General features: G+C 47.0%; 65 protein-coding genes, 1 rRNA gene and 1 riboswitch (1 of these 67 only partly in view). Of the genes, 53 read left to right on the top strand and 13 right to left on the bottom strand.

The features are described from left to right. From AC3WTJ_RS05265 to AC3WTJ_RS05300, 8 genes are all read left to right on the top strand, one after another. Positions 1–1,165 carry the 3' portion of a hypothetical protein gene (locus tag AC3WTJ_RS05265; protein ID WP_492520888.1) on the top strand. The gene continues 170 nt to the left of window position 1, outside the view, so only the last 1,165 of its 1,335 coding nucleotides appear in the window; its start codon lies beyond the left edge, outside the window; the stop codon is at positions 1,163–1,165. Positions 1,166–1,230: 65 nt separating this feature from the next. After that, entirely contained in the window at positions 1,231–2,343 is a 1,113-nt protein-coding gene (locus tag AC3WTJ_RS05270; RefSeq protein WP_492520889.1) for an ABC transporter substrate-binding protein, read from the top strand. 87 nt (positions 2,344–2,430) lie between these two features. Further along, the gene (locus AC3WTJ_RS05275; protein ID WP_492520890.1) at positions 2,431–4,077 is read left to right on the top strand and encodes an ABC transporter permease; all 1,647 of its coding nucleotides are present in this window, start codon (positions 2,431–2,433) and stop codon (positions 4,075–4,077) included. Positions 4,078–4,089: 12 nt separating this feature from the next. Continuing rightward, positions 4,090–5,193: an ABC transporter ATP-binding protein gene (locus AC3WTJ_RS05280; RefSeq protein ID WP_492520891.1), complete on the top strand. Its 1,104-nt coding sequence runs from the start codon at positions 4,090–4,092 to the stop codon at positions 5,191–5,193. A 12-nt stretch (positions 5,194–5,205) separates the two neighbouring features. After that, entirely contained in the window at positions 5,206–6,147 is a 942-nt protein-coding gene (locus AC3WTJ_RS05285; RefSeq protein ID WP_492520892.1) for a ComEC/Rec2 family competence protein, read from the top strand. A gap of 18 nt (positions 6,148–6,165) precedes the next feature. Next, positions 6,166–6,609 carry a DMT family transporter gene (locus AC3WTJ_RS05290; RefSeq protein ID WP_492520893.1) on the top strand — a complete coding sequence of 148 codons (444 nt, stop codon included), beginning with the start codon at positions 6,166–6,168 and terminating at the stop codon, positions 6,607–6,609. A gap of 34 nt (positions 6,610–6,643) precedes the next feature. After that, the gene (locus AC3WTJ_RS05295; protein WP_492520894.1) at positions 6,644–7,462 is read left to right on the top strand and encodes an inositol monophosphatase family protein; all 819 of its coding nucleotides are present in this window, start codon (positions 6,644–6,646) and stop codon (positions 7,460–7,462) included. Positions 7,463–7,554: 92 nt separating this feature from the next. Beyond that, positions 7,555–8,316: an arylamine N-acetyltransferase family protein gene (locus AC3WTJ_RS05300; RefSeq protein WP_492520895.1), complete on the top strand. Its 762-nt coding sequence runs from the start codon at positions 7,555–7,557 to the stop codon at positions 8,314–8,316. A gap of 53 nt (positions 8,317–8,369) precedes the next feature. Here the strand turns inward: AC3WTJ_RS05300 and AC3WTJ_RS05305 are convergent, their stop codons facing one another. The 3 genes from AC3WTJ_RS05305 to AC3WTJ_RS05315 all read right to left on the bottom strand — a co-directional run bounded on the left by AC3WTJ_RS05305 (position 8,370) and on the right by AC3WTJ_RS05315 (position 11,277). Then, positions 8,370–9,485, bottom strand: coding sequence for an NADH:flavin oxidoreductase (locus tag AC3WTJ_RS05305; protein WP_492520896.1), 1,116 nt, complete (start codon positions 9,483–9,485; stop codon positions 8,370–8,372). 104 nt (positions 9,486–9,589) lie between these two features. Beyond that, the gene (locus AC3WTJ_RS05310; protein WP_492520983.1) at positions 9,590–9,907 is read right to left on the bottom strand and encodes an ArsR/SmtB family transcription factor; all 318 of its coding nucleotides are present in this window, start codon (positions 9,905–9,907) and stop codon (positions 9,590–9,592) included. Positions 9,908–10,212: 305 nt separating this feature from the next. Beyond that, positions 10,213–11,277 (bottom strand): LLM class flavin-dependent oxidoreductase, encoded by a 1,065-nt coding sequence (locus AC3WTJ_RS05315; RefSeq protein ID WP_407868326.1) that lies wholly within the window; start codon positions 11,275–11,277, stop codon positions 10,213–10,215. 172 nt (positions 11,278–11,449) lie between these two features. On the opposite strand from AC3WTJ_RS05315, the gene AC3WTJ_RS05320 reads away from it, so the two are divergent. Next, the gene (locus tag AC3WTJ_RS05320; RefSeq protein ID WP_164819698.1) at positions 11,450–11,623 is read left to right on the top strand and encodes a hypothetical protein; all 174 of its coding nucleotides are present in this window, start codon (positions 11,450–11,452) and stop codon (positions 11,621–11,623) included. A 162-nt stretch (positions 11,624–11,785) separates the two neighbouring features. Here the strand turns inward: AC3WTJ_RS05320 and AC3WTJ_RS05325 are convergent, their stop codons facing one another. Together AC3WTJ_RS05325 and AC3WTJ_RS05330 are read right to left on the bottom strand one after the other, a co-directional pair. Next, a complete protein-coding gene (locus AC3WTJ_RS05325; protein WP_157322432.1) occupies positions 11,786–12,406 on the bottom strand; it encodes a cysteine hydrolase family protein in 621 nt (206 codons plus the stop codon). A 163-nt stretch (positions 12,407–12,569) separates the two neighbouring features. Further along, a complete protein-coding gene (locus AC3WTJ_RS05330; protein WP_492520897.1) occupies positions 12,570–13,355 on the bottom strand; it encodes a class I SAM-dependent methyltransferase in 786 nt (261 codons plus the stop codon). 102 nt (positions 13,356–13,457) lie between these two features. On the opposite strand from AC3WTJ_RS05330, the gene AC3WTJ_RS05335 reads away from it, so the two are divergent. The 10 genes from AC3WTJ_RS05335 to AC3WTJ_RS05380 all read left to right on the top strand — a co-directional run bounded on the left by AC3WTJ_RS05335 (position 13,458) and on the right by AC3WTJ_RS05380 (position 24,216). Continuing rightward, positions 13,458–14,027 (top strand): DJ-1/PfpI family protein, encoded by a 570-nt coding sequence (locus AC3WTJ_RS05335; RefSeq protein ID WP_492520898.1) that lies wholly within the window; start codon positions 13,458–13,460, stop codon positions 14,025–14,027. A 338-nt stretch (positions 14,028–14,365) separates the two neighbouring features. Beyond that, the gene (locus AC3WTJ_RS05340; RefSeq protein WP_492520899.1) at positions 14,366–15,169 is read left to right on the top strand and encodes a uroporphyrinogen-III synthase; all 804 of its coding nucleotides are present in this window, start codon (positions 14,366–14,368) and stop codon (positions 15,167–15,169) included. Positions 15,170–15,291: 122 nt separating this feature from the next. Further along, complete coding sequence (locus AC3WTJ_RS05345) at positions 15,292–15,618, top strand: ArsR/SmtB family transcription factor (protein WP_315955497.1); 327 nt, start codon at positions 15,292–15,294, stop codon at positions 15,616–15,618. 51 nt (positions 15,619–15,669) lie between these two features. Further along, positions 15,670–16,182, top strand: a complete 513-nt coding sequence (locus AC3WTJ_RS05350; RefSeq protein WP_127456344.1) for an SRPBCC domain-containing protein — start codon at positions 15,670–15,672, stop codon at positions 16,180–16,182. 723 nt (positions 16,183–16,905) lie between these two features. After that, complete coding sequence (locus AC3WTJ_RS05355; protein ID WP_492520900.1) at positions 16,906–17,535, top strand: LysE family translocator; 630 nt, start codon at positions 16,906–16,908, stop codon at positions 17,533–17,535. A 78-nt stretch (positions 17,536–17,613) separates the two neighbouring features. Further along, positions 17,614–18,873, top strand: coding sequence for an FAD-binding protein (locus tag AC3WTJ_RS05360; RefSeq protein WP_492520901.1), 1,260 nt, complete (start codon positions 17,614–17,616; stop codon positions 18,871–18,873). Positions 18,874–18,948: 75 nt separating this feature from the next. Continuing rightward, positions 18,949–19,710, top strand: a complete 762-nt coding sequence (locus tag AC3WTJ_RS05365) for an IclR family transcriptional regulator (RefSeq protein WP_492520902.1) — start codon at positions 18,949–18,951, stop codon at positions 19,708–19,710. An 87-nt stretch (positions 19,711–19,797) separates the two neighbouring features. Then, entirely contained in the window at positions 19,798–20,679 is an 882-nt protein-coding gene (locus AC3WTJ_RS05370; protein WP_492520903.1) for a fumarylacetoacetate hydrolase family protein, read from the top strand. Positions 20,680–20,719: 40 nt separating this feature from the next. Next, positions 20,720–22,189, top strand: coding sequence for an alpha-ketoglutaric semialdehyde dehydrogenase GucD (gene gucD, locus AC3WTJ_RS05375; RefSeq protein WP_492520904.1), 1,470 nt, complete (start codon positions 20,720–20,722; stop codon positions 22,187–22,189). A 38-nt stretch (positions 22,190–22,227) separates the two neighbouring features. Continuing rightward, entirely contained in the window at positions 22,228–24,216 is a 1,989-nt protein-coding gene (locus AC3WTJ_RS05380) for a YjhG/YagF family D-xylonate dehydratase (RefSeq protein WP_492520905.1), read from the top strand. Positions 24,217–24,292: 76 nt separating this feature from the next. On the opposite strand, the gene AC3WTJ_RS05385 is transcribed toward AC3WTJ_RS05380, so the two are convergent. The 4 genes from AC3WTJ_RS05385 to AC3WTJ_RS05400 all read right to left on the bottom strand — a co-directional run bounded on the left by AC3WTJ_RS05385 (position 24,293) and on the right by AC3WTJ_RS05400 (position 30,298). Next, positions 24,293–25,408, bottom strand: coding sequence for a GerAB/ArcD/ProY family transporter (locus AC3WTJ_RS05385; protein WP_492520906.1), 1,116 nt, complete (start codon positions 25,406–25,408; stop codon positions 24,293–24,295). A 307-nt stretch (positions 25,409–25,715) separates the two neighbouring features. Beyond that, entirely contained in the window at positions 25,716–26,867 is a 1,152-nt protein-coding gene (locus AC3WTJ_RS05390; protein ID WP_492520907.1) for a Ger(x)C family spore germination protein, read from the bottom strand. Positions 26,868–26,895: 28 nt separating this feature from the next. Beyond that, on the bottom strand, positions 26,896–28,449 hold the full coding sequence (locus tag AC3WTJ_RS05395) for a spore germination protein (protein ID WP_492520908.1): 1,554 nt from the start codon (positions 28,447–28,449) through the stop codon (positions 26,896–26,898). A gap of 181 nt (positions 28,450–28,630) precedes the next feature. Beyond that, complete coding sequence (locus AC3WTJ_RS05400) at positions 28,631–30,298, bottom strand: GMC oxidoreductase (protein WP_492520909.1); 1,668 nt, start codon at positions 30,296–30,298, stop codon at positions 28,631–28,633. 124 nt (positions 30,299–30,422) lie between these two features. Here AC3WTJ_RS05400 and AC3WTJ_RS05405 point away from each other — a divergent pair, with 124 nt between their 5' ends. From AC3WTJ_RS05405 to AC3WTJ_RS05470, 14 genes are all read left to right on the top strand, one after another. Beyond that, the gene (locus tag AC3WTJ_RS05405) at positions 30,423–31,142 is read left to right on the top strand and encodes a ThuA domain-containing protein (protein WP_492520984.1); all 720 of its coding nucleotides are present in this window, start codon (positions 30,423–30,425) and stop codon (positions 31,140–31,142) included. 67 nt (positions 31,143–31,209) lie between these two features. Further along, positions 31,210–32,868, top strand: coding sequence for a GMC oxidoreductase (locus tag AC3WTJ_RS05410; RefSeq protein WP_492520910.1), 1,659 nt, complete (start codon positions 31,210–31,212; stop codon positions 32,866–32,868). Between the two features lie 38 nt (positions 32,869–32,906). Next, entirely contained in the window at positions 32,907–33,119 is a 213-nt protein-coding gene (locus AC3WTJ_RS05415) for a GntR family transcriptional regulator (protein ID WP_492520985.1), read from the top strand. A 649-nt stretch (positions 33,120–33,768) separates the two neighbouring features. Then, positions 33,769–34,743, top strand: a complete 975-nt coding sequence (locus AC3WTJ_RS05420) for an ABC transporter permease (protein WP_492520911.1) — start codon at positions 33,769–33,771, stop codon at positions 34,741–34,743. A gap of 19 nt (positions 34,744–34,762) precedes the next feature. Beyond that, complete coding sequence (locus AC3WTJ_RS05425; RefSeq protein WP_492520912.1) at positions 34,763–35,647, top strand: carbohydrate ABC transporter permease; 885 nt, start codon at positions 34,763–34,765, stop codon at positions 35,645–35,647. 89 nt (positions 35,648–35,736) lie between these two features. After that, complete coding sequence (locus AC3WTJ_RS05430) at positions 35,737–37,320, top strand: extracellular solute-binding protein (RefSeq protein ID WP_157322391.1); 1,584 nt, start codon at positions 35,737–35,739, stop codon at positions 37,318–37,320. A 465-nt stretch (positions 37,321–37,785) separates the two neighbouring features. After that, complete coding sequence (locus AC3WTJ_RS05435) at positions 37,786–40,128, top strand: helix-turn-helix domain-containing protein (RefSeq protein WP_492520913.1); 2,343 nt, start codon at positions 37,786–37,788, stop codon at positions 40,126–40,128. Positions 40,129–40,256: 128 nt separating this feature from the next. After that, positions 40,257–41,525, top strand: a complete 1,269-nt coding sequence (locus AC3WTJ_RS05440; RefSeq protein ID WP_492520914.1) for an FG-GAP-like repeat-containing protein — start codon at positions 40,257–40,259, stop codon at positions 41,523–41,525. A gap of 17 nt (positions 41,526–41,542) precedes the next feature. Next, a complete protein-coding gene (locus tag AC3WTJ_RS05445; RefSeq protein WP_492520915.1) occupies positions 41,543–43,735 on the top strand; it encodes a glycoside hydrolase family 88/105 protein in 2,193 nt (730 codons plus the stop codon). Positions 43,736–44,040: 305 nt separating this feature from the next. Next, positions 44,041–44,898, top strand: a complete 858-nt coding sequence (locus tag AC3WTJ_RS05450; RefSeq protein ID WP_492520916.1) for a carbohydrate ABC transporter permease — start codon at positions 44,041–44,043, stop codon at positions 44,896–44,898. 66 nt (positions 44,899–44,964) lie between these two features. After that, entirely contained in the window at positions 44,965–46,548 is a 1,584-nt protein-coding gene (locus AC3WTJ_RS05455) for a type 2 periplasmic-binding domain-containing protein (RefSeq protein WP_492520917.1), read from the top strand. 60 nt (positions 46,549–46,608) lie between these two features. After that, positions 46,609–48,888, top strand: a complete 2,280-nt coding sequence (locus AC3WTJ_RS05460) for a helix-turn-helix domain-containing protein (protein WP_492520918.1) — start codon at positions 46,609–46,611, stop codon at positions 48,886–48,888. Then, positions 48,885–49,832: an ABC transporter permease gene (locus AC3WTJ_RS05465; RefSeq protein ID WP_492520919.1), complete on the top strand. Its 948-nt coding sequence runs from the start codon at positions 48,885–48,887 to the stop codon at positions 49,830–49,832. Before AC3WTJ_RS05460 ends, AC3WTJ_RS05465 begins: the two co-directional genes overlap by 4 nt. 47 nt (positions 49,833–49,879) lie before the next feature. Beyond that, entirely contained in the window at positions 49,880–51,265 is a 1,386-nt protein-coding gene (locus tag AC3WTJ_RS05470; protein WP_492520920.1) for a sulfatase family protein, read from the top strand. Between the two features lie 238 nt (positions 51,266–51,503). On the opposite strand, the gene AC3WTJ_RS05475 is transcribed toward AC3WTJ_RS05470, so the two are convergent. From AC3WTJ_RS05475 to AC3WTJ_RS05490, 4 genes are all read right to left on the bottom strand, one after another. Further along, complete coding sequence (locus AC3WTJ_RS05475) at positions 51,504–52,529, bottom strand: ABC transporter substrate-binding protein (RefSeq protein WP_492520921.1); 1,026 nt, start codon at positions 52,527–52,529, stop codon at positions 51,504–51,506. Between the two features lie 131 nt (positions 52,530–52,660). After that, complete coding sequence (locus AC3WTJ_RS05480) at positions 52,661–53,617, bottom strand: TIGR03943 family putative permease subunit (RefSeq protein ID WP_492520922.1); 957 nt, start codon at positions 53,615–53,617, stop codon at positions 52,661–52,663. A 26-nt stretch (positions 53,618–53,643) separates the two neighbouring features. Beyond that, positions 53,644–54,657, bottom strand: a complete 1,014-nt coding sequence (locus AC3WTJ_RS05485) for a permease (RefSeq protein WP_492520923.1) — start codon at positions 54,655–54,657, stop codon at positions 53,644–53,646. 19 nt (positions 54,658–54,676) lie between these two features. Then, complete coding sequence (locus AC3WTJ_RS05490) at positions 54,677–55,696, bottom strand: CobW family GTP-binding protein (RefSeq protein ID WP_492520924.1); 1,020 nt, start codon at positions 55,694–55,696, stop codon at positions 54,677–54,679. 290 nt (positions 55,697–55,986) lie between these two features. Between AC3WTJ_RS05490 and AC3WTJ_RS05495 the strand changes: the two genes are divergently transcribed. The 20 genes from AC3WTJ_RS05495 to AC3WTJ_RS05590 all read left to right on the top strand — a co-directional run. Next, positions 55,987–56,694 carry a metal ABC transporter ATP-binding protein gene (locus AC3WTJ_RS05495; protein ID WP_492520925.1) on the top strand — a complete coding sequence of 236 codons (708 nt, stop codon included), beginning with the start codon at positions 55,987–55,989 and terminating at the stop codon, positions 56,692–56,694. Then, positions 56,640–57,527, top strand: a complete 888-nt coding sequence (locus AC3WTJ_RS05500) for a metal ABC transporter permease (protein ID WP_492520926.1) — start codon at positions 56,640–56,642, stop codon at positions 57,525–57,527. Before AC3WTJ_RS05495 ends, AC3WTJ_RS05500 begins: the two co-directional genes overlap by 55 nt. Positions 57,528–57,566: 39 nt before the next feature. Beyond that, positions 57,567–58,535: a metal ABC transporter substrate-binding protein gene (locus tag AC3WTJ_RS05505; RefSeq protein ID WP_492520927.1), complete on the top strand. Its 969-nt coding sequence runs from the start codon at positions 57,567–57,569 to the stop codon at positions 58,533–58,535. Positions 58,536–58,548: 13 nt separating this feature from the next. Continuing rightward, on the top strand, positions 58,549–59,799 hold the full coding sequence (locus AC3WTJ_RS05510; RefSeq protein WP_492520928.1) for a GTP-binding protein: 1,251 nt from the start codon (positions 58,549–58,551) through the stop codon (positions 59,797–59,799). A gap of 389 nt (positions 59,800–60,188) precedes the next feature. Continuing rightward, on the top strand, positions 60,189–61,742 hold the full coding sequence (locus AC3WTJ_RS05515; RefSeq protein WP_492520986.1) for an ABC transporter substrate-binding protein: 1,554 nt from the start codon (positions 60,189–60,191) through the stop codon (positions 61,740–61,742). Next, positions 61,730–62,758, top strand: a complete 1,029-nt coding sequence (locus tag AC3WTJ_RS05520; RefSeq protein WP_492520929.1) for an ABC transporter permease — start codon at positions 61,730–61,732, stop codon at positions 62,756–62,758. Before AC3WTJ_RS05515 ends, AC3WTJ_RS05520 begins: the two co-directional genes overlap by 13 nt. After that, positions 62,755–63,582, top strand: coding sequence for an ABC transporter permease (locus tag AC3WTJ_RS05525; protein WP_492520930.1), 828 nt, complete (start codon positions 62,755–62,757; stop codon positions 63,580–63,582). The genes AC3WTJ_RS05520 and AC3WTJ_RS05525 overlap by 4 nt, the downstream gene beginning before the upstream one ends. A 34-nt stretch (positions 63,583–63,616) precedes the next feature. After that, the gene (locus tag AC3WTJ_RS05530) at positions 63,617–64,534 is read left to right on the top strand and encodes an ABC transporter ATP-binding protein (RefSeq protein ID WP_492520931.1); all 918 of its coding nucleotides are present in this window, start codon (positions 63,617–63,619) and stop codon (positions 64,532–64,534) included. Positions 64,535–64,544: 10 nt separating this feature from the next. Continuing rightward, positions 64,545–65,129: an ABC transporter ATP-binding protein gene (locus tag AC3WTJ_RS05535; protein ID WP_492520932.1), complete on the top strand. Its 585-nt coding sequence runs from the start codon at positions 64,545–64,547 to the stop codon at positions 65,127–65,129. Between the two features lie 146 nt (positions 65,130–65,275). Beyond that, complete coding sequence (gene glyA / locus AC3WTJ_RS05540; protein ID WP_492520933.1) at positions 65,276–66,523, top strand: serine hydroxymethyltransferase; 1,248 nt, start codon at positions 65,276–65,278, stop codon at positions 66,521–66,523. A gap of 81 nt (positions 66,524–66,604) precedes the next feature. Next, positions 66,605–67,123 carry an NUDIX domain-containing protein gene (locus AC3WTJ_RS05545; RefSeq protein WP_492520934.1) on the top strand — a complete coding sequence of 173 codons (519 nt, stop codon included), beginning with the start codon at positions 66,605–66,607 and terminating at the stop codon, positions 67,121–67,123. 52 nt (positions 67,124–67,175) lie between these two features. Further along, positions 67,176–67,375: riboswitch (cobalamin riboswitch) on the top strand. A 169-nt stretch (positions 67,376–67,544) separates the two neighbouring features. Further along, positions 67,545–73,541 carry a DUF4430 domain-containing protein gene (locus tag AC3WTJ_RS05550; protein WP_492520935.1) on the top strand — a complete coding sequence of 1,999 codons (5,997 nt, stop codon included), beginning with the start codon at positions 67,545–67,547 and terminating at the stop codon, positions 73,539–73,541. 99 nt (positions 73,542–73,640) lie between these two features. Next, complete coding sequence (locus AC3WTJ_RS05555) at positions 73,641–75,278, top strand: S-layer homology domain-containing protein (RefSeq protein ID WP_492520936.1); 1,638 nt, start codon at positions 73,641–73,643, stop codon at positions 75,276–75,278. Between the two features lie 13 nt (positions 75,279–75,291). Then, positions 75,292–76,212 carry a DUF4430 domain-containing protein gene (locus AC3WTJ_RS05560; RefSeq protein WP_492520937.1) on the top strand — a complete coding sequence of 307 codons (921 nt, stop codon included), beginning with the start codon at positions 75,292–75,294 and terminating at the stop codon, positions 76,210–76,212. Next, on the top strand, positions 76,209–77,099 hold the full coding sequence (locus AC3WTJ_RS05565; protein WP_492520938.1) for an energy-coupling factor transporter transmembrane component T: 891 nt from the start codon (positions 76,209–76,211) through the stop codon (positions 77,097–77,099). The genes AC3WTJ_RS05560 and AC3WTJ_RS05565 overlap by 4 nt, the downstream gene beginning before the upstream one ends. Then, the gene (locus tag AC3WTJ_RS05570) at positions 77,072–79,549 is read left to right on the top strand and encodes an ATP-binding cassette domain-containing protein (RefSeq protein WP_492520939.1); all 2,478 of its coding nucleotides are present in this window, start codon (positions 77,072–77,074) and stop codon (positions 79,547–79,549) included. Before AC3WTJ_RS05565 ends, AC3WTJ_RS05570 begins: the two co-directional genes overlap by 28 nt. A 10-nt stretch (positions 79,550–79,559) precedes the next feature. After that, complete coding sequence (locus AC3WTJ_RS05575; protein ID WP_492520940.1) at positions 79,560–80,465, top strand: LysR family transcriptional regulator; 906 nt, start codon at positions 79,560–79,562, stop codon at positions 80,463–80,465. Positions 80,466–80,603: 138 nt separating this feature from the next. Then, on the top strand, positions 80,604–82,892 hold the full coding sequence (metE, locus tag AC3WTJ_RS05580; RefSeq protein ID WP_492520987.1) for a 5-methyltetrahydropteroyltriglutamate--homocysteine S-methyltransferase: 2,289 nt from the start codon (positions 80,604–80,606) through the stop codon (positions 82,890–82,892). Positions 82,893–83,065: 173 nt separating this feature from the next. Then, a complete protein-coding gene (locus AC3WTJ_RS05585) occupies positions 83,066–84,559 on the top strand; it encodes a putative glycoside hydrolase (protein WP_492520941.1) in 1,494 nt (497 codons plus the stop codon). Between the two features lie 366 nt (positions 84,560–84,925). Then, positions 84,926–85,915, top strand: a 16S ribosomal RNA gene (locus AC3WTJ_RS05590); the annotation flags it as partial.

Below are 85,915 nucleotides of genomic sequence, written 5' to 3' on the forward strand. Positions count from 1 at the left end.
CAATTTTAACTATGACGGCGATTATTTAGCTCGGAATAACTGGGATAATCTCTCCAATTACAATGAGAATGCGTATGTCTACTATAAAGTGTCCGAAACGACAACGCATTACTTTATCGAGTACGACTTGTTCCATGCAAGAGATGATGCTTATACTAGACCGCTTGATGCCCATGAAAATGACCTTGAAGGCCTATTCCTTGTGATTAAGAAGGATGGATCCAACTATGGGTCGTTCCAGCTGATGGAAACCATGGCACATAATCAATGGTACGATTACACGAATGATCCTAACATTACCTCTGGTTCTGATAACGTTGACGGTGGCGTTCTCTTCAACGGAAGTCATCCCATGGTGTTTTGCCAGGCGAATGGACAGAGTCCTAGCGGTGGGCATGGCGTCAAAGCTTATGACGGATCAAGCGCGCCAGGCGGAGATGGTATTGTCTACGATTACACGGGTGTAGCGCAGTTTCCGACGAATACATCAGGCAGCTATACGAACCATTACGGCTATGCCTTAATCGAGTGGGGAGATCTTTGGAACCGCCGGAATGACCCTAACATTTTCGCTTCTTGGGGGACCATTGCAGGAGACAACAATACGGCTAATTCAGCGAATGCCCCATGGGGATGGGACGATAGCGATGATGGCCCATCTTTACAGGGAATGAACTGGTCTGATCCGGCCCATCAAGTCGATGTGCACCTGAATGGTCTCGGTAATTTCTCGCATACCTATGTGTTTAATCCTTACTACTCTCATAAAATCGTTCTCCAGAACACGCAAAGTCTTGAAGATCGCGATCCGTTCGGCGGTAAAAGCGATATCTATATTAAAGCTTATGTTAACGGCCAAGGACAGACGGACGCCAGGTTCTGGAAGAAAAATGATGCGCCTAAAAATCAAATGTACAACATAGCTTTTGGTGCTAATGACGCTGAATTCGGACCTAACTTCTCAGAAAACTACAACACCGTCTATGTCGCGAAACCATCAAATACCAATGTTGAAATCCATGTCTATGATTCAGACGGAACTTCCGGTGATGACGATATGGGATATGTATCAGCGGTAGTAGCGCCTGGAACTACCAAATCTTGGACAGATGCACTGACAAGTAACGGACAAGCCAAGGTTACAGCTACGGTAACTGCGCAATAGGGTTATTGCAGGGTAAGTCAATTCAAACCAAATATACGAAAGAGAACACATCTAGGAGGATGGAAATGTTTCTGAAACCGAAAGCGCGTACTGTAAGTTTGTTATTAGCAGCTTCTTTCATGTTAACCACTGTTTTATCAGGGTGTGGAGCCGGTGCCAGCAAGACAGCCAGTTCACCAACATCAACGCCAGCCAGCACGGCGAGCAGTGAGCCAGCGAAAGAGACGAAAGCACCGGAGTCGAAGAAACTGGTTGTCTACGCAGCATTAAATGAAGATGATATCGTACAAATTCAGAAGAAGTTCAAAGAAGATACGGGCATTGAGATTGAATACTTGCGTTTAAGCGGTGCTGGTGAAGCGAGTACGCGCATTCAAGCTGAAAAGGCAGCGCCTAAAGCAGATATCTTTGTAGGAGGTTCGGTCGAATTCTACGAGCCGCTTGCTCAGCAGGGATTGCTTGAGAAGTACACGTCTCCTAATGCCAAGGATATCGAAGCTCGTTTTAATGATCCGAAGGGCTACTGGCAAGGTTGGTACATGGGCGTTCTCGGTATCGTTTTGAACAAAGACAGATTCCAAAAAGAGCTTGCGCCAAAAGGTGTGAAAGAGCCGGCAACATGGGACGATCTGCTTGATCCTAACTATAAAGGCCTATTCCTTACGTCCAATCCGGCGACAGCGGGCGGCGGTTATATCTTCGTGGCTGATCAGTTGTTCCGTTTGGGAGAAGATAAAGGTTGGGACTACTTGAAAAAGCTTAATACTAATGTTCATCATTATACACCGGCAGCAGGAGACGGGATTACGCTTACTGCGACTGGAGAGTTTGTAGCTGGTATGTCATGGGCGCATGATATCGTTAAATCGGCTCAAAAGGGTTACCCGATTAAAGTTATCGTTCCTGAGCAAACGGCTTTTGAAATCGGCGGTGTTGGTGTTGTTAAGGGTGGAGCGAATACAGAGAATGCAAAGAAATTCGTGGACTGGTTGTTAACCAAACCGGTTGGGGAAATGAATACGAAGATGTCTAACCGTTACTCCGTAAGAAAAGATGTCGCACCACCAGACGGTATGATCAAAATTGAGGATGTCAAATTGGTTAACTATGACAGAGATAAAGCTGCTCAGATGAAAGCAGATGTTGTGAAGAAATTTACTGAAATGACAGGCAAATAATGTTGTAAAGGAAAAGCTTGTACACCTCCTCCTGCGGCCAATCGGCGGGAGGAGATGCATGCTTATAACCGAAAGGTGTGGAAAGATTTGATTTCATCTACTGTCAAAGATACCTGGTCGGAAATAAAGAGGTTGAAGAATGAACCTGCCTTAGCGTTGGGTGTGGCAGCGATCATTCTGATCACCTGTTTTTTTGTCATTTGGCCCATCCTGAAGGTGCTAAGTTTCACTCGCCCGGAGGATTATGTTAAACTTTTTACCTTCTCCAGATGGTATCATGCAGCTCTAAACAGTTTATTCATGACAGCTATCTCAACCGTTTCATGTACGGTCATTGCGTTTATTTTTGCCTACACGATTACAAGGCTGAAAGTTCCTTTCAAAGGACTCTTTAAATTTATAACGATTTTGCCGATTGTTTCGCCTCCTTTCATTGTTGCTTTATCCTACATCCTGCTCTTCGGCAGACAGGGAATTATTTCAAAATATGTGCTGCACGTTAATATAGATATCTACGGCTGGCATGGGCTTTGGCTAGTTCAAACGATGACTTTTTTTCCATATGCGTATGCGGTTATTCACGGTGTGCTGAAATCTGCTTCCACCAATCTAGAGTATGCGGCTTATAATCTTGGAGCCTCTCATTGGCAAGTGTTCAAACAAGTTTTTCTTCCCTTATGCAGACCGGGTATTGCAGGCGGAGCCTTAATTACAGCCATGAATGTTCTGGCTGACTTTGGGAATCCCATGATCATAGCAGGGAATTTTACGGTTCTTCCAACAGAGGCATATATGCAAATGTCGGGGATGTTCGATCTAAACTCGGCTGCTGTGCTCTCAACCGCGCTGCTGGTTCCCGCAGTTGGTCTCTTTATTTGGAACAGGGCATGGGTAGGAAAACGTTCCTACATCACCGTTACCGGTAAAGAAAGTTCGCTGGAACATTTTCCACTGCCCTTTGCGGTGAAATGGGGGCTATTCGCTTTCTGCATGCTCGTCACGCTCATTGTTCTTTCGGTTTATGGGGTTTTGTTTTATGGAGCTTTCACCAAGACATGGGGATTTGACTGGTCCTTCACGCTGCAAAATCTCCTGTATGTGGAGGCCAAAGGAAGAGAAATTTTCAACAGCTTGAAATTCGCTTTGTTTGCATCGTTAGCGGCCGGATTCTTTGCCCTGCCATTAGCTTATATCGTGCAAAGGAAGCGTATCGGCATCAACCGACTGCTTGATTTCTTGGCGATATTGCCGGGAGCTGTGCCGGGCGTATTCTTAGGGCTTGGTTTTGCAATGGCCTTTAATGAGAAACCGCTGATGATTTCGGGAACGTCTCTCATTATGGTTCTTGCCCTCATGTTCTGGAATTTACCGACTTGCTACAGCGCCAGTCTGGCGGGCCTTCAGCAGATCAGCGGAGCGCTGGAAGAAGCTTCACTCAATCTCGGCGCAAGCAGTTTCGCTACCTTCAGGAAAATTGTGCTTCCCTTATTGAAAGGACCGTTTATCTCAGGGATTGTCGTGTCTTTTCTGCGATCCGTTACCTGTTTGAGCGTTATTATTTTCATTTATTCGGCGAAAACTTCCGTAGGTACGGTGTCTATTCTTGGATTAGTGCAGAACGGGGCTTGGGGAAGCGCATCGGCCTTTACGGTCGTGCTGATTTCCATCGCCTTCATAGTGCTGTTGGCAGCACAGTTTTTCTTAAAGAAGCAGGGCAGATCGATAGAACTATAAGTGGAGGAAACCATGAACACGGAGAAACCGATGATCCAGATAGCCAATGTTTCAAAAAAGTTCGGAGACTTCGACGCCATCAGTCAAGTATCTCTCGATATTCCTGCAGGCAGTTTCACAACACTCCTAGGGCCGAGCGGTTGCGGCAAAACGACGTTGATGCGGCTGATTGCCGGATTCTACGAACCGGATGCCGGTGATATTTTTATAGAAGGTAAAAATATGAATGAGCTGCCTGTATATAAACGGAATACACCGCTTGTTTTTCAGGAGTATGCCTTATTCCCTCATATGACCGTATTCGAGAATATTGCTTACGGATTAAAGCTGCAGAGGCCGACTCGGCAAGAAGTGAAGGACAAAGTTGATGCCATGCTCAGCATGTTCGGGCTTCAAGGGCTGCAAGACAGGCTCCCTAGAGCGCTAAGCGGAGGACAACAGCAGCGCGTTGCCTTTGCGAGGGCACTGGTTATGGGGCAGAAAGTGCTGTTAATGGATGAACCGCTCAGCAATTTGGATGCCAAAATGAGAGTGGAAGTCAGAGATGAACTAAGAGAGCTGCAGCAGCGATTGGGCATTACCGCTATTTTTGTTACGCATGATCAAGATGAAGCGTTATCGATTTCGGATCGAATCGCTGTGTTTAACAAGGGGCGTATCGGGCAGGTGGGGACACCTTGGGATATCTACTTTAAACCGGAAAGCAAGTTTGTTGCCGATTTTGTCGGTACGGCTAATTTTATAGAGGGCGAAGTAGCGGCTGAAGAGGGCGAGGACTTGATTGTAAAATGCGGTACCGCCGTATTTCGCGTTTATCGAAGCGATTACCCCTTCCGGACAGGTGACCGGGTAACGGTTGTCATCCGACCGGAATGCATCTCCTTCGTCGACAAGACAACGGAAGGTCACAATGTTTGGAGCGGCGTCATTCAGAGAAGCAGCTTCCTGGGGCGCATGATCCGTTATTGGATCAATGATGCTCCGCTGCAATGGATTGTCGATGACTCAAGTCCCAGCATGCGAGGATACCTGCAGGGCACAGTGCATCTGGCTTTGGATAAACATAACATTCATTTGCTGCCAGTTGAGAAGGATACAATGACAAACGAAAGATAAGGGGGAATTCTTATGCTGCATACGAAAGTTCAATTCCTGAATGTCGGGTGGGGGGATGCCCATCTGATCAGGCTGCCTTCCGGCGGTGTTTGCTTAATCGACGGAGGGGACGGTACGTTCTCCGAGGAGCAAGACCATCCCTTGTCCTGGATGAACCGCAATGACGTTGATCGGCTGGAGTGGATGCTGCTTACGCATATTCATGAAGATCATGTCAACGGGCTTCTGGATGTAGCAAGAGCGAAGTCGGTCGTCCGAGCCGTTTTGCCGTATGAGCCCTTTGTGCTACCACCGGTAGAGCTGGTCGAAGAGCTAAGGGACGATTTTACTAATAGAGTATACCGCATGCTGGCCACCTATTTGGAATTGATTCAGGTTCTAATTGAACAGGGGACCGAGATTAAATGGCGCAGCGCGTATGGATCAAGCGAGCAATCTGCCATTTGGTCAGAGGAGGGCATCACTTTAACCCAATTATATCCTTGGGAAGGAGATCCGCTTCCTGCCTACGAGATGCTCATGAAAGCTCTCTCAGATGAAGCAGAGGATAATGGTTTTAGAGAGAATTTACCGCGCTTCTTTGATTTATCTAATCATGATAGCTCCGTATATCGACTTAGCAGCGAGGGAGAACCTCAGTCGAGCGTATTATTCGGAGGGGATCAATTGGAACCGGGATGGGAACGTCTGGCACTGCGAACAGATCTTACGTGCAGCATTTGGAAAGTTTCCCATCATGGGATGGATGACGGCTTTAATGCCCGTATTCTCGGGTGGATTCAGCCTGAACACTGCATCATTCCTGTCAGCATCGGACGCTCACATGCGCTGAAGGGAGAATGGGAAGTGCTCCGCTCTGAGATGGATGCCGCTTTTTATTTGACAGGGAGTTACGACAGAGGGAAGACCGGACGGATTGTTAATGGATCATTGCCCATTGAGATTGGCTTTTAATTAAAAGGAGATAAGCGAATGTTAGTCAACAAGATAAGCTTCATACTTGCTTTTTCTGCTGGATTATTTGGCGTTACCCAAGGAATGATGAATGCGCACATCGGGAAAGTGCAGGGACAATACGGAATGATTATCGGTGTTTCTGCTATCCAGATCGTGGTTGCTTCCTTTTTATTATGGCGTATGAAATCCCCTTCTCCGCTGCAACTTCACGTTCTTCCATGGATTGTGATCGCCGGAGTTTTGGGTGTAGGTATCATGTTCAGCACGTCCTATGCCACAGGGAAAATCGGCACCCTTCCCGTATTTATTCTGATCATTGCCGGGCAAATGGTTGCCTCATCGATTATTGATCATTTCGGGCTCATGGGATTGCCTAAAAATCCGGTTACTTTAGCGAAATTCGGAAGTATTTTACTTATTATGACAGGTATCCTTTGCTTCATTAAATCATCCAGATAATCAAACAGAGAAAGCTTTAGGAGAAGGAGCGCATATGAACGAGCAACAAGCGTATGAGAATGCAATTATGCAAGATGCAATTAGTTATGTGAAAGAAGCGGGCGCTTTGATTATGGAACTCATGAAGATGCCGCTGCACATTCAGGAAAAGAAGAATCAAGCCGATCTGGTGACGGAAGTTGATGTGCAAAGCGAGCAATTGCTGCGCAGTCGGATTAACCAGGCTTATCCGGATCATTGGATCTTATCGGAGGAAACAGACGGCGGCAGGGAAGATTCCCACCAAACATTAAAGCAGCCCTCAGCGGGCTACGGATGGATTATCGACCCTGTTGACGGCACGATTAACTTTATTCACAATATCGCGCATTTTGCGATCTCGGTTGGGATTGTGAAAGATGGCATTCCGATCGGAGGAGTCGTTTATAATCCTGTAACCAACGAGCTCTACTCGGGTCAAAAGCAGGGCGGGGCTTTTCTCAATGGCCGCAGGCTTCAGGTCGGGCAGGAGCAGGACATCAGCCAAGCTTTGCTGGCAACGGGATTCCGCGCTTTGGACTGGAAGCCGAATTCTGTGGTCGTGGAACAAATCGGAAGAATGACAGGCAAAGCCCGGAGCGTGCGCATTATGGGGGCGGCCAGTCTTGATTTATGCCTGGTAGCGTCAGGGTCATTGACAGGATTTTGGCATGATGGCCTGTATCCTTGGGATGTCGCCGCCGGAATGGTTATTCTGCAGGAAGCGGGTGGGCTGCTAACCGATGCGGCAGGAAAAACATTTGTCCTAAGCGATGATAGCTTGGTTGCCTCCAATGCAGCGGTCCATGAGGAACTAATGTCTCTATTAAAATGATCTTTTGTCATCCTCTCTTGCCCCATGGTATGATTCAATCATATGACTGTTTACTTACTAGCAAGTATTTCTCGTAAGGACGGTGTCTTAGATTGAATAACCAAGTTCAAAGCTACTTAGATCGCATCGGCTTTAAAGGTTCGCTTGATGGCAGTGCCAAGACGCTGGCTGCTCTGCAAGAGCGACATTTGTACTCCGTTCCCTATGAGAATTTGGATATTCTGGAGCGCAAAGCGTTATCTTTGGATCCGCAGGAGCTGTTTCAAAAGATTGTCGTGCGCCAGCGGGGCGGATACTGTTTTGAGTTAAACGCCTTATTCGGTTGGTTGCTGCGCGAACTGGGGTACAAGGTGACTGACCTTGTTGCCAGGTTTTGGCGCGATGAGACGCAGCTCCCGCCCAAAAGGCGCCACCACGTCCTGAAGGTAGAGGCCGAGGGCGCCGAATATTTGTGCGATGTCGGTGTCGGCGGGGTCGTACCCATCAGGCCGCTTGCTCTTATCGAAGGGCTTGTCCAACAGCAAGGCGAGGAGTATTACCGCCTCGAGAGAGATTCCGATCATGGCTGGGTACTTTGTGAACAGAAACATGGGGGTTGGCCCCGCATTTACTCGTTCACGGAGGAGCCGCAGCTGCCGAAAGACTACCTGTTTGCCAGTTTCTGGTGTGAAAATGCGCCCGATTCGATTTTCACCAAATGCCCGATTGTGGCAATCCGAACGCTGGAGGGACGGCATACCGTCTTTGATCGTGAATTTCGTGTTTTCAACTCTGAGGGGGTACGAACCTTCACCCCGGAGACTGATAAAGCGTATAAAGAAGCGTTGTTCGCTTATTTTGGTATTGTTATATAAAAAAAGGTGCCCACCAGCCATGGATATGGTTGGTGGGCACCTTTTTTGTAAAATCAGCTCAGCGTAGCAAGAGACTCCCGCGTGAACGGCTGTAATTCATCCGTGCGGTTATCGCGGATTTTGGCTGCCCAAGCAGGGTCAGTCAGCAGCGCACGACCGACGGCAACGAGGTCGAACTCTCCGCGATCCAGACGCTCGATCAGGCTTTCGATGCCGGCAGCCTCGCCACCTTTGCCTTCTTCAAATAGGCTGGTGAAGACGGAGTCCAATCCAACGGAACCGACGGTAATCGCCGGTTTCCCGGTGATTTTGCGCGTCCAGCCAGCCAGGTTGAGATCAGAACCTTCGAACTCAGGCTCCCAGAAGCGGCGTGTGGATGCGTGGAAGATATCAACGCCAGCTGCGGACAACGGTGCAAGGAAGCGTTCCAGCTCCTCTGGATTCGCTGCGAGTTTGGCATCGTAATTCACCGGCTTCCATTGGGAGAAACGGAAGATAATCGGGAAGTCAGGGCCAACCGCGGCACGTACCGCTTCGATAACTTCTACCGCAAAGCGGGTGCGGTCAACAAGGTCGCTGCCGCCATACTCATCCGTACGTTTGTTGGTCACGTTCCAGAAGAACTGATCAATGAGATAACCATGCGCGCCGTGAATTTCTACAGCATCGAAACCTAGACGCTTCGCGTCGGCTGCGGCTTGCGCATAAGCCTGAACGAGTCCTTGAATTTCTTCGACCGAAAGGGGCTCGGATACTTTCTCGCCTTTCAAATTGAGGCCGGACGGACCTACGGAATCGATATCCGAATCGGGGAATCTATTCTTATCGCGGGCAGTTCCAGTGTGCCAGATCTGCGGAGCGATTTTGCCCCCGGCTTCATGCACTTCGCGGACGACACGCGCCCACCCTTCCAGAGCTTCCTCGCCGTAGAAATGCGGCACACCGTGATCTGCCGACGCAGCCGGATGGTTAATGACGGTTCCTTCGGTGATGATTAGGCCAACCGCGTTCTCCGCTCTTCGGCGGTAGTAGCCCGCTACGTTAGGGCCCGGGATACCTCCTGGCGAAAAAGTACGGGTCATCGGTGCCATGACAATACGATTATCAAGCTTCAGGTTACCAACTTCAAAAGGTTGGAACAAAGCTGCTGTTGTTTGGGATGTAGTCATCTTATTTTCTCCTCCTGCATAAAAAGGTTTATAATTAATCTATAAATACAAATATATAGATTAATCGATAAAGTTGCAAGTTCTACGGAGAAAACTTTTGAGAGCTACTTCTTCATAGCTTGCAGCCCAGCGGCAAAGTTCGCCAAGAATTCGGCGATAGCTTCTTCATTTCGTCTGTAATAGGTCCATTGGCCAAATCGGCGGGATTCCAGCAGTCCCGCTTTCTGCATGGAAGACAGATAAGAGGAGATGACAGACTGCGCCAGACCGGATTTCTCCTGGATGCTTCCCACGCAGACCCCTCCCGGGAATTCTTCTTTGATGACGCTCGGCAGATTTTCGTTCAACTTATCCGGCTCCCGGAGCCAGCAAAGAATGTTGAGACGGGTCTCATTGGAGAGAGCCTTCAGCACCGCAAGCATTTCTTCATGTTTCACTACTCGACACCCATTTCTGGTTGATTTGTTCCCAGTATACCAAAAGTACGGCGCTTGAGAAATAGAGGGATCTCTAGGATGGGAGGAACTACTGGGCGTTATATGACCGTCTAACCTCGTTTGCTTTAAGAAAACGGATAAACAGGGGACCAGAGTTCCCCACCAAGCTAAAAGAGCCTATTGCGATAAAATAGCGTCCGGTAGTTCCCCTCTTGCGGAGGAACCGCTCATGTTAAAAAATCCGAGCCAAGAAACACCTTGGCTCGGACCCATTGTTTGGTATAGATCAATCACCCTTGAGCGGTCTCGCGGGCAAGTTCTTTGCGAACGATTGGCGCGACCTTTGTGCCAAGCAGTTCAATGGTGCGCAGCACTTCGCTATGCGGCACCGAACTGACGTCAACGTGCAAGAGGAAGCGCGTTAGGCCCAGGTTTTTGCGCAGCAGCACGATTTTCTCGGCGACATACTCGGGATCGCCGACGTAGAGTGCTCCGCGGAGACTGCGGGCGTCGTCGAACGATTCGCGGGTATAGGGACCCCAGCCGCGTTCGCGCCCAATGGTGTTCATTTGAGCAGCCGTTGGCGGGTAAAACAGGTCGGCGGCTTTCTCTGTTGTATCAGAGATAAAGCCGTGTGAATGCGTCGCAATCTGCAGCTTGCTTACGTCATGCCCGGCTTTCGCAGCGGCTTCTTTGTATAGCTTGACGAGAGGAGCGAATCTCTCCGGCATACCGCCGATGATCGCAAAAACGACCGGCAACCCAAGCAGGCCGGCGCGAATCGCGGACTCCGGATTGCCGCCGGTTCCGATCCATACAGGCAGCGGCTCCTGAACGGAACGCGGGTAGACGCCAAGGTTGTTGATGGCGGGGCGATGGCCGCCGCGCCAGTTCACTTTCTCCGTTTCACGGATCGCGAGTAATAGCTCCAGCTTTTCCTCGAATAGTTCGTCGTAGTGGTTCAAGTCATAGCCGAACAAAGGGAAAGATTCGATAAACGAGCCGCGGCCCGCCATAATTTCCGCCCGCCCATTGGATAGGCCGTCCAACGTGGAAAAAGCTTGGTACACGCGAACAGGGTCATCCGATGACAACACAGTTACGGCGCTAGACAACCGAATACGCTTGGTTGTAGAAGCAGCGGCTGCCAAAATAACGGCCGGGGCTGAACTCGCATAATCCGCGCGGTGATGTTCGCCGATCGCATAGACGTCCAAGCCGACTTGCTCGGCAAGATTAATTTCTTCAACGGCTTGACGGAGCCGCTGCGCATGTGTGATCCCGCCTGCTCTCGGGGCAGCCTCGAGAAAAGTGCTTATTCCTATTTCGAGTGAAGTAGTTGTATGATTAGACATGGTTTTTCTCTCCCTTCTGTATAAGTATATTATACTTTATATTTTAGTGTAACTCAACAAAAGTAAGTAAATATCAGATCGCGCCGTAGCGCGCCAAAAGACCGGGAATATTTATCAATACCCTTGGCAACGGTTTTAGAGTAAAATAAAGCTTGTTGAAAGGTGGAATGTTATGCAAAAGAGAATGCGTAAAGCCGTTTTGTTGGGTTTAGCAGGCGGAATTAGTTGGGCGGCGGTGAACTACTCTTTAGATAAACATATCAGTGTCAGCTTCGTCGGAGGAGCATCTTGGTTTCTTTTCACTATTGTAGTATCTTTTTTTTCGCAAAAAATTAACCAAAGCTAAATTGAAAAAATGTAACACAATTGAAATCTTATATTCATCTGGTTTTAATGAAACAAGCCTATAATAAAAGTCGACCCCCCTTTAAAATATAAAACTTTAGACCCGCAGCCCGTTGCTGTGGGTCTCTTTTTTTGCATTATGCGGTTCACATTTTAGACTAACCTATAATTGCGAAATTGCTTGTTGTGTTGACCACGTAGCACTACTGAATGCCTGATAGTTGGTCAGCGCGGCCTGAAAAGCCTGTTCACTTATCGTAGCAGTGGCATCATAAACAACAGCGGTTTGGAAGCCGTTTTCGATCAAATCACGCATATGCGACTCAACGCAAATATTCGAAAGGATTCCTGCCAGAATGATCTTTTCTTTCCGGTGCTGACGCAGTTGGTAGACTAGATCATTGCTTTGCGGGCTGGCTACCTTATGGGCTGTTGTTATGACGGTTCGACTAGATAATATGTAAGGTTTAAGTGAGGGGACCCAGTCAGCGCCGACCGAAGTATAGTCATGTTGTTTTTGAAAGACACCGAGTTTTAATAACATTTCTTGTTCAGCACCCGTGAATTGCCAATTGTAATCATGCGGATAGATATAATGGGGCGAGATAAAAAGCTGGTATCCTTTGCTCATCGCAGTATGCATGAGAATTTCCAGGTTCCCTAGTGTATTGTATTGCTCAATCAAGCTTTTAGTTAAATGGTAGCCCTTGCCTCCAGGGGAAAGAAAGTCGTTTTGCGGGTCCGTAATGACAATGGCTGTATTGGCGGGATGAGGTTTGAACATGTATGTTCCTCCAAATCACATTGAAATATGAGGATTCGTCTCGTCTATTATCCCCATGAATATATGAAGGGAAGCCTGGTCATATTCCGCTAGAAAAGTGTGGTAAACTATGGTTAAAAAGAATAAGCAGCCAAAGTAGATTGGCTGCCTGTCTATTGCTATTTTACAATGGTTTGCTGAGCACAGCCCGCCACTCGTCAATTTCGAGGTATTGAAGTTTGCCATTTTCGATGTGAACGGAAAAATAATCTTGAATCGCTTGATCTGCGCCGGTAATAAATTGCTCAACCGACTTCGCTTGTTCTTCGTTCTCGGCGGTACGAATGACCCATGCAGGGAACTTATGTGGTTTGCGATTCATAACGGAAATCTCCACTTGTAAGCCTGCTTTTTCGGCAAGGGCTTGCCACTCGGGGACGGTTAGGCACCGAACATGGCTCGTATCGCGCATAGCTTCAAATGTATTCATAAACTGATCAAGTGCTTCGTCAGAAGGAGCTACGTTATCGATGAGAACCAGTTTGCCGCCCGGTTTGAGTACACGTGCCGCTTCAAGAAGGAATAAGTGCGGATTAGGAAAGTGATGGGCAGCTATGCGGCAGGTGACCGCATCAAATGAACGATCGAGAAAAGGCAGCTCTTCGGCATCGGCTACAACAAAAAGGACATTATCACACTGCGCCTGCTTCAAGTGATCAGCGGCAACAGAGAGCATAGGGCGCGTTAGGTCGGTAGCGACGACCTGCCGGACATGAGCAGACAGCTTTTTGGCTACGTGGCCTCCGCCCGTTGCAATATCCAGCACGTTCCAAGTATTTTCCAAGGGCAGCCAAGTAAGTAGCAGTTCGAGATCATCACCCTTTGCATGATTCTCGCTTGTCACGTACTTGCTGGCATGTTTGCCGAACTGCTGCTGGACATGTTGTTTGATGGTACTTTCATTTTCCATAAGAAACACCTCCGAAATAATTATTTCACTAGATGAAACTCAGTATCACATTACGGAACTCATACTTATTTTATCACAATAATAGCTGAGGTGGTATCCACGATGGGGAAAATAATTTGTTTTATCTCTGATGAATTTGCGGATTTTGAGATTACCCTGGCGCTCCATAAAATTAGAAATGTAGGGAAGAAGGAAGTTTTGACAGTGGCATATAGCGATAAAGCTATCGTCAGTGAATCCGGTTTAACCTATAGGCCTGATTTGATTTTCCATGAAGCGATGGCGCTGAACGATATCGAAGGACTTCTTATCCCCGGTGGCCCGATTCGAAAACAGCAGCAAGAGCTAACCGATTTTATCATCAAACTCGATCAAGAAGGCAAGATGCTTGCCGCTATTTGTAACGGGCCACAATATCTTGGGAGAGCCGGTCTGCTGCATCATCGCAGCTTCACGACATCATGCTCCGTAGAGAGTATCAATCATTTGAATGTGGAAGACCCGTTTCCGCGGGACAATTATGTAGATAAGCGAGTGGTTCGAGATGGGCATGTCCTCACAGCCAAAGGCCGCGCTTTCGTCGACTTTTCTTTTGAAATATTCGATTATCTTGGCATTTATGCCAACGCGAATGAAAAGAGAGAGCTATATAGAGATATCATGGACAAATGACTTGGCCTATGCCGTCTGTCTTATTTTTAAAAGAATCAATGTCCGCGTGAATGGAAATCCGGTCTCCTTTGTTTTCACTACGCCCCCTTTACTTTTTCCAGTTAACCAGGTCAAGCCTTTCAATTCTCCTTCACTTAGAAAGCCAATCCCCATGAATAATTTAGAGGTACTATAAGGAATAAGAATTTTCATTTATAGATAAGCGGCGATACAAGCGGAACTCTGGGAAGATCAGAAGCCTGGTTTGTGGATGGTTCATAAAATTTTGAATTGGTTGATGAATTCAGCGGCTAATTTCTATATACTTTTCATAGTAAGATAGGGGGAATTGGAGAGAGATGGATAAATTATCGGGTAAAAAGATCGTTATTGCGGGATCCAGAAAAACAGAGGAAATGAGTTTGCTCATTCAAAAACAGGGTGGAATACCCGTCGTTCGTCCCTTGCAGGGCTTCATTTATTTGGATGAGTCGGCCATAGAGAAAGAATTGCTCTTTTGCGCAAATAACCAAGTGGATTGGTTTGTATTCACTACGGGAGTTGGCACAGAAACGCTGCTTGACGCTGCTGAAAAGTTAGGTGTTGCTTCCACGCTGCTGCAAAAAATGAAAGATGCGAATGTTGCCGCGCGCGGATATAAGACAATCAATTTACTTAAGAAGTTAGAGATAAAACCAACCGTCATTGATGAAGATGGGACGATCCAAGGTTTAATTAACCGTCTGGATGATTGCGATTTCGCGAATCAAACGGTCGTCGTGCAACTGCACGGGGAACCACAGCCCGCTTTGATTCAATTCTTGGAGGAGCGGGGGGCCGCAGTCGTTCAGCTTTTGCCTTATCGACATATTGAACCGGAATCCGCCGTACTTGAAACGTTGTGCCACGAACTTACAACAGGTTCGATTGATGCGGTATGTTTCACCACTGCCGTGCAAGTGAGATATTTGTTCGAATATACGAGACGACAAGGAATTAGTGATGCCGTGAGACAAGCTTTTTCCACCCAGATAAAAGCAGTTGCAGTCGGCAAAGTAACCGCCGAGGCTTTGAGAGATGAAGGGCTGAATGAGGTCATTGTGCCTGAAACGGAACGAATGGGAGCTATGATTATTGAATTAGTAAAGGATTACAGCAAGTAATTATTAATATTCCTTTACAGGAATATTCCTTATGTGGTATATTCGGTTTAGTAAGTGATGCTTCCATGACTCACACGAACCGAAGGCCCCGTATACTTACAGCAAGAGAACGGATGATGATAATGGATATTAACGTCATGAGTGCCTTAGCAGAACCAACCCGCATGCAAATGGTGGAGCTTTTGCGCGAATGCCCGCTGACCGTAGGGGAAATCGCCGAACGGCTGCAGCTGAGGCAGCCACAAGCTTCCAAGCATTTGCGTGTTCTCAGCGAGGCCGGCATTGTGGAAGCCGAGGTGGATGCGAATCGCCGAATCTACAGACTGCGGCCGGATCCTTTTCGAGAACTCGACAAATGGCTGGAGAGCTACCGCGTCATCTGGGAGCAGCGCTTCGACCGCCTGGATGACTATTTGCAGAAGCTGCAGGGTAAGGACACCAAGAATTGAACGGCAACAGAATGATTGTGATCCATCAAAAATATCGAGGAGGAAGTTATAATGGCGGATCAACTGGTATCCAAGGTAGAGGATAAGGTATTAATTTTGGAGCGCGAATTCAAAGCCCCTCGCGAGCTGGTATTTCAGGCTTTCACACAAGCGGAACATCTGAAACATTGGTGGGGACCTAGAGGATGGACGGTTCCGGTATGTCATGTTGATTTTCGCGTAGGCGGGGTATGGCATTATTGCATGAAGTGCGAAGATAAGAACCAGGGCGACTTCTATGGCATGGAATCATGGGGCAAAGCTGTGTATCGGGAAATCGTCGTACCTGAGAAGATCGTGTACGTGGATTTCTTCTCCGATGCTGAAGGCAACGAAGCGCCAAATATGCCGTCAACGATCGTGACACTGGAATTCATCGAGACCGAGAACGGGACGAAAGTCATTAACCGCGGAGAATATGCTTCAGCAGAAGGTTTGCAGCAAGTAATGGATATGGGCATGCTGCAAGGTATCACAGAAACTTGGGACAGACTGGGCGAACATTTGGAGTCGGTTCAGGCGTAATAGTTCAGATAAAAAGAGGGTATCCTTCAGTCATTATAGTGACCGAGGGACACCCTCTTTTATTTATGATGGAGGCTGTTTTTAGATGGACATGCCTCCCGATAGTTCGTTAACGAGTTTCACAAACTCCAACGACAAGCCCTCCCCCACAAACTCCAACAACAAGCCCCGAGTTACCTCGAGTCCCTGTCTAAACAAGTTGCATCCTAAGGACTAGCTCGGGATTTGCGCCGTTCGAAAACCTTACGGACCGAGCGGCACTTATTCGGAGAAAATGGGTCATTTTAAAATTATAACGGACTCCACAGAAGCTATTCCCATGATTAGCATGAGATTTGGCTGTCATTTGATCAATTAACGACTCTGGAGTCCGTTAAATTTGCGAAGAGGGCCATTTATCGAAAATAACGGCTCTGTGGTCCGTTAGCTCTCCAAGCGCCGCGGCACTGTCGCTGTTACGCTCACCACAAGCGATTGCTAGCGAATCATGGACGCAAGTGGCCTCACAGTCGCATGACAGCGGCCGCATGGAGATAATCTCGATGCGTTGGGTAAGCTTAAAGCAGTAATCGCTAGCGGACTGTAGTTCCGCCAAGTTGGCCAGACAGCCAACTGAAATGGACCGTCAGGAGAAGCCTCCAGGCGGTTTTATTTTATGGATATACATCGAAATTGAATTGTGATACGATATTCTGAATTTATCTATCCATAGGAGGGACGCCTTTGATTAGTCTTACTACATTAGTTGCGTTTGGAATTGTATCGCTGGGGATGGTATGCTCGCCCGGACCCAACATGATTTACCTGATCTCGCGTTCGATATCACAAGGTCGCAAAGCCGGCATTATCTCTTTAATGGGCGTTGTGCTCGGATTTCTCGTTTATCTGATTGCCTCTATGGTGGGACTGATCGCTATATTCAATACGGTGCCGATCATCTACACGGCCATGAAGTGGGCGGGAGCGGCTTACCTGCTTTGGCTCGCATGGAAAGCAATAAAACCCGGCTCCGCCTCACTGCTTGAACCCATCGCGCTCCCGATTGAGAAGCCAAGCAAATTGTTCCTGATGGGTTTCATCACCAATTTGCTTAACCCCAAAATCGCCGTATTGTACATCTCGCTTCTTCCGCAATTTCAAGATCCAAATCAAGGCTCCTTGCTGGCGCAAAGTGCGACGCTAGGATTGACGCAAATCGTAATCAGCTTTGCAGTGAATCTGTTAATCGTGCTCACTGCAAGTAAAATTGCCGGCTGGTTCGGCAAACGCCCGACATGGCTTAAAGCACAGCGATGGCTTATGTCCGGAGTGCTCGCTGGGCTTGCCGTGAAGCTGGCGATCCAGCGCCGGTAATTTCTCTCCTAAGCAAGGAATTATGATCGCTGTAGCGAATGTTTAAAGCGAACGTTTAATTCGAAGGAGCGTGAACAGATGAAAAACAATTTGAATTGGGCTGGAAACTACCGGTACAGCGCTACAGAGCTGCATACTCCCGTAAAAGTAGAAGAGGTCCAAGAATTAGTGGCTAGAAGTAAACAAATCAAGGTGCTTGGCACACGGCATTCGTTTAATAGCATTGCCGATTGTACCGAAAGTTTGCTTTCGCTTCAAAACCTGAATCGCGTAGTGGCATTAGATACCGTTCGCAACAAGGTAACGATTGAAGCAGGAGTCCGTTATGGTGAGTTAGGTGAGTACCTACATAAACATGGTTACGCGATCCACAATTTGGCATCCCTGCCGCATATCACCGTTGCGGGTGCCTGTGCAACCGCATCGCACGGTTCTGGCGATCGGAATAGCAACCTTGCTAGTATTGTTGATTCGATAGAGGTGGTTCAGGCGAACGGAGAACTGGCCGTATTCTCTCGCGAACAACAAAATATCGAAGGCGCTGTTGTTGGACTAGGAGGACTTGGCGTCGTCACGCAAATGACGCTGGATGTGATCCCGGCTTTTGAAATTAGCCAGCATGTCTATGACAATCTGCCTTTTGAGCAGCTGGAGACGCACTTTGATGATATTTTTTCCCATGCCTATAGTGTAAGTCTATTTACCGATTGGAAGAGTGCGACGATTAATCAAGTTTGGCTAAAAAAGAAAGTGACAGATTCTGCTTCAACTCAGGCAGAAGCTGAATTTTATGGCACCAAATTGGCAGACTCGCCACGGCATCCGGTACCGGGACACACGGGGGAGAATTGCAGTGAGCAAATGGGGATTCCGGGACCAGCGCACGAAAGATTGCCTCACTTCCGCATGGATTTCACGCCGAGCGCCGGAGAAGAGCTGCAAAGCGAGTATTTCGTGCCACGTGAAGCCGCTTATCAGGCCTTGTGTGCGATTAATGAAATCCGGGAGCAAATTGCTCCGCTTCTGTATATCTCTGAAGTTCGTTCTATCGCAAAAGATCTTTTGTGGATGAGTCCTAATTATAAACAGGATTCGGTTGGCATTCATTTCACTTGGAAGCCGAATTGGGAAGCCGTGAAGCAAGTTCTGCCGGTCATTGAAAAGCAGCTTGCACCATTTCAGGCTCGTCCGCATTGGGCGAAATTGTTCACGATGCAGCCTGCAGTTTTGAAATCCTTATATGAGAAACTGCCGGATTTCCAGGATCTGCTCCTTCGTTATGATCCGCAAGGGAAGTTTAGAAATGACTTCTTAAACACGTATGTATTAGGCGAATAAAATCTGCGATAAGAAGTTCATCTTGCTTGAATGGGCGATTAGGATTATTATGGATGTGTAGATAGAGGTGAAACCATGCCTATAATTCAAGCGCTGGACAGAGCATTGAAGATTATGGATTTATTCGACGAGTACACGACAGAGTTAAAAATCACAGAAATCAGCGCAAGAATGGAGCTTCACAAAAGCACGGTTCACTCCTTGTTGAAAACGCTTCAGATGCACGGTTACATCAATCAGGATGTAGAGACCGGGAAGTACAAGCTGGGACTTAAGCTTTTGGAAAAAGGACAGCTGATGCTGCAAAGCTTGGACATCCGTACTGCAGCCCGTAAGCACTTGGTTGCTTTGTCGGAACAGACCGGGCAAACAACTCATCTTGTTATTCTTGATGGGAAAGAAGGCGTGTATCTGGATAAAGTCGAAGGGGAAAAAGCTGCGATTCGTTATTCCCGAATTGGGCGCAGAATTTCACTTCACAGCAGTGCGGTAGGCAAGGTACTGACAGCTTTTAGAACGAAGGATGAGATCGATGCGCTCCTGCGAAATTACCAATTCTCCAAGATTACAGACGTGACGATTACGGGAAAAGACGCTTTCGTTAACGAGCTTAATCAGGTAAGAGAGCAGGGTTATTCCATTGACAACCAGGAGAACGAACCTGGCGTTCGGTGTGCAGCGGCACCTATTTTCGAGCATAATGGCTCGATTGTAGCAGCAATCAGTATTTCAACTTTACTCTCAACGGTAGATGATTCATTGTTTAAGGCGTATATTGCTCTTCTTAAAAGGGAGGCAGAAGCCATTTCGCTAACCCTGGGATTTCGGCACGTTTGATCAAGCATGTCGAGTCCAGGCATTTTTTTCATCTGTATTATAGAACACAGTTTTATAATATAAAACAAATTAGAGGAGTGAGTTACAATGAGAATTATCCGTTATGCAAAAGAAGGGTCTACACAGCTTGCTGCCGTCAATGATCATGATCAAGTCTATCTACTTCCGCAAAGCGATTTTTTGGCATTGATTCATGAAGCTGATGCTCTGGGGGTAACACCGCTGGCATTGGTTCTCAAAACGATTGAAGGCAATGAAGCGTTAGTGGATCAAATCGAGCAACTTCAGCTTCTCGTTCCTATTGAGGCGCCGGAAGTGTGGGCTGCCGGGGTTACCTATGAGCGAAGTCGTGATGCGCGCAATTATGAAGCAACGGAAGGCAGACTGGATGCTTCCACTTTTTACGATAAAGTGTATGATGCTGTGCGTCCGGAAATCTTTTTCAAGTCAACCGCAGCGCGAACAGTAGGTCCTGGCGGCGAAGTGCAGCTTCGAAGCGATTCCGTATGGCAGGTGCCAGAACCGGAGTTAGGACTTGTTCTTAACGCGAAGGGGAACATCGTCGGCTACACCATTGGCAACGATATGAGCTGCCGGGATATCGAAGGCGAGAATCCGCTTTATTTGCCGCAAGCCAAAGTGTGGAAGCGTTCGTGCTCGCTAGGACCCGCAATTCGCTTAGCCGAAACAGTAGAAGACCCGTATAACTTGCAGATTACAAGCCTAATTTATCGGGACGGGGAAAAAGCAGTCGAGGGAACGGCGAGTACCGGTCAACTCAAACGCAAACTTGAGGAACTGACGGAATATTTGATCCGGGATAATGAGCTGTTTGAAGGTACCGTATTGCTGACGGGAACGTGTATTGTCCCTCCTAACGAATTTACGCTCGCTCATGGCGACAGAATTGAGATTGAGATTTCAGGTATCGGGACACTTGTTAATCATGTCGTAAGTGCTGGCCGCTAATTGTACCTTATAAAAAACATATCTTGTAGGAGGATTAATCATGACAACCAAATTCGTCGGCGGACAAACGTATTTGAATTACATCAATGGTGAATGGCAGGCATCTGGTAACGGGCAAACCGCACCGAGCATCAATCCGGCTAAAAAAAGCGAAGTCGTTGGCTACGTCCAATCGTCGTCATTGGAGGATTTAAATCAGGCGGTGGCGTCCGCCAAATCGGCACAGCAAGGTTGGAGAAAGCTGTCGGGAGCGGCCAGAGGCGACTATCTGTTTAAAGCAGCCAATGTGCTTGAGAGCCGCATTAATGAAATTGCGGAAAGCATGACACGTGAAATGGGCAAAACGCTGCCGGAAGCCAAAGGGGAAACGGCAAGGGGCGTAGCCATCTTGCGCTATTACGCCGGTGAAGGCATGCGGAAAATCGGCGATGTCATCCCCTCGTCAGATAGCGAAGCGCTGATGTTTACGACCCGTGCACCGCTTGGCGTTGTCGGTGTGATTTCGCCTTGGAATTTTCCAGTGGCTATTCCGATCTGGAAGATGGCGCCAGCCTTAATCTACGGCAATGCCGTTGTGCTGAAGCCTGCTCAGGAGACGGCCGTGACGGCTGCCAAAATCGTGGAATGCTTCGCAGAAGCGGGACTTCCAGCGGGTGTTTTGAATTTGGTAACCGGCAGCGGAGCCGTTATTGGGCAAGGTCTTGCGGAGCATCCGGATGTGAACGGAATTACGTTTACGGGCTCCAATCAAGTTGGCAAACGGGTGGGCCAAGCGGCACTTGCCAGAGGAGCGAAATATCAGCTCGAGATGGGCGGGAAAAATCCGATCCTTATCGCTGCGGATGCGGATCTTGATTTAGCGGTTGACGCGACGATCAGCGGAGGCATACGTTCGACAGGCCAGAAGTGTACGGCGACAAGCCGTGTCATTGTGATGAGCGAGGTCTATGAAGCTTTTAAAGAGAAGCTGCTGAGCAAATTACAAGGATTAACCGTAGGTCACGGTCTGGATGCCGGAACATGGCTAGGACCTTGCGCAAACGAAAATCAGCTGAAAACGGTGCAATCCTACATTCAAAAAGGGATTGAAGAAGGAGCTGAGCTGCTGTTCGGCGGTTCATCCCCGGATCATCCGGATCTGGCCGAAGGCTTTTATATACAGCCAACCGTCTTCGATAAAGTAACGCCGGAAATGGCGATTGCCCGGGAAGAAATCTTCGGACCCGTTCTTGCGCTTATTCAGGTCGAATCCATGGAACAAGCCATTCAAGTGGCGAATGATTCGGATTTTGGCTTGAGCGCTTCCATATATACGCAAAATATCGGCAATATTCTATCGTTTATCCAAGATATGGATGCCGGTTTGGTGAGAATTAACTCCGAAACTGCCGGCGTGGAGCTGCAGGCACCGTTCGGCGGTATGAAACAGTCCAGCTCTCACTCGCGTGAGCAAGGGCAGGCGGCTATTGAATTTTTCACCTCGATAAAAACTGTATTTCTCAAAGCGTAGCTCTTGGTTATGAAGCTGATTCGGAAGGGTGAAGGTTGATGACTGAGCAGTTAAAATCGATTATGGCTAATGAAAATAACGATTTATATACCATCCATACGCATGCACAAGGCCCAAAAGGCTCATTGCCGTTAACGAAAGAGATGTTATTGAACGCTCCTAGCGGAGAGTTGTTCGGTCTGACCCAAAATGTGGGGATGGGGTGGAAGCCGTCTCGCCTAAAGGGGAAGCAGTACCTTTTGCTGAGCACGCAAGGCGGTATTCGTAAGGAGGACGGCAGTCCCGTAGCTCTTGGCTATCATACCGGCCACTGGGAAGTTGGCCTTTTGACACAGGCGGCTGCCGAAGTGATTACAGAAAGCGGCGGGGTTCCTTTCGCCGGTTATGTGAGCGACCCTTGCGACGGCAGGTCCCAGGGAACGGAAGGGATGTTTGATTCTCTTCCTTATCGGAATGATGCAGCGATCGTTTTCCGGCGTCTTATCCGCTCGTTGCCGACACGCAAAGGCGTTCTCGGTGTGGCAACCTGCGATAAAGGACTGCCGGCGATGATGATTGCGCTGGCCGGGATGCATGAGCTTCCATGCGTGATCGTGCCTGGGGGCGTAACTTTGCCTCCAACGGAGGGTGAGGATGCCGGGAAAATCCAAACCATTGGCGCAAGGTACGCGAATGGGGAACTCAGCCTGGAAGACGCTGCGGATCTCGGCTGCCGGGCTTGCGCTACACCGGGCGGGGGCTGCCAATTCCTTGGAACAGCTGCTACTTCGCAGGTTATTGCAGAGGCAATGGGGATGACAGTACCGCATGCTGCGCTTGCTCCATCCGGACAGCCCGTATGGGAAGAGATGGCCAGGCAATCGGCACGCGCTATGATGACGCTGGAGGAGAAAGGCATTCGGATGAAGGATATTTTGACGGAAGCGTCCATCCACAATGCCATGGTCGTTCATGCGGCTTTCGGAGGATCGACAAACCTGCTGCTGCATATTCCGGCAGTCGCCCATGCGGCAGGACTGCCGGTTCCGACAGTTCAGGACTGGATACGTGTGAATAAGCAAGTGCCAAGACTTGTCAGCGTTTTGCCGAACGGTCCGGAATATCATCCGACTGTGAGGGTGTTTTTGGCTGGCGGGGTGCCGGAAGTGATGCTGCATCTTCGCCGTCTTGGCGTACTGAAAGAAGAGGCGTTGACCGTAACGGGGGAAACGCTGGGGACTGTCCTGGATTGGTGGGAGTCGAGCGAACGTCGCCGCAAAATGCGGAGCCTTCTCATGGAAATGGACGGCATTGATCCCGATCAGGTTATTATGAGTCCGGAACGCGCCAAAGAAAGAGGATTAACCTCAACGGTCACGTTCCCAATGGGGAATTTGGCGCCGGAAGGATCGGTCATTAAATCAACGGCGATCGACCCGACAACCGTCGGAGAAGATGGCGTTTACCGGCATCGGGGTAAGGCGAAAGTGTTTACCTCGGAGAAAGCGGCAATTCAGGCCATTAAGAATGGCGGCATTCAAGCCGGCGATATTATGGCGTTAATCGGGCGTGGACCATCGGGTACGGGGATGGAAGAGACGTATCAATTAACCTCGGCGCTAAAACATCTGCCCTTCGGCAAATACGTGTCGCTAATTACCGATGCGCGGTTTTCGGGCGTGTCCACAGGTGCCTGTATCGGGCATGTGGGACCTGAGGCGCTGGCCGGCGGTCCGATTGGGAAGCTGCGGGATGGAGATACCATCGATATCGTAGTGGATCGCAACAGCTTGGAAGGCACGATTCATTTTCTAGGTGCCGGTGATGAAGGGCTTACGCCTGATGAAGGAGCGCTTGTGCTTGCAGCCCGCGATCCTCATCCTGAGCTCGCCGCAGATCCGAAGCTTCCGGATGATACGCGATTATGGGCAGCTTTGCAGGCTGTCAGCGGGGGGACATGGGCAGGAAGCGTTTATGACGTCGAGCGGATTATCGCTGTTTTGGAAGCAGGCAAAAAAGCTTTGGCTAACGCTGAGCGTAATGTGTAGAACGGATAGATCGGATAAAGCAGTTCTGTTGATGATTTCAACAGGGCTGTTTTTTGTGCTATCGGTTTTTGGGTTATCAACTCGTTGTAGAAGCGTTCTTCCATTTGCTCTTTACGAGATAGACGATCATAACAAGCAAGACAGGCAGAAAATATCCGAAGGTCCCCCATAAAGGATGAATAACAGATATCATTTTAGCCCAGTAGGCTTCTCCTCTTGCGTAGATATTGAATGTTAGAAAACAACAAATGGCACACAATGGAAGGATTAGCAAACGGTCATCTTGTAATTTGAGTAAATGGGTAAATGTGAGGTTTAAGACAAATAAAACGATAGTTCCTTTCATGTAGGAAGCTACAATTAATGAAATTCCAATAAGTGACTCAATCCTCTGGATGATATCGTAAAGCTCTATGGTTCGAGCTAATTGAAACATCGAAAATCGCCGATCCGCGGCTATTGGGCCATATGTCATCAATGTACATAAAGTGACAGTAACCAAACAAAGGCCATTCATGACAAGCGCAATAAATAATCCACTCATCAATCGTTTACTTTGTTTATTGGCTACAAATGGGAGTAACATGCTAAAGAGGAAAATTTCAACATAAGGAAAGCCAAATGAAAAGTAGGCGCCAAGTAATACGGGTTTAATCCCATAAGGCATTACAGGTACTAGGTGCGAGGGTACGTAATTTATACTGGCAAGTATTAAAATGATGAACACATAGACCATAACCATCGCAGTAAGGAAAACAAACATACGTGCTATCACTTCTATCCCCATTCGTACCGTTGCGTAAATCACAAGAAAAATTAGGGTATTAAATGCGTAGATGGGTGTCTCCCGCATCATGGTAGTGGTCATAAAAATCCCTATATCTAATACAATGCCGGAAGCCATATGAAACTGAAAGGAGATAAATGGGATAGCCAGCAGATAGGTCATCCATTTTCCTACCGTTTCACGGCTGTATTCTATAAAAGTAAGATTTGGAAATTTATTATGCATGTATAAGATGCAACTTAAGCAAAGAAGGCTAATGGAGCATGAGATTAGAAGGGATATCCAGGATCCGTTGCGTGCAAACATGATTAAGGGCTGAGGTATATTAATAATGGAAGATCCTGTTAAAAATATAAAAAAGACCACAGACAATTGGCCCGCGCTAATCTGTTCTTGCAATTTCATTACGTTCCCGCCTTTTCATCTGATAGAGGTTCACTAATGAGGGGCTGCATTTAAGTAGTCAACGATTCGTTGGGCTGGAACTCCAAATACGAATTCAGCGATATCGTACAAATATAGCCATTTTAATTCAAAAATATAATTGGCTCCAAGATAGAACGAAAATAAGATCAGGAAGAAATAAATCTTGATCTCCACAGGCGGCCTTTTTACTATTCGAGGCCATTCAAATAGCAGGAAAGGGACGTATACAATTAATACTATAATTAGTTTTATTAGCATCATTGTAATTGTCCTTTCTGAGATTGTCTTATTTAGCCAGAGGCATGCCGCCGCTCATTCCCGTATTCGTAATCGACACTTCGACATGGATATTAAAACGAATATCGGCGAAATGGCTCCCCCAATTTTCTTTCCATTCGAACCATAAGCGGGGATTTTGTGCAAAAACTTTATCACCGATGCCGATGGCATCTAGCTTACTTGATTGCAGGTGATGAATAACGGTAAGTAATTCTTTTTTTACTTGCTGGCTGATTCGTTCCTTAAAGACTTGTTCCTCTTCTTCCGTGCTGAGCGTGGTGCAGTTTAGTTCCCCCACAGCTCCTTTCAGTTTAGTTGTGACATTTACGGTTACTTCACTATTCTTAAATGATGTCTGGAGTTTGGTATTTTCTTGAGATACTTCGAATGATTCCTTCATGGTATTGTCGTTCTTTTTGCATGCGGAAGTGATTATACTACTTTTAAATTTACGGTTAAGCATAAGAAATGCATTAATTTCTTTGGGCGGGAGGATTTCGACCAGCTTTCCATTCTGAATTAATGCGACCCCAGCAACGCTTGGGACATTTCCGTGAACTTTATCTATCGTCAGATAGGGGATTTTGGCTATACCGGTTTCACTTTTCATTTGGATATGCGTGTCCAACATGGTCGCTTTTAATGTCTTTCCTGTAAACGTGTAGGAACCTTCATCTGCCGAGTGTAACTGCTGTCCAATCGTATATTCAATATAAGGCTTAAGATGCAAGAACTCCTCGGATCTTCCTTTCGTTATAAGAAGGTCATTGGTAGGTCTTGGTTCATGATCGCGTCTAAATAAGTCAAGGACAACAGCTATATTCATCTTTCTCACAACCTCATCGCTGACCAGTATGACACGCATGTGATCCCACTTGGCCTTGCGTCCGAGGTGGAGTGTAATATCGCGGATGGCATCAAATACATTCTCGCCCTCAGTCTTAATGGTGAAAGAGGACTTGGGAATATTTGGCTTCATCATTCCGCCGGCTCCGCTCGGCTTATAGAAAAGTGTAGTTAGCTCAACTTGACCTTTATTTGACAGATCAATAGCCACAGCTTGTACAAAGGAGTATTCAATCAGTTCTGCTTTGTTCCAGCACCCAGTTAAAGAAAATAAAAACAATCCAGATAATGTGAGCACGATTAGCTTTCTCATTGTTATTTCCTTCTTTCTGTGGCGGCGGTCACTTTCTAGGCGATCTATGCATATGCCTGTTTCGCGGAGAGCGGAGCAGAATTTTCAAAGGGAAACGTAAGAAACCGTCTTTTAATTGTTCAACCCGCAAAGGAGCCCATGGAGCTAGATAAGGTTGACCCAACGAGCGTAAACTCACTAAATGCAGAAAAATAAACAGGAAACCAATCATGAATCCAAACCCGCCGAGTGTAGCCGCCAGAAGCATTAAGGGGAATCTCAGGATTCGCAATGCGATGGCCATATTATAATTAGGTAAGGAAAATGATGCGATTCCTGTCAGTGCAACGATAATCACCATAATGGGTGAAGCAATTTTGGCTTCAATCGCAGCTTGTCCGATGACGAGCGCTCCGACGATGCTTACGGCAGATCCTACAGGTCTTGGCAGTCGTATTCCGGCTTCACGCATGATTTCAAAGAAGAATTCCATTAATAACGCTTCGATAAAAGCAGGAAAGGGAATCCCTTCGCGTGTATCGATAATGGCTAGCAGAAGCACAGTTGGAATTAGTTCGGAATGAAACGTTGAAATAGCAATATACAGACTTGGCAGCGTAAGTGCCATGATAAAAGCAGAAAGTCTAAGAAGCCGGATGAGTGAAGTATAGAGGGAACGAATATAATAGTCCTCACTTGAACTAAAGAATTCAACAAAGAGGCCTGGGCAGATCATGATGGAGGGAGAACCCGAAGTAAGGACAATGATCTTACCATCAAGAAGTGCTGCAACAGCTGTATCCGTTCGTTCTGTATGCCGATATTGAGGAAAAGGAGAATACGTGGAGTCCTCGATCAATTCCTCAATATAAGCAACTTCTAAAATCTCTTCCTGAATCGCTTTATCAAATCTGATTTTAAATAAAGTTAATGTTTCTGGATTTACGGCGCCTTCCAAATAGCCAACGGCAACCTCCGTATGTGTTTCTCCACTCGCAACAAACTTTTGGATTTTGAATTTAGCGCTTTTTAATCTGTTTCGCAACATCCCCAAGTTTACCCTCAGATTCTCAACCGTTGCTTCTTGGGGTCCTCGAACTACGGGTTCGTTTAAAGGTTCGCTTATTTGCCTTGCATCGATAGAAAGCGCGTTAAAGCTGAGTGCTTTATCCCATTGATCAAAAAAAATCAGGACGTGGCCATTTAAGATGTAATCTTCTATGCTCGTTAACTGAGTAATTAATCTCATACTTTTTGTAGTGACGCCATGGTGTTCGAAAAAGGAAAAGGCATCCCCGAGCTCAGAATCTGCTTCAACTTCGATATCATGAAAGACAAGATCCTCGAGAATATCTTTAAAATAGTTTAATTCTTTGTCATTAATGAGTGAGTCGCAATAAACAATAAGAGCCGCGTTCGCTAAATCAGGCCCGAAATTTTTGGCAAGGTAAATAATATCGGAACAATTGGCAAGCCGTCTCTCTAACCAAGCTTGATTCTCTGCCAATTGAAAGGACAAGGGAGCTGGGTCAGAATTGGACGGAACGACATGATTGTCGGATACCGGTGGTTTATTTTTTTTGAATAATTTTAGTAGATCCATAGTTCGGTTTCCTTCTGAACAGGTATATGGTTACTTAGTATTCCAAGAAGAAGGAAAATTATGTGATTTATTGAGTTAGCTCCTCTAGGATTAAGGTAGGGGACAGTCATTGCTTTTTTGGTTTAGGCATACACTGGGGGTAAAGGAAAGGACGAAAAAAAACGAATTGCTCGAGTCTATGTCATCGTATTTGCTTGCAGATGTAATCAGCAGTTCGAATCGCTAAAGCTACTGTCGTCAATGTTGGATTCACCGCTCCCATGGAAGGAAGAACACTGTTGTCAGCGATGTAAAGACCAGAGATGCCATGAATTTGACCATATTGATTTGTGGCTGATGTAGAGGGATCATCACCCATTCGGCATGTTCCTGCTTCGTGGTTATCCCCGCCAGGCGACATTAAGCAGATTGCTTGTGTGCCATTCAATGTGGCAAGTCGAAGCTGCATGGCTGTGGAAGCCCTTTCGATAGCTTTGTACATTTGGCGCATAATAACATCGTCTTGCGGGCTGTATGAAAAATTGACCTGTATGTCCGGAACGCCATAACGGTCCTTTCGGGTTGGGTCGATATAGACCTTGTTCTCATATCGGGCTTCAACCCTGCCGGAAGCACCGAAAAAGCTGATATGCCAATCATCTTTGACTGGTTTTTTCTCGTAATGATAGTTAAAGAATTGTTCAGGGCCTTGGAGCTGAAGCTGATACGGATGACCAACAGATTCGGTGATAATAATGCCCAATGCACCTAGAGGTTCATAGAAACCTAATGTGCTGACATTGGCTGTGGCAATCAAGTACGAATGATTGATTAAGTAATGTCCGATTGCCTTCCCAGGTATTTTAGAGTTAAGCAGAATGCGCGGTGTCTGCAGGGCACTGGCTGAAAGAATGACATGATTTGCTTTTATGAAATATGAGCGCATATCCGGGGTGATCACCCGTACGCCGATGGTTTTTCCTCCTTCCGTTACAACTTCCGTCACATTGCTATTAACGGCCAAGTCAAAGGAGCGATGACTTAATGCTTTGGCCAAAAAAACGATCGAGCTGAAAAACACATTAGCATGCAGCTTCCCGTACCGCGTTTCATCAAGATCAGCAGCGATAGGAATATCGTCAGCTGTGTGGAATCCGTTATCCCGCAGCCGCTGGAGAAGGATTTGTGTGATAGATGAACCTTTCGTATAGGCAGTTGTTACGTTCATAACCTCTTCAGCGATATTGTAATAAGTCTCCATTTCTTCAAGGGGAACAGGCCAGTTTGCCAATTCAAATGCGGCCATGCGAGGAGAGATCGCTCCCCACAACAAGGTTCTTCCGCCGAGCGCATAAACGAGCTTCATGCCAGGAAATTGCGGAAGTCTGTTCCCGATCGGATCCATTATTTCAGGTGGCGCATACAATCTGAAATTATCTCCGTTAATTGTAGCAATATTTGCTGCATGGGTGGGTAGGGAGAGATCTCCTTTTTCAAGAATACCAATCCGCTTTCCCTCATGCTCCAACTGTTGGCTTAAGCGCCAGAGTGCAGCGCCTCCACCGGCGCCAGATCCAACAACAAGAACATCGTATTCCGTTGCAGCCATTTGCTCGATGGGCGTAAGCGGAATCCAATTCGGCATAAAGTATTGCTCGTGAACTGGAGGACAGAAAGCGGCATTGATTCGATGGGTACTGTTCCATTCACTTGTGCCAGATAGGTTGATATGTAAACCGGCAAGGTCCATAAAGGGATTGGTTACGTGTGGATTGCTCGCGAGTAATTGTTCCAGTGTAATTTGAAACTGGCTGGACAATGTAGTTAAGGTATCACCGCGGTCAGCTACATAAATTTTCAATGAAGTCACATCCTTCAATAACAATTCATTTCAATATATGATTGACGCTGAAATGTTTATGTCGCAAGTTGAATACTTAAGCTGGAGGGGGCTCTTAGTGAGAACATTAATTGGAAACGGATGGATGTATGGAATGGAACCGGTCCGCGTAACGATCTGGAATGAATTTATCCACGAGAGAACGGACCCTAAGATCGCTTCTGTTTACCCTCATGGTATTCATCATACAATTGCACAGGGGATTGCGGAGTATGGATTTCAGATTCGAACCGCTACCCTGGAAGAGAAAGAGCATGGACTGAGCGAGAAGGTACTTAATTCCACTGATGTGCTAATTTGGTGGGGGCATCTAGCGCACGATCAGGTGGCTGAGGAAGTTGTCACACGCATTCAAAGAAGAGTATTGCAGGGAATGGGTTTGATTGTACTTCACTCCGGACATCGATCCAAAATATTTCAGCGATTAATGGGAACCACTTGTGACTTAAAATGGCGAGAAGATGCGAAAAGGGAACTACTCTGGGTAGTCAATCCTGCCCATCCGATTACACAAGGCATCGGTGAGTATATTGATCTCAAGCCGGAGGAAATGTACGGGGAGTTTTTTGACATACCAGCGCCGGAAGAGCTTATATTTATAAGCTGGTTTGAAGGTGGTGAAGTGTTTCGAAGCGGGTGCGCCTACACGCGCGGTCTTGGGAAAATATTTTATTTCAGACCCGGACACGAAGCATATCCAACCTATTATCACAAGCAAGTTTTGAGGGTAATCGCTAACAGTGTGCGTTGGGCGGCATCCGCTCATGGAGCGGCGCCGACTTTCGGTAACACTGCGCCATTCGTAACGTTTTGATAACTAGTTCAAAGGACATCTTGAAACGTCAGGTTACACGATTAGGCCGGATGGAGAGTGAAAGGCTTTGAGAATATGGGTCGCGAACACACGGGAAACACTTAGAGTTATTGCGGTGAAAAACGCTATACCCCTTGAAGAGCTCATTGTATTCAATCCGCATATTCCCCATCCGGATCTAGACATTACCGGCATTTCGGTCTATCTTCCTTCCGAAACGGCATTGAGAACTTCAAAGGTTGGTTCGGTTCATTCCTTGCCGATTTGTCCAGTTGAACCAACAGAAACGCTGAACAATTGGATTCCCCTTACGCCTTTATCTGAGATGGCTCAGCAGGAATATGATGTTCTCATCATTGGCACAGGGGCCGGCGGAGGATCTGTGCTCTGGAGACTCTGCGAACAATGGAGGAAGGAAAAGAAGCGAATTGGCATCATTGAACGGGGGGATCAGGTCATCCCGACGCATGCTCGCAACCTGTCGACGTTAAACCAAGATCGTCTTGTTGCTTATTTTAGTTATTTATCCAAGCCGCTGCCTGGCGCTTTGCCTGAATATCCGGGGGCCAGGCAGCTTTTCGCGTTAGGTGGCAGAACGTTATTCTGGTATGCATTTACTCCCCGGTTACATGAATGGGACCTGGCGAAGTGGCCAATACCTATCCATGAGATGGAAAGCTATTATGGTATTGCCGAGCAAGTCATGAATGTCACAAATGCCTTCGCTGAAGGAGCATCGTTCACGGAAATTTTACTGGAGAGGTTATGGTTGCGCGGTTATTCAAAAGCAAGCCCTCTTCCAATTGCAGCTGATATTGTTCCTCAGTCTCTCGGGCAAATCCATACCGATATGTTCACGAGTTCCATTTCCTTACTTGCCAGAGCTCTGAACCAGAGGCCGTTCGATTTGGCGATTAACGCACGCGCCACAAAGATTCTTCATGATAATGGAAAAGTAACAGGCGTTACGGTCGTTTCACCGGATAAAACCGCTTATACCCTAAAAGCCAAAACCGTTGTTTTGAGCGCGAGTACTTTCGAAACGCCGCGACTGCTCTTGCATTCGGGATTTCAGCACCCGGCATTGGGACACTTTCTAACGAATCAAACTTTCGTGCAAGCGACAGGATTAATATCAACTGCTGATTTTCCTATTCCTTGGGGGCCGTTGAATATTATGATACCGCAGAAACCGGATACACTTTATTCCGTGTTAATGACAGGCCCCGAAGCCTTCTACTGGTATCCGGTTAGCGTTGAAAGACCTTTATCTAATGAAACCACGGTCAACTTCTATGGGTACGGCAAAGTCGAACCGAGATTTGACAATCGGATAACACTAAATCCGGACAAAATTGATGACTACGGCGTTCCTGAAATCAAAGTGCATTTTTCCTTGAGCGAGGCTGATTGGGGCGTCGTTGGCCAAATGACGGAAGGGATAAAGCGCATTGCCAAAGACACAGGCATACGTTTGGTCACCAAGAACGGGAGGCCTCCCATTTGCATGACTCCTCTCGGTGATCTGCATCATGACTCAGGCACGTGCCGAATCGGAGACGATCCCAATACTTCCGTAGCAAATCCATACGGTCAAATTCATGGCGTCACTGGCCTCTATGTGGCCGATAATAGCGCATTGCCTTACATCGGAGCTGAGAATCAAACCTTGACGACGGTCGCGCTTGCAATTCGTACAGCTGATCAAATTGCTAGACAAGGATGAAAACTAGCTGCGATTTTTATGGGTTTTGCTAGTCTGATATACTAGATCACGTATATCAGACGCTGAAACATTATATTATGGAGTTAAAGCTTGAACCTGGCCGTCTCATTTCGGAAAAGGAAGTTATTGAGATGCTTCAAGTGAGCAAAACGCCTATTCGAGAAGCATTGGTTTTATTGGCGCAGGAAGATTTAATTGAAACATTCTGGCGATTCGCGAGAAAAACCCGGATCGTGCGGAGAAGATTATGAGTGAACACCTAAGCAGAGTTCGATTTGAAAAAGAAGAGTTAAGGAATAAATATCCTACTTATTTTAAATAGCATGTTGAATTTGGAGACCTGTCGATACTCGGCAGGTTTTTAATTTGTATGAGGCATGGGGGATGTGTGCGTGAAAACAGCAAAGAGGCGAGGGCAGAGGCTGGGGGATAGGTGTGGAATACCGATGCGCCGTATCCATTTATCTCTAACGGACCCCACGGTCCTTATCAGCGGAAAATAGTGTTTATTTTGCGTGTAACGGACTCCAGAGCCGTTAATAGCTCCAAAGGCTAACAAAACACGCACAAATCACGCGAATAGCCGCGCTGGAGTCCGTTAGCTTCTGCAAAGGCCTCATTTTCCGCGAATAAGAGCATCTGTGTCCGTTAGCGGAGCAGCAAGGCATGAACCAGTAAAGCTCAGAGTACCAAGCGGTATCAATCGGACATTTTTGAGCCGTTTGCACCAGGAAATAAAAGGGGTTTTCACTCTTTTACCGCATTTGCATTTTCTTGATTTTAGCCCAAGCAAGCGGTTGGAAGGGCTTACAAAAATGTCCGATAGGCGGAAAACGGTTATGATCGCATACTGAATCTACACCGCTCGCGAGGCGATCAACTTTCTTGGAGGTGAAGAGGATGAAACGGGTGACTGCACCTAATTCAATAGAAATTGCGCAACCGGGTACCCGTGAGCATGCGAAACGCCGTGCAAGCATAACGGGACGATTGCTGAAAGACAAATGGCTGTACGTGCTATTAGCTCCGGGATTGCTATATTTTATCATTTTCAAATATGTCCCGATGTGGGGTGTGCTGCTTGCTTTTAAGAACTATCAGCCATTTCTAGGCTTTTGGAAAAGCAATTGGGTTGGCTTGGATCATTTCCGTGTGTTTTTCACAAATCCTGAATTTTTCATGCTGCTTCGCAATACGCTTTTGCTTTCGTTTTATAATCTGCTGTTTTTCTTTCCGGCACCGATCATTCTGGCGCTGCTCTTAAATGAAGTTCGCTTGGCCTTTTTCAAAAGAACGATTCAAACTCTGATTTATGTGCCTCATTTTATTTCATTAGTTATCGTCGCCAGCTTGACGTATGTGTTCCTGACCACACAAGGCGGGATTGTGAATGAGATGCTGGAGCAATACACCGGCGCCAAAATCGATTTTCTGGCTAGTCCGCAGTGGTTCCGTCCGATGATTATCATGCAAACCATTTGGAAGGAATGCGGATTCGGCACCATCATCTTCCTTGCGGCTCTGGCCGGCGTGGATGTTGAGCAGTATGAAGCTGCCATTATGGACGGGGCCAATCGCTTCAGACAGGTGTGGCATATTACACTGCCTTCGATTCGAAGTACCATCATCATTCTCCTCATTCTGCGGATGGGGGACGTTCTGGACAACGGTTTCGAGCAAATTTTCTTGATGCTGAACCCTTTGAACAGGGAATCAGCGGAAGTTTTCGATACTTACGTATATATGATGGGGATTACGCAAGGCGCATTCAGTTACAGTACAGCGGTTGGCTTGTTCAAAGCCATCGTCGGCGTCATTCTTGTTCTTGGCGCGAACTGGCTGGCGAAGCGTTTCGGCCAGTCCGGCATTTACTAGGTGAAGGAGGAGAGGCGCGTTGAATAAAAAATACAGAAGCTTATCAGGGACGCTGTTCGACGTAAGCAATTATATCCTGCTTAGTATCATCGGGATCGTGGCCGTTCTGCCCTTCATCTATGTGGTGGCCGGTTCCTTCGCATCGGATGCGGAGCTGACGCAAAGAGCGGTTTTCCTGATTCCCAAAACGTTTACCTTATCGGCTTACGCATTTATTTTTTCGACGGATACGATTTTGAAAAGCATTTGGGTTTCGCTTTACGTAACCATTTTGGGTACGATCGTTAATTTGTTTTTTACTGTAACAATGGCGTATGCCTTATCCAAAAGAGGGCTTATGGGACGAAATACCGTTTTAAACATGGTCGTTTTCTCAATGCTCTTTGGCGGTGGTTTGATTCCGACTTATATCGTCATTCGCGAGTTACATATGCTAGATACTTATTGGGCTCTAATGATTCCTGGCGCTATCAGCGCGTTTAACCTGATCATCGTCAAAAACTTTTTTCAAGAGCTCCCGCAAGAACTGGAGGAAGCGGCCAAAATTGACGGCTGCACCGAGCTGGGGCTTCTCTGGCACATTGTTCTTCCTTTATCCATGCCCGTTCTGGCTACATTCACCTTGTTTTATGCGGTTGGCCACTGGAACAACTTTTTCTCCGCCTTGTTGTATCTCAATGATCCTGCCAAATGGCCGCTTCAGGTCATGCTGAGACAGATTGTTCTACTTTCGCAAATGGCAGCTGGCGATATGAGCTCAGTCGATCCGCAGTTCGTGAAACAGCAGGAGCAGTCCATCAAAATGGCGGTTATCGTCGTCGGCACCATCCCTATTTTGCTTGTCTATCCGTTCCTGCAAAAGCATTTTGCCAAGGGGGTCCTGATTGGATCGGTCAAGGGGTAACGGATTACGATAGGTTATCTTTACAGTTTCTCGGCAATTCAGCTTAGGCCATGCCCGGGGACTGCCCATTTTAAAGGAGGAGCGATCATATGAAAAAGAATTCGAAAAAATGGATTTCCGTCGCAGCCGTCAGTACAGTAGCTATGACAACGATAGTTGGCTGCAGCAGCGGAGGTAAGGAAGCCGCAACCACTCCTTCATCTTCAGCATCTGCAGCGCCGGCTGCAGCTACGCCAGCCCAGCAGCAAGCTCCGCTGGATCTTAACATCATGCTTCCGATCTTCAAGACGAATTTTCCGAAGGACGATGGTCCGGTTGTGACGGAAATTGAGAAAAAAACGAACACGAATATCCATTTGGAATGGGTACCTAACGCATCCTATACGGATAAATTCAACATCACGCTCGCTTCCGGGAAGCTTCCAAGCATCATCTACGTACCTGACGTGAAAAATCCGAGCTTTGTGAATGCAGCGAAGTCGGGCGCTTTCTGGGAAGTAGGCAAGTATTTGAAGGATTTCCCGTCCCTGAGCCAGGCGAATTCAATCATTATGAACAACTCATCTATTGATGGTAAAAACTACGGTGTTTACCGTGGGCGCGCGCTTGGCCGGAACGGGATTAATTACCGGAAAGACTGGTTGGAAGCCGTCGGCCTGCAGCCGCCCAAAACGATTGATGATTTCTACAATATGTTGAAAGCGTTTAAGGAGAAGGATCCGGATAAAAACGGTAAAAATGATACGTACGGCATGGTCATGGTGAAATGGACCGGCCAATGGGCCAGCTCCTTCGACATTATGAAGCTCTGGTTTGGCGCTCCGAACAAATGGGGTGTCGTTAACGGCAAGCTGGTGCCGGAGCATCAAACGCCAGAGTATCTGGAAGCATTGAAATTTATGAAAAAGCTGTATGATGAGAAGCTGGTCAACCAGGACTTTGCTGTATTTGATTCGGCCAAATGGAATGACCCTGTCGTCAATAACCAAGCCGGCGTGATCATTGACGTTACGGATAATGCGGCTCGTTTGGACGATAAAATTCACCAAACGCTTGCGAAGGAAGGCAAGGATAAACCGGACATTCACTATATTGATAACATGATTGGCGTGACTGGCAAAGATGGCCTTAAGGCGCTGCCAACCTCCGGTTTCGCAGGATTGCTTGCCATTCCGAAGTCGTCCGTGAAAACGGAAGACGATGTGAAACGCGTGCTGAAGTTTCTGGATCAAATGAACTCGCCGGAGCTTACTACGATGGCTGGCTATGGCTTGGAAGGCAAACACTATACTAAAGAAGGCGACGCTGTAGTGCCAAGCAAAGATTCCGCGCTTCTGGAATCCGAAGTGGAAGGCTTGAACCAAATGCTGCCGTTCATTCCAGAGGATCGTGGCTTGAAAGTGAAGCAAACACCGCTTCGTCTGCAAACGGCAAAAATTCAAAAAGAAGCGGAGCAATTCATCGTCGCTAACCCTGCCGAACCGTTTATCTCCCAAGTCTACTCGCAGAAAGGCCAGCAGCTCGACAATATTATCAATGATGCGCGCATTAAATTCATTGTTGGTCAAACTGACGAAGCCGGTTTGAAAAATGCATTTGAGACTTGGAAAAAATCAGGTGGGGACGATTTGGTGAAGGAAATGAATGACCTTTATTCGGCTGTGAAGAAGTAAGAGTAAATCAGTTTAGGACTATTGCAAAATAGTGCTCAGGCACTCAGGACCCGCTAATGAATTAGCGGATCCTGGGTGTCTTTTTTGCTAGTTGCTGTTGGCTCACGTCTGGGCAGGTTAGCGGAACTACAGGACGCTATTCAGCCCAAAACAGCGATTTGCAGTAGTAGAGGGAACCAGGGGCCGCTATTTCGGCATTGATGGTGGTTATTTGGCCATTTGAGGTGAAATAAGACCCAGCAGTTCCCCTCCAACTACGGAAGCCGCTAATTTTACCATAATAAGGGAATAGAGTTCCCTTACTTGTAGCGGTTGGGCATATAGCGGCTAAGCGCCGCTGTAAAAAGTCGGAAAAGTAGGGAAAATACACTGAAAATTAACTTCTCCTCGCCAACTTTCCGTACTATGCTCAAAGTTATAGTGTCCTTCGCTTGAAGCTAAACTTAAGAATGGGTTGGTGAAAACATGCTCTTAAGCACCGTTAAAGCAAGATTCGGCAACAGGCAGGGCCGGACGGACGGCGGCAAAGGCCGCTTTTTTAGAAAAAGCCTGATCATGATTTTTATCGTCTCCGGCATTCCGGGGCTCATTATGGGTGCGCTGGTGTACGGGATAGCCGGCGGGCGAGTAGAAAGCGAGCTGCTGCAGCTGCATTACGGGCAAATCGAGCAGCGTTCCCAGAACATTGACGATCAATTGAGCAATCTGGAGCTGCTTCTCTCCCATTGGGCATTTGACAATAAATTCGACTACAGCTTGAACGGCTTTGATTTCGTGAGAAACTTCGAAAGAACGCAGGATATAACGAGAACGCTCATCGCGATGCAGGGCTCCAATGCGCTGGTTAAAAAGGCCGAACTGTATGTCGGCGGTTCGAGCTCCGTGCTTTTCAACCCTGAATATACTGTGCTGGATAACAAGACGTCATCGGGCGTGTACGATAAGCTGATTCAAGGCAAAAATGTGACCTATTGGACGCAGTGGTCCTTTGATGCGACGCATCCGGATACGAAGGATCTAACGCTCATTCACCATATTCCCGGGGGAAGTTTGCATCCTTTTGGGGTGTTAGTGTTTAGATTCGATAACGAGAAAATCGCGAACATGTTAAAAACGATGACGCCTTACGATGAAGGTGAAACCTTCGTCTTTCAAAATGCAGGCGAGCTTTATGTCTCATCTTCCGGAAGCGCTTCCAATTCACCGTTTGTCACGGCTTTGCGGGAAAAAATAGCATCCTCAGGCGCACCGAAAGGCTCTTTCTTTTTAGATTACAAAGGGAAGACCTACACGGTTTCCTACGGCAGCTTATCCCGAATTGCCGACGATTGGACATACGTATCCGCCTCTCCAATAACTAACATTATTTCACCGGTGGTGTTTATTTCCAAGCTGATCATCACCGTAAGTTTGATCGCTTTGCTGCTCGCGGCCCTGCTTTCATGGCTGGCTTCGCGGAGCATTTATTTGCCGGTCAAACGTCTCGTTACACTGCTCGGCAGCCATGCGAATTGGGCCGGTCGGGAAGATGAATTTACCGTGATCGAAAAGCAGTGGCGAGACTTGCACACGGAGAGTCTTGAGCTGAATACCAAGCTTAAGGAGCAGCTGCCGCATGTGAAAGACAGCTTTTTGCACCAGCTGCTGCAGGGTTACCTGAACGATTACTCCGAAGAAGACCTGCTTCGCCGCATGGAGCGGTTTAAGTGGGATGTGAGGCATCGTCATTTTACTGTGCTGTATGTCCAATTAGTCGGCATGACAAATCTAGATGGAACGTTCCGCCATGGCGACGAGGGGCTTGTGACGTTTGCGGCTGTCAACATGATCAAAGAGCTGGCCGCTCAACATTTTGAACAAAGCGATACAATCAATTTCCATGACCTTACGGCAGGATTGCTGCTTATTACACCGGAAAATCAATCTGTTGCGGAAGCTTTTGAAATATTTAGTGAAGAGTTGACGCAGTACATTAATCGCATTCTGAAAATGCATGTCACTATCGTGATCAGTCGTCCAGTGTCGCTTATTTCGGATGTTCCGCTTGCCTTTGACAGAACGAAACAGGCGGTCAGTTATCGTAATTTTGAAAATGTAAATCAAATTATCGATTTGGAGAAGAATCATCTGGGTGGCGATGAGGTTTCGGAGCCTGAGTACCCCTTTGCGCTGGAGCGGGAGCTGATTCAGGCGCTGCGTACCGGCAGGGAAGAGGAGGCGCATGACATGCTGGCCTCGTTCCTTGATGCGCTATCTGGCAAAGGAGCAAAGGAAATCGACGTGCAGCAGGGCATGCTGCATTTGCTCGGCAGCGTTCAGCACGCCATTATGGTTTCGGGCATTAATCCGAACCGGTTGTTCAAAGGGACGAATTTGTATGAGCAGCTTTCTCAAATCAGAGAGCCGCGGAGAATCCTGGCGTGGTTCCAGGAGAAGGTCCTTGACCCGTTCCAGAAGGAGCTGACGGAACGCTCTGATGCTCAGGTCAAACGTATGATCGAGCAAGTGATGATTTATTTGCAGCAAAATTATAGGAATGACATTTCGCTCGACCATTGTGCGGATTATACCGGCGTCAACCCGTTTTTCCTCAGCAAAACGTTTAAACAGGTGACCGGGAAAAATTTTATTGATTATTTAACCGAACTGCGCATGGAGAAAGCCAAAGAACTGCTGCGCGAGTCGGAAATCAAGATCTGCGATGTGGCCGATCAGGTCGGTTATCAGCACAGTTATTTTAACCGTATTTTTAAAAAGCTCGAAGGCATGACGCCGACCCGTTATCGGGAACTCAGCCGGAGCACATAACCTCTTGAACAAGAATGTTTCAACGGAACAAAAAAGTGCAAACTCCCTGGGCAGCCCCGACAAGAAAGTCTCATTGTAGGGAAGAGTTATCATTTTTACAATGAAGGTATGAAGGGGAGGGATATTGCATGCAACAAACATTGAAGGAACCACATCTCATTGGAAAAATAAATATTCAAGCAGCGGGTCCCCGCTGTAAAATGCTGCTCGGCGATCTGAACGGGGACGGCAGGATGGAGGTCCTTATGGTGCATCCTGACAACCGTCAGGATGTGAGGTATATTCCCCATCAGGTGCAATGCTTGACCGCGTTCGACTTGGAGGGGAACTTGCTTTGGCAAACCGGTAAGCCGGATCCCGGAGCGGGAAGCCAAGGGTCGGATTATCCGGCGCAAATTGCCGATATTGATGGGGACGGACGTTTAGAGGTTTTGTGTGTAATGGATGATCGATTTGTGATCTTGGACGGTCAGAATGGGCAGGTAAAAGCATCACACGATTTGCCGGGCGAGCATGCTCATGATTGCATTATCGTAGCTAATTTGACAGGCGGTGATATAGCAGGAGATATCATCCTGAAAGACCGCTACCATACCCTGTGGGCGCTCGATCGCGAGTTTAATCTGTTGTGGAAACACGAAGGTAACCCAGGGCATTTCCCTTGGGTTTACGATTTCGACGGCGACGACCTCGATGAGGTTATGGCCGGTTATGACCTGCTTGACCACAATGGCCAGCTCTTGTGGAGCTGCCGGGATTTGGACGATCACGCCGACTGTATTTGGATTGGCGATGTGAATGGTGACGGGGAACCGGAGCTAGTGATCGGAGGCAGTGTCACGGTCATGTATGATCGCCACGGCCAAGAGCTTTGGCGTTACGAAGGCTCGATTGAGTCGCAGCATATTGCGCTCGGCCGGTTCCGCAGCGATATGCCGGGACTTCAGATCGCAGGCCTCGATCGTCTCGTGCGCGAGGATGACGGCAAGGGCTTGAAAGGAAAAGATGCGCTATTTCTTTTGGATAGCGAGGGGCGGGAGATCTGGAAGGAAGATCGCCAAACAGACGGTTGGCTGACCATTATTGAACCTCTCCGCGGTTGGGAGAAGGGCGCGGCGGATTACATTTTGGCTTATCGACGCGGTGGAGGCGTTTTTCCGACCTTATATGACGGGGACATGAATGCGGTCGTTGCGTTTCCGCTTGAAGGTTATGCGGTACATGCCGATTTGTTCGGCAGTGGGACCGAGCAGGTCATTATCTTTAATAATGAGACGATGGCTATTTATGCGAGTGAGCCCTATGATGTGACTCAGAAGCCTTCCGGTGTTTCGCTGCCGCAACCGAAACGGTTATCCAGCTCCACGCTGTACCCTGGCGGCGAGATCCCGATTTAATGGAGGCAGACAAGAATATGAATCCCTATTTTCAACCAAACGAATCGATCGCTGGTAAAGCGAAGTCGGACGAACATATACTGGCCACTGTCGCTGGAAGATTCATCGGTGCTAACCCTAAGCATCCGCCGGTTTATCGAATCTATTCGACGGAAGGCTTCCGACGCGGTGCGGATTACCGTTATGAGATGGACCTAGCGCAGAGATGGCCGGAGCTGGAACATGGACAATTCGTCTATGTATGGGGGAAGCTGTGGAGCGATGGGGAAATCGACCATCCGTTCCGTATCAGCTGCTATTGTCCTGTACGGGTTATCGTGAACGGAACGCAGCAATTCGCTTCGAACTTGAATGAGGATGTGTTTCCAGACCGGAGCAGCTTTTTCCGTGCCAAACTTGGCCGGGGCTGGAATCACATCGTACTGGAATTCGTGGCAACCGCAACCGGCTGTGGCGGTAAATTCGGAACAGGAAGCATCAAGGGCTTCCCGATGCACATGCTTGCTCCATTGGCAGACCGGGACGGTCAAGAAGGTTGGGTATACAGCCGCCCGCAATCAGCGGCATGGGAAGTCATGCCTGGTGCTGGGGAGGAGCAAGGCCAAGAGGAGTGGTTTCCGCGAATGGCATGGACACCACAGGATCTGAGCAACGGATGCTTCAGCCGCATTTACGGCGAAAAGCTGGGACAGCTCGCCTATGCGTGGACGAAGTTGGAGAACAGAAACCCGGGCGTGCAACAGGTCAGGTTTACAGGTGAGTATCAAGGTGCTCTGACCGCTTATTTGAATGGCACTCCCGTATTTGAGAGAAATGAGCGCCCTTCGGCTGGCCTGTTCGAGATGACACTTTCGATCCCGTTTGGTGTCCATGATCTTGTTGCCTGCTCCGTTTGCGAGGGTCCGATTTGGGGCGTAAGCCTGGAACTTGTTAGCGTGAGCGGGGAAGAAGCAGCTCCTGTGAAGCGAATCCCGCCGTATCCGGTGGAAGGGCTGACGGACGGTTGGCTGTACGCAGGGCCTTTCTCGGCTGAAAATGCTCCGGATTGGGCTGCAATGACTCGCATGCATACACCGATTGGCTCAGAAGGAGAGCGCACATTCTGGCGTGCCGACTTACCTGGAGCTTGGGTACGTCCTTATCTGGAAAATGCCATTTACGGCAAATGGAACTATCCGCTAGGCGTGACGCTTTATGGCATCTTGCAAACAGGTCAGGAGTTAGGCGACTCGCATTACACGAACTATGCGGCCGATCATATAGAACAGTGCACCTCCATGTTCGCATACAGCAGTTGGGACCAGGCGCAATACGGTTCACCTGGCGTGAATCACCAACTGACGCTGATCGACAGCCTGGATGATTGCGGTTCCTTCGGCGCAGCGATGCTGGAGGCAAACAAACTGCGAGCGTTGGATGGCGCTGAGGCGGCAGCCGAATGCATTGCGTTTTACATCACGCAAGAACAAAGCCGGCTGGAAGACGGGACGTTGTATCGAACGCGGGGAACGACCGATTTCATGAAGGATACAGTTTGGTGTGACGATTTGTATATGAGCACGCCGTTTCTCTGCAAGTATTACGAGCTTACAGGTGATGCAGCTTATCTGGATGACGCGGCGAATCAGTTTTTACGGTATAAAAAGCTGATGTTCATCCCTGAGCAAGGCATCATGCATCATGTGTTCGATTTTAAATTTGGCAAAGGAAATAGCGTGCCGTGGGGACGGGGCAACGGTTGGGTGCTGTTTTCGTTAACGGAGCTGTTGGCCGTCACGCCTGATGATCACCCGGACCGCCCGGAGTTATTGGCTTTTTTCCGTGAGCTGTGCAAAGGTTATAGCCGCTTGCAGGGGCAGCATGGCTTGTGGCATCAAGTGCTGACGGATCCTGAATCGTATGCGGAGGCTTCCTGTACTTCGATGTTCATCTACGCATTCGCCAGAGGCATCCGTTTCGGTTGGTTGGAAGAGGCAGCTCCTTATGTGGAGGCTGTGCTGAGGGGTTGGGATGGCTTGACGCGTTATGCGATCGACAAAAACGGAAATGTTTACGGCGTATGCCGAGGCTCGGGGTATTCGTTCAATAAGCTGTACTATAAAGACCAGCTGTCGTGGCTGCTGAATGATACGCATGGCATCGGCATTGTACTTTTGGCGGGAATAGAAACGATTAAGCTGCGAAAGCATCTATCGGCTTGCAGCTACTAAAATAACCGGCATGACCCTTTGGGTTGTGCCGGTTTATTGTTTTTTCATTGAATTATTCCGAGTTAAATAGTAAGATTAATTTTAATTTATCGTTTGCTCATTTCATTTATTTTACAATCGAGAACGGTGTACTGATTTTTTGTTTTTTAATAAAACCTTGATAGGACAAGCTTTTCGGACATTTAATTCAAATTTTAATCATTTGTACAAAAACTAAATATATATTCATACACGCATTTTATACATAATTAAATTAGTCGGAATTAGCCGAGTGACAATAGCGTTTGACGGAGGAGAGCTAGCAGATGAGTTCAAAAGGAGGCAACCTATTTTCAATTTTCAACACCATTTTTTTAATCGCGTTAACCCTGGCCACTCTCTACCCCATGTGGCGGGAAGCGGCCGTGTCCTTCAGCGGTATGGAGGAGGCAATGAAAGGCGGCCTATTTCTGTGGCCAAGAGATTTTACTACGGATGCTTACGTCAACATCTTGCATTCCCGGTATTTATGGCTTGCGTATGGCAACAGTTTATTTATTACAGTGGTTGGCACATTCATCGGCGTATTTTTGACGGCGGCAACCGCATTTCCCCTCATTAAACAAGACTTGCCCGGTAAAAAGTGGTTCGTTCTGCTTATTTTGTTCACAATGTTGTTTAGCGGTGGAATTATCCCTACTTATTTGCTGGTAAAAAGCGTTGGACTTATCAACTCTTTATGGTCGTTAATTCTGCCGACGGCGATATCGGCGTATAACGTCATCGTTATGATGAGCTTCTTCCGGACGCTCCCCCGGGAGTTGGATGAATCGGCAACCATGGATGGGGCTCACGCCATTCGTATTTTTGGCAGCGTTATTCTCCCTCTCTCGAAACCGGTGCTCGCAACAATTGCCTTGTGGGAAGCGGTCGGGTATTGGAACAATTATTTGCAGGCGCTTTTTTATCTGAATGACAAAAGCAAGTACGTACTTCCCGTTCTTCTCCGGGATATTATCAACGGGCAGACCATCGCCCAAATGACGGGGGAAAGCACAGGTTCCTCGACGGAATCGGTCATCGCAGCAACGACGATTATGGCGGTGCTTCCGATCCTTATTGTTTATCCGTTTTTACAAAAGTACTTCGTACAGGGGACCTTGATCGGTTCGGTTAAAGCTTAAGATAAGCTTCGGATTTAATATTATTGTTGAGTAAATTGAATAGATTGTACAGGAGGGGACAATTCCATGTCATTTCATACATATAAGACGGTTCTTATCTTAACTATAGCAGCTAGCCTTACGGCCGCGTGCAGCAGTAGCCCGGCGTCCGAGAACAGCGGGTCGACAAGCGCGCCTAGCGCAGCAGCTCAGCCAAACAATGCTTCTGGCGGCGGTGACTCCGCCAAAGTCACATTCAAGATTTTCCGCAACTTTCAAGCACCTGAATACCCGGCAGATGGAGGGCCAGCGAAGCAAAAGGTGTTGGCAGCGCTGGATCAAGCGGGAATCAAAGGGATTGATTATAACATTTCCATGGCTTCCGGGGATGAGTACAAGACCAAGCTGAACTTGCTTGCTTCTTCCGGTGACCTGCCGGATTACTTTAGTGTGCCGGATCTCCTGACACTGAATCGGTTGACGGATGAAGGCTTGATTTTGCCATTGGACGATTTGTTAAAGAATGCGCCTAATGTTACGAAGTTTCTGAAGCCTGAGGATTTGGATATTCTTAAATACAAAGGCAAGTTGTACGGTTTACCGCCTGGTTACCGCCCGGAGACCTTCAATGGACCTAACGTGAACGGGCTGCTCATACGCCAGGATTGGCTCGATACACTCAAGCTGAAAACGCCGACCACGTTGGATGAGCTTCATGACGTGCTTAAGGCATTCACGTTTAATGATCCGGACGGAAATGGGAAAAAGGATACATTTGGCATTACGACTAACAAGCTTCTCGGAGCCGGTGCAAATGGGAATTATTTCAGCACGGTGTTTGGCGCTTTCGGTGTCGTTCCGACGTTCTGGCAAGAGCGTGACGGGCAATTGAAGCAGGGAATGGTCTTGCCGGAAACGAAGCAAGCGCTCGCTTTATTGCAAAGCTGGTACAAAGAAGGCATTATCGATCCGGAGTTCCCTATTATGGAAGCGAAGCAAATGAACGAAAAGATCATTAACTCCAAAGCCGGCATTTTCGAAGGAACGGCGTTTGATGCTGATCCTACTGGAGCCAACTATAGCGCTCTGAAGAAGACCGTCGCGACAGCGAAACTTTCCTTCCTTGCACCTCCTGCCGGCGCGGGCGGGAAAAAGGGAGCTGCCGAGAATTCGCCGGCCTATAGCGATATTCGGGCGATTTCGGCCAAAGCCAAGAATCCGGAGAAGCTGATGGAGTTAATCAACTGGTCGGCGGGCCCAGGTTTTGATCTGGTCACTTACGGGATCGAGAATGAAGATTATCAATTCGATAAAGATAAAAACAAAATTAAGCTGCTTGTGCCGAATTATTCCGAGTTGTATAAGAAAGGGTATTCGAATCCAATTCGCTTCCTGCAAGTCGTAGACCGCCGTTGGTTAACGGACGAAGCGACAGCGGCGATGACCATTTCCAATGACCCTCAGAATCTGGTTCACAACGAGTTCTGGAAGAGCGTGCAGGCCATGAACGACTATCCGGATATCAAAAAGCTTTGGGATGAATACTTCGCCAAAATTGTCACCGGCGCCTGGTCCGTCGATAAATGGGATGAACTAGTCAAACGGTATTACCAAGAAGGCGGGCAAGAAATTGAAAAGCAGGTTAATGCGGAATGGAAGAAAGCGAAATAATCGGCATGTAAACACAGGACGACGAATCGAATCATGCTTGAAAAAGAGAGGGGACAGTCTATGTTTAATAAAATGCTCGTATCCTATATGACTATCATAGTGATCCTCATTTTGGCGGTCGGTTCGTCGTACCTGATGATTGTATCCCACGATATCAAATCTGAGCTTGCGCGTTCGTCTCAGAACGATATCTCGGGGATAATGAAGCATGCCGAATCATTGATTGAGAATATCGAGCAGCTGTCGCTGCAAGTTTCTCTTAAGCCAGGAGTCAATGAGGCGTTAACGAATCCATATCCTTTTTCCATTTTGCAATATGGAGCATTAAAGAATCAGTTGAAAGACGAAGTGAATTCCAACAATCTCTTATATTCCATCTATTTGTATTTTCGCCTTAACAACCGGATTCTCACGACGAATGAGGGCATCTATGCCCTGGATCAATTTTTTGATAAGCAAATCATTACGACAAACTTTGAAGCCGGCAACAGCAAAGGTTATCAGATGCGCAGTCTGAAGGATACATCACCTTCGGAGCCGGTTGATCTGCTTACCTTTCACAGGCTGGTACCTTTGACAGCCAAAGAACCTCTTGGGGAACTCATTCTGAATGTGAAGCGTCAGGCGTTCTTCGATGCCTTGTTTCGTTATGCGAATGTGGATAGCAGCAAAATGATGATCATGGACAGCGAAAGTTATACCATTCTTTCAGAAAATAGTGCCAACAGCAAAGCACTTACGAGGTCTTTACAATCGTTGAATGCGGGACATTCACTGACCGATTCCTCAGGGATGGTGCAAGTACAGGGGGAAGAGGAGACCTATTTCCTCAGCTATGCAAGGTCTGATACGACCCCATGGATGGTTGCAGAACGCATTCCCTACTCGGTTTACCAAGCTGCCTGGAAAAGTAAGGTGCATGCTGCAACTCAGGTGGCGGCAGTCATTATTTTGATCAGCATAGCGCTTGCATGCCTCTATAGTATTCGCTTCACCAGACCATGGAAAAACATGGTGAGGGACTATGTCGAACAGCAGGCGGGGCACCCGGGGAACATGGTGAAAAAGGATGAAAGCCAGCTGATCGCCGAGGCGATCCGGGAGCTCGTATCAGAAAACCGCTATATCAAACAAACCTTGGAGCAGAGTAAACCGATCATTCGGTTCCGGTTGATCTATGACATTTTAACCAATCGGGTGTTCGAAACCTCGGTGATGGCGAATCGACTTCAGCATCTTGGCATTGTATTCCCCCATTCCTATTACGCTGCCATTATTGTGCGAGCAGACATGCAGCCATTGGAGGATCAGGAAGACTACAACGATATCCGCTTGCTGCTGTTCAGCACCATCGAGAAGGAACTGAGGAGGCGCTTGTTTGTTGTCGGCACCATACTTGAAAATCATCAGTTCGGGTTTATTTTAAATGCGCCTGTTGCTACTTACATGACCCAGCTAAAACTGGAATTGGATGCCTGCTGTCAGGCAGCGAACCGGATCGGGCAGGAGGAATTCGGAATTACCCTGCAGATTGCCCTAGGGGGCATTTATTCGTCAATGAACAGTTTGAACAAGTCCTACCACGAGGCCAAACGTGCGCTGCACAATACGGCTTGGAATTACCAAACCGATTGTGTCTTTTTCGAAGATACGGCAGATTCCAGAAAATGGAGTTATCCACTGGCTATTCAGAAGGAGCTGCTGCGTCGTCTTAAGTCGGTAGACAGAGAGTCAGCCAAGTTGTCTCTCGACGAACTGTTCGACCGTTATATGGTCGGCAAATCCTATACCCGAGATGAAGTGCAAGACACGATCACCTTGATGATGGGAGCGATTGTACAAGAGCTGTATGAGGATGGTTATTCGCTGGATAAGGTCCATTTACGGTTCCAATCCGTCAGTGAATGCGAACATATTGGTCAAGTGAAGGAGTTGTTCTATGGCTATATCACCGACATCATGAACCTGCTTGAACAGTTCCAGGATAATAAGATGAGCAATGCCTACATCAGCAAGGCAATTGACTATATGCAGTCCTATTACGATCGGATCGAATCCATCGCGGATATTGCCGATCATGTCGGTGTCAGCTCCAGCTACTTAAGCCGAATGTTCCGTGCGGAGACCGGGAAAGCACCGCTTGATTACTTGACCAGGCTGCGCATTGATAAAAGCAAGGAGCTGCTATTCGTAGGCAATTGCCAATACTCGTTGCAGGAAATTTGTGGTCAGATCGGCTACCACGATGTGCAGAGCTTCATCCGATTTTTCAAAAAATGGGAAAAAATTACTCCGGGTGAATATCGCAAACTTCAGTTAGAAAAAGGAGGTGCCATATGAACAATCAAGCGAGCCATCCAAAGCCTTCTGTTTTAGGTACAAAAGCAGCGCCTTCCAGCTCTTTTATTCGCAAGCTGCTGAAGTATAGATATTATTACGCGTTGCTGCTGCCGGGCCTTATTTATTTTATTGCATTCAAGTATATTCCGATGGGCGGCGTTATTATTGCCTTTAAAGACTATAAGCTAACGCAGGGGGTAATTGGCAGCCCTTGGGTGGGGCTAAAGTGGTTCCGTATTCTTTGGTCAACAGGGGATTTCTGGAATGCGCTCTACAATACGTTACTCATAAGTTTTTATAAGCTGATTTTCGGTTTTCCTGCGCCAATTGCTCTTGCCGTTTTGCTGAATGAGGTCATTCATCGCAGATTCAAAAGGATCATTCAGAGCATTTTGTATTTCCCGCACTTTTTATCGTGGATTGTTCTGGGAGGCATCTTGTTTGCTATTCTATCGCCGGGAACAGGCTTGATATCGTGGTTAGGGTTCAGCAGCTCCCCGCTTATGCAGCCGGAGTCGTTCCGCTCATTACTCGTCGTATCCCATATTTGGAAGGAAGTGGGCTGGGGGACGGTCATTTATTTGGCGGCAATTGCAGGAATTAATCCGGAAATGTATGAGGCGGCACGCATGGATGGTGCCAATCGCTTCCGGTTAATCAGGCACGTGACGCTTCCGGCGATATCGGGGACGATCGTGATTATGCTGATACTCCGAACAGGACAGATTTTGTCGGCAGGCTTCGATCAGGTCTTTATTTTATCTAACGATGTCGTGCTTCATGTTGCGGATATTTTGGATACATATGTCTATCGTGTCGGGCTCAGTTTGGGGCGGTTTTCGATTGCGACTGCTGCAGGACTTTTTCAGTCCTTGGCCGGTTTGCTGCTGCTGTTGTTTACCAACTGGCTGGCGCGCCGATTCAGCGATCAAGGATTATGGTAGATGGCAAGAGAATATAGTTAGGGATCAGATGAAGGAGGCGTGATGTTATGGGAGAAAAGGGAGCCGTACGTCCGAACGTTATCGTATTTTTTACCGATCAACAAAGATGGGATACCACAGGGGTGCATGGCAATCCACTGGGGCTTACCCCGAATTTCGACCGAATGGCGGTCGAAGGCACGCATGTGTATCATTCGATCACCTGCCAACCGGTATGCGGCCCCGCTCGATCCTGCCTGCAAACCGGCAAGTATGCAACGTCTACAGGCTGTTACCGCAACGGGATTCCGCTGCCTGCTGAAAGCAAAACGTTAGCCCATTATTTCCGTGATTCAGGATACCATACGGGGTATATTGGCAAATGGCATTTGGCTGGTACAGAACCTGTACCTGAGGAACAAAGGGGTGGCTACGAGCATTGGTTAGCCTCTAATGTGTTGGAATTTTCCTCCGATGCGTACGATACGATCATGTACAATAATGATAATGAACCCGTTAACCTGCCGGGTTACCGAGCGGATGCTTTAACGGATGCTGCGATCCAATTTGTACATAAGGAGCAGAAACGGAACCGTCAGGAAAAGACGGAAGATCCGTTCTTCCTATTCGTGTCCTATATCGAGCCTCATCACCAAAATCATCTGGACAATTATCCGGCTCCAATCGGGTATGAAGATCAATATAGCGGACGTTGGATACCGCCGGATCTCGCTGCTCTCGGTGGAACTGCCCATCAGCACTTGGGCGGTTACTATGGGATGGTCAAGCGGTTGGATGAAGCGCTTGGCCGCCTGATTGATGCATTGCGGAGCCTTCAGCTGCTAGATAATACGATCGTGTTGTTTACATCCGATCATGGTTGTCATTTTAAGACACGTAATTCTGAATACAAGCGTTCCTGCCATGATAGCTCGATTCGGGTTCCAACGGCTTTGATAGGGCCAGGATTTCAGGCAGGAGGTAGAATTCAAGAGCTGGTTAGCTTGTTGGATCTGCCAGCTACCTTACTGGATGCTGCTGGCATTCCTGTACCGGAAAGCATGCAGGGGCGTTCCATCTTGCCTTTGGCGCAAAAGAAAAGTGTGGATTGGCCGAAGGAAGTGTTTTTGCAAATCAGTGAATCCGAAGTAGGTCGGGCAATACGGACGAACCGGTGGAAATACAGCGTTCATGCGCCGGACAAAAATGCTTGGAATGATGCGTCGTCGGATGTGTATGAGGAGCAGTTCTTATACGATCTTCATGCGGATCCGCATGAGTTGAGCAATCTCATCGGCGTGGAAAGCTACGCAGCCATTACGGCTGAACTGAGAGAGCGACTCCTTGCCCGCCTCGTTGAAGCAGGTGAAGAGGAGCCGGTGATACGCCCTGCCAAAGCCAGAAAGCTGGAGCAGAGAAGGATCTCGGTTGCGGAAGTAAGAGTGCCGCTATAAAAAAAGATTTCTTCATGTATATTTAAATGAATTCGGGGAATACTAGCTTTTATTGCGTGAAAAGCGGAAAAGAAAGAAAACCTGTTTACCGGATAATGTTCGCTTAGAAAAATGATATCCAAATTGGAATAGAAAATTGTATGAAGTATTGCCTGCAGCATGGTTAAATTCTACTGCCACATCAAACGCAACAAAAAAAGAAGCTGGGATCTGTGATCCGGCTTCTTTTTTCATGTTCTTACTTTTTAAGAAAATACTTTTCCAGGTCATCAAGCAGTAAGTTAGCCGCTTTAATGCCACCGGCTGTATTCCAAATGGCGTCGCTAACTTGTTGCACATGGCCTTTTTTAACTACATCTAAATTTTTCCATAGAGGGTCGTTAAGCCACTCTTGCTCAATTCTGCTGCCTTCACCTTTATCATTCTCATAAGTGAAATAGAAAAGCACGTCGCCGTTCATATCCGGAATTCGCTCTTTTTGCACATCATCTGCGAATTTTTCTTGATCTTGCGGTGCTGGACGCTGGAAGCCAAGCTTTTTCAAGACAACGCCAGAGAATGTATCTTTCATATAAATCCGAACTTTACCCGGCATGAAGCGAACGATGGATACTTTGGTGTTGAGTTTGTCCCCAGCTTTTTGTTTGAAAGCCGTAATGCGATTCTCGAAATCACCGATGATTTTATCGCCTTCAGCCTTTTTGTTCAAAGCTTCGGCGTACACACGATAGTTAATTTGCCAGTCGCCCATAAGCTTTTCGGAAAATACAGTTGGAGCGATAGCGTATAGTTGTTGATAGACCTTCTCTTGGCGCAATTTATTGCCGATGATGAGATCCGGTTTGAGGGAAGCAATCAATTCCAAATTGGGCTGATTCTCGTCTCCTACGACCGTAACACCTTGCATGTCAGCCTTAATATGCTCATACCAGTCACCTGTACTTGTAAAAGATTTTACAGCGCCAACAGGTTTGATACCTAGGCTTAAAACGGCCTCTGTTCCTTCGTTCGTCAGAACGACGATCTTCTTAGGTGTTCCTGGTATTTTCGTTTCACCCATGGCGTGCTTTACGGTGTATTCTGCAGAGCTGCTCGGTTGTGCTGACGGTGAAGGTGCAGGCGAATTGCTTGCTGCTGCCTTATCTGCCGTCTGGGATGTTGGTGCTTGTTGACCGCAACCTGCCACAATGAGCACACATGCTGTGATAAGGATTAGCGCCATACTCCTGAAATTGCGGATCATCTGGACATTTCTTCGTAACATTGATCTCTGTACCCCCTGATGAAGATGAATATTATGAGAATGATTATCATTTTCGTGTCTAATTCTATGCATTATGGGGCAGATTGTCAAGGTACAATTGGTGAATTTGGCTTGACGGATCAGGAGATCAATCATTGAAGCTCCTTGAGTGGTTCAAAATTAGGATAAACATACGGCGAGCTGGGCGCCGGGATCTTATCAATTTGCGTGGCCTTGATGATGAAAATATCATTACCATTGTAGCTGCCATTTTGAACAGTTCCCGTGACCTTGACCCACATGTCTTTGGGGTAAGCCGCCGCAGTAGGGAAGTCAATCATAACGCCGTAAGGAGTCGCATCCGCGGAACAACAGCTAACCGCAAAGCGGCCAACGACAAACTGGTTGCTGGCCATATTGTCTTCCCGATAAACGAAGCCGGTGAGTTCAATTTTTTTACCGATAAAATTGTTTTTGAATAAGTCGATTGAAGAGAGGATCTCCATATAAATTTCCGGTTTCACGACGATGGTATCCTTTTTATAAAGGATCATGCCGATTTTGGAAAAGTCTTCGTCCCATTCCTTATCCGCTTGAAATAATTTCTGTAAGTCCGCATCCGTGTTTGCGGGAGCCGGCATTTCCGTGCTCGGCATGGAGGGAGCCGCTGCAGGGGCTGGATCCGTCGCTGTTGTCGCTGTCTCTGTCGTTGCAGTCGTCGTAAGACTCGATTTGGAAGCGGAGAGATTCATCCCTTTGGCAGCGACCATCGTACTGCTCAATGCCGTATCCGGCAGCCCAAAGCCGATGAACAACGGTATTATCAAAAGCCCGTACGCCAGCGTATTCCGTAAAACGGAGCGGGAAACGGGCTGTTCGCATTCACAGGTGACAGGCTTCCCCCAGTAGGCACGTAAGGCCATGTAGCCTTGAAAACAGGCAATGATGTACAGGACAACAGAAGCCATTTTCACATAGATCATCATGCGCGGCGCAATGTAATAAGTAAGGGCATCCGATCTGGAAAGGACAACAATATAGCTTGAGAATCCCAACAAAATCGCTGTGCGTAAGAAATAATGAAAACTGATGATGCGAGCTTGACTCAAATTTTATTCCTCCTCGGAAGCTAATTTTATAAGAAGTGCTGGGCGAGCAGCGAGCAGCTGAGAACCGTAATGACAATCAAAATTGAAAGCAGGAGCACAAATTTAGATTTAAAAATGGAAAGCAGCATGAGCGTGCTTTTGAAATCCAACATGGGCCCAAATACCATGAAGGTTAGTAGAGATCCGGACGTAAACGAAGTCTGAAAAGAGGAAGCGACGAAGGCATCCGAGGTCGAGCATAGCGAAAGAATGTAGGCAAAACCCATCATAAACACATGGGAACTGATTGGACCCTGACCTATTGCAAGGAGGCTTTCGCGCTGCATAAAGATTTGAATCAGAGCTGTAAGCAGGGAACCGAAGATCAAATATTTGCCCATTTCGAAAAATTCATCAGAGGCATGCACGAAAAAGGTGTTTATTTTGCTTGCGAAGCCTCCCCCTTGATGCGAATGCCCCTCCCAATCAGCTTGATTTGAGAAGTTAGCTCGGCTGTTGCGCAGGGGATTGCTTTTGACAAATCGATAGAGGATGAGGCCGATGATTACAGCGGCGGCAAAAGCTAGTCCTATGCGGGAATAGGCTATAGCAGGGTGATTTCGGAAAGCCATGAAGGTGGCTGCAAACACAATCGGGTTAATAATGGGACCGGTCAGGATGAAAACAACGGCTATGTAAACAGGCATTCCTTTGAGAATAAGCCTTCGTACGACAGGAATCATACCGCATTCGCACATGGGGAAAAGGATACCCAACAAGCAGGCAAACAAAATGCCGAGGATAGGGTTCTTTGGAATAAAGCGGCGAATTGTTTGTTCGGATACAAAGGTTTGAAGCAGCGATGAAAGCAATACACCTACCAATATGAAAGGGAGGGCTTCTAACAGGATACTTATAAATATAGTTTTAAATGCTTGCATAGACTCCGTTTGCAGGATTTCCGGCAGCGAGACATCTTTGTTCCAAAAGATGAGGACGAGAAGGAGGAAGATGAGGGCGGTCATGAGATGCATACTCGTGCGAAATAGGGTGTTCGGCATTAGAAAAGGCTCCTTCCTGTTATCTCGTTTGAGAGTCATTCAGCCGTTTTTTCCAGTCATCTTCTAGCAATTGTACGTCCAAATCAAGCCCTATGAGAACCAGATAAGGAGCTTCTTGATACGCAGCAGGTTGCCAAGTCGTACGTTTGCCTGCAAATTGCAGCAGGAAAGCTTCGCGCTTGGTGCCAATTCGTAAATAGCCTTTGGCGCGAAGCAGCGATTTTCCCCATTTTCCCAAATAATGTTCCACAAGACTTTGAGTGACCACAACATCATGTCCAATTGAAATGGCGAGTGTTTGAACACGTGAGAAAGAAACGGTGTGCTTGGAAGCTGTCCGCGGTTCTTGTACAGCTTTGACTACGCGCATGTTTATACTTTTACTCAAAGTAGGTGTGGCCCGGGGTTGCGATTGTCTGGATGGGAGGCTGCCAAAAAGCTTGTCTACATCCAGTTGACTGAATGTCGTAGGCAGCAACAAGGCTTGACTGTTGAATTTGCGAACCGTTTTCTCGATAGACTTCAGCTGCTTGTCTGAAATGAGATCGATTTTGTTCAGTAGAAGAAGGTCGGCAACTTCGATCTGTCTTCTAAGCGTATGGACGAGATCGCGGTCTGAAGCAAAAATGCTGTTGTAATCAAGCACATGCTCGGCGTCAAGAACCGTGATGGCCGTGTGCAGTTTTACATGAGGCAGCAGGGCAGGTTCTGTTAAAGCATCGACGATTTCTTCGGGGTTAGCGACACCGGTTAACTCGATGAGAATGACATCAGGCTTACGTGCTACTAGTTGTTTGAGCGAATCTTGGATATCGCTTTTTTTGGTGCAGCAAATGCAGCCATCCAGCAGTTTAGCTAGAGGAAGGTGTGGAGAAATGTCCAACAGCAGATGCCCATCGACATCCTGTTTCCCTAATTCATTCATTAGAACCGCTGGCATTAGTTGATAGGCGGCAGCTTCTCGGAGCATGCGAAGAAGTAGCGTCGTCTTGCCGCTGCCTAGAAATCCACTTAATATGATCACGGGCACTTTATTCATAAGGAGATTCCCTTCTCTTTTAAATGTAATATTTACGAATTAGATTGTAGTACAAATAAGGGATAGCTGCAAGATAAGCTTTTAAAATGAAAGAAAATGAAAGGGCAAGAAAATAGGCATCTGTTGATTTCGGTGTTGACAACGTCTTTTTATCAGGCTATATTTGTCGATGTAATAGTAATAATTACGATTTAATGATTTGGTTGCCATCACTATTACATGTATAAGCAGGTTCATCTTTTTTTATTAATGTTTATTCGTAATTTTTACACGTAAGGAGGATTACACCTATGTTAGTGGCTTCTTTGAAAGCGGTGGAGTTCGGATATAACGATATTCCCTGCATACAAGATGCGAATGTCGAGATTCAATCCGGTGAGTTTGTTGCGGTTACGGGCCCCAATGGCGCAGCGAAGTCAACCTTGCTTAAGCTCATGTTGGGCTTGCTTGAGCCATGGAAGGGGAGAGTATTCCTGTCATCAGCGAATGAAGAGGGCAGGAGGCTGAGAGTGGGCTATGTATCGCAGCAAATCTCGGCGTTTAATAGCGGATTCCCAAGCACAATCCTGGAGTTTGTCCGTTCAGGCAGATACGCGAGCGGCTCCTGGTTCAGGAAGCTGTTGAAAGAAGACGATCGCTTGACGGAGATTGCGCTGCGGCAGGTGGGCATGTGGGATTTGCGGAAGCGTAAAATAGGGGAACTCTCCGGCGGACAGAAGCAGCGGATCTGCATCGCCAGAGCTCTCGCTCAGGAGCCGGATTTGCTTGTGCTAGATGAGCCTACGACAGGGATGGATAAAGATAGCCGCTGCGGGTTCTATCAGCTTATGCATCATCAAGTCAAAGTTCACGGACGCACAGTCATTATGGTGACGCATAATCTTGAAGAAGCAGCCCCTTATCTCAATCGAATCATTGAACTGGAAAGAAAGGAGGACGGCGGATGGAAATGCTGCACTACGACTTCATGCAGCGGGCATTTTGTGCCGGTGGGTTAATCGCGATCATAGGTTCCATTCTCGGAGTGTATCTGATGCTTCGAAGACAAGCGCTCATGGCGGATATGCTCTCGCATGTCTCCTTGGCGGGTGTAGCCGGAGGTGCTTACTTGCATATCAATCCTACTTTATCCGGATTCGTTGTGGCAACTTTGGGGGCAATCGCTGTTGAATATGTAAGAAGGTCCTATAAATCCTATAGTGAGATTTCAGTTGCGATTATTATGGTTGGCGGCTTGTCTTCCGCTGTCATCATCATGAGCCTTAATCCAAGTGTAAATAAGGGCTTTTCCGCCTATTTATTCGGTTCCGTCGTTGCCGTCAATGAAGTAGAGCTGCTGCTCATGTTCCTTGTTGCCATCATAGGCGGTCTTTTCTTCTTGGTATTTCGCCGGCCGTTGTATCAAATTACATTCGATGAAGATACCGCGAAAACGAATGGATTGCCGGTAAGGTGGATTTCCCTTGGCTTTAGTGTTTTGACGGGCATGATCGTGGCCGCTGCCATGCCGATTGTCGGCGTGCTCCTCGTATCCGCGCTCATTATACTTCCGGCGGCATTAGCAATCCGGATTGCGCCCAGCTTTGTTTCATCCCTTTTTATCGCTATGGGGATCGGCTTGGTCGGTGTTTTTTCAGGCCTTACAGCTTCCTATGAATTAAGCACGCCGCCTGGCGGAACCATTGCGATTGTTTTATTAATCGTCTTAATCACTGGCTTAAGCATCAAAAAGTTAATCATCAAGTTCAGCAAAGTCAACAGCCGAAAAAGTCTTCAAGCCGAACAAGCGGCATTCAGCGCTCTGCTTCCATCTTCACAGGAGTCTGCTTGATGCCTATCATTTCATATCTATTTGGAGGAATTAACGACAATGAAAAATTCATGGATGGCAAAATCACTCGTATTCACTGCTTTATCAACACTCGTTTTATCAGGCTGCGCAGCCCAGTCCTCAGTCACCGGGAAACTTAACGTCGTCACCACCTTTTATCCGATGTATGAATTTACCAAGCAGGTAGCTGGGGAGCATGCGGACGTCATCGCTTTGATACCCGCTGGTACAGAGCCGCATGATTGGGAGCCGAGCGCCAAAGATATGAAGAAAGTGAGCGATGCCGATGTGTTCGTGTTCAACGGGATCGTCGAAGGTTGGGCCGAACAGGCGCTTGCGAGCGCAGGAAATTCGAAGCGGGTTGTTGTGGAAGCCAGCCGAGGCATCGCGTTGATGGAAGGGCTGCCGGAAGAAGAAGATGAACACAAAGATGAACACAAGGACGAACACAAGGACGAACACAAGGAGTCTGCTGACGGTAAAATCCTAGATCCGCATGTGTGGCTAAGCCCTGCCCTCGCTCAAAAAGAAGTGGAGTCCATTGTGGTTGGGTTGACCCAAGCGGATCCTGCGCACAAAGAGGATTATCGGAGGAATGCCGATGCTTTTATCGCGAAGCTCAAAGCCTTGGATGAGTCATTCCGTACGGGTCTCAACAATGTGAAACAGAAAGATTTCGTGACACAGCACGCTGCATTTGGTTATTTGGCCAAAGAATATGGTTTGACGCAGGTGCCAATCGCGGGACTCTCGCCGGAAGAAGAGCCATCACCGGCTAAAATGGCCGAAATCATTGATTTTGCCAAACAAAATCAAGTCAAAACGATTTTCTTTGAAACATTGGTCGATCCGAAAGTGGCCCAGACGATTTCCAAAGAAATCAATGCGAAAACGGATGTGTTGAATCCATTAGAGGGCTTGACGGACGAAGATAAGAAGCAAAATTTGGATTACATCGCGATAATGACCAAAAACCTGGAAGCACTTAAGAAAGCTTTGAATGAATAGGAGATGAATGAACATGACAGAACATAAAACGGATCATAAAGAAGAGCATAAAACAGATCATAAAATACCAGTTACGGTTTTGAGCGGGTACTTGGGAGCCGGTAAGACCACTTTGTTGAATCATGTTTTACATAATCGGGATGGCTTGAAAGTTGCAGTTATTGTCAACGATTTAAGCGAAGTCAATATCGATGCCGGGCTTATTCGTGAGGGGAATGGGCTGTCTCGGACGAATGAGAGTCTAGTTGAAATGTCCAATGGGTGCATTTGCTGCACGTTGCGTGACGATTTGCTGAGGGAAGTGGAACGGCTTGCCAAAGATCAAACATTTGACTATATCCTGATTGAGTCAACCGGTGTCGGCGAACCGCTGCCAGTGGCTCAAACCTTTACCTATATTGATGAGGAACAGGGCATAGATCTTTCCCGGTTTTGTCGGTTGGACAGCATGGTGACGGTTGTAGATGCTTACCGGTTCTGGAAGGACTATTCTTCAGGCGAAACGCTGCTGGAACGGAGTCAAGCCGTTGGGGAGGATGACACAAGAGAAGTGGTGGATCTTCTGATCGATCAAATCGAATTCTGTGATGTGCTCATTATGAATAAATGCGACATGCTGGAGGAAGAGGAGCTGGATGGGCTGGAAGGCGTTCTTCGTTTGCTGCAGCCAAGAGCCAGGTTTATTCGCTCTGTTCATGGGCAGGTGGCGCCAGCGGACATTCTGAATACCCATCTTTTTGATTTTGAAGCGGCTAGTACGTCCGCAGGCTGGATGAAAGAGTTAGCGAAGGAAACGCATACTCCCGAAACCGAGGAATATGGGATTTCTTCCTTCGTATACGAAAGGGCGCGGCCCTTCGAGCCTTCGCGGCTGATGAGCTGGATGGCAGATTGGCCAGCAGAGATCGTAAGAGCCAAAGGGATCATGTGGCTCGCTACCCGGAACGATCATGCCCAGAATTTGAGCCAAGCGGGCCCATCTATTCGGTTTGGACCTGCTGGGTATTGGATAGCTGCGCTTCCGGAAGAGGAAAGAGACGCTATTCTTGAGGAGGAAGCAGACCAGATCCCGCATTGGGATGCTACTTACGGGGACCGAATCAATAAGGTCGTGTTCATCGGGATAGAAATGGATCGGGCACATATTACGGCTTCGCTGGATGGTTGTTTATTGACCGATGAGGAGATGCTCAGCGATTGGCGTCAATTTGATGATCGCCTGCCAAATACAGTGACGGAATTCGAGGATGCTAGGGAAGCGTAGTTGTGAAGGGAACTAGGGTCCGCTATTTCAGTGAAAAAGCACCAGTGCCACGGGGAGTGGGAACTACGTTCCGCTATTTGGCCGATTTCTGCTGAAAATCGCGCCTTGGAGGACGAATAAGAGCCTGTAGTTCCGCTCGAATAAGAAACTGCTCGTATTCCTCCAAAATAAAGGACTCAAGTTCCCTTATGCTACGAATTTAACCGAATTCGGGCTCAGTTTTGGGGGAAGGTTGAAATTCGTACGTGATTTCGATGAAATGAATAATGACTAGCCGTCATTTTTGTGCTACTATTTCAATTAATCGTGCCACTGCACACGTGAACATTGAAAGAGGTGGAATGAAAATGAAACATCGACTAGTCATTTTTTTGATTTTGATGGTCACCATGAGTTGGATTAGCGGCTGTATTGTGGAGAAGCCAAAGCCGACGGCAGATGCAAGCAAGAAAGAGCTCGTTCTAGCTATTGGCGGAGAGCCGGATGCCGGTTTTGATCCAACAACGGGGTGGGGCCGATACGGTTCGCCGCTTTTCCAAAGTACGCTGCTTAAGCGTGACAGCAATTTGAATATTACAAATGATCTGGCTACGGGTTATGAGATTAGCCCGGATGGCTTGAGCTGGACCGTGAAGCTGCGCAAGGATGTCAAGTTCAGCGATGGTCAACCGTTAACGTCAGCTGATGTCGTATATACCTATCAAACCGCTGCGTCGAGCGGATCTGCCATTGATCTGAGCAATGTCAAACGTGTAGAAGCTCCTGACGAAACAACGGTCAAGTTCACACTGAAAGAACCGCAATCGACATTTACGCAGATGCTTGTTGCAACTGGCATTGTCCCCAAGCATGCCCATGGCAAGGATTACGCCAACAAACCGATTGGCTCGGGTCCTTATAAATGGGTCCAATGGGATAAAGGGCAGCAGCTGATTGTCGAATTGAACCAAGATTACTATGGGAAAAAGCCGTTTTTCGAAAAAATCACCTTCCTTTTCCTAGGGGAGGATGCCGCTTTTGCAGCAGCCAAAGCCGGAACGGTGGATATGGCGGCGATTCCTGCGGCTTTTAGCAAGCAAACCGTGAGCGGTATGGAGTTACAATCAGCAGCAACCGTGGACAATCGAGGCATCATGTTTCCTTATGTGAAATCCGGAGAGAAAACGAAAGACGGTTACCCGATCGGCAACGACGTCACTGCGGATGTAGCGATTCGTAAGGCAATTAATCTAGCGATCGATAGAAAAGCGTTGGTTCAAGGCGTTCTAGAAGGCCACGGCACTCCCGCCTACACGTTAAATGATGGACTTCCTTGGTTTAATCCTGAAGCGGTTTTTGCTGACGCGGATATGAATGCAGCGAAGAAAATGCTCGCAGATAACGGTTGGAAAGACACCGACAATGACGGCATTGTTGAAAAAGGAACACTGAAAGCAGTGATCAATCTGCTTTATCCTGCCAGTGATGTCACGCGTCAATCGCTCGCCATTGCATCGGCAGATATGCTAAAGCCTCTGGGCATTCAAGTAAAAGCCGAAGGTAAAAGCTGGGATGATCTGGAGAAACAAATGCACGCGAACCCTGTTCTTTTTGGATGGGGAAGTCAGGATCCCTTGGAGATGTATAACGTTTACAGCAGTAAATATGGTGGAGTGGACTATTATAATCCGGGATACTACAGTAACTCGAAGGTTGAAGGATATATGAGTCAGGCTTTAAAAGCAACGAACGAAAAAGAGGCATGGAGCTTTTGGAAAAAGGCGCAGTGGGATGGAGAAACCGGATTAAGCGCGTTAGGCGATGCCCCCTGGGCATGGTTGATTAATCTGGATCATCTGTACTTGGTGAGAACAGGACTTGATATCGGCAAGCAAAAAATCCATCCGCACGGACATGGCTGGCCGGTAACGGATAACATCGAGGAATGGCAATGGAAGTCCTAAAGCGGGAATCCTCTAACTTGACAAGGGTCAGCCGGATGCTGGCTCCCTTCCTTTTACGAAAAGGACTGGGGTTGATCCTGCTGTTGCTTGCTGTGAGTGCTGTCTCTTTTCTGCTCGTTCACTTCTCACCCATTGATCCAGTTCAGGCTTATGTCGGTGCCGATATGATGAAGGTAAGCGCTGAACAGAGAGAGATGATCATGCAGTACTGGGGACTCAATGAACCGCCGGTAACACGGTATTGGAACTGGCTGTGCGCTGTGGCAAGAGGTGATTTAGGAACGTCAATGATCTACCGGAGTCCTGTCCTCGAAGTGATTGGCGAACGATTCGCTGCTTCTCTTGCTTTGATGGGGATTGCTTGGGTTCTATCCGGGATTATCGGATTTGTTTCCGGTGTTCTAGCTGCTATGAATCCCAATACTTGGATCGATCGGCTGATTCGCTGGTATTGTTACACGCTATCCTCGACGCCTACTTTTTGGATTGGCTTGCTGTTTATGCTCGTTTTTGCGGTATGGTTGGGATGGCTGCCTGTCGGCCTGGCTGTTCCTGCCGGGGTTACTTCCGAGGATGTCAACCTGCTCGATCGTATCCGCCATGTGCTGCTTCCGGCATTGACACTCAGTGTAACCGGAGTAGCAGCAATCGCTTTGCATACGCGAGAAAAACTTATTGATATTACAAACAAAGACTATTGGATATTTGCAAGAGCGAGAGGGGAGCGGGGTTTTCAAATTTTTTGGAGACATGGGCTTCGGAATGTGGCTTTACCCGCAATCACGCTGCAATTTGCTTCATTTAGTGAGCTGTTTGGCGGAGCGGTTCTTGCTGAGCAGGTATTTTCATATCCCGGGCTCGGGCAGGCGGCGGTGGAGGCAGGGCTCCGAGGTGATGTTCCGCTTTTGCTAGGTATTGTTTTGTTCAGCGCTGTGTTCGTGTATGCAGGAAATGCAATGGCTGATATGAGTTATCGCCTGATTGATCCCAGAATGAAAGAAGGCGGTAAACCATGAGATGGCTGCATGATCGTCATAAGCTTGCGTTAACTTCGGTTGCTGCTGTGCTCGTCTTATTTACCATTTTCGCTATGTCTGTAGGGATGGATTCCTCAGGCTTGTCTACTAGCTTGGCTGAGCGTAATTTCGCGCCGTCAGTCGCGCATCCTTTTGGGACGGACTGGTTAGGAAGAGATATGTTAACACGCACGATCAAAGGATTGGCGCTTAGCCTTAGGGTCGGTGTTGTTGCTGGAGCTTCAAGCGTCATCATAGCGGGGATTATGGGGCTTGCGGCAGCCGTTATGGGAAAAACCGTGAATCGACTAGTGGGCTGGCTGACGGACTTATTTCTCAGCGTCCCTCATCTTGTAACACTCCTCTTGATTGCTTTTGTTGTAGGTGGAGGGGCTAAAGGCATTATCATAGGTGTCGCACTAACGCATTGGCCCGCTTTAACTAGGGTTATACGTGCTGAGGTGATGCAGATCCGCTTCGCACCGTATGTTTCCATCTCGCGTAATTTCGGAAAATCCAGTTGGTGGATTGCGACAAGGCATATCATCCCGCACCTGCTGCCCCAGCTTTTGGTCGGGCTTATTCTCATCGTTCCGCATGCCATTTTGCATGAAGCAGCCGTTACCTTCATAGGGATGGGACTTTCCCCGCATGAGCCGGCGATTGGGATTATTTTATCCGAATCTATGAGGTATTTATCGTCCGGCATGTGGTGGCTGGCGTTGTTCCCTGGCTTGTGCTTGCTTCTGTTGGTTCGGGCTTTTGCCATGTTGGGAGAGAATTTGAAGACGTCGGTAGACCCCAGACGCGCACATGAGCATTAAACATTTTAAGCTTGGAAAAGAGGGATTCAGTTTTATGTTGGAGGTTAGTGAACTATCGATCAGCTTTAATACGTTAGATCGCCACTTTCGCCCTAAAAAAACGGAAGCCATGCATAAATTGGAGCTTTCGATCGATGCAGGAGAAATTCTAGCCGTCGTAGGTTCCAGCGGTTCCGGCAAAAGTTTGCTAGCTCACGCCATTTTGGGCATTCTTCCCGGGAATGCGCAAGTTACGGGGACAATTCGCTTTAAAGGAGAGAAACTGACTGCTGAAAGGCAGGAGGTTTTGCGTGGGAAAGAAATCGCGCTTATCCCTCAGTCTGTGCAGTATTTGGATCCCTTAATGCGTGTTGGTGATCAAGTGAGACAAGCGGTTCGGCGAGGAAATCCGGCCGAGCTTCAGCGGAAAGCTTTTAGCAAGTATAGCTTATCGGACTTTATCGCCAAACTGTTTCCCTTCCAACTTTCCGGAGGAATGGCGCGAAAAGTTCTCGTCTCAACCGCTACTGTAAGCGGAGCTCAGTTGTTGATTGCGGATGAGCCTACGCCAGGCTTGGATGCGCCTTCTATGAGTGAGACCTTAAGCCGATTCAAGCAGTTGGCTCAGGAAGGTTGTGCGGTCATGTTAATCACACATGATATTGAAGCGGCTTTAACGGTAGCCGATCGGATTGCTGTGTTGTATGCCGGGACCGTAGTTGAAATTGCCCCCCGCAGCGATTTCACAGGGGAAGGGCAGAGGCTGCGGCATCCGTATACGCAAGCGTTATGGGGAGCGCTCCCGGGCAACGGATTTATTTCTTTGCCCGGGGCTCAACCGCTGCCGGATGCTTTGCCGACAGGGTGCGTTTTTGCTCCACGTTGTTCTATGGCCACCTCGGAATGTGAACAGCAGGCTCCTGAGTCGCGCACGGTAAGAAGCGGAAAGGTTAGGTGCATACATAGTGCTTGAGGGAAAGTCTTTGGGGTATCGTTATGGGAAAGAGGCGTGGGTGTTCCATAACCTTGATATTCAAGTGGGAGCAGGAGAAATCGTAGGACTCTCCGGACCAAGCGGTTGCGGGAAGTCCACGCTTGGTCAATTACTTGCTGGTCATGTGGGACTGCAAGAAGGACATGTGAGTGTGGACGGTGTCCCGCATAGGAAGGGTTTGCGAAACCCCGTTCAGTTCGTGCTGCAGCATCCTGAACAAGCGGTTAATCCGAGGTGGAAGCTTAGGAGAACTCTTCAAGAGTCAGGTATGATGGACCCTGTTATGCGCTCGGAATTATCGATTGAGGACGCATGGTTAGATCGCTATCCGAACGAGCTGTCCGGCGGGGAGCTGCAGCGGATTTGTGTGGCTAGAGCGTTAGGGCCGGAAACACGCTATTTAATTGCGGATGAGATGACCACCATGCTAGACGCTATTACACAAGCGCAAATCTGGCATGCGGTGCTGCGCTGGGCCGAGCGCCAGCGTGCGGGAGTTTTGGTGATTAGCCATGAACTGGAATTGATTGAGCGGTTGTGTAGTCGGGTGATTAGCTTTCCTTCAATTCGCTAAACTGCACAAATTCATGGAGATATTCCCTTTATTTCTTGCTGATATAGCCATTAGCTATATCTAGATATAGCTAAATCCAGTTACTCTATAGCCACAGCTCTATGATATCTTTTTTATAACAAAACGATGCTAAGGAGCAATAGACTGTGGAACAATTACGTAAACAAGACCCCAAAATTGTTGAGGCCATGAATCTGGAGATCGGCCGTCAACGTGACAAAATTGAGTTGATCGCATCTGAAAACTTCGTCAGCGAAGCTGTTCTGCAAGCAATGGGAACGGTTCTAACGAATAAATACGCAGAGGGCTATCCAGGTAAACGCTACTACGGCGGATGCGAGCATGTCGATATCGTTGAGGATATCGCGCGTGATCGTGCCAAAGAATTATTTGGCGCAGAACATGCCAATGTGCAGCCGCACTCGGGCGCGCAAGCCAATTTGGCGGTATATTTAGCTGCTCTGAACCCGGGAGATACCGTTCTTGGTATGAACTTGGCGCATGGCGGTCACTTAACGCATGGAAGTCCTGTTAATGCCTCGGGTATTTTGTACAACTTTATTCCCTATGGTGTTAGAGAAAGCGACGGGCTTATTGATTACAATGAGGTTCGCAAATTGGCATTCAAGCATAAACCTCGCATGATTGTAGCTGGTGCCAGCGCATATGCACGCATCATTGATTTTGAAGCATTAGGTGAGATAGCTAATGATGTAGGAGCTCTGTTCTTTGTGGACATGGCTCATATTGCCGGGTTAGTTGCGGCAGGGTTGCACCCTAGTCCTGTGCCGCACGCTCATTTTGTAACGACAACTACGCATAAAACGCTTCGCGGACCCCGCGGCGGTATGATTCTTTGCCGCAAGCCCTGGGCTGCAGCGATTGATAAAGCGGTATTCCCGGGAACGCAAGGCGGACCGCTGATGCATATCATTGCGGCTAAAGCCGTTGCTTTTGGCGAAGCGCTTCAACAAGATTTTAAAACGTACGCACAAAATGTTGTGCTCAACGCCAAGACGTTATCAGATGAGCTTTTGGCTGAAGGTGTCAATCTTGTATCCGGAGGCACAGATAACCACTTGATGCTGATCGACTTGCGTAGTCTGGGCATCACTGGTAAAGAGGCGGAACATTTGCTGGATGAAGTAGGCGTAACGGTAAACAAAAATGCGATTCCTTTCGACCCTGCGAAACCGATGGTTACAAGCGGAGTCCGCATCGGAACTCCAGCGGTTACCGCCCGTGGCATGGATCAAGAAGCTATGAAAACAATTGCCAAAATTGTGGCGTTAACGCTGAAAAATCCTGCGGACGAAGCTGTGCATAACCAAGTACGGGGAATGGTCAGTGATCTGACAGCGCAATTCCCCTTATATCCAGGGTTGAGCTACTAAATTTAGGTTTACATCTGGGCCTAGTATTTGATCTTTGGATCAAATACTTTTTTTATTATTAGAAAAAAAGTTGGTGGCATAGTGAAGTATGAATTTCCAGGTGCTTTACAGAATCAAAAGATTATTTTATCCAGGGAATGTCTCATTGAAGAAGCAAATTGTGTCCTGATTTGTGCATTCTATCAAGGCAGACTGGTTCTTGTTCGACATAACAGCCGGGGGTGGGAGTTGCCTGGAGGGAAGAGAGAGAAGGGTGAGTCCGTTCTTCAAACGGTTCGAAGGGAGATGCAGGAAGAGGCTGGAGGAGAACTCGATGCGATTGAGAGAATTGGGCAATATCTGATTTTTGAAAATGACCATCTAGTATTTGTGAAAAATATTTATATTTCCACAGTCCGTGTTCTTGGAGCGCTCCCGGGTGGATTTGAGACGGATGGTATCATGCTGGTGGATGCTATTCCAAAGCAAGTTGAGATTATGAATGACGACACATTTAGTCCTTATATGAAGGATAATGTCTATATGATTGTATCCGAATGGATTAAGAATCATCGGTTTATTAGAGATAGTTTCAAGGCTTGTCCCGAAGCTATGAAATAAATTATGAAGTAGACAAAACGAAATAAACGATATAACATTAGCGATGACAAAATATAATATGCTAAATAAGGGTGTAAGCATACGATTTGGATGCTTGCTTAATAGGGAAGTTCGGTCAAAGCCGACGCGGTCCCACCACTGTAATTGCCGAGTAACTCTTTCATATGCCACTGACTTGTTCACGAGATTGGGAAGGCGAAAGAGAAGCGATGACGCATGAGCCAGGAGACCTGCCTTTATTTATAGTATGTTACTAATTCTTTGGGGGTGGGAATTAGCAACAAAAGATTATGCTAAGGCATAATTCTTACTATGACACATGTTATTTGTGCGTACTGATGGATGTACAGCCACCCTAGTTTTATTAGGGTGGCTTTTTTGCGCGGTTGTCCAAATTTGGTAGGAAAGAGGAATGACAAGAATGAGTCATCGTTATGCTTCAAAGCCGTTTATTGCACTTTTTATGTCTTTTGTACTCTTATTTTCTTCGCTAGGGGTTTTGGCAGGACCGAGCAGTCAAGCTCTTGCCAGTACAACAGGCCCGAGCTCAATCCGTGAATGGTTGCCAGCACCGGGGCAATTCGTTAACGAGGCTGCTTGGGGAGGAACGGGCGATGTTAACTCGAAGTGGACGAACACGCCCGGTTCTACGGGAGTCTCCCTCGGTTCTTTTGGAGGAAGCGTCGTCTACAAATTTGATGAGCCGATTCAGAACAATCCCAAAAATCCGTACGGCGTGGATTTCACCGTATTTGGAAATGCCTTCGCTGGTAACGAAGAACCCGCCGGTGTGGCTGTAGCACAGGACGATGGGACAGGTAATCCGGGCCCGTGGTTTTATATTGCTGGATCCGAGCATTACGAAGACAGCACAATTTGGGATTATAGAGTTACTTATACGAATCCCGAGCCGGATTTTACAAGCCCTAATGGTGTCAACGTGCCATGGGTTGATAATCAGGCAGGCAGTGGGGATGTAAAAACCAATGCTTATCATAAACATGCGTATTATCCGATACCTGCAAATTACCCCAATGCCCCATCGGATTTTAACAACCAATCGTATACTTATTCCGGTGTGAAAATAAATGTTAGAAAAAATGCTTTCGGTTATCCCGATACGCACGCGAACGGCAGTGCTCCCTATGATGTTCCTGCTAATCCCTATCTAACATCGCCAGTCAAAGGTGACCCTATTGATATTAGCTGGGCTGTTGACAGTACTGGTAAACCTGTTAATTTAACGAATGTCAGCTTTGTTAAAGTTTATAATGCAGTTCAAATAGACGGTGGTGCCCTGGGTGAAATAGGTGCCGAAGTTACTTCTCTGCAGAAGGTATCCGTCAATGATGCGGTTTATGATACTGACGATCTTTCAAGCATCGTATTGTCAGGGGTTGGTGCTGACGTAACGAAGCAAGTTACCGTTACTTCTGGTGTTTATGTCTATGAGGATATCCGAATCAATGCGGATAAAATTAAGGTTACGGCTAACGGCACAGCAAGCCAAATTTTCGTCAATAATAAAAGCGGTACTTCAGGTACATTAATTGACAAAGAAATTACATTGAGCGCAAATAAGGCTAAGATTGTTAGAGTTATTGCTCAAGAAGGCATAAATACCCCTAAGATTTACTACTTGAGTATTATAAAAGAGGCCAATAAAACGGCGTTGAATGCCTCGATTACTGATGTTGAGAGCATGACAAAAGGTAATTATTCAGACACGAGTTGGCAAGCGCTGCAAGATAGTTTGGCAGCAGCCAAACAAGTGGCTGCGGACAGTACGGCAATTCAAGATCAGGTTGACGTCACGTTAGCTAATTTGCTAGCAGCCGTGCAAGGCCTGCAAAATAATGCTCCTCCTACAATTGCGGTTTCTGTCATCGTAAATGGTTTCAGCGCAACAGCTGGAAAAATCGTTAACTTAGCTAAAACAGACACTATTGTTGAAGATGGCTCAACAGCTGCAGCTGCGATTCAGAAAGTACTAGATGCAAATCGGATCTCCGTCGTTAATGCAAGCGGGAATTACATCACGAAAATAGGTGATTTGGCTACAGGTGATGGTGGTACCAAAAGTGGTTGGATGTATTTGGTCAACGGACAATTTGCCGATGTTGGCATCGCGGATTACAAATTAAAAAGCAGTGACGTTATCTCACTTGTTTACACAGATGACTATGAGCAAGATATAACAACAACAGCCAATAAAACGGCACTGGATGCAAAAATTGCTGAACTTAATGCTTTGCAGCAGGGCAACTATACAGATGCGAGCTGGCTTGTATTGCAAAGCAGCTTAACATTCGCAAAAGCAGTATCTGCAAATACCAATGCAATTCAATATCATGCAGATAGCGCGTTAGCCAAAATAAATGCAGCCTTTCAAAACTTAGTCACGACACCTACGGATCCACAAACGATTGCTGTTTCATTCACTTTGAACGGCACTAGTGCTGCTGCTGGTAAAAGTGTCACTTTGCCGAAAACAACCGTAAATATTGAGCCAGGTCATACGGCAGCTTACGTGATTGAGAAGGTATTAAATGAAGCAGGTATTTCCTTTGTCAATGAAAATGGCGCCTATATTTCAAAGGTTGGAAATTTGGCTGCCTTTGATGGGGGACGTTACAGCGGCTGGATGTATTCCGTTGATGGCGTTGATCCAGATGTCGGAATTGCCAGCTACATATTAGACCATAACGCCGATATCGTGCTTCGCTATACGGATAATTACTTGGATGAGAATCCGCCAACAACGCCGGGTAATATTACGGTATCTGTCATCGTAAATGGTTTCAGCGCAACAGCTGGAAAAATCGTTAACTTAGCTAAAACAGACACTGTTGTTGAAGAAGGCTCATCAGCTGCATTTGCGATTCAAAAAGTATTAGCTGAGAAACAGATCCCCGTTGTTAATGCAAGCGGAAATTACATCACAAAAATAGGCGATTTGGACACAGGTGATGGTGGTACCAAAAGTGGCTGGATGTACTTGGTCAATGGCCAATTTGCCCTTGTTGGCATCGCGGATTACAAATTAAATAGCGGTGACATCATTTCACTTGTTTACACAGATGATTATGAGCAAGATATAACAACAACAGCCAATAAAACGGCACTGAATGCAAAAATAACTGAACTTGATGCTTTGCAAAAGAGCAACTATACAGATGCAAGCTGGCTTGTACTGCAAAATAGCTTAACACTTGCAAAAGCAGTTTCCGCAAATATCAATGCTATTCAATATCATGTTGATAGTGCATTAGCCAAAATAAATGCAGCCTTTCAAAACTTAGTCACAGCAACAGTTCCAGTGGATCCCAATGACCCGTCCGGCGGTCAGCCTTCGGCAGGTGAAATTCAAGCGGCAATTAATGCTGCTTCTAATTATTTCCTCTCCAAACCAAGCGGAATAAGTTCAGACTGGAGCGCGATAGGTTTAGCACGCACGGGTAATAAGCTTCCCTATACGTATTATCAAAAACTAGCCAATAGTGTTTCAAGTTCCAAAGGAGATTTTAATTTAGTTACTGATCTTGAACGGTCGATCCTTGGTATAACGGTTACTGGCGGTGACGCATCCCAAGTTGAAGGTTTTAACTTGATTGAGAAATTGTACAATCACAGCAAAATGACCGCCCAAGGCATTAATGGTTTAGTTTATGCTCTGCTGGCACTTGATTCCAAAAATTATTCTGTACCGGATAATGCCGAATGGACAAGGCAAAAAATTATCAATCAAATTATTTCTAAACAGAATCAAGACGGTGGCTTTGCTTTAGGCACTGGTAAAAGTGATCCTGATATTACTGCGATGACCTATACTGCTTTAGCACCGTATGCGGACAATCAAGCTGTAGTTCAGGCAGACACCCTTACAAAAGCAGCAAATTGGTTGTCTCTGAACCAACAATCCAATGGGGGCTATCTTTCATATGGAGTGGATAGCAGCGAAAGTGTCTCTCAAGCCATTATTGCGCTATCCTCGAATAACACAGATCCAGCAAGTGCGAAGTATGCAAAAAATGGTGTTAATTTACTTGATAAGTTATTCAAGTTCCGTTTGCCAGATGGAAGCTTCTCGCATACCATGCAACTTCGATCGGATGCAATGGCTACGGAACAAGCACTTCAAGCGCTAGCAGCCTATAAGATTTTTAAAGAAGGCCATGGAGAACGGTTGTATGACTTCACCAAATCACTGCCTGGGTTGGAGGACCCGGCACCCATTCAAGTGCCCCTACCGAGCGGTGATCAGCCTAAAGTAGTTATTCCATCTGATAATCAGAACTATCTCATTCCCATAACGAGTGCAGATGCAAATAAATTAGTTACAGTGGAAATTCCAAAAGATAGTCATTCAAAAGTCCGATTGGATTTGCCAACAGGAACAAGTTTGCCCAGAATTGAGGCAGTCAAAGGCGATCTATCCGTTGTTATTCCAGCAGGCGCCCAGATTACAAGCGGTCAATCATCCGCATTGGAACTGATTACTACCAATGATACCTCGGATGCTACATTGAAAAATGCTTTGAATACGGTAATTTCCAGCGGGAAGAAGCTCGATACGGTGTATCATGCGATTACCCTTGGGGGCAATGATCGCATAGAATTTGATCAATTTGTAACTCTGGTTATTGCGGGTATGAAAGGCAAAGAAGCTGCCTATATTCAGAATGGATCAACGAAATCAATCGAGAGGTTCTCGAGCGACGCTGAGGGATTGGCTAGTGGTAAAAATGAGTATGCGTACGATAGTGGTAATGACCTTATCATTAAAACGAAGCATTTTACAGACTTTGTCGCTTTTACTACGAACGATGTTACTACTGGTCCAGGGAATGGCGGTGGAGGCACTACTCCGCCAGCAACAAAGTATGTAACGCTATCAGTAGATAAGCTTACAATTAATAAAGGTTATGTCGTTTCTGAAACTAGCGTAGAACTGAAGGCTGATGATACGGCTTGGAGTGTGTTAGAAAGAGTTCTCAAAACACGCGGAATCAACTACAGCGCTTTATGGAATGAAGATTACGGAAGTATATATGTTCAATCGATTGACGGGGATGGCGAATTCGACCACGGCAGCCAAAGTGGATGGATGTACAATGTGAACGGAGCCTATCCAGGATACGGGGCAAGCTCGTACGTGCTTAAAAATGGGGATAATGTGCAGTGGCGTTATACAACGGATCTTGGAAAAGATGTAGGTGAGGAGTCAGCGGGAGGTCCAATCGTTGGTAGTCCGACAGGGCAGAAGCCGATCATTAACATTCCTTCGGATCTTGCACAAGATTACACGTTAAATATCTCAGATGACCTGAAAAATAAAGAGTTAATCACCGTTAACATTCCTAGTGTGAATCACAAAGTATTTTTTAACTTAGAGACGGTTAAAGACAGTATTCCATTGATTAAAGCGATAAAAGGCGATATCACTCTTACGATCGATAAAGGAACAGCTTTGAAATCAGGCAATCCGAAAATTGAAGTTTTGACTTCATTAAATCGCGAGGATGCCAATCTCCAGAATCTTGTGAAAGGCAGCATGCAGGATATCGGCAAAAATGTGCTGAAACTCACGCATGCCTTTGCGATGGGGAATGAAAACGAATCCGTACAGTTCGATAAACCGCTCACTTTTGTAATAACAGGAGCGAAAGACGAGCTTGCCGGTTTTGTCGAGGGTACTACGTTTACGCCGATTGAACGGTACGAATCAGATGAAAAAGGCATGGAAGCAACAAAAGGCAAGGAGAAGATCACCTACGCCTATGTGAAAGATAATGATTTGATCATTAGAACGAATCACTTCACAAGCTTCTTATCCTACACAGTAGGTGCCAAGGATACCGAAACGAAACCGGTATTTGATTGGAAGAAACTTTATGCAGATTCAAATTCCGTCTCATCTTGGGCCGCTGACGCAATCAGCGAGGCATCGCAGAAAAAGTTTATCGAAGGCAACGAAGGTAAATTCTATCCACAAGCTGCCATTACAAGATCAGAATTCACCAAAATCCTGGTCAATGTGCTTGGTCTAGAGATCAAGAAAGAGAATGCGATTCAATTCCAAGACGTTGCTCAGAATGACTGGTACTACCCATACGTGAATACGGCTTATCAAGCTGGCATAATCTCAGGGTATGACGCCGAGCATTTCTATCCAAATGAGAAGCTTACTCGTGAACAGATGGCGGTTATTATCGCGAATGCTCTGTCACTTTCAAAAGCAGATCAGGATTCTGGTATTGAAGACATGGAGCAAGTATCCGATTGGGCTAAATCCAGCGTTCAGACCATTATGGCTAACGAATTAATGACGGGTTGGAATAATCGCTTCCAGCCTGGTGAAGAAGTGACAAGAGAAATGGCTATTGTCGTTGCTATGAGAGCTAATAAAAAAAGATAGTACAGAACGATAGCTTGCAGCATGCATGGAGAAGGAGCAGAACAATTTCTGCTCCTTCTCCAATATTTGATTTGAAATATTGGAGGGAGAACAATGAGAATGATGAAGAAACTTTCGGTTCTACTTCTTATTCTTTGTCTTTATTTAAGCAGTTCGATTCAAGCTTTTGCAGCGGATCAATCAGAGATTTCTCGAGCTGTTACGAACACAGCGTCCTATCTGACGAAGACCGTTTCCCAGCCGCAGGTAGGATCTATAGGCGGAGAATGGGCAGTTATAGGGCTGGCTCGATCCGGATATTCAGTCCCGCAGAATTATTATGGCGATTATTACAAAGGTGTAGAAAAGTACGTCAAGGAGCTTGGCGGCGTTTTGCATGACAAGAAATACACGGAGTATTCAAGAGTGATTTTAGCATTAACCGCTATTGGCAAAGATCCCTCCAATGTAGCAGGCTATAATCTGCTAGAGCCTTTAGGAGATTTCGACAAAACGATCTGGCAGGGCATTAACGGTCCGATTTTTGCCCTGATTGCACTAGATTCAGGCCAATATGAGATACCTGTGAACAAAAACGCGAAGACTCAAGCGACCAGAGAGATGTATATCGACGAAATTTTGGCAAGGCAGTTGGCAGATGGGGGATTTGCTTTATCTGGTAACACAGCTGACCCTGATGTGACGGGTATGGCCTTACAAGCTCTCGCCAAATATCAAAGTAGGGCAAAGGTAAAAGCAGCAACGGATAAGGCCGTTGAAGCCCTATCCAACATGCAGATTAACTCAGGGGGCTATGCTACCTGGGGAACGGAGAATTTGGAAAGCGCGGCGCAAGTTCTGATGGCTTTATGTGAGCTTGGCATCCGTCCAGATGATCGCAGATTTACTAAAAATGGCCACAACCTTGTCGACAATCTGTTAAGTTATTACCGAGAAGGAAAGGGGTTTCTGCATACAGCTGACGGCAGCGGTGAAAATCTGATGTCCACGGAGCAGGCATTTTATACATTGGTCAATGTACAAAGAGTAGATGCAGGGAAAACTAGTCTTTACAACATGGCAGATGTCAAAAAGGGCTCCCAGACGGATCCGGGCAACGGAACAATGACGCCCGAAAACGTGGGATTGCCGAATAAAAATAAAGATGTTAAGCCGAGCGTCATCACTAGTACTGGTAGAACTTTTACGGATATTCAAGGGCATGCCAATCAGAAAGCCATAGAAGCGATGGCTGCCAGAAATATTCTTAATGGCGTATCCGACACCTTGTTTGCACCGGATCGAACGATGACAAGGGCGGAATTTGCAGCCATTGTCACCAGAAGCCTTGGCCTGACACCGAAGGCAGCGTCCGTTTTCAAAGATGTCTCTGCAGATAGCTGGTATGCACCCTATGTAGGCACGGCTTACACCTATGACCTCATCCAAGGAACTTCAGAAGATACTTTTACACCTGAACAAACCATTACCCGGCAGGAAGCTGCTGTGATGGTTGCCCGTGCGGCCAAACTTTGCGGATTGGATACGAATGTGCAGGACATCGAAATCCGAGATATGCTTGCTCAGTTTACGGATTACACGAAAACGGCCGAATGGGCAAGAGCAAGTCTAGCATTTTCTTATCGTGAACATATTTTGTCTCAAGACATGATAGAGATACAACCTGAAGCGGCTGTAACGCGCAGTGAAGTATCAGATATGCTATATCAACTATTAATGAATTCTAAACTTTTGTGAAACAGGTGATCCTATGAAAATAACGAAAACGAAACTCGTTTCGGGCATCGTTATCGTGGTTGCACTCGTAGCCAGTTACCTGTTTATGGGACCGCAACCGAATATCCCAGCGAAATTGCCTGCACCAACGACGGAAGCGGCCGGGCAGCAAGTTGAAGGGAAGAGTCAGGCTGCCCAGCAGCAGCCTGATTCTTCAAAAGTTGAACCCTCAGCCGTGCAGCCATCAACGGAACAGCCGACAAACACGGTTAAACCGCCCGAAGCAGCTCCTACGCAAACGCCGGAACCAACGAAGGCAGCACCCGCTAATGAGTCCGATAAAGGCTCTCCAAAGGAAACGCCTACGCCTGTTGCCAATCAACCTGTAGGAAGCCAACCTCCTGCCAGTCAACCTGCTGACAAGCAAGAGATTGATGCTAAGACAGGTAAAGATAAATACTTAACGGAGCCTGTCCCGTCCGGCAAGCCGCTGCCGGTTGAACCTCAGAACATCAAAATTTCTGACAAGGCCATGACGGCTACCCTATCCGTTACTTGTTTGACCATATTAGATAACATGAAGCTGCTGGATAAGGAAAAAGTGGAGCTGGTGCCCAAGGATGGAATCATCCTTCCAGCGACTAAGGTAACTTTCTACGAAGGCGAATCTGTGTTTAACGTTCTGCAAAGGGAAATGAAAAAGCATAAAATTCATATGGAGTTCGTGAATACTCCCATCTACAATTCCGCCTATATCGAAGGCATCAACAATCTCTACGAATTTGATGTCGGAGAGCTCTCGGGCTGGATGTTTAAAGTGAACGGCTGGTTTCCCAATTACGGAAGCAGTCGGTATCAGTTGAAAGATGGCGACGTCATTGAATGGGTCTATACGTGTGACTTAGGACGTGACGTTGGCGACACTTATAATGCTATGGGAGCTACAAAACAATGAAAGATGCGTTCTCAAGCTATCATCCTCTTGTAAATTTCCTTTATTTTGTTATGGTCATCGCATGTTCGATGTTTTTCCTGCATCCGGCATGCCTGATCATCTCTTTGTTTTTTTCATTCGCTTACTCGATCTACTTGAACGGGAAAAAAGCGATTCGATTTAACTTTCTGGTTATGCTGCCCATGCTGATCATAACGGCGCTCATCAATCCTGCGTTTAATCACGAAGGAGTAACGATTCTAACGTATTTGGACAACGGGAATCCGCTCACTTTGGAGTCCATTACGTTTGGCGTGGCTTCGGCTGCGATGCTGATAACGGTTATCTGTTGGTTTTCTTGTTACAATGCGGTCATGACCTCCGATAAGTTCATTTATTTGTTTGGCAAACTAATCCCGGCAATGTCGCTCATTTTTTCGATGGTGCTGCGGTTCGTTCCGACATTCAAGGCCCAATTCCAAAGGGTTTCGGACTCACAAAAATGTGTGGGCAGAGATATTTCGAATGGCGGCGTGTTTACACGGGTCCGGCATGGCATCCGTATCATGTCGATCATGATAACCTGGGTGCTGGAGAATGCCATTGAAACGTCCGATTCCATGAGAAGCCGCGGATACGGGCTGAAGGGAAGAACGGCCTATTCCAATTACACGTTTGACCGACGTGATCGATGGGCTCTTGGTGCTTTAACCTTAGTAGGAGGTTACGTCTTGATAAGTTCGTTATGCGGAGCGATGTATTTCCGATATTATCCCTCGATGAAAGGGCATGGACTTTCTGCTTTTACGATTAGCGCATTAGGTGCTTATGCTGTCATGTGTGCAATTCCTTTAATTATGAATGTATGGGAGGATAGGAAGTGGAAGCTTTTGCAATCGAAAATTTAACATTTTCTTATCCTGGTAGCGATAAACGGGCACTCGACAACATCTCCTTAAAAATAAAACAAGGCGAATTCATTACCTTATGTGGAAAATCAGGGTGCGGTAAATCGACACTGCTGCGCCATTTTAAAACTGTGCTAACGCCTCATGGCCAAAGGAGCGGTCTAGTCCGCTTTGAAGGTGAGGATCTTGGTACGGTTGATACAAGAACGCAATCATCCCGGATCGGCTACGTATTTCAGTCGCCAGACAATCAGATTGTGACCGATAAAGTTTGGCATGAGCTGGCCTTCGGGCTGGAAAGCCTAGGTTATCGTACGCCAGCCATCAGGCTGAAGGTTGCTGAGATCGCTAACTTTTTCGGGATGCAAACCTGGTTTCATAAGTCCGTCTCAGAGCTCTCGGGTGGGCAAAAGCAGCTCTTAAACTTGGCCTCCGTGATGGTCATGCAGCCTTCGGTTTTAATTTTGGATGAACCTACGAGCCAACTTGATCCTATCGCTTCTTCAGATTTTCTGAATACACTGGTGAAGGTCAATAGAGAATTAGGAACAACGATCATCATTTCCGAGCATCGCTTGGAGGAACTTCTGCCGGTTTCCGACAAGGTAGCCATTTTGGATAACGGTAAAGTCATTACCTATGATTCACCCCGAACTGTGGGCAAAGTGCTTAAAGAAACGAAGGATGCGATGTTCTTCGCCATGCCTGCGCCAATGAGAATCTATTCTCACATCCCTAATGATCTGGAGTTCCCGATTACGGTTCGAGAAGGCCGGAAGTGGCTGGACGACCTGGCCCATACTTCCCATGCCATTACAACTACACCGGAAAAGACGCAAGCGAATCAAACGGGCAAGGTTGCCATTGAGCTAAAGGAAACGTGGTTTAAGTATGAGAAAACAGCCCCTGATATTGTGAAAGGCTTGTCTATTTCCGTTCACTCCGGTGAAATATATGCCATTTTAGGAGGGAACGGCGCCGGCAAAACGACCGCTTTATCTCTGATAGCAGGCTTAAAAAAGCCATATCGGGGAGAGGTTAAACTTGGTGGCAAAAAAATTCAAGATCTGTCCGACAATGAGAAATACGGCGGTTTGCTCGGGGTGCTTCCTCAGAATCCGCAAACCCTTTTTGTAAGTAAAACCGTGGAAGCGGATCTTCGCGAGATGTTCATCGGAAGAGAGGCCAACAAAGAGGTTGTGCAAGAAAAAATAGAGCAAGTAACTGAGCTATGTGAGCTTGGCGGCCTATTACACAGTCATCCGTATGACTTGTCCGGTGGCGAGCAGCAGAGAGCTGCGCTTGCGAAGATCTTGCTGCTTGAGCCTGAGATCCTGCTGTTGGATGAGCCCACGAAGGGGCTGGACAACCATTTTAAACGGAAGTTAGGCGAAATCCTTCATAGCCTCAAGCTTGCAGGAACGGCCATCATTATGGTAAGTCACGATGTTGAGTTCTGTGCATCCTATGCGGATACCTGTGCGATGTTTTTTGACGGCAAGATTGTGTCAGAAGGCACACCGCAGCAGTTTTTTACTGGCAACAGTTTCTATACAACGGCAGCAAGCCGCATGTCCAGGCATCTGATTCCCGGTGCGGTTACATCGGAAGATGTGATTAGGGCTCTTGGTGGAACTGTGCCGGAGCGGGATTTTAGTATCCGAAAGTTACCAGAATCACGGCTTACAAAAAAAGAAGCGGACTTCCCAAAAAGTGATGCAGCGGATCAAACACCGATTGATAAAAGGAAGTTATCTCAACGAACCATCATTGCATCCTTTATGATTTTGCTGATTATACCGTTAACCATCTGGTTTGGCATTTATTATTTGAATGATCGGAAGTACTACTTTATCAGCTTGCTCGTGATCCTTGAAACCATGCTGCCATTCGTGATGCTGTTTGAATCAAGGAAACCCCAAGCGAGAGAATTGATCGTGATAGCGGTCTTATGTGCCATAGCGGTAGCTGGAAGAGCCGCGTTTTTTATGGTTCCCCAGTTTAAACCGGTTGTTGCGATGGTGATTATCTCGGGCGTTTGTTTAGGCGCAGAAGCGGGATTTCTTGTTGGCGTGGTTACCGGGTTTGTTTCCAACTTTTTCTTCGGGCAAGGACCTTGGACACCATGGCAAATGTTTGCTTTCGGCATCATCGGTTTTCTGGCCGGCCTGCTATTCAAGAAAGGTATTCTAAGGAGAAATAAAGCGGCCTTATGCATCTTTGGAGGGCTAACGACTTTCTTCATCTATGGCGGTCTTCTGAACCCGGCTTCCGTGCTGATGTCCCCTGTACAGCCAACCAAAGAAATGTTCCTGTTGGCCTATCTGCAAGGAATTCCCTTTGATCTCATACATGCCGCTTCTACGGTGATTTTCTTGTATTTTATTGCGAAACCTATGCTGTCCAAGCTCGATCGAATAAAGTTGAAATATGGTCTAATTGATTCATAGGGGGATAACGATGACAACTTTGCAGCAATTGAAATATGTCATTGAGGTAGCGAACCGCAGATCGATTAATGAAGCGGCTAAAAGGTTGTTTATTACGCAGCCTAGCCTATCGAATGCGATCAAGGATTTGGAAGAAGAAATACAAATCTCCATATTTGAAAGATCCAATAAAGGAATAACACTTTCCAAAGAAGGTGTTGAATTTTTAAGTTACGCGAGACAAGTTGTCGAACAGGCTGAATTATTGGAAAGCCGGTACCTGAATGCGAAGCCTTCACCGCAGCATTTCTCAGTCTCCACGCAGCATTATGCATTTGCAGTAAATGCCTTTGTCAGCCTGATCCGGGAATTCGGATTAGATGAATATGAATTTGCGCTGCGTGAAACCAAAACGCATGAAATTATCGAAGACGTCCAAACGCTGCGAAGCGAAATCGGTATTTTATACTTGAATGAATTCAATGAAAAAGTCATAAACAAGATGCTGAAATCCGCCAATTTGCAATTTAACAGTTTATTTAAAGCGAAACCGCATGTGTTTATCAGCGTTAAAAATCCATTGGCCAGTCAGTCGATTGTCACCATCGAACAGCTCGAGGAATATCCGTATCTCTCCTTTGATCAAGGTGAGTATAATTCTTTTCATTTTTCAGAGGAAATTCTGAGTACGATCTCCCATAAGAAAAGCATACGAGTAACGGATCGCGCTACGCTCTTTAATTTGTTAATAGGTCTCAATGGTTATACGATTTCAACGGGTGTTTTGAACGCGGATTTGAACGGTAACGAGATTATTCCTGTCCCTTTGGATTGTGAGGAAACCATCCATGTGGGCTGGATATCCCATAAAAATACGATGTTAACGAAGCTAGGCGCAGCTTATGTTGAAGCGTTAAAGCAGGCAATTTCCAAGTAAACGACATGCAATTCCAAGCACTTTCGGAACGTGATCATTATAGCCCAAAACTATAGCTAGATATATGTTATTCGAATTACTTTATATCTGCGAATTTGTGATAATTTTTATATAACAAATGGAAGAGGGGTTTTAATGATGGCGAAAAGCAGTGTATTGGGATACCCGCGTATCGGTGTAGATCGTGAATGGAAGAAAGCTTTGGAAGCGTTCTGGGCAGGAAAAATCGAAGAAACAGAATTTCAAAATAAACTGCAAGAAATTCGTTTGACTCATTTGCGTAAACAACAAGAAAAAGGCATCGATTTCATTCCGGTTAATGATTTCAGTTATTACGATCATATCCTGGATACAGCCGCTATGTTCGGAATTATTCCGAAACGTTTCTCTTATGAGGGTGGCCCTGTACCATTATCGGTTTATTATGGCGTAGCGCGTGGAACGAAGGGTGCGGCAGCAAGCGAAATGACGAAGTGGTTTAACACGAACTATCACTATATCGTCCCTGAATTGGCGGATGCTTCCCCTGTACTAACCGAAAACAAACCTCTTGCAGCGTATAGAGAAGCGAAAGAGAAGCTTGGTATCGAAGGGAAACCGGTGATTGTTGGACCACTAACTTTCCTCAAGCTATCTAAAGGATACAGCACATCGGAGACGGATGCATGGTTGAAGCGGTTAGTTCCACTTTACGTCCAAGTCCTTCAAGAGCTTGCCGAAGAGGGCGTGCAATGGGTACAGATCGATGAGCCCATTCTTGTAACCAAATTAAGCCAGGAAGACCTACAGCGTTTGTCTAGTATTTATGAAACGATTGCTGCAGCCGTTCCAAGCCTTAATATCATGCTGCAAACTTATTTTGAATCGGTAGAGAACTATAATGAAATTGTCAAATTACCGGTCAAAGGAATTGGGCTTGATTTCGTGCATGGGTACACTGGCAATCTAATAGCTATTAAAGCGCTTGGTTTCCCGGCGGACAAAGTGCTGGGTGCAGGTGTCATTGACGGACGCGGTATCTGGAGAGCTTCTCTTCGGGAGAAGATGGAGCTGCTTAATGAGCTAACGGAATTCGTGTCCGCTGATCGTCTAATTGTACAATCCTCCTGCAGCTTGCTTCATGTTCCGGTAACGACAGAACGCGAGACGAAACTCACAACAGAATTGAGAAACGCTCTGGCATTTGCCGAGGAGAAGCTCGGCGAGCTTGTTCTTATAACGAAAGCATTTGCTTCAGACGCTGAAGAAATTATAGATGAACTGATCAAAAGTGATGCGGCTATTCAAGCTTTGCAGCAATCGGAGGAACGCAACCGCGTCAACATTCAGCAAGCTGTAGCTGCGCTAAGCAATCAGCAACCGGAGCGTTCCCGTCCATTTGCCGAGCGCCATCAAGCTCAACAGGCAAAATGGCAGCTGCCTATTTTCCCGACAACGACGATCGGCAGCTTTCCACAATCGGCAGAAGTGCGAAAAGCGCGTCAATCATGGCGTAAAGGCGAGTGGAATAACGAGCAGTATGCGCAGTATATCCGCGATCAAATCGACACTTGGATCGACCTGCAGGAAGAGATCGGGTTGGATGTTCTCGTACACGGCGAGTTTGAGCGTACGGACATGGTCGAGTTCTTTGGTGAGAAGCTGGCTGGTTTTGCCTTCACACAGAACGGATGGGTGCAGTCCTATGGTTCGCGCTGCGTGAAGCCGCCGGTTATTTTCGGAGATGTGGCGTTCAAGGGTGAGATGACGGTTGAAGAAACGAAGTATGCCCAGTCCAAAACTTCACGCCCTGTAAAAGGGATGCTGACAGGACCGATTACCATCATGAACTGGTCATTCGTTCGCGACGATATTCCGCGTGAGCAAATTGCTTATCAATTAGCTTATGCGCTTAGACAGGAAGTGGAGGCTCTTGAGCAAGCAGGCATTGGCATGATCCAAGTCGATGAGCCCGCTGTTCGCGAAGGTCTACCGCTGAAAGAAGAAGAGCAAGCCGGTTACCTTGCGTGGGCAGTCAAAGCTTTCCGCATCACCACTTGCACCGTACACGAAACAACGCAAATTCATACCCATATGTGTTATTGCGAGTTTCATGACATGATTGACTCCATCGAAGCGATGGATGCTGATGTTATCTCCATTGAGACATCCCGCAGCCATGGTGAGTTGATTCATAGTTTTGAGCTAAATACTTACAAGTTAGGCATCGGGTTAGGGGTATACGATATCCACAGTCCTCGTGTTCCTAGTGTAGAAGAAATGACAGGAATGATTGATCGAGCACTACGCGTATTGGATGCCCGGTTGTTCTGGATTAATCCGGATTGTGGCCTGAAAACACGCGGACTCGAAGAGACTGTCGCCTCCTTGCGCAACATGGTTGAAGCAACGAAGATTGCTCGCGAGAACCATGCTGCAACGGTGTAACGCACAACAACCGATTCAAACATAGAGATTGCATGGAAAGAGCAGATCTGCGGTGGCAGCTGCTCTTTTTTTTGCGAGAGAGGGCCAAGTGCAGCATAGTTTTGTCGTTTCCCGAATACTTCAAGTATGAGCATTGAATTACAGAACATGCTTTGAAATAGGGGGAGAGCAAGGTGAAGAAACAAGTTCTTATTTGCTTGATGTTAGGTTTAGCTCTCATGTTGTCGGCTTGTCAGTCGTCCCAAGATGCTTTGACTACACCGAATCCATCGGAGCATCCATCAGGAACGCCGTCATCAGGGCCCACGACGACACCGACACCTACGCTCGAATCAACGGCAATGCCAACATCGACACCTGCGTCGCCTACTGACGCTCCACTTGCGGTAACGCCAACTCCGGCGGCAACGCAAGCACCCGGTTTTGTTCCTCCGTTTCATTTCGAATATCCAGATGCCGTACGTGGGATTTATGTGACAGGCTGGTCAGCTGGCGGGGAGCGTATGTCCAAACTTCTTTCACTCGTTGATCATACGGATTTGAATGCAATGGTCATCGATATGAAGGATGATGATGGCTATATCACTTTTAAACCTGATGGAAAGCTTGCGGAATTTGGCCAGCCTTACATCAAGGACCCCAAAGCGCTTCTGAAGACGCTCGAGGAGCATAAAATCTATCCGATCGCTAGAATCGTCGTTTTTAAAGATACGGTTATGGCAAAAAAACGGTCTGATCTTTCTTTTATAGATGGCAGCAGCATTTGGCGTAATTCGAACGGTGACAGTTTTATTAACCCATTCCTTAAAGAAACGTGGGATCATAATGTTGAAGTCGCAAAATTAGCGGCTGAACTTGGATTTAAAGAAATCCAATTTGATTACGTTCGCTTCCCGGAAGGTTTTGAAAGCAGGGATAATGTCCTCAAATATACCATGGGTGATTACAAGGATAAAAAACCAACGAAGTTCGTGCAGGAGGAAAAAGACTACGCCGAGGCTTCCAAGAAGTACCAAGAGAATCTGGCTTCCTTGGAGTTGAAGTTAGCAGATGCTTCCAATGCTTATAATGTTGAGAAAAGCGAAGCAAATAAAAAGGTCATGGACGATGCTCAAAAGAACGTGTCTGATCTTAAAAAAGGAGAGCCTCGAGTACCGGATTTCAGTGATAAGGCACGTATGACGCAGCTTCGTGTTGATGCAGTCAGCGATTTTGTTGCTTATGCCAAAGAGCAGCTTAAATCGTATGGCGTAGATGTTTCTGTGGACATATTCGGGTACTCAGCGACATTGCCTGAGGCTCCGGGGATCGGCCAGAACTTTAATCGCATTGCCAGCTCGGTAGATGTTATTTCTTCTATGATTTATCCAAGCCATTGGTCTAACGGTTATTTCGGTATTTCGAGACCTGATAAAGAACCATATAATCTCGTGGCTGAGTACATGAAAGCTGAAAAAGCGAAGTTTGCTCAGCTTCAGTCTCCACCCCAGTCACGGCCGTGGATTCAAGATTTTACGGCAAGCTGGTTAGGGGCAGGCAATTATATCAAATACGGTAAGGCTGAGGTAGATGCACAGATTAAAGCATTACACGATGCAGGCGTTCAGGAGTATCTCATCTGGAATGCAAACAATAACTATTCAGAAGGTGTGACCTATATTCCGTAAAAAAGCCGCGGCTGTCTTGGACATTATTTCGATGTCCTGGGCGGCCGTTTTTATTGCGAAAAAAGTGCTTGTGTTACCTAAATATCCATGGTATATTATGAAACCTGTCTTGCAAGAAGTGAGATGCAGACTTTTGAATAGTTGCTAAAAATTAATTGAAAAAAACACTTGCAATTGAAATTCTTACATGGTATATTACTTCTCGCTGCTTCGGTAACGCGGTAGTGAACGAAAGAAATTGATCTTTGAAAACTGAACAACGAGTGAGTAAGCACAGTCGAGTAATCGACATAATGAGATTGAAAAATCTCGCTAGCAAGTCAATGAGCTATTCAGCTTTCAAATAAGGACGAGCAATCGGCCACTATTATGGAGAGTTTGATCCTGGCTCAGGACGAACGCTGGCGGCGTGCCTAATACATGCAAGTCGAGCGGAGCACTTCGGTGCTTAGCGGCGGACGGGTGAGTAACACGTAGGCAACCTGCCTATAAGACTGGGATAACTATCGGAAACGATAGCTAAGACCGGATAACTGGTTTTCTCGCATGAGAGAATCATGAAACACGGAGCAATCTGTGGCTTATAGATGGGCCTGCGGCGCATTAGCTAGTTGGTAGGGTAACGGCCTACCAAGGCGACGATGCGTAGCCGACCTGAGAGGGTGAACGGCCACACTGGGACTGAGACACGGCCCAGACTCCTACGGGAGGCAGCAGTAGGGAATCTTCCGCAATGGACGCAAGTCTGACGGAGCAACGCCGCGTGAGTGATGAAGGTTTTCGGATCGTAAAGCTCTGTTGCCCTAGACGAACAGCAAGGCGAGTAACTGCGCTTTGTGTGACGGTATAGGAGAAGAAAGCCCCGGCTAACTACGTGCCAGCAGCCGCGGTAATACGTAGGGGGCAAGCGTTGTCCGGAATTATTGGGCGTAAAGCGCGCGCAGGCGGTTAATTAAGTTGGGTGTTTAAGCCCGGGGCTCAACCCCGGTTCGCATCCAAAACTGGTTGACTTGAGTGTAGGAGAGGAAAGTGGAATTCCACGTGTAGCGGTGAAATGCGTAGAGATGTGGAGGAACACCAGTGGCGAAGGCGACTTTCTGGCCTATAACTGACGCTGAGGCGCGAAAGCGTGGGGAGCAAACAGGATTAGATACCCTGGTAGTCCACGCCGTAAACGATGCATACTAGGTGTTGGGGATTCGATTCCTCGGTGCCGAAGTTAACACAGTAAGTATGCCGCCTGGGGAGTACGCTCGCAAGAGTGAAACTCAAAGGAATTGACGGGGACCCGCACAAGCAGTGGAGTATGTGGTTTAATTCGAAGCAACGCGAAGAACCTTACCAGGTCTTGACATC

The organism is Paenibacillus sp. FW101-FHT12H11 (assembly GCF_058790355.1).

Bases quoted from the DNA above. Each gene is read 5' to 3' on its own strand.
- AC3WTJ_RS05270 (WP_492520889.1), top strand. From the start codon at position 1,231: ATGTTTCTGAAACCGAAAGCGCGTACTGTAAGTTTGTTATTAGCAGCT.
- AC3WTJ_RS05280 (WP_492520891.1), top strand. From the start codon at position 4,090: ATGAACACGGAGAAACCGATGATCCAGATAGCCAATGTTTCAAAAAAG.
- AC3WTJ_RS05285 (WP_492520892.1), top strand. From the start codon at position 5,206: ATGCTGCATACGAAAGTTCAATTCCTGAATGTCGGGTGGGGGGATGCC.
- AC3WTJ_RS05290 (WP_492520893.1), top strand. From the start codon at position 6,166: ATGTTAGTCAACAAGATAAGCTTCATACTTGCTTTTTCTGCTGGATTA.
- AC3WTJ_RS05295 (WP_492520894.1), top strand. From the start codon at position 6,644: ATGAACGAGCAACAAGCGTATGAGAATGCAATTATGCAAGATGCAATT.
- AC3WTJ_RS05305 (WP_492520896.1), bottom strand. From the start codon at position 9,485: ATGACTACATCCCAAACAACAGCAGCTTTGTTCCAACCTTTTGAAGTT.
- AC3WTJ_RS05310 (WP_492520983.1), bottom strand. From the start codon at position 9,907: ATGCTTGCGGTGCTGAAGGCTCTCTCCAATGAGACCCGTCTCAACATT.
- AC3WTJ_RS05315 (WP_407868326.1), bottom strand. From the start codon at position 11,277: ATGTCTAATCATACAACTACTTCACTCGAAATAGGAATAAGCACTTTT.
- AC3WTJ_RS05320 (WP_164819698.1), top strand. From the start codon at position 11,450: ATGCAAAAGAGAATGCGTAAAGCCGTTTTGTTGGGTTTAGCAGGCGGA.
- AC3WTJ_RS05325 (WP_157322432.1), bottom strand. From the start codon at position 12,406: ATGTTCAAACCTCATCCCGCCAATACAGCCATTGTCATTACGGACCCG.
- AC3WTJ_RS05330 (WP_492520897.1), bottom strand. From the start codon at position 13,355: ATGGAAAATGAAAGTACCATCAAACAACATGTCCAGCAGCAGTTCGGC.
- AC3WTJ_RS05335 (WP_492520898.1), top strand. From the start codon at position 13,458: ATGGGGAAAATAATTTGTTTTATCTCTGATGAATTTGCGGATTTTGAG.
- AC3WTJ_RS05340 (WP_492520899.1), top strand. From the start codon at position 14,366: ATGGATAAATTATCGGGTAAAAAGATCGTTATTGCGGGATCCAGAAAA.
- AC3WTJ_RS05345 (WP_315955497.1), top strand. From the start codon at position 15,292: ATGGATATTAACGTCATGAGTGCCTTAGCAGAACCAACCCGCATGCAA.
- AC3WTJ_RS05350 (WP_127456344.1), top strand. From the start codon at position 15,670: ATGGCGGATCAACTGGTATCCAAGGTAGAGGATAAGGTATTAATTTTG.
- AC3WTJ_RS05360 (WP_492520901.1), top strand. From the start codon at position 17,614: ATGAAAAACAATTTGAATTGGGCTGGAAACTACCGGTACAGCGCTACA.
- AC3WTJ_RS05365 (WP_492520902.1), top strand. From the start codon at position 18,949: ATGCCTATAATTCAAGCGCTGGACAGAGCATTGAAGATTATGGATTTA.
- AC3WTJ_RS05370 (WP_492520903.1), top strand. From the start codon at position 19,798: ATGAGAATTATCCGTTATGCAAAAGAAGGGTCTACACAGCTTGCTGCC.
- gucD (WP_492520904.1), top strand. From the start codon at position 20,720: ATGACAACCAAATTCGTCGGCGGACAAACGTATTTGAATTACATCAAT.
- AC3WTJ_RS05380 (WP_492520905.1), top strand. From the start codon at position 22,228: ATGACTGAGCAGTTAAAATCGATTATGGCTAATGAAAATAACGATTTA.
- AC3WTJ_RS05385 (WP_492520906.1), bottom strand. From the start codon at position 25,408: ATGAAATTGCAAGAACAGATTAGCGCGGGCCAATTGTCTGTGGTCTTT.
- AC3WTJ_RS05390 (WP_492520907.1), bottom strand. From the start codon at position 26,867: ATGAGAAAGCTAATCGTGCTCACATTATCTGGATTGTTTTTATTTTCT.
- AC3WTJ_RS05395 (WP_492520908.1), bottom strand. From the start codon at position 28,449: ATGGATCTACTAAAATTATTCAAAAAAAATAAACCACCGGTATCCGAC.
- AC3WTJ_RS05405 (WP_492520984.1), top strand. From the start codon at position 30,423: ATGGAACCGGTCCGCGTAACGATCTGGAATGAATTTATCCACGAGAGA.
- AC3WTJ_RS05420 (WP_492520911.1), top strand. From the start codon at position 33,769: ATGAAACGGGTGACTGCACCTAATTCAATAGAAATTGCGCAACCGGGT.
- AC3WTJ_RS05430 (WP_157322391.1), top strand. From the start codon at position 35,737: ATGAAAAAGAATTCGAAAAAATGGATTTCCGTCGCAGCCGTCAGTACA.
- AC3WTJ_RS05435 (WP_492520913.1), top strand. From the start codon at position 37,786: ATGCTCTTAAGCACCGTTAAAGCAAGATTCGGCAACAGGCAGGGCCGG.
- AC3WTJ_RS05440 (WP_492520914.1), top strand. From the start codon at position 40,257: ATGCAACAAACATTGAAGGAACCACATCTCATTGGAAAAATAAATATT.
- AC3WTJ_RS05445 (WP_492520915.1), top strand. From the start codon at position 41,543: ATGAATCCCTATTTTCAACCAAACGAATCGATCGCTGGTAAAGCGAAG.
- AC3WTJ_RS05450 (WP_492520916.1), top strand. From the start codon at position 44,041: ATGAGTTCAAAAGGAGGCAACCTATTTTCAATTTTCAACACCATTTTT.
- AC3WTJ_RS05455 (WP_492520917.1), top strand. From the start codon at position 44,965: ATGTCATTTCATACATATAAGACGGTTCTTATCTTAACTATAGCAGCT.
- AC3WTJ_RS05460 (WP_492520918.1), top strand. From the start codon at position 46,609: ATGTTTAATAAAATGCTCGTATCCTATATGACTATCATAGTGATCCTC.
- AC3WTJ_RS05465 (WP_492520919.1), top strand. From the start codon at position 48,885: ATGAACAATCAAGCGAGCCATCCAAAGCCTTCTGTTTTAGGTACAAAA.
- AC3WTJ_RS05470 (WP_492520920.1), top strand. From the start codon at position 49,880: ATGGGAGAAAAGGGAGCCGTACGTCCGAACGTTATCGTATTTTTTACC.
- AC3WTJ_RS05475 (WP_492520921.1), bottom strand. From the start codon at position 52,529: ATGTTACGAAGAAATGTCCAGATGATCCGCAATTTCAGGAGTATGGCG.
- AC3WTJ_RS05485 (WP_492520923.1), bottom strand. From the start codon at position 54,657: ATGCCGAACACCCTATTTCGCACGAGTATGCATCTCATGACCGCCCTC.
- AC3WTJ_RS05490 (WP_492520924.1), bottom strand. From the start codon at position 55,696: ATGAATAAAGTGCCCGTGATCATATTAAGTGGATTTCTAGGCAGCGGC.
- AC3WTJ_RS05495 (WP_492520925.1), top strand. From the start codon at position 55,987: ATGTTAGTGGCTTCTTTGAAAGCGGTGGAGTTCGGATATAACGATATT.
- AC3WTJ_RS05500 (WP_492520926.1), top strand. From the start codon at position 56,640: ATGGAAATGCTGCACTACGACTTCATGCAGCGGGCATTTTGTGCCGGT.
- AC3WTJ_RS05505 (WP_492520927.1), top strand. From the start codon at position 57,567: ATGAAAAATTCATGGATGGCAAAATCACTCGTATTCACTGCTTTATCA.
- AC3WTJ_RS05510 (WP_492520928.1), top strand. From the start codon at position 58,549: ATGACAGAACATAAAACGGATCATAAAGAAGAGCATAAAACAGATCAT.
- AC3WTJ_RS05515 (WP_492520986.1), top strand. From the start codon at position 60,189: ATGAGTTGGATTAGCGGCTGTATTGTGGAGAAGCCAAAGCCGACGGCA.
- AC3WTJ_RS05520 (WP_492520929.1), top strand. From the start codon at position 61,730: ATGGAAGTCCTAAAGCGGGAATCCTCTAACTTGACAAGGGTCAGCCGG.
- AC3WTJ_RS05525 (WP_492520930.1), top strand. From the start codon at position 62,755: ATGAGATGGCTGCATGATCGTCATAAGCTTGCGTTAACTTCGGTTGCT.
- AC3WTJ_RS05530 (WP_492520931.1), top strand. From the start codon at position 63,617: ATGTTGGAGGTTAGTGAACTATCGATCAGCTTTAATACGTTAGATCGC.
- AC3WTJ_RS05550 (WP_492520935.1), top strand. From the start codon at position 67,545: ATGAGTCATCGTTATGCTTCAAAGCCGTTTATTGCACTTTTTATGTCT.
- AC3WTJ_RS05555 (WP_492520936.1), top strand. From the start codon at position 73,641: ATGATGAAGAAACTTTCGGTTCTACTTCTTATTCTTTGTCTTTATTTA.
- AC3WTJ_RS05560 (WP_492520937.1), top strand. From the start codon at position 75,292: ATGAAAATAACGAAAACGAAACTCGTTTCGGGCATCGTTATCGTGGTT.
- AC3WTJ_RS05565 (WP_492520938.1), top strand. From the start codon at position 76,209: ATGAAAGATGCGTTCTCAAGCTATCATCCTCTTGTAAATTTCCTTTAT.
- AC3WTJ_RS05575 (WP_492520940.1), top strand. From the start codon at position 79,560: ATGACAACTTTGCAGCAATTGAAATATGTCATTGAGGTAGCGAACCGC.
- metE (WP_492520987.1), top strand. From the start codon at position 80,604: ATGGCGAAAAGCAGTGTATTGGGATACCCGCGTATCGGTGTAGATCGT.